Source organism: Mesorhizobium sp. B2-2-4, from assembly GCF_006442375.1.
In the GTDB taxonomy this organism is placed as follows: domain Bacteria; phylum Pseudomonadota; class Alphaproteobacteria; order Rhizobiales; family Rhizobiaceae; genus Mesorhizobium.
The window spans coordinates 1-115,343 of record NZ_VFWB01000013.1; the positions used below are offsets into that span (position 1 = coordinate 1).

Sequence of the window (115,343 nt, forward strand, 5' to 3'; positions counted from 1 at the left end):
AAGCCGAGCGTCAATCCGAAACCCGGAATGACGCTCGGCTGTCGAAACCGCCAACCCGCCCGAGCGGGTGCTGTGATGGCCACTGCTGTCATGGAGTTCCGGATCGCCCCACTCTTCAAGCCAGATTGCCCTTCGCTATGACTTCAAGAGCCTTGGGCGTGCAAGTTCGTTGAAAGATACGGCGCCTACTTCCATTCGCCCAAAGGCGTGTGGATTTTCTTCCTTCGCCGTCATTCGGGCTTTCTCCAGCTCTTCTGACTACTCCTTACTGCGCAGGTCTCCAGGTCTGGTTGGATGAGCACCATCACCGAAATGATAGGGTACGCGCATTCTTCAATCGTCGAAAAATTAAGCCAGAAGTTTGCATGTCGCGACCAGCGTTGGGTCCCGAGCATCCACCGCGCGCATACCGCCCGGCAGACGGCGTTCGGCGGATCGGACGGCAGAATTTGCAGACGTCGTCGTGTGGACCAGGCGACGCCGACAATGACGAAAGCGAAGCTATGGCAGCAAGTAGTAGCGAACACAATCCCGCGCGGATCAGCCGACAGTCGGAAGTGGGACCCTTGCTCAAAAGAATAGGTTGGCCACGCCACTAAGATATCTCACGCGTTCCCGTGATGGCCTTCTACGCAATACAAAACCAACGCATCATGGAGCGCATAAATCAGATTAGAAATCCGCCTGGGGAGGAGGATATGAAAAACATCTCAAATGACCTGATGGAAATTGCCGGCCGAATTCGCCCTGCGCGGGAAGCCTTCGCGGAGGCGGACAGGAGGAGGGTCGAATCCGCTTTGGAGGCAGGACGACTTCTTTGCCAGGCCAAGGACGACTGCCTGCACCAGCAATGGATGGCTTTCCTGAGATGGGCCGATATGGATGAACAAGAGGCTCGAAAGCTGATGCAGCTTGCCCGCGCGGGACTGACATCGTGCGTCGTTTCGGAAATCGGCGGCATCGATGCGGCACTGGCCTATCTTGTGGAGGCAAGATTGCCCGAGCCGGAAGAGTGCCTAACCGTGGGCCGCGTAGGCTGGCCGGAAAAGAACACGCCCTTCGCGATTATCAAACCCAATGCCGCGCATCCCGGCTATTACGATATCGCCATTGCCGACATGTGGGCCAATCCAGCAACGGTTTTCTCATCGAGAAAGCCGCTTCGGGGGGAAAGCATGAGGCAAGCCGACGGATCGTTCTTCAACAGCCTCTGGCATATTGTCGATCGTGAATTGGATGTCCCGCATTCGCAGCGCGAGTTCCAGATGATGCCGGCGGATCTGTTCTCGCGAGATGGTGCCTTCCTCTTCGCCAAGCCTGTCTCCGCGGCTGACAGTGCGACGGAAAGCGAGGCGCACAGCTACATTCTTTGAATGTTCGCCGGCAAATGCGACCGCGCGCAACCCGCAACAATTCCATTGCATGGACCGGAAAAACGCCCTGCCGGCCTCGGCGTGCTCTGCCTAGCGTTGTTCGTCACGGCAGAACACTCCAGCGCGCAGTCTCACCCGGACGAAGATCTATCATGCTCAGGCGAGGCTGTTCGAGGGCAATTTCCTGACTCGGCTCCCGGACGGCAAGTTGAAGCGAGAACCGAACTACCTCTAAGAGCATGGCAAAAAGACCAAACGGCCGCCGACCGGAATTTTGACGGAAAATGAACTCAAGCAATCGACGCGCCAATGAAGCGCCGTCAGCCGGCTTGCAGCCGAGCGTGGCTGCGCGCCAGATCATCTCGTCTCGTCCATTTGCAATGGCCATCAGCACTTAGCGTTGTCAAACCGCGCCAGACGACCGTCCGGGCCCATACCAGGTCTCGGAAGTGGTAATGTCTTATCCGATTGCGCACTCCATTTTCTTGGCTGCTGCTGGCTTAATCGCGTCAGTTGTCATCATCAGAGTGGCGGTTACATGCGCATCGCGATTGTTGGTTCGGGTTACGTGGGTCTTGTATCGGGCGCTTGCCTGGCTGATTTCGGCCATCAAGTCGTCTGCGTCGATAAGGCGGAAGCCAAGATTGCCGATCTCCAGGCCGGAAGAATGCCGATCTATGAGCCAGGTCTCGACGACCTCGTCGACAAGAATTCCGCGAGCGGCCAGCTCACCTTCACCAGCACGCTTACAGCGGCAGTCGCCGATGCGGACGTGGTGTTCATTGCCGTCGGGACGCCTTCGAGGCGAGGCGACGGCCATGCCGATCTGTCCTATGTCTACGAAGCGGCCCGGGAAATCGCGGCCGCTGTTCACGGGTTCACCGTGGTGGCAATCAAATCCACGGTGCCGGTGGGCACGGGGGATGAGGTCGAACGGATCATTCGCCAATGCAATCCCCTGGCCGATGTGGCCGTCGTCTCCAACCCGGAATTCCTGCGCGAAGGAGCCGCGATCGACGACTTCAAACGACCAGACCGGATCGTTATCGGCCTCCCGTCGGACGAGCGTGGCCGGGAGGTGATGGCGGAGGTGTATCGGCCGCTCTATCTCAACCAGGCACCCATCCTGTTTACCGGCCGCCGCACGTCCGAGCTGATCAAATATGCGGCCAACGCCTTCCTGGCGCTCAAGATCACGTTCATCAACGAGATCGCGGATCTCTGCGAGAGCGTGGGCGCGAATGTGCGCGAGGTAGCGCGGGGCATCGGGCTCGACAATCGCATCGGCTCAAAGTTCCTGCACGCCGGCCCGGGCTATGGAGGATCCTGTTTTCCAAAAGACACGCTGGCTTTGGTCAAGACGGCGCAGGACAGCGGCGCGCCATTGCGCCTGATCGAAACGACAGTTGCCGTGAACGACCAGCGAAAACGCACCATGGCGCGCAAGATCGTATTTGCCTGCGGCGGAGATGTCCGCGCAAAGACAGTGGCCTTGCTGGGTCTTACCTTCAAACCCAACACCGATGACATCCGTGAAGCGCCTTCCCTCTCGATCATCCAGGCCTTGATCGATTTTGGAGCACATGTCCGAGTGTATGACCCCGAAGGCATGGAACAGGCGAAAATCGTGCTCGGCACAAGCGTAAGCTATGCCGAAGGCGCCTATGAATGCGCCGAGGGCGCCGACGCGCTGGTCATCGTGACCGAGTGGAATCAGTTCCGCGCCCTGGATTTTGAACGACTGTCCCGCACGATGTCGAAACGGGTGGTGGTCGACCTGCGCAACATTTACCGGCGGGAAGACATCTCCAAGCACGGCTTCGAGTACGTGAATATCGGTGAGGGAGCGGTCGGAGACAAGGCAGTTTTCGCCGCAGCCGCGGAATGAGGTATCTGGTCACCGGCACCGCAGGATTCATCGGTTTTCACCTGGCGCGCCGGCTGCTCGACGACGGTCATCGCGTCACCGGCTTCGACGGCATGACGCCATACTATGACATCGTCCTGAAGCAGTCCCGACACGCCCTGCTTGAAAGATACGACGCCTTTCGCGCCCATATCGGCCAACTGGAAGACCTGGATGCCCTTCGCCGCGCCGCGGACTCCGCCCGGCCCGATGTGATCGTGCATCTGGCCGCGCAGGCCGGTGTCCGCTACTCAATCGACAATCCGCGAAGTTACACGGACAGCAATCTCGTCGGCTCGTTCAACGTCCTTGAGCTTGCGCGTGATCTCAAGCCCCGGCATTTGCTCCTTGCGTCCACGAGCTCGGCCTATGGAGCGAACGACAAGATGCCATTCGTCGAAACCGACAAGGCTGATTGGCCGTTAACCTTCTATGCGGCCACGAAGAAGGCGATGGAGGCGATGGCGCACTCCTATTCACATATCTTCGGAACGCCGACCACATGCTTCCGCTTCTTCACCGTATACGGCCCCTGGGGCCGGCCCGACATGGCGCTCTTCAAATTTGTCGACGCGATCGAGAACGGCCGTCCGATCGAAGTGTATGGCGAAGGCCTGATGAAGCGCGATTTCACCTATATCGATGATCTCGTCGAAGCCATCGTCCGACTCGTCGAATGCACGCCGGCGACAGGTCGCGCGGCGTCCGCTCCCGGCGTCGTCGACACGCTGTCACCCGTCGCGCCGTGGCGTGTCGTCAACATAGGCGGCGGCGAGCCTGTCGGGCTGCTGCCTTTCATCAAGACGATCGAGAACTGCCTGGGCAAACGCGCCATCCGCAAGATGTTGCCGATGCAGGCTGGCGACATGCGGGCAACCTATGCCGACCCCCGCCTGCTGGAGGCCCTTACGGGCTTTCGCCCTTGCACCAGCGTCGAGGACGGGGTGACCGCCTTCGTACGCTGGTATCTGGAAGAACGGCCGTCGCGGCCGACAATCGCCGCCTGAAGCGCGCAGACCTGTGCTCCGTGCACGCGCCTAGGTCCTTGGCGCGACACAGGTTGGTCCTGCCGAGGCCAGCTTGGCATGTATCCTGGGCCTTTCGCCATGCCAGGATGTCACCTCAATGGCGGCTCCGTCTCCACAAAGCACTGTAAAGCCGCTGTCGGTATGAGTTTGGACCTGGCCGGTCAGCCCGATATGGCGCCCAGGCGGGGCAAACATGCGCGCCTTGTCGATCACGATCTTGGCACCGGCAGTGAAAGTGAAGGCGCCCGGATAGGGATCGCCGACGGCGCGGACGAAGCGAAGGACATTCTCGGCAGCATCGCTCCAGTCGATCATTCCGTCGTCGGCCGTGCGCTTTGCGCAATAGCTGGCAAGGGATTCGTCCTGCGCGACGCCCACGGCCTTGTCACGACTTATCGCCGAAACGACAAGCGGCGTCATCTCGAGCAGGGCCTGCTTGTGCTTGTCGTAGAGCGAGCGCGCGGTCTCGTCCGGTGCCACGGCAAAAAGCTTCTGGAGGACGATAGGGCCACTGTCGACACCCTCGTCGAGCCGGAAGAAAGTCGAACCCGTCTCCTTTTCATTCGCAATGATCGTCCAGGGGATCACCGCCCTGCCCCGAAAACGCGGTAACGGCGCCGGGTGAAAGCCGATCGAGCCATATCGGGCGACCGAGCGAAATTCGCCGCGGCAGATTTGCGACCAGCCGACCACCATCGTCAAATCGGGCCGCTCGGCTTCGAGCCTGTCGATCGTGTCGGGCGCATTGATGTCCTTGGTCAGGTGGACCGCGGCCCCGGCCAGACGTGCCGGCCCCGCCAGATCGACGAAATCGGAATGGCGTTTGGAAGCTTCGCCCGCAAGGGTGACAAGCAGCGAAGGCGTCATGCCAGCTTCGACAAGGGCATCGAATGCGACCCGAGATCCCTCCACCGCACCGACAAAGGCTATGCGCATGAATTCAAGGCTCCAACTCACCGGCGTGAGCGATAGATGGACACAGATCTCTTCTATTGTCTGCTTCGTTTCTGCGCCCAAGTCCTCCTTTAGAGGTAAACGGCAGCCGGCGATGCATCCCTATGTGCAACTCGTCCCTTCAAAGAAAGCTGGGTATTTAGGGGTTGCGACAGCGGGATTGGAATACGCGATGGACAGCTTCGCCGGCTTGGCATTTCTGGATCGCAGCGCCACTACAGTCGGGAAGGGCGGATCTGATCTGCTACGCATGGCGATCCTGCTTTCTGGACGCCGACGCATTTGTGCTTTCGTCCCGCTACGAAGGTTGCGCGGTACCACTCAAGGCCATGGCCGGCAGCCCGCCCATCGCGTCCTTCGACTGCGACGTCATACATGCTGCGCTACGATCCCCAAGGACTGAAGACCTGTCACCATGCTGACGACCACCCGTCTGACATTGCATAAGATCGACGCCCGGATCAGGATGACCTGGGCTGCGTCGGGCGCAGACGCGTTTCTTGTCTCCTATCCCGAATCTGGAGCAACCCAGCTTAGACATATCCTTTCGGAATACTTTCGTCGCCACGCCAACGGCGAAAATGTCCATCTTTCGCCAATGTTCGAGGTTCTTCCGGATTTCGATCTCGATCCGACGAGGGGCATCCCGGCTTTTCGTTACACAGATGAGCGCCATCGTGTGCCGCTCGTCCTGGTTTCGCACCTCACCTATAGACGCTCGCTTTTTCTCAACCGACCCATCATCTTCATGACTCGAGATCCGCGCGACGTAATCGTGTCAGCTTATTTCGATGCCACACGTCACAAACGCTGTTTCGAAGGCACCATGGACGCGTTCATTGCCGATCGCGAACAAGGCCTGCCGGCTCTGATAGTATATCTGAATGATTGGGGTAGAGGTCTAAAGCATCACGTAAGTGCAGTATTGGGCTATGGGGAACTGACGGAAGACCCTATGGGTGCCTGCACGCGTATCCTGAGATTTCTCGGCCACACACCGTCCGTGCGCGCGCTTCAGGATTCTATCGACGCCTCGCGTTTCGATGTAATGCGTGAGCATGAGATGGCGGGCGGCCTAGCGGCCCACGATGGCGAAAGCCAGCATGCGCGTCCCGGCAAGGTCGGCGGCTTTTCCGATCATCTTAGTGATGCGCAAGCCGAACTCATTGAGCAGACCTGCATCGACTGGCTAACTCCAGCCGCGATCGAACTGCTTGCCCGTGGCGGAACGCGGCTCGCATGCGGCTGGTATGAACTTCGCCGCCAATTCATGGATGAACACGGCCAAGGCGAGACGATCAAGAGAGATCTTCCTGTCGTCGAATCCCTTTCCACCAATCCATGCAGCAACTTGGCGGAGATCGCCGAGAAGTATGGAAATAATCCATCGACGTCCTGACGTTAAGAGGGGAGTAAATGCGACTTGCGATTGTGCAGGCGGGCCTGGGTGCAGGAGGGACGGAGCGCGTCGTCAGTCTGCTTGCCGCAGATCGATGCAGGCGCGGAGATGAAGTCCATCTATTTGCTTTCGTGGGAGAGCAAGACAAGAGCTATTTTGCCCTGCACCCGAAGGTCACCGTCCACAGACTTGTAGAGGATGGAGCTTCGCGGCTTTCGAAACTCGGATTTGTCCGCAGCTTGCGGCGCGTGGTCGTGTTGCGCGCGGAATTCAAGCAGCTTCAGCCCACTCTGATCGTTTCATTTCTAACAAAGATTAATATTCTTTGCCTGCTGGCGGCGAAAAATCTTGGCATCCGGGTTATTATCTCGGAAAGAAACAATCCCAAAGCGCAGAAAAAACACGCCGCTTGGCGGCTCGTTTCTGGCATCATACTTCGGCAGGCGGATCGGCTCGTCATGCAGACTGATGCGATTGTCAAGACGCTTCCGGATACGCTCAGAAAAAAAGCCCACGTTATCGGAAATCCTTGCGAGGTCATCGGAAATCCGTGCGAGGCGACCGATGCCTACAAAGACCATGGCAATGAGATGTTTCGCCTGGTCGCAGTCGGACGCCTGGTGGAACAGAAAGGCTTCGACACGCTGATAAAGGCGTTTGCTAAAGTCGCCAGCGAATTTCCGGCATGGGCGTTGACAATCTTCGGCGAGGGACCTGATCGGGTTCTTCTTCAACGTCAGATCGATGCGTTGGATTTGGAGGACAGGGTAAAGCTTGCCGGCATTACCGAGCGTCCGGGCGAATGGGCGCGCGACGCCTCCCTCTTTGTCCTGCCGTCACGCTACGAAGGCTTTCCCAACGTGCTGATCGAGGCGATGGCGGCAGGCCTGCCCGTCGTCGCAACGGACTGCGATTTCGGTCCATCCGAAATCATCGAACCAGGCGTTTCGGGTCTGCTGGTACCAGTCGACGATGTTGCCGAGTTGGCATCCGCGATGGCATGCCTGATGCGAAATAATGCTCTTCGCCACAAAATGGGTAGATCGGCCCGGAAAACGATCGATCGGTTCTCAATGCAGCAGATTGCGGAAAAATGGGACTCCGCTTTGACGAAATTCTGAAAATGAAGGCAATCGATCACGAACTCAGTTATTCAGGTTCGCGATCTACGAATGAAAAATATCCAATGCCGGACAAGAACACCTCGAGCGTTTTCAAATCTGGCGCACATATCCTGATGTTCATCCGGAGAATGATCTTTGATAGGCGCACTTTACAGCCAATGTAGCTAAAAGCGGCGACCTGTCGCGCTAAGGCAATGCCCGCACATCGTCCCTGATTGGGATCGGTCTCAAGACACAAGGCTACATGTAGACTTTCGAGATTGTGTCCCGTGGCGTGGCTTGGCTTTTGACCACTACGAAGCCTTGCGGTTGGCCAGAGGACGTATCAGCGAGCCGCGGCAGGCATGCTGATGAAAGGAGCATCGCTCATGAAACGCACGTTCGACCTGCTCGGTGCCGCCTGCCTTCTGCTGCTGATGTCGCCCTTCATCGCGGTGCTTTCAATAGCAGTCGCGCTGCTTCTTGGGCGGCCTGTTTTTTTCCGCCAGGAACGTCCCGGCCTGCACGGGAAACCATTCAAGATAATCAAGTTCAGAACGATGACCGATCGTCGGGATCGTCATGGCCGGCTGCTTCCCGATGCTGACAGGCTGACTGGCTTTGGCAGCTTTCTGCGCGCAAGCAGCCTTGATGAGCTGCCCGAATTGATCAATGTATTGCGGGGTGAGATGAGCCTCGTCGGGCCTCGTCCCCTCTTGATGGAGTATCTCCCCCGCTATAGCCATGAGCAGGCGCGTCGTCACCAAGTCATTCCCGGCATCACAGGTTTGGCGCAGGTGAACGGCCGCAACGCACTTGATTGGGAGAACCGCTTCGTCCTGGACGTCTGGTATGTCGATCACCGGACCTTCGCACTTGACCTGAAAATTCTCTGCCTGACCTTTTACAAGATCTTCACCCGAGAGGGGATCAGCGCCGCGGGACACGCCACCATGCCCGAGTTCATGGGCTCGCAGGTTTTGCAGTCGGGCGGGCCGTTGAGGACGTCTGGATCGCGCCTGCCACGGTTGGCCGCAAGGGTTGCAGCCATCGGTATTCTGCTAGAACTTGGGACTGCCGCTTTCGTTTTTGTTGTCGATCCATATGGGATCAACCATCATCTGGAGATTCCTGATTTCAATGCCGAAAAGACACATCGCCTTTCGATCGGTACGACAGCCGAGCGCTCACTACGTCTATGGCTCACCGACTACGACACTTTGATCCTCGGCGGCTCGCGGGCGCGCGTCGGGCTTGATCCCGCCGGACCGAGCCTAGCTAGGCTGAAGGCCTACAATGCCGCGGTTCCGCATGCGAGCATGGTCGAACTCTATGACATTGGCATGTTCGCCCTGGCTCACGGCGCACCCCGCCGGATGATCGTCAATCTCGATTTCTCCATGTTTGAGGCGGACCGAACGGAAACCCAAGATTTTCCGGAGTCCGGCTTTGCCGGAGTTCCAATGCCTATCGTTTATGCGCGGTCCCTGTTCTCCCCCGAAAGCTTTATCGACGCTTTGCGGACGGTGCACGCCAACAGCATTGGATTTCGGGAGACCGACAAGGAAGACGGTTTTCACCAGATCATGTTGGCACATAATTACAGCTACAGACAGGTGTCCGACCAGAGGCTGAATCGGTTGATGGCGGAGTTTTCGTCTCCCGGCAGCTTCGATTATGACATCACCAGAATCGGCCTGTTGCATGACCTGCTGGATCGTCTCACCGCCGCTGGAGTAGACGTCACGCTCTTCATTTCGCCGATACATGCTCGTCAGATGGAAGCACTCAGGGCCATGGGGCTACTCCCGGTTTACGACCGCTGGCGTGTGGATCTGACGTATACCGTAAGTCAGGTCAACGCATCCAAGACAGCCACGTCTGAAGTGAAACTGTGGGATTTTAGCGGCTATAACTCCGTTACAATGGAAGACATTCCGGATCCGGGCGATCGTCATCAGACGATGCGGTGGTACTGGAGCTCTGCGCGTTACACTCCGGCCTTGGGAGAGTTGATGCTGGATCGCATGCTCGGCCAAGCCTATTCGGGCCCGTCGGATTTCGGCATATCTCTTACCGGATCCAACCTTAGATCAATCCTCGACCAACAGCGAAAGAGGCGCACTATATATGTCGTGCTTCATCCCGAGGAGATTAATAGGATATGGAGCCGTTTGCTTTTATTTAAATTTACAAAGCCAAATATCTAGGCAATTTTCTCTTTATTAGTTCGGTATGTCTTATAGTTCTACTTTTTTGTTCCGCATATATTTAGCGATAAAACGGCCATGAAGCTGCTACCGCTAATGGGGTAGGCCATCGGTCGTAGCGGCGATCAGGTCCTAGCTTATTGGGGTTGCGACAGGACCAAACTTGGTCGTGGCGGCTTTCTGGTTTCTGCCGATGATGGATGCATCGGCAGAAACAATCCCGGAGAACGACCAAGGGACGCGTACTGCCGATCAAGAATGAGCGGGGCGACTTTGGCTACGGTTGCGATGATCGGAAGACTGGCTCGACGGGTGCTGCAAGCTGCCAGGCGCAAGAGTGCGGGCCGCACGCGCCTGGCCAATATCGCACACCTTCTGACCGGCAATTTTCTTGGCTCATTGCTGGCGCTTGTAGCCTTTACGCTTTCAGCACGAGCGCTTGGCGTGACGAACTATGGTGAGCTTGCATTGATTATCGCGTTCACAAGGGTCGTCGAGCGCGTTGTCAGCTTCCAGTCGTGGCAGCCAATTATCAAATACGCAGCCGGCATGAACGCATCCGAGGGCCACGAGAATTTGCGCGTCCTCATGAAGTTCGGCCTGCTTATCGATGTCGGCGCCGCTGTCAGCGCCTGGGTCGTCGCCATTGGCGCGGCCCTTCTCATTGCGCCGGTTTTCGGTTGGTCGACGCAAATTGTGCATCTTCTTGTTCTCTACTCCAGCGTTCTGCTATTTCAGATTTCCGGCGTCCCCGTGGCTGTCCAACGCATGGCCGGCAACTTTCGCCTCCTCGCCTATGGGCAGCTGCTCAACGCTGTTCTGCGCGTATTGCTGTGTCTGCTCGGCGTGCTGCTCAACGGCGATCTCGCTTACTTCACGGCGGTTTGGGCCGGAACGCAGATCCTCGGCTCCCTGGCGCTCCTGACGCTGACCATGCGCGCGCTACACAGGCAGGGTGTCCACAATGTCCTGGGCGCGCCTTTGGCCGGCATCACACGCCGCTTCCCTGGCATCTGGAATTTCGCGTGGTCGTCGAACATCTCACTCACTTTGCGCGCGAGCGCGCAAGAACTCGATACGCTGCTGGTGGGATGGCTAGCCGACCCGGCCTCGGCTGGCTTGTACCAGATCGCCAAGCGTATAGGCCGCGTCGGCCAGCAAGTAGGCCCGCAGGTGCAAAACGTTCTCTATCCCGATGTCGCCCGCCTTTGGGCAAAAGGCAGCATCGAGGAATTCAAGCGGGTGATCTTTCAGACCGAAGCCATGCTGCTCTGCTTTGGCGTCATTTGCGTCCTGGTCGTGGCGGTGCTCATCCGGCCGCTGCTCGCCTGGACCGCGGGACCGGAGTTCATAGGCGCAGCCAGCCTCGTCATCGTGCAGATGGTGGCGGTCACGTTCGTGCTTTCGGGCTCAGCCGCCCGCTCGGCGCTGCTTGCCATGGGCCGGCAACGTGAGGTGTTGCGCATTGTTGTCGTTGCCACAGCCGCCTTCCACGTGACGGCCCTCCTGCTCATCCCGCGGATCGGCGCGATGGGGGGCAATATTGCCCATATCGTCCTGGGCATTCTGTGGGCCTTCGGCCTGGCGCTTTCGTTGCGACAGGCGCTCAAGACCGCCCATCATCCCGACCGGCAAACCCCGCCGGCGGACGCTCTCAACCAAGCAAGTCTTGCCCCTTCAAAGGCGATCTAGATGTCTCTTGCACCTCAAGCTCTTGCGCCTCAAGCCCAGGCACCTCAAGCCCTGGTCACTTTGCCTGCAGCGCAGCGGCGCTCGCCTTCCTCTCCTTCGTGGCTCACACATCTGCAACGACTCGAGGCTGAATCAATCCATATCATTCGCGAGGTCGTCGCCGAACTGCGCAACCCGGTGATGTTGTATTCGGTGGGCAAGGACTCGGCCGTAATGCTCCATCTCGCGATGAAGGCCTTCTATCCGTCGCAACTGCCGTTCCCCCTTCTCCACATCGACACGACGTGGAAATTCAAAGAAATGATCCGTTTCCGCGACGAGACTGTCGCGCGGCTTGGCCTGAAGCTGCTGGTGCGTCGCAACGAGGCCGGCCTGGCCGAAGGGATCACGCCATTTACACATGGCTCGTCGACCTACACGCAGATCATGAAGACGGAGGCGCTGAAATCGGCACTGACCTCGCTCGGCTTCGACGCCGCTTTCGGCGGCGCGCGGCGCGACGAGGAAAAGAGCCGCGCGAAAGAACGGGTGTTTTCGCTGCGCAGCGATAGCCATGGCTGGGATCCAAAGAACCAGCGCCCGGAACTATGGAACCTCTACAACGGCCGGCTGAAACCAGGGGAGTCCGTCCGGGTCTTTCCTCTCTCGAACTGGACCGAAACCGACATATGGCAGTACATCATGAGGGAGAACATCCCCATCGTCTCGCTGTATTTCGCGGCCAAACGCCCCGTGGTGGAGCGCGACGGACAGTTGATCATGGTGGACGACGATCGTCTGCCGCTCCGCCCAGGCGAATCCCCCGAAATGCGCTCGGTACGCTTCCGCACGCTTGGCTGCTATCCCCTCACCGCGGCCACTGAAAGCACTGCCGCGTCTGTTCCCGAAGTGCTCCAGGAAATGCTTGTCGTGAGGACCTCCGAGCGATCAGGTCGGCTGATCGACCATGACGAGGCAACCTCGATGGAAAAGAAAAAGCGCGAGGGGTACTTCTGATGCTGGGTTTTGCTCAAACCGCGGAACTCGAATCTTCTTCGATAGACGAGATCAATTCGCAATATCTTGCTGTCCACGAGAAGAAGAGCCTGCTGCGATTTTTGACATGCGGCAGCGTGGACGACGGCAAGTCGACGCTGATCGGCAGGCTGCTCTACGACACGAAGCTGCTGATGGAAGACCAGCTTGCCACACTTACCCGCGATTCCCAACGCCACGGCACAACCGGCGGCGATCTCGACTTCGCCCTTCTGGTCGACGGTCTGGCCAGCGAGCGCGAACAGGGCATTACGATCGACGTGGCCTATCGTTTCTTCGCCACGGAACGGCGCAAATTCATAGTCGCCGACACGCCCGGCCATGAGCAATACACCCGCAACATGGCTACTGGCGCATCCAATGCCGACCTGGCGATCATTCTTGTCGATGCGCGGCAGGGCATTCTGACCCAGACACGCCGACATTCCTTCATCGTTTCGCTGCTCGGAATCCGGCATGTCGTCCTTGCGGTCAACAAGATCGACCTGGTCGATTATTCGCAAACGGTATTCGACGAGATCGAGGCGACCTATCGAAGCTTCTCGGAACCGCTTGGCTTCGCGTCTCTGGATGCCATCCCGCTGTCGGCGCGTTATGGCGACAATGTTCTTTCGAAAGGCGAGAACCTGCCCTGGTATCGGGGCCCGACGCTCATCGAGCATCTGGAAACCGTCGAGGTGGAACGAGACCGCCGTAGCGCGCCTTTCCGGATGCCGGTGCAATGGGTCAATCGCCCGAACCTCGACTTTCGCGGGTTTGCCGGCACCATCGCCGCCGGCGTGATCCGGCCGGGAGACCGTGTGGTCGTGGCACGATCCGGCGTGACGAGCCTGGTCAAGCGCATCGTCACCCAGGACGGAGACCTGTCGGAGGCAGCGGCCGGCGAGGCTGTCACGCTGACGCTCGAAGACGAGATCGACGTTTCTCGCGGCGACGTCCTGGCGGGGGCGGCGGAGCGCCCGGAAGTGTCAGACCAGTTTGCGGCCCATCTGCTCTGGATGCACGAGGATCCATTGATCCCCGGCCGCCCGTATCTGATCAAGCTCGCCACCAGCGTGGTGGGTGCGAGCGTTACGCAGATAAAACACCGGGTTGACATCAATAATTTTGCAAAACTGGCAGCAAAAACCCTCGAGAAGAACGACGTCGGCTTCGTCAACTTGACGACACAGGCACCGCTCGCCTTCGACCCGTTCTCTAACGTGCACGAAACCGGCGCGTTCATCGTCATCGACCGGATCAACAACCACACGGTCGGTGCCGGAATGATCGACTTCAGTCTGCGCAGGGCGAACAACGTCCATTGGCAAGCACTGGATGTCGACATGAATGCGCGGGCGATCGCCAAAGGTCAAAAGCCCGTGGTGCTGTGGTTCACAGGCCTGTCGGGCTCCGGAAAGTCGACGATCGCGAATCTCGTGGAGAAGCGCCTCCATGCGATCGGCAGGCACACCTACCTTCTGGACGGCGACAATGTTCGCCATGGCTTGAATCGAGATCTCGGCTTTACCGACGCGGATCGCGTGGAGAACATTCGTCGCGTCGCCGAGGCCGCCAAGCTGATGGTCGACGCGGGGCTGATAGCGCTCACTTCATTCATTTCGCCATTCCAGGCGGAGCGGCGGATGGCGCGCGACCTCTTCGGCCCAGGGCAGTTTATCGAGATCTTCATCGACACACCACTGGAGGTCGCTGAAAGCCGCGACCCGAAGGGCCTTTATCGACGCGCCCGAAATGGGTTGATCCAGAATTTCACGGGCATCGGCAGTCCCTATGAGCGCCCGGAAGCGCCACAGATCACCGTTACGCCGGATCTGAGCGCCGAGGAGGCCGCGGAAGTGATCGTCAGCTACCTTGAACGAGGCAGCTACCTCGGAACCGCGACCGGGTAACAGGCGATGGTTGGAGGAGCTAGCCAAGGGCCGATACGGGTTTGCTTTCCATTTATCGGTGATGATGTCGGTGGAAGCCACATCTCGGCGCTCAAGCTCATCCAGAACCTCGATACATCGAAGGTCGTTCCGATTCTGGTGCTTCAGGAAACGGCCGGGCCTCTGGCGGCCTTTCTGCAAATGGAGGGCCAGCCCTTCACGGGTTTTCCGCTGCCGACGACTTCGCCTGGAAAGGGAACAATCCCCGGCGATGTCATGACCTATCTGACCAGTACGCTTCCGCGCATGCGGCGTTTCATCAAGGAGCAGAAGTTCGATATCGTTCACACCAATGACGGCAGGACGCATGTGAATTGGGGCATTGCGGCGAGACTGGCAGGTGCTCGGCTGGTTTGGCATCATCGCGGCGACCCCGACGCCAAGGGCGCTAACGTGCTTGCGCCGCTCATCGCGCATCGCATGGTGACGGTGTCTCGATTTTCGCGACCGCGGCATCCGATCAGATCCCTCAAGGGACGGCTCAGCGTCATCCATAGTCCCTTCGACCATCCGTCGACTGTGCCTGACAGGATCGCGGCCAAGGCCGCACTTCTGGACGAGCTAGGCCTTGCACCAGGAACACGCGTCCTGAGCTTCATCGGCGGGCTGATCGAACGAAAGCGGCCGCTCCTCTTCATCGATATCCTTGATCGTTTCGTGCGGGAGCATCCGCAAATCCCGGTCGTCGGCTGCGTGTTCGGGAATTCACCCGCGGGCTCGCAAGATCTTGAAGCGGCCGCCCGCGTGCGCTGCGCCGAGCGCGGGCTCGGCCAAACGGTGCGCTTCATGGGTTTTCGCAACCCGATCGAACCTTTCCTCGCGGCAACGGATGTTCTGGTGGTTCCCGCCATGGGAGAGCCCTTCGGCCGAACCCTTATCGAGGCGATGTTTCTTGGGACGCCGGTGGTTGCAACCGATCATGGCGGCAATCCGGAAGCTATCGAGAACGGGCGGACCGGATTTCTGGTCACACCGGAAGACGCCGGGGCCTTCATGGAGCCGCTATCGCGGTTGCTTTCCAATCCGCCGCTCTGGGCCCGGATCAGCGATGCAGCCCGCGACCACGCCTTCTTCTCCTACAGCACGCACCGCCATGTCGAAAATGTCATGAAGATCTATGACAGGGCGCTTTGCTCCCGCAAAGCCGGCTTGGCGACCGACCTAACCAGCGAAATCGGCGGTTAAAGGATTTTCGCAATGCGGGTAGAGCACATCGATTTCCTTGTCATCGGAGCCGCAAAAAGCACAACGACCTGGCTGCAGCAGCAGCTTCAGGCCGATCCGAGCGTCAGCACGCCGGCATCCTGATAGACGCATCCAAGGGAAGGGCCTCCTTTGACATGAGTGAGTTTCACGAAAAGTCAGCTGCGCCATTGACATATGGTTCCCCCGGCATTGATCGAGGTCTGCCGTACGAAGCCCATCATCCTGCTCGCAATGCGAACCAAGACACGGGAGCTGCCCAGAGTGGGATCGTGGCCACGACCCCGGCCGGTCAAGTTGGATATCGCCGCGAAATTGACGGCCTGAGGGCGATCGCAGTCGTTCTGGTGATCCTCTACCATTCAGGGCTTCGCGTCGCGGGCCTTGACCCCTTTGCGGGCGGTTTTATTGGCGTTGATGTCTTTTTTGTTATTAGCGGCTATCTGATTGGCTCGATTGTACAGCGGGAAGTCATGGATGGGACTTTCTCGTTCGCCAATTTTTACGAGCGTCGCGCGAGACGGATCCTACCTGCGCTGTATACCGTCTTAGCAGTAACGATCCCCTTCGCTTGGCTATATATGCTGCCGAGTGCCTTTAGAGACTATTCGGCGAGCCTTTTGGCAACCGTGTTTTCAGCCTCCAATCTATATTTCTGGCATGTTGCGAGCTATGACGCAGCCGACAATCTTTTTCGTCCACTAATTCACACCTGGAGCTTGGGGGTCGAAGAACAGTTCTACGTGATCTTCCCTTGCTTTCTTCTACTGGTGTGGAAATTTTCTCGGAAATTTTTAACAGCCATCCTGTGCATTGGGCTCGTCGTTTCGTTCATTCTTGCGGAGTGGATGACGCGGCATTTCCCGGACGCATCTTTTTTTCTACTGCCACCCCGAATCTGGGAACTAGGGTTGGGGGTGTTTCTGGCAAGACGTGAATTGACTGGCGGCCGGCTTGTGTCGATGCGCTCTTCGCGAGTCGCGCCTGCGGTCGGTTTGGCGCTCCTGATCTGCGCGGTGCCGCTGATGCGGCCGCAGTGGCACCACCCGGGACTTGTGACGTTGATCCCGGTTGCAGGAACGGCATTGCTTATCTGGTATACAGGACACGGCGATCCCATTACACGAGCGCTTTCCTCCCAACCGTTTGTATTTGTCGGTCTGATATCATATTCCCTCTATCTTTGGCATCAGCCGATATTTGCTTTCGGCAGAATGAGCGCAACCGATTCTGTCGGTGGTATGATGGTATTTTTTTGGATTTTGATGTCAATTATACTTGCCATTGCGACTTACCGCTTCGTCGAGATTCCGACCCGTAGCAGAAAGCGAACCAGCAAGCACGTTATATGGCTGATTGCCTCACTAGGGGCCGTGTTACTCAGCGGCGGCGGATACTACTGGTATGTCCAAAATGGCATGCCAAGCCGTTTTGCGGACGGCCTGGCCCCGATTGCCGCTGCATCCGATATTCGCGAGGCTCAGATCTTTCAGAACGGGAAGAGCTGTCTCAACTTTGCGCCTGAACAGGGCCCTTGTACCTTTCATGGCTCGAATCCCGAGGGCTATGCTCTTGTTAGTTTAGGTGACTCTCACGCTCGCACTCTGCTTGGTCCGATGCGAGACAGCCTCGATGACTACCGAGATATCGCCTCGTTCACACCGCTCAATCGAGGCGGCTGCGTATTTCTCCTCGGTCTGCAAAGGGTTGACGTGGACCAACCGGGTTGTCCAGGCGACTACAATGACAAGAGGCTCGACTACGTAGGCAGGCTGAAGCGACCGATAGCCGTGCTCTTGTGGCGTCTCCCCATTCTCGTGGAGCAGAGCCGTTACAACAATGGCGAGGGGGGAATCGAGCCGGGCGACGATCACCCGCATTTGGCCAAGCTGGGTGAAACCGGGCCCGCCGATCCGGCTGCAGTCGCCACGGCCATTTCCCGCACCATAAACACACTTCTGGAGCGCGGGGTGAAAGTTGTCTTAGTCTATCCTGTCCCGGAGATGGGTTGGAACGTCCCGCAGGTGCTTCTCATGCGGGCCAGACGCCAGAACGATCCTGCAGCTTATATGCAGGCGGACCCGATTTCGGTTTCCTACGGGGATTTCCGCCGGCGAACGCAACGGACATACGCATTATACGATAATGTCGGATCCGATCCAAATCTCGTGCGTGTGTATCCGGAGAAGGCCTTCTGCGATCAACAGCGCTGTTTCGCCAATCGAGGCTCTCAGATTTTTTATCGGGACGATAACCATCTCAGCGAGACCGGGGCGTCCAAGCTCAACGTTTTGATCATGGACGCCATCAAAGCACGGTGGGGAAATGACCGATGACAGGCGAAGGAAGAGCCGTGGACTTTTTCGACCGGGAAGTCTTATGCGACGTCCCAGCACGGAAGCGACAAGGCTTCCCCTTGCAGTAGAGCTCGACGCTATGCCTTGCGGTGGTATATTTCGAAATACGGGTCCAAAGAGCTGGAAATTCTCTCATCCATGTAAGCGATCTCGTCTCTGTTGAAATAGTCGACATAACCGCCAATTTTGCCCCGGCGCACCTTAAAACTGTCGGGATTCGACTGGTCCGTCGGGCGCATTCTTTCGTGGCCGAAAGCGTCTGCCATTTCGATCTTTCGCAAATTCTCGAAAGAGCCAAAGGTTGTCGCCTCATCGAGGATCATCTCCGGCACGCCCTGAATGCCCAGAAAATCTAGCGCCGTGCGAAGCGCCGATTTTGGAGCTTGGCGCATATGTTCGTAGGACAGCATTTGAAATGCCTTCACCTTATCGCGGTTGTGCGCCCAAGCGTTGTAGAACGCTATGATGGAATCAATGCTGCCGACATCCTGGGCAAGAAACTCACTGATCGTTCCGTCAAACACCTTCATTCGGTGCGTTGCGTCGAAATAATATGAAACAAGCACGTCTCTCGGATCCCGAACCAGAAATAGGATCTTTTTTCCTGAATATTTTGACTTATCGGCCTGGATTTCGCTGGGACGCTTAAGGTTTGGGCTGTCGTCGTGAGAAAAGCCAATGCAGGGGATGTTCGACGAGATCTTCCAGAAATGCTGGATTTCCATCGGATTCTGCAGGTTAAGGCCGTAGTGTTTGTCGATGACGCGGCCAACCATGGTGCGCAGCCACGTTCTACCGCATTTCGGGTATGAAAGCACAAAGGAGTCTCGCGACCAAAAGATCATCTGGCGACGCAACGCTCCCAGGGGACCCGAGTAGCGTATTTTCTTTGGAACGACGGCTTCGCCAAGGAAAAAGGTAGCGTCGCGAAGATTGTTCTTCAACTGTCCGAGCATAGAAAGCTTCCTCTGCTAGCGTGAGTTTGGCGCATTGGCGGCGTCAACAATGAAGTGCCCGAAGACGGGACCGCCGGACCGAAACTCAAGCGACCATTTTAATCTCCGCCATTGTAAGCCATTGCGTCGGTGCAGCGAGACCTAGCTAGCTGGCTGGCCCGGACTGATGGGAGTACCTCTTTGGATTAACGCGGCAAAGTCCGCTTGCAGTTCCGATAGCCCCCCATGCACAAAAGCATGTGTTGCTTAGAAAGCGGGTAAAGCGCCCCATAGCAGCGATAAGATCGTAGCCTCGAATCCGAACGATTGCAGGCCAACCTGTTCTTGATTGAGCAAGGGACTGGCAGGCACGGATTTGTGCCTGCGAGTTCAAACAGCCGCATCTCTTGACGCGCTCTCTTGGGGCGCGGCGGCTAAGCTTTGTCGAGGTCTAGAATGAGCCAGTCAGATCAGCCGTTTGAGGCAATCAGTCCACTGGGAGGCCAATCCCTTTTGCTGGCCACTGCGATCGCTCTCGGCCGTCTCGTCAGCAAACCGCGGACGATTGTTCATGTGCTGTCTTACTTGCGCCGGCGGGTGACCGGGCGCGCCAAGGCCGTTGGCAAGAACCTTCATCTCTACATCATCGATCTGGCCCTGGCGCTGGCGGCACTGTCGTTTGCTTCATTCATGCGATTGGGCCTTGATGGAGAATTCACCGGTCCGGAAAGCCACGCTTCGTTGCTCTTCGCACTCCCTTGCTTCCTGCTTACATGCGCCGTGGTCTTCCCGGTGACTTGCCTCTACACCCGCAACTGGCGATATGCTTCTGTCGGCGACATGCTCGGTATCGTTCGCGCGGCATTCGTCACATCGCTGGCCTTCGTGTTCCTGATGTTTGTGGCTACACGGCTCGATTCGATCCCGCGCTCGGTGATAGTGATCCAGTTTCTGTTGCTCGTGCCGCTGCTTATTTCAGTTCGCATCCGCTCCAAGCTCGTTGAGCTAAGCCGCTTTGGTCCGACTGCGAACAGAGCGAAAAACGGACGCGACGTGGTCCCTGTGCTGCTGATCGGTGCAGGCGATGCGGCCGATCTTTATATTCGCGCGCTGCAGCGGGATCCGAATGCACGCCATTGGCCGGTCGGCGTGCTCGATAATGGCGCAACGACAGAGGGCTATTTCCTGCGCGGCGTGCCGGTTCTGGGCAGCATCGAAGACTTCGACATGGTCATCGGCGATCTGGAAGGTCGCGGCATCAAGCCCCGCCACGTGATTTTCACCGAAAGGGTGCCTGGCCTCGTCGACCCGATGCTTGAAGCGCTGATCGACCGGGCCGACCGTCTGGGCATCGCTGTCTCTCGCCCCGCCCCGGTCCTGGAACTGCGCAATCCTAAATATCAGAGTCGCTTCGACTTGCGCCCCATCGAACTTACCGACCTTCTGGAGAGGCCGCAGGCGGTTCTTGATAAAGATGCGTTGTCCCGAATGATCGAAAACAGGCGCATCGTCGTCACCGGCGCCGGAGGCTCGATCGGCGGAGAGCTCACGCAGCAGATTGCCGCGCTCGGCCCCACCGAAGTGGTCCTGATCGATAACAGCGAGTACAATCTGTACGCCATCGATCTGGAATTGGCGGAGAAATTCCCTAATGTGCGCCGGAAGCCATATATCTGCGACGTACGCGACCCTGTTCGCCTGGGCGAGATTTTCCGACGCCATCGCGTTGACCTGGTCTTCCACGCGGCGGCGCTCAAACATGTGCCGATGGTCGAGTTGAATCCCTGTGAGGGCATTCTTACCAACGTCATCGGTACTATGAACGTGGCAGAAGCGACCCGCCTTTGCGGCGCCAAGGCAATGGTCCAGATATCCACCGACAAGGTTGTGAACACGACCAGTGTCATGGGCGCTACCAAGCGCCTTGCGGAACTCTACTGCCAGTCCCTGGACCTCGCCTTCACCGCCGGCGATACCCCCGTCCGCTTCATGACCGTTCGTTTCGGCAATGTTCTGGGTTCAAGCGGGTCGCTGATCCCGCTGTTCAAGCGCCAACTCGCCCACGGCGGTCCGCTGACCGTTACCGACATGGAGATGAAGCGCTTCTTCATGACAATACGCGAGGCGGTTGAACTGACCTTGCAGGCATCGGCCCATGGTCTGGAGAAAAAACTCGGACAGGGCGAAATCTTCGTTCTCGACATGGGTGCGCCAATCAAGATCATCGACATGGCGCGCCGCATGATCAAGCTCGCGGGATTTCGGCCGGATGAGGACATCAAGATCAAGATTGTCGGCTGCCGGCCGGGAGAAAAGCTGTTCGAGGAACTCTTCGACGAAAGCGAAAGACGTGTCGACGTTCCGATTTCCGGAGTCTTGGGCGCCGTGCCCAACGCGATGCCGCTTGACACGCTTCGCAAGGGATTTTCGCAATTGCGTCGCTTGGCGAGGGCCGGCGACACTGAGGGAGTGTTAAATCTTGTTGCGGATATGCTTCCCAGTTACCGCAGAGAGGAAGCCAAGCCTGCGGCGGCGGTGACGGCGCCATTCGTGCCTCATGTGATCCTCGGTTCAGCCAAGGCAACCACGCGTCCACACGAGGCGGCCGCTTGAGGCCCAGCGGGAGCGCTGCCGTGCTAAGGCATATTGCCTCGGCTCTGTTTGTTGCGCTGTCGTGCGGCACTGCACTGGCCGGGGCGCCTCAGCCGACAGTGGCCGAGGCACGGAAGGCGGTCGAGGCTGCCGGGGCCTATTTCCGCGATCATCTCGGTGTAGCGGGAACTTATGTATGGAAATATTCCCTCGACGGCCAAAAGAGGGTGGGCGAGGGCGGTACCGTGCCCGCGAGCGTTGGCTGGGTGCAGCCGCCTGGTACGCCGGCTGTCGGCGCTGCGTTCCTGCGCATTTTCGAGGTTACCGGCGACAAGCAATGGCTTCAGTCTGCCCAGGTCGTGGCAACCGCTCTGGTCAAGACTCAGCTGGAGTCCGGCGGATGGTTTTACAAGATCGAGACCGACCCGCAAAAGGCGGCGACATGGTGCTACCGCGCACTGAAGTTGGGCGGGAATACCTGTCGCGATATCAAGGACAATCCGCAACGCAACGAGACTGTCCTCGATGACAACAACACACAGAGCGTGCTGAATTTTCTGATGTGGTTCGACCTGGCGAGCGGCGGTTCGGATCCGGACGTCCGTTCCTGCATCGACAGGGCGCTTCATCGATTGATGCGGGTGCAATACCCGAATGGGGCCTTCCCGGTCTTCTTCAAGGGAGCCGCGCCTGGGGCGGATGTAAAGGCTGCGGCCAAGGCGAGTATTCCGGCCAGTTGGTCTCACGAGTGGCAGAAGCCTGATCGTCCGCCCTATTTCATCATCAATGACAATCTTCCCCGCGATATGGGTCGTCTCTTTCTCAACGCCTACCGCACATATCACGATCCCGCATATCTCAAGACGGCGGAGAAGGTCGGTGATTTTCTCCTTGCAGCCCAGTTGCCCGCGCCACAACAGGGCTGGGCTCAGGGTTACGATCGTTCCATGCAGCCGGTTTGGGGACGCAGGTTTGAGCCGCCAGCGGTCGTCTCGCGCGAAACCGCCGGCAACATCGATTACCTGATCGAGTTGAACGAGCAAAACAGGGATGCGCGGTTGCTGCACGCGGCGACGACTGCAGCCACCTGGCTACAGGCGGCGCGCCTGTCCGACGGCAGTTGGGCACGTTTCTACGAACTCAACACCAACCGGCCGCTTTACATCGATGAGGGCGGCCAAGTGACGTTCGACGACATGGACCTCCTGAAACACTACGGCATGAAAACCGGTGCAGAGATCGAGCCGGTGTTCGCTCGGCTCGAGAGTGCAACGCGGGGGCAGAGAGTTTCACGTCAACGACTGTGGATCAGTGCCGCGGATGAGTTGAGTGCTGGCGAACTGAATTCAAAGGTGCGTCAGCTCGTCGACAGTCAGGATACCCAGGGACGCTGGGTTGAGGGCCGGTTTATCGAGGGAGAAGACTTCGTCGAGGGCGTGTTCGCCCTCGCTCGTTTCATCTCCGCGCAAGCATCAGAGCCGGCGAAATAGCTTCTATATATCGCTCGCTCTTGCCATGGGGAGACCCTGACCAGATCTTCCGGGTGCGCCGATTTTAGCCTTTGTAGGAGCTGGAAAGCTCGGCTGGTGGGCCCCTTAGATCGGCCTGCGTAGGAAAGGCCGCGAACGACCGTACTTGGAGCGAGTACCGCGAAGAAAGCGCGTGACCGTTCTTGAAGCTGGGCCGTCGCGCAAAATCGCAACACTGGGCGCCATTCCAAGCAGCAGAGGCACGAGAAAGAAACGACTGTAAAGATGTGGTAGCGCATTGGCCAGCGCCGCGAAGAGGAGAACTGTCGTCGCCGTGCAAATGGCGGATACCTTGCCTTCACGACTCCGAGCGGCAAGGATGGCGATGGTGATGCCTGCCACGAGCAGGAGCAGAAAACCGATGAATCCGGGCAGCCCTGCCTCGACCCATATGAGGAGGTAGGTGTTGTGGACCGGGGCGTGCAATTCGCTGACCTGCCGATACTGGTCGGCACCGATACCAAGCAGTGAATTATTGTCCGCTTTGCCAATGGCCTCATGGATGAGCCGCATACGGTCTGCAAACGTGCCAGCCTCATCGAGGTCACCATTCTGCAGCGCATTCAGCACGCGGTGTTGGAAGACCTCGGGCAAGAAGTCGCGGCCCCAGGTAACGGCAATGAAGAATGCGGCGAGCGAGGTCACCGCTAAAGAAATGATGCGGCGCCACGAGCCCGTCGCGACTACGAAGATGGTGACCGCAAAGACAAGGCCGATCAGGCCGGTATTGGATCCTGTCAAAATAATGCCATAACCAAAAAGCGGCAGTCCGACCCAAAGCCAGCGAGGCCTTATGCAACCTGACGCCACCAGCCACAACATTAGCGGGACAGAGAGCGCTATCAGCGTTGCGCATTCATTCTCGCGTTCCACCCAACCCTGAAAACGACCATTGCCGCTGACAAAGACGGTGCCGCGTTGCTTGAGGATGTCGATTATCACTATCCCCTGCAGACACATCACGGCGATCGAGCAAAGAAATGATTTCATCAAGAGAACGATTTCAGCCCAGGGCCTCGACACGATCATGAAGGCCAGGAGAAAGTAGGCGTACAGATATTGCGCCGAGATGATGAAGCCTCGCTGCGGATCTCCGTGGATCAGACTGCTTAGCAGCAGCATCCCGCATAGTAGGGCGATGCCGATGTTCCATAGAAACGTCCCCGCGCCCAAGGGAGAGATCGAAAAGGATTTCCCGAGTATGGCTGCGAATACGGCCGCGAGAGCGAAGCCGTCGCTGATGGTAAAATAGAATGCATCAAACCGAAGAATATTGAAGGGCGTGAGAAAGACGGACGCCACGGCGAACCAGAGCCCGAGTCTCCCGGCTACCTCTGGCAACGATGTGACGGCCGGTTTGGGGCCGGGCCTTGTCCAATAATGGCGAGGAGCCCTGGCGTAGTTCATCCTCACTCCTGAATCTGCTTGAGAGTCCTTTTCGCCAGCCCTCATTGGGCCTGCAGTTCAGCCTATCTGCCAAGATAGGGCCCGGGCCGGTTACGCTATCCTTTTGGATGATGTCGCCTTTGCGGCTAAGCCTCTTGAGCGCGATTGCGGCCGCGCAACCATGTTAAAACTGTCGTCGCGGTAAGTCGCGAATTCGATGTTGGGTAGCCTCCAGGTCCGATGTGGCAGGGCCGGCTTGGACCAGTCGAAGACAAACAAAAAGGGGCGGGATCTGTGAGCTTGATAGACGACAACAGCGTGTGGAGCCGTCTGGAACCATTCCTTCAAGAGCCGATCGAGCCGTCGAAGGAACGCACTTTCGGCCCGCGCGAGCTCTACACGCTTTTCCGAAGGCGCCTCCCCTTGATCCTTGCGGTCGTGACTACCGGCACCGCTCTCGCGCTCATCACGGCTGTGGAACTTCCCAAGACGTACACCGCTCGCTCGATGATCGTTGTCGAATCCGACGATCCCAATCCTCTCGACACCGCACAAGCGCAGCCTAATCAACAGCCCGACAAGTCGCGAATGGACACCGAGGCGGATCTGATCACCTCTCGTGTCTTTGCCAGCCTGGTCGTCGACAGACTGGACCTCATCAAGGACCCGGACTTCAACACCTATCTGAAACCAGCCGCGAGCCGAGCTTCCCCTTCGGATTCGGGCCCTGGACTGCTGTCACAGGCCGTCGGCTTGATCGTCTCGATACCGCGAGCGCTATGGAGCCTTGTCGCCGGCGCCGACCCGCAGGATCCCGCGTCGCTGCCATCGAAGGGGGTTCAGCAAGATCGGGCGATTTCATCGTATCTGTCGAGCGTTTCGGTTGACCGGTCCGGAGAGAGCTCGGCGATGACGATCTCCTTTTTCAATGACGACGCGTCGAGGGCGGCCCTGATAGCCAATGCGACGGCCAAACTGTTCGTGGAATGGTCCCGGGACAACAAGCGGCAGGACATCAAGGACGCCGTTAGCTTTCTGAGGCAGCAATCGACGGAGCTTGCGTCACGGATAGCCGCCATAGAAGGCCAGATCGCCCAGTATGCGCGAGAACACGGCGTATCCAGCGATCCGCGCGATGATCTGCTGCGCGCCTCGATCCAGCAAAGCAACGAGCAGCTCAGCACCGCCAGAGGTGAATACACGCAAGCGCAGGCGCGCCTCGCCCAGGTCAGGCTGGCGGCCAAGACCGGCGACGCGGGCGCCAACGTCGATCCCCTGCTCTCATCGGACTTCCTGACGTCCCTGCGCAACGACGAAGCGACGGCGATGAGGGATCGCGCGCAACTGGCCAGCAACTACGGGCGCAATCATCCCTTGGTCCAGGAGGCGGATGCAAAAGTAGCGGCCGTCCGCGCGATGATCTCTCAGGAGATGCTGCGTACGATCGCAATCTTGGAAAACGACGTCCGCGTCAACGAAGGCAGGGTCAACCAACTCGCGAAGACTTTGGAGGAGTCCAACGAGCAACTACGGCAAAGGAGCCTGGCGGAAGCGAAGCTTCGGGAACTGAACAACCAATTGTCGACCGAGCAGAAGCTCTACGACCTCGTATCAGGCAGGCTTGGCAGCCTCGATCCGTTTTCCGAGGCGGTCGAGCCCGGCGTGCGGACGGTTTCCGCCGCCGAGATTCCGACGAGCCCTTCCTTTCCCAAACTTCGTTTGATGACGGCAGGCGGTTTCGCCGCGTCGCTGATCCTAGCCCTGATCCTTGTGCTGACGCTTGAAAGCATGGATGTGAGAATACGCGAGTCACAACGGGTATCGAAGCTTATCCGTGCGCCACTGCTGGCGTCGATTCCGCAACTGCCCAAGAAATTCCTGCAACGCGCCACGCCCCCTCTTGAAACCTTGTTGTCGCAACCACGGTCGGCCTTCTCCGATGCCTTCCGGTCGCTGTACATGGCCTGCACCCGGATGAACGGTGGCCGGAGCAAACAGGTGATCCTGGTCAGCTCAGGACTACCACAGGAAGGCAAGACAACGACGGCCATGGGCCTCGCCGTGGCAGCTGGAATGGACGGCGCCCTGACAGCGCTGATTGATCTGGATTTGCGAACCCGCAGCATCCATAGCGCCATGCAGTTTGGGCCCGCCGACAAGACACTCAACGACTACCTACATGGTGGTTGCACCCTGGCAGAGATCGTTCAGACGCTTCCTGAAGTTCCGCGACTGGATGTGCTGGCGCCATCTGCCGACGACCAGACCTTGCCTGAATTCCTCAATTCCAGCCAATTCGCGAAATTGCTGGAGGCGTTCCGGCTCGAATACGACGTGGTGATCATCGACGCGCCGCCTGTGCTCGTCGTCGAAGACGCAATCAGGATTGCCGCCTCGGTGGATACCGTCGTGGTCGTGGCCGCGTGGGACAACACCACGCAAGAGGCTCTCTCCCAGGTTGTCGAGCGCCTGCGGTTCGCCGGCGGTCCATCGATCGGCTGGGTGTTCAACCGCGTCGACCCCTTCCGACAGGCCCGTGGTGCCCTGCGGAAAGCCTATTTGAAACGGCAGCAGATTCGTCGTTATTTTCCCGCTTGACCGCCATCGGCCGCGCGGCCGATCAGGCGCGGCCGACTATATCCCCATCGCCTCGAGCAGGGTTTGGTTCACCTTGTGAACATCGAACCGGTCTTCCGCGAGCTTTCTTGAGTTGGCGCCCATTTTTGCGGCGAGTTCCTCATCCTCGAGAAAAGCCCGCTGCGCCGAGGCGAGAGCTTCCACGTCTCGCGGCTCGACCCGGAAACCGTTCTCGCCCTCGATCACCGTTTCTTGACAGCCAGGGGCGTTGGTCGTGATTATCGGCCGACCGGTCGACAAGGCTTCCAGCGCGCTGCGGGGAATGCCCTCCCTGTAATAGGACGGCAACACGAACACGGTGGACGCGGTCAAATAGGGACCGACGTCGTGTGTTTCGCCGAGATATTCAACGGCGCCTTCCTTGGTCCACTGGTCCATTTCGGCTTTCGAGATGGAGAGGGGACTGGGATCGAAGGGCCCGAGAATCTGAAAGCGTGCAGCGCGGTACTTGGTCTTCAGGATACGCGCGGCGGCAGCAAACTCGGCAATTCCCTTTTCGCGAAGCAAGCGAGCGATCAGAAGGAAGACGGGAGGCCCTGAAGGTGGGGGGCTTGCGGCAAACAGTGTCAGGTCCACTCCTGAACCCGGGATCATGATCACCGGCGTCGTCGCAGAAACCATCCCATGGCGCCGGATGTCGGAAGCGTCGGCGTCATTGTAAGCGAAAACTGCTTCGCAGCCGACCAGAGCCGAGCGGTAGAGACCAATACTCAACCGGCGCAAAATGGTTGCGCGCAGTCCCGTCATGCTGCCGCTGAATATGAAGCCGAAGCCTGTAAAGAGCGCAAACCGGCGCGGTACACGGGCAAGGCGGGCAGCCAATCCACCATAGATGATCGGCTTCATCGTATACGCCAGGACGATTTCGGGCGCCAAGCCGCGAATGAGCTTGTAAAGCGCCTTGAGCGTTCGCAAATCGGCCAGCGGACTGGTACCCGTCCTGGCCATCGGAATCCGTCGGAAGGTCACGCCAATTGCCTTGAGACCGGCGATCGCCCGCTCATCTTCATCGGGGGCGAGCGCAATGACATCATGCCCCGCAGCGACCATGGCCTTCAACAATTCGAGACGAAAGTTGACAAGCGAACGCGTCAGGCTCGCAATGACGACGATGCGCTTGCGGCGCATCGCATAGTCCACAGGGGCGCGAGGAGAATCTCGACCATTCATGTGCACAGCAACCACCAGCCGCTCCTATCGGATATGGCGACGACGCCCTAGAGCTGCTTCGTAGAGTTCCAGGTGCCTGCCGACGTAAAGGGAAAGCGAGAAGTTCTCCATGACGCGACGACGCGCTTGTTGACCCAAGGCGCGGCGCTCGGCCGGTTCAAGGCTGACAAGCCTGATCAATCCGGCGGCCAGAGCTTCACTATCTCCCGGTGGAACGACCACGCCGCTGTCGCCGACCAGCCAGCCGGAGTCGCCGACCGCGGTAACCACCGCCGGCACGCCGCTGGCCATCGCCTCGCCTACGGCAAGGGAAAATGCCTCGCCCCAAGCCGAGCAAAGCGCGTAGACGTCGAAGCCCGGCATGAGGTCGGCGATGTCAGCGCGGATGCCCGGCGTGGTAATGCGGTCGTCTATGCCGAGCTCACGGGCGGTGCGCCGCACCGGGCCGTCGGCATGTCCCTCCCCGATAAATATGCCCTGAACGTCGTATCCCTGTTCCAGGAGCCGGCTGATGGCGCGGACCAGGCTAACCTGGTCCTTCATGGGATGGAAGCGTGCCACATGGCCGATCATCAGCCGTCCGGGCGGCAAGCCGAACAGGCGGCGCAGCTTCGCACCGGCGTCGGCCGAGGGGGAAAATTGATCGCAATCCGTCCCGTTCGGGATAACCACCCTCCGGCGCGGATCAAAGCCCAGGCGCTCGTGATCATCGGCGGCGACGCGCGAGCAATATGAGATCGCGCTGGTGCGCCTCGACAGGCGGGCCGAGAGCCGTATCAATTGGCGCGTCAATGGTTTCTCGTCGGCGAGATCTCGAACCGTGTGATGGATGCTCCAGATGACCGGCGAGAAATTGAGCCCTAGCATCGAGCCGAGCGTTGCCGCGACGTTGCCGTGATACATCCATCCGTGAAGAAGATCGGGGGCCGCCCGTCTTATCGACCGCGTCAGCCGAACGACATCGCGCGGTCGCGGCCGTTCCGTCATGCCGAGCGAAACGAGCCCCGATCTTGTATATTCTACGTTTGCAGCCACCGGACCGGGTGAAAGCAGGGACAGAACTGAAGTCGAGAAGCGATTTTGGTCGACCTGGCCAAGAAAACGGGCAAGCATGACCTGAGCGCCGCCGACGTCGAGACTGGTAATGGTGTGAAGAACACTTGTGTGCACGCAAGCTTCCCAGCTGTCTGCGACGCTCCGCCCTGAGGAAGCATTCAATCGTCCGACAGTATCCAGCCGCACCATACGTTGGTTGCAGTCGACATCCAGTTAGCCAAATTAGGTGGGAACCAGACCGAAGGTTGTCACCGCTCCACCAAAGGTATGACTCATTGTCCTCGCGCAGGTGTCGCTAGGGTCTTTGCAGGAAAATTCTATGGTGGGCTTCCATGGCATCTTATTGCAATGCGGCGCGGAGCAGGCGATCGACAGGCGCGTGGACCAGTACATTCCTTGCGAAAGCACTGGGATCTGCCAGTATTGCGATCCTTGCGGTTGCAGCGATTCTGATTTCCCAGCTTGATGCCTGGGCCGCGGCGGACGATGACTACAAGGTTTCGGTCGGCGATGTGGTGTCGTTTGACTTCATCGACGACGCGCTTCCCGCCGAACAACTCACGGTCGCCAGCGATGGCGCGATCAACATTCCGCTGATCGGCAGCTTTGAAGTCGGCGGCCTGACGGTGCCCGACGCCTTGAGTCGTATCCGTAAGGCATTCATCGAGCGTGAACTCTTCAATGACCCGCATATAGCTCTTGCGGTGGTGAGCTTCCGCCCGATCTTCGTCCTTGGGGATGTAAAGGCGCCGGGCTCGTTTCCTTACCAGCCGGCACTGAATGTGGAGCAGGCGGTGGCGCTTGCGGGCGGCCAGTCGACCGGGGGAGCCACGGCGGAGGATCGCGTCGTAACACGCGCCCGATTGCGCGGAGCTCTTGATGAAAGCGTGGTGGAGATCGCCAAGGAGGCGGTCGCCGCTGCGCGCATCAAGGCCCAATTGGCAAACAGCGACAAGATCTCGGAACTGGATCTGCCTGCCAAGATCAAAGGCCTCATGAACGCCAACTTGCTCGCGACGCTGCTTCCTACCGAGCAGCGCATCCTTGAAGCAGATCAACATGCGCTGACGACACGTCGCAAGCAGCTCTCGGCGGGGATCGAAGAAGTGAATGTTGCCCTCGCCAATGTTCAACAGCTTTCGGACATACAAAAGACAGTGATCGCTTCGGCACAGGCGGATCTCGATCGCATCAGGGGCCTCAACAAGAAAGGTCTCGTCACAATCACAGACCTCTCGAACGCCGAGCGCGAAGCGACCACGCAGCAATCCCATCTGCTTGAAATCTACAATCAGGCATCGACGGTGCGCCGCGAATTGAGCCAGTTGCAGCGCGACCTGGATGACGCCACCCAGACCTGGACACACACGGCGCTGACGGATCTCCAGGCCCACAACTCTGAAATCGAACGCCTGATCGCGGTTCGAGAATCGACCGAGGAACAGATCCTGCTGTTGAGCTCGCTGGCCGCGGAGCAGACACGCAGCAACAACTCCATCACGTTCACCTACCAGATCCGCCGCAAGGTAAATGGCCAGACCGCCACAAAGGTGGCGACCCTCGACGATCCGGTTGCGGCCGGAGATACGATCCTTGTGTCAATAAACCGCCTGGATAGCGCCCAGGACACGACAAGCCGTTCAGCCACTACCTTGGCGACGACCTCTTCCGTCCAGGTCGGACCGTCGCAATGATCGGCCTCAGCACCCCAACAGCACGTTCCGGCGGCTGGACTGCGCGCGTTCCGCTTGGCCGGGCCATACCAAGCCGTATCGCCGCGGTGATCCTTTTGGTTCTCAGCCTGCCGCTATGGCTCGTGGCTGCTGCCATTGTCTGGGCCAGTGTCGGCCGTCCATTGTTTTTCCGCCAGTCTCGCAGCGGGCTGGAAGGTCGCCCGTTCGTGATCTGCAAGTTTCGTACGATGCACGAAGGGCGAGACGGGAATGGCATGCTGCTCCCCGACGCTTTGCGTGAGACGCCGGCCACGCGATTGATGCGCTCCGTCCGCGTCGATGAGCTGCCGCAGCTTCTCTCGATCGCCAGGGGGGACATGGCCTTCATGGGGCCCCGTCCGTTGCTCCCGGCCACCATCGCCGAATTCGGCGAGCTGGGGCGTATTCGCGGCACGGTCCGCCCCGGCCTGTCCGGATGGGCACAGGTGAACGGCAATACCCGCCTCACCAACAGCGAAAAGCTAGCGCTCGACCTCTGGTATGTGCGCAACCGCAGCCTGTGGCTCGATCTGCACATACTGGTTCTGACTGTCCAAGTGGCACTGTTGGGCGAACGTGTCGACCGCCGCCATGTCGACCATGCTTTGAAGGCTATGCCCGCCGGGACGGTCCGGCCATGAACCCAGCACTCGGTCGACTTCTGGTGATCGCACCGCATCCTGATGATGAGGTCCTGGGGTGTGGCGGCACGATAGCCCGGATGGCTGCCCAAGGCGCAGAAGTTCATGTCGCAGTGGTTACGCGAGGCAGCCCGCCCGCCTTCACAGAGGAGATGACGGAACGGGTTCGCAGCGAGGCCAAGGCGGCGCATGCCTGTTTGGGCGTGCAACAGACGCATTGGCTTGATCTGCCGGCAGCGCAGATCGCCGAGACGCCGCACGCGACGCTCAACAGGGCGCTGCTGACCCTGTTGCGGGATGTCGTGCCGGATACGTTGCTCATCCCTTTCGTCGGTGACGTGCACATGGACCACCAGCTGATCTTCCTGTCATCGCTGGTAGCGGCTCGCCCGACCCAATCTCAATATCCGCGGACGATCATGGCTTACGAGACCGTCTCCGAAACGAACTGGAATGCCCCCTATGTGACGCCGAGCTTCGTGCCGAACGTCTTCATAGACATCGCATCGACGCTGGACCGCAAACTCGAAGCTGCGTCGATGTTCGCCTCACAGATCAGAGATTTCCCGCATGAGCGTTCGATCGAAACCTTGCGGGCGCTTGCGATCGTCAGGGGCACCGCCGCCCATCTGAGGGCGGCCGAGGCCTTTGTCCTTCTGCGAAACGTCATTTGAATTCTAGCTGGAGTATTCTGCGATGAAACGCTGGCCAATCTACGACGAAGAACAAATAACCGATGTGGTAGAGGTTTTGCGATCCGGCCAGGTGAACGCCTGGACCGGCGACCATGTGAAGACCTTCGAACGCGCCTATGCGCGCAGCCTCGGCCGACGTCACGCGGTGGCGCTGGCCAACGGCTCGCTCGCGCTGGATCTTGCGATGAAGATTCTCCACATCGGCGCCGGCGACGAGGTGATCGTCACGCCCCGCAGTTTCGTCGCCTCCGCCGCCTGCGTCATGTTTGCCGGCGCCACGCCCGTTTTCGCGGATGTCGACCCGAGTTCGGGCAACCTTTCCGCCGAGACGATTGCGCCGAAGATAACGGCTCGAACAAAGGCAGTGATCGTCGTGCATATTGCCGGCTGGCCGTGCGACATGGCGCCGATCATGGAACTCGCAAAGCGCAGCGGCATAAAAGTCATCGAAGATTGCGCCCAGGCGCATGGAGCCGAATACAACGGACGACCGATTGGCTCCTTCGGCGACATAGCGGCGTTCTCGTTCTGCCAGGACAAGATCATCACGACGGGCGGCGAAGGTGGGCTTGTCGCAATGGACGACAAGAAATTGTGGCTCGCTGCCTGGAGCCTCAAGGACCACGGCAAGAACTACGATCTGGTCTTTGCCCCCCATAGGGCGACAGGGTTTCGCTGGCTGCATGACAGCATCGGCACCAACTGGCGCATGACATCAATCCAGGCAGTGCTTGGCTTGCGGCAGCTCGAACGCCTACCCGACTGGACTCGCCAACGCGAGCGAAATGCCAGCATCTGGATGAGGACGCTTGCTGAATTGCCGATGCTGCACGCACCCCAGCTCGGTTCGGAGCATAAGCATGCCTGGTACCGATGCTATTTCTATATCAAGCCCGAGATGCTGTCCCCCGGATGGTCGCGCGACGAGTTGATTGCGGCTATCAATGCGGCCGGCGTCCCATGCTTCTCGGGAAGCTGCTCTGAGATCTATCTTGAACATGCCTTCGCGGACGCCGGGGTAGCGCCGCCCGAACGTCTGCCGATCGCACGGCAGCTCGGTGAAACGAGTATGGCCTTTCTGGTCGACCCGTCCTGGACGACCGAGGAGACCATGGCTGCCGCGTCGACAGCGCGGTCAATCCTTGTTACGGCTTCGCGCCAGCTCGAGGCAGCATGACAAAGGAACGCGCGATCAGGAAGGATGAAACCGTTCTAGCGTCTTCTCTGGCAGAGCTGCAGATAGTGACGTCGTCAGCAGCGCGGAACCTCACCCTTGCCCCTACAGAGCGTGGTTTGCTCGGATTCGAACTGCCAGCCGCGGTTCGATTTTATCGGCAGATGATGCTCATCCGGCTCGTGGAGGAGCGCTTGCTCGATCTTTTTTCCCAAGGTCTCCTGTTCGGCACGACGCACACGTCCATTGGACAGGAAGCCAATGCGGTTGGCGTGATAAACGCTCTTGACCGGGACCGCGACATTGTCTGGAGCAACCACCGCTGCCATGGTCATTTCATTGCCTATTCGGGCGAAGTCGAAGGCCTGATAGCCGAGATCATGGGGCGTGTAACCGGCATTTGCGGCGGACGCGGCGGCAGCCAGCACCTGTGCTTCCGCAACTTCCACTCCAATGGCATCCAAGGAGGCATCGCACCCGTCGCAGTTGGTAGTGCGCTGGCGCGAAAGGACGAGGGCGCCGTCGCAGTGGTGTTCCTCGGCGACGGCACGATGGGCGAGGGAGCCGTATACGAGAGCCTGAACCTTGCGTCTGTTTTCGCCGCCCCGGTGGTCTTTGTGATCGAGGACAACGAGATCGCGCAGACGACGCCCAAGCATCTGACCGTCTCCGGTTCGATCGTCGCCAGGGCCGAGCCGTTCGGCGTCCGCACATTCGCCTATGACGGCAACGATCCGATCGCGATATATGAGCTCGCCCAAGAAGCCGTAGGCTATGTACGCGCCGAATCCCGCCCCTGCTGGCTCTACTTGCGAACCGAGCGGATCGGCCCACACAGCAAGGGAGATGATACGAGGCCGGCGGAGCGTCTTGAGCAAGCTCGAGCCAGAGATCCCATACCCCCGATGCGCCGGCGCGTTGCGAACGCCGACGAGATTGACGCCTACTGCCTGAATGTCGTGGACCGCGCGGTCGAATCCGCCGCCGCGGCCGCCTTGGCGCGAGGGTGATCCATGCGTGTCGTCGAATCGATCAATCGCGCGCTACACGATCTCATGGGAGCCGATCTCCGTCTGGTGATTTTGGGTGAGGATGTTCTTGACCCCTACGGTGGCGCCTTCAAGGTCACCAAGGGTCTTTCGTCAGCCTATAAGGACCGTGTCTGGACCACGCCGATCAGCGAAGGCGGCATTGTTGGCATGGCGGCAGGCATGGCCATCAAAGGCCGGCCAGTGATCGTCGAACTCATGTTCGGAGACTTCATAGCCCTTGCTGCCGACCAGATCATCAATCACGTCGCCAAGTTCCGTTGGATGTACAACGACCAGGTTGAGGTCCCCGTCATCATCCGCGCTCCCATGGGCGGACGGCGCGGCTATGGGCCGACGCACTCGCAAAGCCTGGAAAAGCATTTTTGCGGCGTGCCCGGGCTGACGGTGCTTGCCACTCACGAGTATGCCGATCCTGGTACGCTTCTGCATCGGGCCTTCGCGTCGCGATCCCCTCACCTGATCATCGAAAACAAGGTGATGTATTCCAGGCCCGTGCTCGGACCCGACGCGCTTCCACGCCCGGCGGATGCAGATGTCGTGATCCTGACATATGGAGGTTGCGTCGAGCACGCTGTCGCGGCCGCAAAGAAACTCGCGCAAGAGGAGGAAATCGCGACCACCGTGGTGGCCGTCGAACAGCTGTCGCCCTTCCCTGGCGATGAGGTCCGAAGCCAGGTCGGCAACTGCACGCGTGTGGTCGCGGTGGAGGAAGGCTCTCCCGGCTGGGGCTTCGCGTCGGAGTGTGCGCGCGCGCTGATCGGCCGGGTCAGGCACTTCAGCGCATTGACCGGGCCCGATCACCCCATTCCCTCAAGCCGCGACTGGGAGGACGATCTGCTGCCGGGTGTGAACGCCATCCAGGCGGCCTGCATCGAGCTGTTCCAGAAAGGCTAAGCGTACATGACCGTGCTTGTCGAAGCCCCGCGGGTTAACGCCAACGAGGACAATCTCCAGCTCATCGAGATTCGGGTCGCACAAGGTGAAAGGGTCGAACAAGGCACCATTCTTTTCGTGCTTGAGACCACCAAGGCCGCAGTCGAGGTAGATGCTCCGGAGGCAGGAACTGTCGGCCTGCTGGACATCAAGGTCGGTGACTTCGTTCCTGTCGGCGCAACGCTTTGCAAAATCATCGACGAAAATTCGAATGTCGTTGTCGGGGAGACCAGCGCGGCCGATGTCGGGGCCAGCGAAGTCGCGATAACGGCTAAAGCCCGCAAGGCCGCATCCGAGCTCGGGGTCAACCTTGCGGACGTCATTCCGTCCAATGGCCGCATTGGCGAAGCCGAGGTGCGCGCTGCTGCCGGTCGCCGATCCGCCGCCAAGAGAGCCGAACCGGGCGAGCCGAGTTCCGTCGCTTTCTCCAGGCGGGCCGTCATCATCGGCGGCGGCGGCCACGCCGCCTGTTTGATCGATGCTCTCGATGGTGCCGGATACGATATCCTGGGCTGCACCGATCAAGCGTTGCCCGCCGGCCACCACGTCTGCGGCGGTATTTCGGTGATCGGCACGGAAGACTGCCTGGAGCGTTTGCTTGCGGAGGGCACGCGCCATGCCTTCATCGGCATCGGAGGCGCCCAGTCAAGCCAGGTGAGGCGGGCAATGTATGAACGCGCCACCGCAATGGGCTTCGTTCTGCCGCCTGTGATCCATCCTTCCGCGATCGTCTCCAATGCGACCAGGATTGGACATGGCTGCCATATTCTGGCCGGCGCGAGCATCGGTCCGCGCTGTACGATCGGTAACAACGTCATCGTCAATCAGGGGACTATAGTCTGCCACGACAGCGTCGTTCAGGACAATGCGCACCTGACACCAGGCGCTATCATAGCCGGCGGAGTGGGCATCGGAGCCTTGACCGTCGTGGGAATGGGCGCAACGGTGCTCCTGGGCGTCCAGATCGGCGCCGACTGCCTGATCCACAACGGCGCGCACATCAGCGCCAATGTCGCAGACAACACCATCGTCGACGCGCAGGGCCGCCGCCATCTCCGCTAATGCATGTCGCCCAAGGCGATCTCCGGCTCGAGAAAGCGACATAGCGGGGCGGTTCGACGGGGCGGCTCTCGTGGCTGCGGCCGAGGGTTCGCCAATTCCGATCGGTGTCAGTCAAGCCGTACTTCGGTTGCGGTCCAGCGATCGCCCGCAATCAGCATCGGGCCTGGGTTAAATCAGTCCCGCAATGCGGCTGTTAGTCATCCGGTGGAGTTTTTCTGCGGCAGCCCACTACTTTTGGGCGGGGGTGTCCTTCGAATTCCCGAGCATTGCGAGACCTGGGATGGTGTACGGTGAAATGGTCTGCGGGATCCAACTTGAAGGCTCAGATGACCGTTGCACATCTCCATCCTCAGAACTCATCGGGTCCGCAGCATTTTCCCGTCGAAGCGTCAGCGAAGCCGGCTGGCGACAATTCGTTCAATGTAGCCGCGCATGGGTTGCGCGGCATTGCTTCTCTTATGGTCTTCTTCGCTCACCTCCTGGGCGGCACGGCGGAGCACGTCTACGCCTCCAATTCGGCCTATGTCGACCGCATTACGCCCTTCTGGAATTTCGGCACCTTCGGAGTCTGCCTTTTCTTCGTAATCAGTGGCTTCGTCATCCTGCCCAGTGCGATACGCTATAGTCCCGCTCAGTTTGCTGCCCGACGGTTCCTGCGCCTCTACCCTCTGTTTTTCGCGCTAAGCCTGCTTTTCATCTTGCTGAACGCAACCACCAACTTTTATCCCGAAACCAACAATCTCACAGCGGTTCTGGCAGGACTGACATTCCTGAACCTTGCAACCCATACCGAGCAATTGACGCCGAACGCGTGGAGCCTGACCTTCGAGGTCTGGTTCTATGTGTTTACGGCAGCGTTCGTTTTCCTGACGGTTCGTCGCCCAACCAGACTCGGCACAATTGCGCTCGGTCTTCTCGCGGCGCTCTTTATCGCCCGGTACCCGATCGCCTTGTATTTTCTTGCCGGCGGGCTGATCCGCCTTGCCTACGATCGATTTGAATGGGTAAACCGGGGCCGCCATCGGCTTGCCGAGAGCGGGGCGCTGGCAGCTTGCGTCTTTCTCGCCAGCCGCGGCCATTACGACTATCACTGGTCCGATTTCCAAAATGCCGAGCTTCCCTTGCTCATGGTCGCGACGGGGCTCTACTTCTGCCTTGCAGTGTCGCGGAACAGCTTGACGGCACTACTCCTTGGCAATCGGCTGCTTCGATACTTCGGAACGGTGAGCTACAGCCTGTATCTGGTGCATCCCTACACGTATCTTCTGACACGCTCGCTGTTTTCCCGCGCCCATCTTTTTTCCGGCAATGTTGTCCTATCGATGAGCGCCTTCATTTTGGCGGCGGCGGCGATCACCTGGGTGCTGACGCATTTCGCGAACCGAACGCTTGAGCTGTGGCCCTATGAGTTTGTCTATCATCAGAAGATCTATCGCTCGGCCTCGCAGCCAAGCGCGATGCGGCTTTGGCTGGCGTCAAATGCCAAACGTGCGGCATGGCTAAGGGGGTAGGATCGCCGTTGCGCGGCGGCCTGCGGCTTTTGAGGCGGATAGATAGCAGACTGGTCGTAACCACTGTTGTTAGGCTGCAAGCAGGGATGAGGACGAAATGCATCCATTTGTCATCGACGCCAAGCCTCAACCTATTTCAATTGATCCCGCTGACGCTGCCGTACTCGTCGTGGACATGCAGAATGACTTCGGCTCCAACGGTGGAATGTTCGACAGAGCCGGAATCGATATCTCCGGGATTCAACGGGCTGTAGGCCCTACTGCCAGCGTAATAGCTGCCGCTCGCGAATTGAGCATGCCCATCGTCTACCTGAAGATGGGATATCATCGCGACCTCTCGGACCTTGGAACGTCGGACGCCCCCAACCGTATTCGACATCTCCAGATCTTCGGGGTGGGCGCGAACATGACAGCCCCGGATGGCAGCGAGAGCCGGATTCTGATCCGCGACACCTGGGGAACAGAGGTCGTCAACGGCCTCAAGCCACAGGCAGGGGATGTCGTCCTCTATAAAACGCGATTCAGCGGTTTCTACGAAACCGAACTCGATTCTGTTCTGAAATCCGCAGGCGTCAAACACCTCATCGTGACAGGATGCACGACCAGCGTGTGTGTGGAATCGACAATTCGGGATGCCTTCTTCAGGGACTATCGCTGCATACTGCTGACGGATTGCACCAGCGAGCCCATCGCTTGGGACGCCCCAAGGAGCAATCATGATGCCTCGATCACGCTCGTTCAGATACTCTTTGGATGGACATCGACGTCCGACCAATTCCTGAAGTCGGTCGCAGAGCGAGTTCACGGTCGTCTTGAACTAGCCGAATGAGCAGGCGAAGCTGCCTATCAGTCGCCTTGGAGCACCGCGGCTGCCGCTCAGGGCCAGCGTAGATCAAGCCCAAACACAACCGACGTCCCGACCACTCTCGAAAGGTGCCCCGACGCATCGCCTACGATTTAGTCGTCCGACTTTGCCACAAGATCGGCGATACGGGATACATCAGGCACGTAAAGCTCTTTGGCGTGGCGCAGCACGAGTCCGATGTTTTGCAGGTAGCTCAACTCGCGTGCCACCGCCTCGCGGTGGGTGCCAATGCGGTGGGCCAGATCCGTATGGGTCGGGATAGGAGAAATCCTCGCCGAACCGTCGGCTCCGATGTCTTCAGCGCATAAGCGCAGCAACTCCTTATGCACCCGGGACCGAACGTTGAGCGTCGAAAGCTCAACGATGTGCTCGACAAGCACCTGCTGACGTTCCACCAACAATTGTACAACCGCATGCAGGGCTTCAGGATCCTGCTTGACTATGTCCAGAAAGGCACGACTGCCGATCGAAGCGATAGTGCATGGTCCCGCCGCTTCGACCGAATATGGCATCTGGATGTCGCCGCTCAAGGCAATTCCGTTAACAAGCGAGCCACGATGCGCAGGGGGGAGCGACACAATCTTGCCATTGCGGGTATAAACGAGCGCTCGAAGCTCGCCCTCGAGCAGAAAAAAAAGCCGGTCGACACTTTCGCCGGCCGGGACCAGGACGTCCCCTTCATTGAGATGCAACCAACGACAGCGGCGGTCTATCTCGATCAGCGTGGACGACTTAACATTGCTGAAATGCTCGATATTTTTCAAATCCGGCCCGTGCATATGGTTGGCATCAGCTACGGAGGTGATCTCCCCGTCAGTCTGCGGGCCTGGATATCGAACGGGCGGTTGTTTCATCCTGGGTAGCGCCCCCTTGCAAAGGTTCGCAGCCGCTTCCGTTGCGGCTGCTCCCCAAACTCAAGCAAATCACATCTACTAAAACGGTCCGTCAAGAACCATTACTCGTTGAGTGAGGCGGCACCCATATTTCAATTCCGTATGGCAATCCCTTCATACGGCGTTGTGTTGAGTATGTAGGCGACTTCGGTACGGTTTCTCGCACGAAGTTTTTTCATGACATTCCGAATGTGTACCTTGACCGTACTTTCACACATGTTGAGCTCGTACGCGATGACCTTGTTCGCCTTTCCTCGACGCAATGCCTCGATGACAGACATCTGACGCGAGGTAAAAGTGTTGTCTCCGTGCGGCTGCTGCTTGGTCGCGGACTGACCGTCGGTGACGGCGCGTCCTGAATGAAAGAGAACACTGGGCGGGACGAAAGTTCCGCCCGCCGCGACAAGCTGGATGGCCTTGGCGGCCACCTGCAACCTGACGCTGGTAGGAATATAGCCACGCGCGCCGTTTTCGACCACTTTGAGAATGTCCTCAAAGTTCTCGATATCCGATAGGATGACCACCCCTACCTCGGGCCTGGTCGCTTTCAGATGGCCTATCTGGGAAAGATGATAGTCCGCCTGGGAGTTCGACCACATCACACACATCAGGACCGTCGAAACTCTCTGCGTTTCTTCGGGATCCGCCATGTCGAACGCTTCGACCGACGCGTAATGCTGGATATGAAATGATGGCTCGATGATTTCGAGGCTTCTGCTGAAGCAGTCACACATCAAAGGCCGGCCATCGATGATTGCAATCTCGATTCCCTCTCCCGAGGACGGTGAGAGACGATTGACGTCGAGAATAGATGGATATTGATCAAGATCAGTTTTGTCCGTCCGATCATTCGCAGGCAAAAAACTTGTCATGACTCACCCCCGCGCAAATCTCGCCCCAACGGAGATTTCGCTTTTAAACCCATACCTTAACACTTTAGTAATAGCTTGTGGACCGGAGGTGGTGGTGTGACAAAACGCACAGCGCGGCCAAAATTTCGGTTTCCTCAAGCAATCAAAGTGAAAAAGTCGTGATTGCAGTATTATAGTTGGCTTCGAAGTCCATGCGCTTACCAATAGGGGGTAGCTACGGAAGTAACGGTCATCCAGAATCGTTACGACAAAGAGCTGAACAGGGGTGGCTATGTGAGCCGTTGGTCAGACCTTCGCTCAAAACGCGCACACTTTCTCGGCAAAGCGTAAAATTACATTCAGGAGCCGGCATATTCCATATGGCGGACCTGCGGCATGAGACGTCGCAGCCTGCTCCCTTTCCTCGTCGATTGACCGCTTTGGCGAAGGTGGAGGCGAGCTTATTCGAGGCTTTGCCGCAAGTGCTGGCCCAGTCTGATAGCGAGCGCGACAATGGTGAGGGTGGGCATGTCGTTGCCTCCGGTCGGGAAGACCGAGCTGCCGGCGACGAACAGATTTGCGAGGCCGTGCACCTGGCACGAACTATCGACCACGCCGGTTCGCGGGTCGTCGCTCATCCTCGTCGTGCCCATGTGGTGTCGAACCCAGTGATATGGAATGTCTCGCTCCCCCGCCGGGTCTTTGTCCTGGCCTGGATGAATGGCGCTTCTATGCCCCAGCCGCTTCATCTCTTCAGTGATGATCGCCTGGACACGCTCAAGCGTCCGTCGGACGAGAGGCCCCACGTTCCATTGCAGCTTCACACGGGGCAGACTGAACTCGTCGAGCCTTGTATCGAGCGTGACGCGGCTTGCCGGATCCGGTTCTTGTTCCAGTATCGTGTCAAAATGAAAATGCCTTGCACGCCGACGTGAGTGCCAGATCCGTTCGAAACCTGCCGATATTGCTCCCGCCGGATGCATCAGGATAGTTCGGCCGCATTTGATAAGGTCGCGATGCAGCCGGCCTCTCCGCAGCCAGAAGGTAAGATACTGCAAAGCTTCGGAACCATCCATATGATTGACGCAAGGCCCAGGCTTGATCCATGTGCGGGAATCGAGGAGGCGCTCGCTTGCACGTATTTCGGGCCGCAGCGCCAGTCCGAATGCATCATTGGTGCCGCGGTTTTCAGGCGACAATCCGGTCGTGCGGGTCCAAGGCACGTGGAGGTCTATCATGTTGTCGGGCTGGCTGACTTGCAAGCTTCCCCATTTTACCCGGGGATGCTCCATGAAATAGCGGCCAACCAGGTCATACTGGTTTCCTATGCCATTCGGCGCCTGTTGGTTTGAAACAAGGAGCAGGCGCGCGTTTTCGATACCGCCGCAGGCCAGCACGAAAAATCGCGCAGCAATCTGGAATCGTTTGTTCGGCGTTCTCGCTACCTCGATGGAGCGAACCCGTCTTCCGCAGTCGTCGGTGTCGAGCCGCAGCGCCGTGGCGTGCAGCACGACCTGGACGTTTTTTGCGTCCTGAAGCTTCTTGCGAAGCGTTGCTCCGAGATCCGGAGTGGGACTGAGAAAGCAGCGTTCCGAAAAGAGCGGCCCGTTTTCAGGCATGACCGCGGAAGTCGGCCAATCGGTCAGCAGGTCGTCGATTCCGAGCAGGCGGGCTGCGGTCTCATAATGGGGTAGTAATGATTTATGGGCGACGGGCCAACCACTCAGGGGTATCCAGGGCCGATGCTCGAAATCGCCATGATCCAACATCTTGCACCATCCGCCCCAACCAGCCTTGCCTGTGCTCCCGCCGAACTGACGAAGGCGGCAAAGATCAAGAGCTTCGTAAGGTTGACCCACGGACAGCCCGCGCGACAGCCGTTGGCGCCAGTGCTCGTACGTCATGCCACCGCTTTCGATGACGCATATGCGATGCCGCGTGCCTTCTAGTTGTGATGCTATCGCCAGGCCGGCGGCACCCGCTCCCACGATGCACACATCCGCCTCCAGGCGCATGCCTTGCGGAAACGCGTTGCAATCTTCAATCATGGCGTCGATCGGGCATGGTGTCGATCGGGACCAGCAATTGCACGCCTGTGAGAGCGTGGCCATTTGCGCCTTGCCCCCAGCCCCATTTGACTGTTGGTCCCGCTGGCATCGGGCGGGCACGTCAAATTTGTGATCCGAAGAAAACAAATGTCACGATACGAGCAACGGCGCGAGGACTGCCGGAGCCTCGCCCTGTGCTCCATTCGGTTAGCCTCTGGAAGTTCGGCCACTGGCATTCCGTTGTCCAAGCCTGATCCTCTTGGCTGCCTCCGAGCGCAACGCAGTTAAATTTGGCGCCACAATCGGATAATCCGGCGGCAAGCCCCATTTCTGGCGATATTGCGCTGGCGTCATGCCGATGGATGTCAGATACCGCTTCAAGGATTTCATGCGGCGCCCGTCCTCCAGGTTGACGATGAAGTCAGGGGTCACCGACTTGCGGATCGGCACGGCTGGAACAGGTTTCGGTTCGGGCTGGTGATCGCCCACGGCAAGCTTTTGCAAGGCACGGCCGACATTCTGGATCAGGTCAACCAGATCGGAAGGCGACGTCCGGTTTTTCCTGACATAGGCCGAAACAATATCAGCGGTTAGCTCAATGTGGTCGGCGGGGTCAGAGTCCATGAGTCCGCTCATTGCCTGAAGAAGGCTATCTTCCGTGGCCGAGGCGCGGAGCACGTTCTGCATCGCTCATTGAAGGATTGCCCACCGTCACAGGAGAATGCTCCTGATGCCCCGCTCCTTGCATGGCCCAATGCCATCCCCAGGTGCCGTTTGTGTCAATTGTCCCTTGGCGGCAGCCGATCCATCCAAAAGTGGTACCGCTTGGCAATCCCGATCCCGTGATGGCAGCGGCGAAACCGGCAACACCGGCGGCACAGCTAAGCCGGCAAGACCGCACTGATCCGATGCCGGCGCGCACATGTCGCGTACCGGTATCGACCGTCAAATCGATATCCAGCGCCGCCTCGCTGCGACGGCTCGACTTGTTCGCGACGGCTCGACTTGTTCAAGGCTGTCGTGTCTGGAGCTTCATGGCGCGCTTAAAGTCACGATTGTCCACGCGGACAGCGCAAGACATCTCCAAGCCCGTAAGCCTTGAACAATGCTTGCGCCTTGCACTGCGCATGTGCGCTTGGACCTGAGCGGCGCGGCTTGACGAACCGCTCTTTCTACCACTCCGAGCCGGTATAGCCCGCAGCTTCCTTCCACAATGCGAGTGCGATGCTTGGCGAGCGGCCTTTCACTTCAATGTCTTTGCCGCGGTACTTTCCAGCCGCAATCCACACTGTCTTTGAACGCTGATAGATGTTGATGTCGAGGGCGCTGGCTAGAGCTTCCCAGTCCCTGCGTCTCGAAAAATCCATCCGACCCCCATCTCTCCATAATGTGGAGCAGTAACGAACATGGCGGATGAGAGTTCCCAGATCGTGAGGACTTCACCATTGGTTTGCGCAAATGGGTCGCACAGCGGTGAAAACTGCCTCCGCTGGCTACGCTAGCGGAGTATTGAATTGGGCGATATCCCCAGGCTGGAGCTATTTGGCCGCCTTTGCCGTCCTCTCCGCACCCACCAGACTTGCCAGCGGTTTTTCACCAGATCCGCAGGTGCCATCCGATCGGGCCGGCCTCGGACGACCCGGTCTTTGTCCGGAATCGGCAAAACGACGAGATGAAGAAGCCACTGAAGCACTCAGTGAGACTGTCAAAAGAATGTGTTCGATCATGATAAGCCTCCAAAAGAGGGCATTGCTTGTCCCGTGGAGATGGATAGTTTTTTCGAGAAAAATCGCGGATATCTCGATTAATTCTTTGAACCCTTTAAATGAGATAGGACTCTGTGTGCACGTACCTACTATACAAAGAGAACCCTTACACACTGATCTTCGCCTTGGCCCCGAACTGCAGACTGGCGAGCAATGGATCGGCATGCGGGCAAGGGAAACGTGACGGCTGAAGCATGCAAAGCTTACTTGATACAAATTGTTGTGAACGCCCGTCCTCGTAAAAAGGGTCTACATTCTTGGATGCGCGCGCATAAGTGAGGTCTTTGGCATGGGGCCGTTATCGCGAAGGACGTTTGCACAGGGAACGGTTCTGGGCCTGTTACACTGGCTTGGCTTTACCAACCCTGGCAATGCGGCCACTCAATCTTCAGCTGGCGTAACGCTTATCGCCGGCGGCAGACCTGCGGCAACGCTCGTTATTTCGGATCAGCCGAGTGGCTCTGTTCACTACGCCGCCACGGAACTCGGCTGGCACATAGAAAAAGCGACCGGCATCCAACCTACCATCACAACTGAAAACCATGTCTCGCCGGCTGGCTTGCGTAACGCCGCCCATATTTTTCTGGGCGACACCCGGTTCGCCCGGGCAGCCGGAATCACATTCGGCGCATTGGCGCGTGAAACCTGTATCATCCGAACCGTCGGCAACCATCTGTGCATCGCCGGCCTCGATCATCCCGGCAGTGCACTCGACCAAAACACGTCCGCGGGCACCCTCTTCGGCGTGTACGAGCTCCTTGATCGCTATTTCGGTGTCCGATGGCTATGGCCAGGTGAACTGGGAACGTTTGTCCCAAAGGCACAGTCCTTGGTGATCCCCGCGCTTGATTACGTCGTTACGCCCCGGTTCATGCAGCGTCGCGTGCGCGCTGGGGCTGGCTTCACGAGCGAAGAACATCCCGAAATGGGTTTCACCGCAGCAGCGGCGAAAGAATATATGAAAGCCCAGGCCACGTTCCTGCGTCGCCACCGAATGGGCCGCAGAGTACCCACGAACTACGGTCACGCTTTCGTCGACTGGTGGCAGCGGTATGGCACCGAGCATCCCGAATGGTTTCAATTGGTCAGAGGCAAACGGGGCCCGGTGAGGCTGGGCGCTCGCTTCTCGATGTGCATTTCCAATCCGGGCTTGCGAGAAGAGATCGTCTCGCAATGGCGTGAGCATCGGAGCGCCTCTGCGGGACAGCCAACTTTCGTCAATGCGGTCGAGAACGACATCCCGGGGCAGTGCGAGTGCGAAATATGCAAAGCGCTGGATGGCCCAGAGCCGCCTGACTATCGAAAGTTCATTCCGTCGAAGTCGAAGATCGCCAGCAAGCCTTTCGTATCGGACCGCTATGCGCGTTCATGGCAAGCCATTCAGCGGATAGCCGCGAAAGACGACCCTAACGCGGTCGTGGTGGGATACGCCTATATGAATTACTTCGCGGCACCGACATCGGGAATCAAGTTGAACCCGAATATCCTGATCGGGTTTTGCCCATCGGCCTGGTACTATCCACGCAGCGGCGAAGAGCAGGACTGGATAAAAGACCAGTGGCGCGGATGGGCGGCAACGACTGCCCAGGTGTTCATGCGCACCAACTATTTCCTGGATGGCTACTGCATGCCGCACATATTCGCCGGCCAGTTCGCCGACGAGTTTCAGAACGCGGCGCGAAACGGGATGGTCGGAACCGATTTTGACTCGCTGACAGGCCATTGGGCGACGCAAGGTCCAAATCTCTATTTGTTGATGCGCCTGCAGACACATCCTGAGACTGCCGTGGAGTCATTGTTGTCGGAATATTATTCAGCCTTCGGACCTGCGGCCGACGACGTCAAAAGCTATTTTGATTATTGGCAGGCGTATACTTCGAACGCTCGCGCCCAGCTGCGGGAGGGGTTCGAGGCTCTTGGAGCATCTCGTTGGCGAAGCTGGGCGAAGGCGGCGCACGCTGTCTATCCAGAGGAGAGTTTCGCGCCGGCGGAAGCCTTGCTTGACAGGGCGGCAGCCTCCGCAATCCAAGATCCGGAAGCCTCGATGCGGGTGAAGTTTCTTGAGCTGGGATTGCAGCATGCGAAGCTGTGCTCGCGAGCGGCCAGCAAGCTCACGCTCGGCGATCCGCAATCCGCCTATGAGCGCGGAAAGCCGGAACTGGAAGCGTTGCTGCAATTTCGGCGATCATATGAGCATATGTGGATATCCAACATGAATCACTGCGCGTGGGTGGAGAGCCAGAGTTGGATCCTGCCGGGCTTTGCGATTCAATCTCCGGACCTTGATCCGGAATGATCCATCTATTTTGAAAGAAGATTTGCGGGAAGCTAGCTGGCCAAGCCGCGCGATATCGCGCCCTGGCCAGCTAGGGAGAGGTGGTCGGCGTTGTGCCAGGCACTGCCGACTGTGCTCGATGCAGTTGCGGGAGCGCTTCTGTCCATGAACGGGGGGACTGCGTCAAGACAGGCGACAGACACGACAATCACCTCGCAATTTTTCCTCAATCGCCGGAGAGGACACGTCGTGCTGCGCGGAAGTCGGTGCCTGGCTCTGGTTTCCCGATGTGAGGCCGAGACTTGCCGGACTGCATTTTTCCTGTCGGCTTTGAGCTGTGTTACGTTGCCCTTGAACCGGTGGATCGGACCGAGGGGACTAGGGTCCGAAACCCGATTTTCATCCTGTTTGGCTGACACCTCCCATTGTTTTGGGAGCTGTGAACCACCTGGGCATTTCGCGATTCGAAGGCGAACCTTCAACCGCGCCCTAGAGTATTGTTAGGCCCAGGTACTTCCCACCTCCCTTTATAGAACACGGGAAGTCTGTAACCTATGACTGCAAATTGTAAGCTGACAGTTTGGGGCTACTCCGTTCGGATACCGTGTGTTGCCGACGGCAAGGGCCGCGGCACCGATGGCAGCGGCAATGGCCATGCTCAACCGGCGCGTTCATCGGATCCCCGGTACCCAAGGTCAACGTCACAAGAGTCCGCAAAGTGTAGCCAGGAACATGGAACAACCGCTCTCAGCAGCAGTTGTCCGGTTCAGGAGGCAATATGAGCGCGACGATCGAGTTCTTTCGAACCTGGCTGCAGGAGAATGTCGGAAACCTGGCGACCGACACGCAAGTCAGCGTCGCGGTGTTGGCCCAGCAATTCGAGCAGGATGCGGACGCCGCAGGATACGGGCGCGAGGTTCGCGAAGAAGATATCGGCAACATAGAGGACGCCATCCAGCAGGCCCTCGACAAGGCGAACGCAGCCAACGGCCGGCAACCAGTTCCGGAGGAAGATGGCTCGCTTACGCCGATTATCGAAGGTCTTGAGGCTGCGGAGCCTGAACACTCAGCGTCTGCCGCCGGTGACGGCCGTAAGGAAGGAAGCTGACGAGCGCGTACAGCCGAATACCGGATCGTTAGTCCGGCGTATCGGGCTGGGTCGATCAGCGAGGGAAGTCGCGCGCAGGATGATCTTCTTCACGAGCGATACTCATTTCAACGATCCACGCATCCTGCGAATTGATCGGCGGCCGTTCGGCTCGCTGGCAACGCATGACGCGGCGCTGATGAGCCTCTGGAACGAGACCGTCGGCTCGGACGACGAGATCTGGCATCTGGGTGATTTTGCCCGCCCGAAGGCCGGCATCGAAAACATCCTGTCGCAGCTCAATGGGCGCAAGCACCTGATCATCGGCAACAATGACGGAAGCGATGCAACGCTCGCATCTGGCTGGGCCAGCATCCAGCACTATGCGGAACTGGTGGTGGACGGTACCCTCCTCGTCCTGTGCCATTATCCGTTTCGGACCTGGAATCAGATGGGCAAGGGATCGGTGAATTTGCACGGCCATTCGCATGGCAAGCTGAAGCCGCTTACTCGCCAGCGTGATGTCGGCGTTGACGTGTGGAATTTCCGGCCGGTTTCCCTGCCGATCCTGCTCAGCAAGCACAACCGTCGATCAGGCTGAGCGTGGCCCGTCGCCACTGACCGCAGTCGTCCTTTATACAGTTCTGGATGTGCTTCGCTCAGCATCAAAGCCGGACAAGAATGAAGATCGATCACGATTTTCCGTTACAGGAACAACAAGGACGGCGCTCCGTTGGGAAAGTGATCGCAACAAGCGATTTAACCAATGGAGGCACTTATGATGAAAACGATCTTGGTCGCATCCGCCCTGTCCTTAGCGCTCGCCACATCCGCCCTGGCCCAAACGAGCGGCTCGGGCAATGCCGGCGGTACCGCAGGCGGCGGCATGAACAACAGCGGCACGAGCGTCAACGGCTCCGGCAGCACCACGGGGACCGTCACAACTGATCCGAATGCGACGAACTCGACCACGACAACACCAAACGGCATGAATGACCGTTGCAAGGACACTGCGGGCAATGACGTCGACACCAATACCGCCAGCGGCACTGCCACCTCGCCGTCCCAAAATTGCAACAAATAGTTCCGCCAGCAGAATTCAGCTCAGGCCCGGCGATGACCGGGCCTGAGACATCGTGTCGAATCGCAAGGCTGGGGCTATCGAAAGACGGAGTGCATGACCGCTATAGCGTCTTGGAGCACAAAGTCTTGAGCCTCTCAGTCGCACCCGATCGGCAGCGGTTTCGTTTTGCCGGTCAATCTGGCTCCCAGCGTCAGGCTGTTCGGGAAGCCGCTCACGAACGTGTTCATCGCGGCAGCGGACATGGGATGGGAGGCAAGGCGTGCCAACAAGGCAGCCACGCGAATGCGGGTGGCAAATTGGCTGTTCCAGACCTTCGAATAGCGGCGGCCAACAGCAATCCTCGCCGCCCGGTCCCAACGGCCGAACCTGGCCAGTTCGTTGGCTAGCAACCAGCCTGACTGCAGGGCCATCGATATGCCTTCAGCGATGATGGGATGGGACTCACCGGCGAGGTTGCCCACCCGAAATATGTCGTCGGCAAAACGTGGACGAATGCCAGGCCGTATGGGACCTGTGGCGAGCCATTCGCCATCGAGCGTGGCATTCGCGATCGTGGAGGCGACACGGGGACACGAAGCAAGGATATGGGCATGAACAGCTTGGGCTGCCGACGAGACGTTGCCTTTTTCGCGTAGCCTGATCAAGACGTCGCGGCGCATGCAGCACGACAGCGACATCCTGTTCCGGTCGGCCCAGACCATGCCGCCATAGCCGCCCGGAAATGCCAGCAGGGGCATGAGGTCGCGGTCGAGCTCAGCGCCGGTGAAATGAGCCTTGAATCCGAAAAGATCGTGCGGCGCGTTGGTTTTCGGCAGGTTCGTCGGAAGCCTTCCTTGTTCCCACGAGCCATGCGCGGCAATAACGACCGGCGCAACGAGAACTCCCTGATCGTGCTTGCTTTCGATCCGAACCATAGCGTTGTCACCATCGGTGGTGATCTCCGCCGCCCGCCAAGGCTGGAACACGTCGGCTCCGGCATCGCGAGCCGCATCCAAAAGCATGCCATCCAGAACGTCGCGCCCGAGCGCGCGTCCAAATGCATCTCCCGCGGCCCGCGGCATGCCCGCATCCGTGCCGGGACCCGATGCAAAAAGTGCAACCCGCTTGACCTCCGGACCGGCTTTGGCGCGAACCGCGGCGCCTCCTCCCAATCTATCCAATAGATCCAGATTGACCGCAGACATGAATTCCCCGCAAACTTTGCGGCGCGGGAATTCACTTCGCTCGACGATGGCAACGGCGCGCCCCTGGCCGCTCAAAGCCAAGGCCACCGAAGAACCACTTGGCCCGGCGCCTATGACGATGGCGTCGTACATCATGGCAAACCTTCCGAAGCGCGGTCGACGGCAAGGAAGGCATGGGTAAACGGTCCAATTCTGCGTTCTGCACACTGGCGCCTGAAATCCGGGGGCCATAGGCTGGAAAGCTCATCACCCGCAAAACCGGCGCGGACGCTTGCCGGCGCATCGTGCAAAGTCACCTCGTTCGCGCCAATGACATGCAGAAGCGAGCAGGCTCTTAAGGCAATGGCGTTTCGGCTCGGCTCGGTGGCGAGAAACACTGGCGCCAGAGGGCGAATCGCCAAAAACAGGCGTTTCAGGGCTGCGTCCGGAAAATGGTGCAGAAACAAGTTGGCCGATACCACATCGAAGGCGCCGGCTCGGGGGTTTTGGATCCATTCGAAGACATCATCGATGATGGTTTCGACCCGCCAACCAAGTGCGTAGAAATCAGCGAACCGCCTGTCTGAAATGAGGTTGAACTGGTCAAGCATGACCAGGTCGACATCTGTCCAGCGCCGGGCGAGGCGCTTTGCGACGGAAAGCATGAATGCTCCATCGCCGGAACCAATTTCCAAAAATCTGGTCGGGCTTTTGCGCACGCTTGCCTTCAACAGGCTGGCCATGATCGCGCTCTGAAACATCAGTGCGTTTATCCAGGCGAGATCACGCCGCGAACCGACGGCCCTTGGATCGTCGGGAGGCAAATTGTCGAGCAGTTCCCGCTCGATCCGACGATGGTCGAGATCATTGGCCATTCAGGTATCGCCGGCTGTGTGGAACATCATCGTCTCGGTCGTCAGGCCAGGTCCGAATGCCATGGCACAACCCACACGGTCTTCCTTTGTGGCCTCGCGCAGCATTCGCTCGAGTACGAACATGACGGTAGCAGAGGACATGTTTCCGTTTTCACGAAGGACCTCGCGGGAGGTCGACAACGCATCGGAACGGAGATTCAGCGCGCGCTCCACTGCGTCGAGAACGGAGCGGCCGCCCGGGTGGACGGCCCAAAGGTCGACGTCTGAAACGCTCCTGTTTCCCAGAATGCTGCCTATGTCTGTGCCGAGTGCATGGTGGATTGCGGCGGGAACCTCTCCCGACAACACCATGTCGAAACCGTCGTCGTGTATGTTCCAGGTCATGAGGTCGCGGCTGCCGCCATCGACGAGCGCGTGAAAACTATCCAGTCCTATGCCAAAAGGACTGGCGCTTACCGACGCAGCCGAGCAGCCATCGCCCCACAGGCAGAACGAGAGCAGCTTTTCAAGGTCGGAGGTCTCCTTGAGGTGAAGCGTACAGAGTTCGATGCTGACCACCAGAACCCGGGCCTCGGGTTCCGACCGGATGATGTGTCGTGCCTGCTTGAGTGCGTTGATCGCTGCATAGCAACCCATGAAGCCGAGGATTGTGCGCTCGATGGAGGTCGGCAGGTTGCACCGGGCAATTATTTCCAGATCCAGGCCGGGGGCGGAAAACCCCGTGCAGGTGGTGACGATCAAATGTGTGATACGGGTCCTGTCCTGACCATGAAGGAGCTTCTCCACGGCCTGTTCAGCCAGAGCGGGCGCTGTGGCCGCGAACATCTCCATGCGCTTTGCCGTGCCTGGAAACGCGCCGCGTTTGAAAACACCCTCCAAATCGACACTTGGGCCTTCAGGATCATCGGCGGGCGCAAAGCACGAATAACGATGCTCTATTCCGCATCTGTCCGCCATGCGATCAAAGATCGCCCGGCGACGGGGATCTGCCGTCAGCTGGGAACCGGCAAATTGAAGAAAGAAGCGGTGAACGCCATTCTCCGGAACGGCTGCCGCAATCCGGTTGATGAAAGCTTGAGCGGGCATCTTTTCCTCGGCCTACAGCTTTAGGCTGGTGTACCGCGGGCGGTGACTACGAACCCGACCGGGTCGGGACCAGCCCCTGAGAGGTGGTAAACACTCTCATAAACGTTCGGGACAGATGAAAGCTTCCCTCGTCCTCGACGATTTCCAAGGTGCCGGCCAATGGCGGCACCAAGCGCAATTGGAGGCATCCTCGCTGTCGGCGGCGCAGGCGGGCGAGCGTCGAATGTGGCACCGTACCGCAACGGATGCCGCATTCGCATCAGGATGGATGGCATCGCGGCCGCCATATAGCCAGACGAGTCATCCATTCCTTGACCGGCCAAGGCCTGGCCAGTCGACCGCGATCTCGGGTGGACCGGCGGCTTCCCCGGACCACCAGGGGTATTGTTTAAGGCGGCCTAGCCATCATGGCGGCGGGGACAAACCGCTGTCGAATGGCGGTGCGCGGAGATACCCTATTTGCCGTTTTTGGCCCCGCCGATCTCCTTGTCCCACTTCTCGAACATGGCAACCAGCGGTTTGGCGTCGAGCGGCGGTTCGATCGGGTTGTCGGCGATCATCGCGGCATATTCGGGCCGGCCGAAACGCTTGATCGTGTCCTGGCTGTCCTGCGGCGCCATCTCTATCGGCACGTCCCTGATCGACGGGCCGGGGTACATGTAGCCGTGATCGTACATGAATGCCTGCTGCTCGGGCTCAAGGATGAAGGCGATCAGTCGCAGGAGAACGCCGAGCTTTTCGTCGGAAACGCCCTTTGGGATAGCCACATAGTTGGCGTCGCTGACCCAGTGGAAGCCCTTCAGGGTCGCAATCTTGTAGTCTTCGGGAACGATGCCGAGATAGCGCGGATTGATGTCCCATCCGGTGGTCGTGGCGATGATGTCGCGCGTGCCGTCACCCAGTTCCTTCATGGTGACGGTCGTGCCGGAGGGATAATAGTCGATGCAGTCGTTCAGTTCCTTGAGATAGGCCCAGGTCTTCTCCCAGCCGTCGATAGGATCCAGCGGATCCTTGTCGCCGAGCAGGTAGGGAAGGCCCATGACGAAGGTTCGGCCGGGGCCGGAATTCGCCGGGCGCGCATACATGAACTTTCCCGGATGCGCCTTGCACCAGGCAAGCAACTCTTCAGCGGTCCCAGGAAGGTCCTTGACCCGATCCGGCGCATATTCCAGGAGCGGGCCTGACGGATACCAGCTATCGACGAAGGCTTGGCCCTTCGCCATCTGCTGCATGGCATAGGCGCCCGGTAGGTAGCGCTCGTCGAGCTTGGGAAACATATCGGCATAGTCAGGCAGGATCTGGGTCCACAATCCCTGGTCGATGCCCGCGGCAAGGGCGTCGTTACCGGTGAGCACGAAATCGATGTCCAACCGGCCTGCCGCCTGCTGGGCCTTGAGCTTGGCGGCAAGTTCGGGCGCGGGCGCCTGCGTGTAAACGAACTTCGAGATCAGTTCCGGATGGGTCTCGGCGAACTTTTCAAGCGCCCGCTGGCTGAGTTGCAGGTCGCCGGCAACGTCGACCACATTGATGACCAGCGGTTCCTTCGGCTTCGGGAACTCCTTGGCAAGCACGAAAACCGGCCTTGCCGCCGCGGCAACGCCAGCACCCAGGATCGTTAGAAGGGCATTGCGTCGGGTTGTCATTGGTGTCTCCTCCCTTTCTAGGTTGCGTGGACGGTTATTCGCCCACGGTGTCCGGCACTTCGCGAAGCAGAGCAGCCGATTGCGGATCGAGAAACAGGTGGCAGTCGGCATGCCTGCGCAAGATACCGGCCGGCACCATCGGCGAGATCGGCGCTTCGACCGTATCGCGCACCGCCTCGGCCTTGCGGCGGTCCGGCACCGCCAGCACGATCAGACCGCTTTTCATGATCTGGTTGACGGTCATGGAGATCGCCCTGTGCGGAACGTCTTCCAGCGTCGGAAACCAGCCTTCGCCGAACTGCTGGCGGCGGCAGCGGTCGTCCAGCGTTACCAGGTGGAACGGTGCGGTCGTCTCGAAGTCCGCGGGCGGATCGTTGAAGGCGAGGTGGCCGTTCTCGCCAATGCCCGCGAAGGTCACATCGATAGGGTGCCGGGCAATCAACGCGCTGATGCGCGCCACCTCGGCACCTGGATCCGGCACGTCCCCGTCGATGAAATGAAAGGCCCCGAGCGACGGCAGCAGCGCGGTGAAGCGCTCCTTGAGATAGCGCCGAAAACTGGCCGGATGCGTATCCGGCATGGCGACATATTCATCGAGGTGAAAGCCGGTGACGCGCGACCAGTCGATGTCATCCCGCTTCACCAGCGCGGCAAGCACCTCGAACTGGCTGGCGCCGGTGGCGACGACGATATTGGCCGCCCCGCGCGCCTCGATCGCGGCGCGGATCGACTGCGCCCCCAGTTCAGCGGCAGCGGCGCCCAGCAGCTTTTTGTCCGGTTTCACGTAAATTCGCATGATCACTCCGTGGTTGTAAGTCGATCGAGCCCCGCCGTTTCTCGCTGCGAGCACGGGGCCTGGGTTGTCGCCCTGATGACGAATTCGGTGACGAGATTGATGCGCTTGTGCGCGAGCGGCTTGCCTTGCAGCATAGCGACGAGAAGCTCGACCGCCTGCCTGCCGGCCTCCGCGCAATGGGTTGCGATGGACGTCAGGGGCGGGAAAAGGGTCGGCGCCAGTATGCCGTCGCAGCCGATCACGCTGTAGTCGCCCGGCACCGACAGGCCGCGCGCGGCAAGCCCGGCCATGATGCCTTGCGCCATGACATCGTCGAATGCGAGTACGGCGGTCGCGCCCGTCAGGACGAGTTCATCGACGCAGGCCTGGCCGGCCTCGAAGCTTGGCCGCGAGGTCGGAACCCGTACGATCTCAACCCCAAGCTCGGCGGCCCTCCTGGTCACGGTGCCGTAGCGCTGGCTGTTCGACCAGGAGAATGCCGGCCCGGCAACATAGGCGATCGATCTATGGCCCAGCGAAACCAGATGCTCCAGCGCCTGCCCATAGCTTGGCCCGCTATCGACCAGAAGCCGTGCCATGCCGGGAATGTCGCGGTTGACGAGGACGCAAGGCCGCCTCCGCGCATGTTCAAGGATCTGTTTCGTGTGCAGGCGCGAAGAGGCGATGATGAAACCTTCTACCTGCGCTGACAGCTTGGTCAGGAGAATGTCTTCCACTTCCGGCGTCTCGTCAGAATCGCCGATAAACGTCGCATAGCCACATTCGCGGGCCGTCGCCTGCCCCCCACGCATCATCGCCGCGAAGAACGGGTTGGTGATATCGGGCACGATTAGCGCGATGTTGCCCATCCGGCCGGTGCTTAGTGCGCGCGCGGCATGATTGGGGACATAGCCGAGCCGCGCGGCGACCGAGTGAACCCGCGCGACCGTCTCGCGACTGAGAAGTTCCGGCCGGCTGAAAGCACGCGAAACGGTAGCCGAAGAGACGTTGGCAGCGTCCGCCACCTCGCTCAGCGTCGGTGTTGAAGATGAATTGTTCCGCCTTCGGTCAGGCATGCGCGTCCCCATGCAAGCGCTTGCATGAAAGCGCTTGCACGAAGTCGTGTCAAGGATTGATTGGCCTAGAACAGGTCGGATAGTCGGGCTGTCCCCCGAGGCACTCCTCTACAGGCGGAAACCGACCTAATGCCGATCGACGTCAGACATAGGTCAGGATCGGCGCAGGCGGACCGAAGCCGCGCCGATCACGGTAGGCATTGCCGCGCCGTCAACCCTTCGACTGGAGCGCGTGGATCACGCCGCGCAGTTCCGCCAGACCGCGCAGGCGACCTATCGCCGGATAGCCGGGATTCACCGTTTTTGTGAGATCATCCAGCATGCGGTGGCCGTGGTCGGAGCGGAAGACGATAGTGTCGTGCGGTTCCCGTTTGCCGTCTTCGGCCAACAATTCGCGCAGTACCGCAACCATGTCCACGTCGCCGTCCAGATGCGCCGCTTCATGGAAGGTGCGGCCATCGCCTTCGCGCTTGGTCGCCCTCAAATGTGCGAAGGGGATGCGCGACGCGAAGTGCTTCGCCATCGCCGGAAGATCGTTGTCAGCGCGCACGCCAAGGCTTCCGGTGCAAAAGCACATGCCGACGGCCGGCGACGGAACTGCCTCGAAGAGCGCGTTGTAGTCGGCGGCGGTCGAGGCCACCCGCGGCAGACCAAAGAGCGAGCGGGGCGGATCGTCCGGATGCAGCGCAAGCCGGACGCCGCTGCTCTCTGCGGCGGGCGCGATCGCCGCCAGGAATTCGGTGAGATGGTGGCGCAGCCGGGCGGCATCGATGCCCGCATAACGCTCCAGCCGGTCGCGAAACTGCGGGACCGTCAACGGCTCCGTGGTCGAGCCCGGCAGCGCACTGGCGATGTTGGCGACGAGGGTCGCGGCCTCCTCTTCGCTCATCGCCTCGAAGGCAGCTTTCGCCCGCTCGCGGTCCTCGTTCGAATAATCGGCTTCGGCTCCCCTGCGCTGCAGGATGTGGAGGTCGAAGGCTGCAAACCGGTCCTGGTCGAAACGCATCGCGGTCGCGCCGCTTGGCAGTTCGTAATCGAGATCGGTGCGGGTCCAGTCCACCAGGGGCATGAAATTGAAACAGATGATATGGATGCCGTTGGCCGCAACCGCTTCCATGCTGGCGATCCAGGCCTCGATCTCGGCTTTCGCCTCGCCGCCGTGGCGCTTGACAGCGTCAGGGACCGGTATGCTTTCAACGACCGACCAGACAAGCGGCGAGCGGTCGGACGGCGTACCCTCGATCATCGCCTTGCGCGTCGCCACCTCCGCCTTCGTCCAGGCACGCCCGATCGGGACTTCGTGCAACGCCGATACGATATCGGTGGCGCCGGCCTGACGCACGGCATCGAGCGGAACCCCCGCATCCGGCCCAAACCATCTCCATGCCTCGCGCATTCGTCATTTCTCCAACTATTTCAGGGCTGGTCGGCTCAAATAAACCAGTCGGGGTAGGCGTCGCGCAGTTGCTCGACATCGGGAATAACAGCGCCCAGATGGATTCGCATGGCCTCGCAGGCAGCCTTAACGTCATGCGCCGCTATAGCGTTGCGGATGACCGTATGCTCGCCAATCACATGGTCCATGCGGCCGAGCGCGGGCAGCGTCATGCGTCGCGCCCGGTCGATCTGCACCTTGACCGGCTTCAGATAGTTCCAGATGCCGGAATAGCTGGCTATTCGGGCAATCGCCTCGTGAAAGGCCTCGTCGGCCTCGTGAAAGCCGTTCATGTCCTGTCGTTCGGCAAGGAACCGCTGCCGCGCCAATATGTCGTCGAGCTTTCCCACATCGTTGCCGTTTGCGCATTGCGCGGCCTTTTCGACCGTGGCGCCTTCCAGCGCCTTACGGATGACGACGGCTTCGGGAATGAGCGAGATCGGTATCGGCGCGACGAAGGTTCCCGACTGAGGATAGATATTGACCAGCCCGTCTTCGACCAGGCGAATCAACGCCTCGCGCACCGGCGTGCGGCTGACACCGAAACGCTCGGTCAGCACCTTTTCATTCAAGGCGTTGCCGGGCTTAAGCTGCATGGATACGATCGCCTCGTGCAGTTCGCGGTAGACTGCGGACGCAGCCGTCGTACGCACGATGCCCGGCCGACGCATCTTCGTTCGAACGGGGGCGGCGTCGCGGTCAGAGCCCGCAATGCCCGCATGCGCCTTTGCTGATGTCATTTCTCAATCCCCGATCTTCAATCAGTTGACATATTAATATATTATTCCTTACTGTTCGCCAATATCGGAACGCCGCTTCATCCCAAATTATGATCGCGCGCATTCAATCGCCCCTCCCTTCCGAACGCCGCTTTCGCGGCTCGACCGCAAGGATTTTGCAATGCCGCTCCATCCCGACAGGCTTTTTTCGCCTGACCCTACCGTCCGTTCCATCGCCAGGCGCCTCTATGAAGGCGTGCGTGCCTTGCCGATCATCTCCCCGCACGGCCATACCGAGCCGGATTGGTATGCGTATGACCTGCCGTTCCCGGATCCGGCCACGCTGTTCGTCAAGCCCGACCACTACATTTTGCGCATGTTCTATTCCCAGGGAATGCGCATGGAAGATTTCGGCGTCCCGCGGCTGGATGGGGGGCCGATCGAAACCGATCCCCGCAAGATCTGGCGCCGCTTCGCCGAGAACTACGCCCTTTTCCGCGGCACGCCGACGCGGCTGTGGTTCGAGCATTCGCTGGCAACGGTCTTCGGAATCGAAGAGCGGCTCGGCGCGAAGAATGCCGACCTTCTTTATGACCGCATCGCCGAACAGCTCGAGCGGCCAGAGATGCGCCCGCGCGCGCTCTACAAGCGTTTCAACATCGAAGCCATCTCAACGACGGACGCCGCCACCGATGCGCTTGCCGCGCATGATGCGATCAAGGCTTCCGGATGGGACGGCCGGGTTGTGCCAGCCTACCGGCCAGACGCCGTCGTCGACCCTTCGCGCAAGGGTTTCCATGCCGAGGTGGAGCGGTTCCTGGCGTTGGCCGGAACGCCGGCCAGCTATCCCGGCTATCTTGAGGCGCACCGAATCCGCCGTGCATATTTCAAGCAGCGCGGCGCGACGTCCACCGACCACGGCCATCCGAATGCCCGCACCACCGACCTGTCGAAGGCGGAAGCAACAGCCCTGTTCAACCGGGTGCTGAAGGCCGATGTTTCGCCCGAGGATGCCGACCTGTTCCGCGCGCAAATGCTGACCGAAATGGCGCGCATGAGCGCCGAGGACGGCCTGGTCATGCAAATCCATCCCGGCTCTTTCCGCAACCACAACCCGCAGATTTTCGCCGAGTTCGGCTTCGACAAGGGCGCAGACATTCCCACCGGCACCGATTATGTCCACGACCTCAAGCCGCTCCTCGACGCGTTCGGCAACGACACGCGCTTGACATTGATCCTGTTCACACTGGACGAGACGGCCTATGGACGCGAGCTTGCGCCGCTTGCCGGACATTATCCGGCATTGCGCCTCGGCCCGCCCTGGTGGTTTTTCGACAGCCCCGAAGGCATGTACCGGTTTCGCAAGCTTACCACGGAGACAGCCGGCTTCTATAACACGGTGGGCTTCAACGACGACACCCGTGCCTTCTGTTCGATCCCCGCGCGGCACGACATGGCGCGCCGCGTCGACTGCAATTTTCTCGCGGAATTGGTGGCTGACCACCGGCTCGACGAAGACGAGGCGCAGGAAGTGGCGCACGATCTCGCCTACCGCCTGGCCAAGAAAGCCTATAGGCTCTGACCATGGCGCAGCGGCTTTCCAATCGGACCTGGGTGACCTGCCGGCCGGGATCGGGCGCGCGGACCGCAAAGATCGGCTTGGCTGCCAACTGGCCGCCGTCTTCCTGCGGCTGAAGCAGGTCCTCGGCACCGATCTCCCGGCCGAGCCCATTTCGCAAGCCTGGGAACCGTATTGACCGATCTTTTGAACGACGGCGCCGCAGCCACCGTGGCATGATTGGCGCAGCGGTTCATGCACGGAGCAGAAAGCGGTTGTTTTTGATGACTGGTAGATTAATATATCAAAATTGAAATCCTGCCGGACAAGACAGGACCAGCGGAGGAGATGAAGATGATCAAGATCACTCGGCGACAGGCAGTCGGCGGATTAGCCGGCATGGCGGCGCTTCCGGTTGCGCGCGCGTTTGCCCAGACCGCCAAGCTGCCGACCGCGCCCGTCACCATCAATATCGTCGATGTCGCCGGCAATCTGGCGCTAACCCAGAAGGCGATCGAGAATTACAAGACGGCCAAGCCGGAACTGATCTCGAACATCGTCTTCACCAAGGCGCCCGCCCCCGAGCTTCCCGGCAAGATCAAGGCGCAGCAGGCGGCGAACCGCGTCGATATCGACCTCGTGCTTACCGGAACGGATGCGCTGTCGGCAGGCCTCGAGATGGACCTGTGGGTCAAGCTGCTTCCTGACGATTCGGGCGCCTTGCCGAAGCTGGCCGATATCTATCAGGAGCCGGCAGCGCGCATGCAGACGCTGGCCAAGGACCACGGCGTCGTCGTCACCTACTACCCGTCCGGGCCGCTGCTCGAATACATGCCCGACAAGGTCAAGACGGCGCCGACCACGGCGGAGGAGCTTCTGGCCTGGGCCAAGGAAAATCCGAACCGGTTCCTCTATGCGCGCCCGGCCAATTCCGGCCCCGGCCGCACCTTCCTGATGGGTCTTCCCTATCTGCTCGGCGACAGCGATCCGAAGGATCCGGTCAAGGGCTGGGACAAGACCTGGGCCTATCTTAAGGAACTGCACAAATACATCGAATATTATCCGACCGGCACCGGTGCGCTGATGAAGGAACTCGGCGAAGGCACGCGCGACATGACGGTGTCGACGACTGGCTGGGACATCAACCCGCGCGTTCTCGGCGTCGTGCCGAAGGAAGCCAAGGTTGGGGCGCTGAAAGGCTTCCATTGGGTCGCCGACGCCCATTACATGTGCGTGCCGAAAGGGGTCAGCGACGAAAAACTGGCCGTGCTCAAGGACCTGATGGCATTCCTGCTGACGCCTAAGCAGCAGGCCTATACCTATGACGAGGGCTATTTCTATCCGGGCCCGGCGGTTAAGGATGTCACCCTCGACATGGCGCCGCAGGAAAGCCAGGATGCGATCGCCGAATTCGGCCGCACCGAATATGCCGACCTGATCGCCAACAACCCGATCGAACTGCCGCTGGAGCCAGCTTCGATGGTCACGGCATTCCGAATCTGGGACGAACAGGTCGCCGCCACCGCGAAATGACAAACCTTTGATTGTCAGCGCATAATAGGAACCGGGCATGCCGCCCGGTTCGCCTACAACAATGGGGCTACGAACGGATGCTGCTCGCCTCGTCGAAATTCGACGAACTCCGCCTCGATCATATGAGTCGAAAATTCGGCAGTATGAGCGCGCTGAGTGACGTTTCGCTGACCGTGCGCAAGGGGGAATTCATCGCCCTGCTCGGACCTTCGGGCTGCGGCAAGTCGACCGCACTGAACTGCATCGCCGGACTGCTTTCCACCACGGGCGGCAGCATCTATCTCGACGACAAGCGCATCGACCAGCTTAAGCCGGAAGACCGCGGCTTCGGCATGGTCTTCCAGAACTATGCGCTGTTCCCGCATATGACCGTCAAAGCCAACATCGGCTTCGGCCTGAAGATGCGCGGCACGCCCAAGGCCGAGATCACGCAACGCGTCGACGAGGCGCTGGGGCTGGTGCGGCTGGAAACGCAGGGCCACAAGCTGCCGGGTCAACTGTCAGGCGGTCAGCAGCAGCGGGTGGCCATCGCCCGCGCCATCGTCATCGAGCCGCCGCTGGTGCTGATGGACGAGCCGCTCTCCAACCTCGACGCGAAATTGCGCATCGAGATGCGTGCGGAAATCCGGCGCATCCACAACCAGCTCGGGGCCACCACCCTTTATGTGACGCATGACCAGGACGAGGCCTTGTCGCTTGCCGACCGCATAGTCGTGCTGCGCGATGGCCGAATCCGGCAGGTCGGCGCTCCGCGGGACCTCTATGAGAGCCCGGACCATCTCGACGTCGCCGAATTCATGGGTTACCGCAACCGGCTAACCGGCAAGGTCACCCGGCGCGACGGCGACATTGCCATGGTCGAAGTCGGCGGCGTCAGCCTTTCGGGCAGGCTGCGCGACGATCTCGCGGTTGGCGCGCAAGCCGTGATCGCCGCCAGGCCGGACGATGTCACCGTGAGCGACAAGGGCATCGGGACGCTTGATGCGAAGGTCGAAACCATCGAGTATCGCGGCCGGGAATTCGTCGGCACGGCACGCACCGAGGGCGGCCTCGAGCTGATCTTCCATGCCAGCCAGGCCGCGTCGGTCGGGAACACGGTTTCGCTCTCGATCGATTCTGCCCACGCCCTGATCTACGCGGCCTGAGGACGGCGATGTCGACGCTCGATCATACGCCCTCTCCTTCCCTGCGCCAGCGGCTGGCCTTGCACGGGATCGACGGCGTCACCCTTCTGGTGCTTCCGGCCGCCTTGTTTACGCTGGCGATCTTCGTCTATCCCTTTGTCTACGGCCTGCTCCTGTCCTTCCAGCCGAAGGAAGGGGGGCTCCTCGCCAACTACCAGCGTTTCTTCTCCGACCCGTTCCTTTACAACACCATTGCCACAACGCTGTGGCTGGCGGTGCCGGTCACCGTTATCAGCCTGGCGCTGGCGCTGCCCATCGCCTTTCGCGTTCGCCTGATGACGCACCAGCGTATGCTGACCACCATCCTCGTGCTGCCGGTAACGCTCGGCACGGTGCTGGTGGCGGAAGGCCTGCTCAACTATCTGGGACCGCAGGGCTGGTTCAGCCGCACGCTGATGTTGTTCGGCATCATCAGCAGTCCCGTGAAACTCACCAACAATTACTGGGGTGTTTTCGCGTCGCTGATCATCACCGGTTTCCCGTTCACGTTCCTTTTGACGCTCTCCTATGTGACAGGCATCGATCCGGCACTGGAACAGGCAGCGGCGACCCACGGCGCGCGCTCCTGGCAGCGGTTCCGCTATGTGTTCCTGCCGCTGCTGATCCCCGGCCTGGCCATCGCCTTCCTGCTTTCATTCGTCCAGGCCTTTGCCGTCTTTCCGTCGGCGGTTCTGCTCGGTGCGCCGGCCGGGCCGACCCGGGTCATCTCGATTGCGGCCTACCAGGCCGCCTTCGAGCAATATGACTACTCGATGGCCTCGGCAATCGCGATGATCATGGCCGGTGTGCAGTTGGTCATCGTCGTCGCCATCCTGATGCTGCGCAACCTGTTCTATCGGGGCAGCACCGCAGGCGGAAAGGGCTGACATGATCCGCGACACAACCATCGCCGCCAAGCTCTGGATCACCGCCATCTGGGTGGTGGTGGGTTTCTTCGTACTCAACCTCGCGGCGATGATTGCCACGGTCATCCTGTCGTCCTTCGGCACACGCTGGCTGGGCACATGGATTCCTGCCGGCTTCACCACCCGCTGGTATTTCGCCGCCTGGGCGGAGTTCCAGCTCCACGATATCCTGATCGTAACCTTCCAGATCGCCTTCACCGTGGTCGCGCTTTCAGGCCTGCTCGGCGTGACGGCGGCCTATGCGCTGGCGCGGCGCGATTTTCCCGGCAAGAAGCTGATCATGCTTCTGTTCCTGCTGCCGCTTCTGGTCCCGCCGATCACCTTCGGCATTCCGCTGGCTACCGTGCTCTACCAATCGGGGGTCGGTGGCACCTTCTGGGGCGTGGTGCTGGCCAATCTCGTGCCGACGGTTCCTTTCGTCATCCTGGTGATGATCCCCTTCATCGAGCAGATCGATCCCAAGATCGAGGCGGCCGCGCGTGTCTTCGGCGCCAACACGTTCCAGCTCTTTCTCCATGTTCTGCTGCCGATGCTGATGCCGGGCATCTTGGCGGCGCTGCTGCTGGTGCTGGTGCGTACCATCGGCATGTTCGAACTGACCTTCCTGACAGCCGGGCCGACCAGCCAGACGCTCGTCGTGGCGCTGTACTATTCGGTCTTCGCCTCGGGCGTTCGCGCGGTGCAGTCGATCGACGCGATGGCGGTGGTGTATATGATAACGACGCTGGTCTGGCTGCTGATCGCATTGCGCTTCGTCAATCCGACGCAGATTGTAGCGCGGGCAAAGCAGCAGCCCGCCTCCGCCTGAAACAGGCTTTTCTTTCCGCCGCATGATGGCGGCGGAAAGCCACTCTCTCCAGGAATCCTGGAGCGTTCGAGGTTCGAAGGAAGCGCTCTTATACGAGTTGGTTGCTGGCCGGATCCGCACGGATGAGAGCTGCGATCAAGCGCTGTGTCTGGAGCGCCTCCTCACCCGTCACGACCGGATCGCGGTCTTGCGAAATCGCATCGGCGAAATCGTCAATCAGCGCACGATGCGCGTCATGGGGGAAGTCCATGATGGCTGCGCCGCTGCCTGTCTTCCCCTCCGCCTCGACGCGCTCTTCGCGCCCGTCGAGCCAGCCGACGCTCAGCGCACCGCCGGTCAGCGTGGCCGTGCCGAGCGAGCCGACAAGCTCCATGGTTTCAGGCGAGCCCGGATAGGCCGCCGTCGTGGCGAGCAGCGAGGCCGGCGAGCCGTTGCCGAGCCGCATCAGGGCGGTGACGTAATCCTCAGCCTCCATCCGGTGCAGGCCGGTCGTCCGCACCTGCGAAGCCACCACCTCGATCTCTCCCAGCAGAGAGCGGAAAAGGTCGATGGCGTGGATGGCCTGCGACAACAGCACGCCGCCCCCGTCCCGCGCGAAGCTGCCGCGGCCGCCGGTATCGTAGTAGGCCTGCGGCCGCCACCACGGAACCCGAAGGCTGGCCGCCTCCACCGTGCCGATGGCGCCGGAAGCCAGCACCTGGCGCAGCCGCAGGCTGGCCGGCCGGAAACGGTGCTGCAGGACGACGCCGAGGCGCAGGCCGGCCCCGCGGGCCAGCGTGACCAGCTTCTCGGCGCGGGCCAGCGTCGTTTCGAGTGGCTTTTCGACGAGCACGTGCTTGCCGGCGGCAAGGGCCAGCTCGGCCACCGCCAGATGCGCGTTGGCCGGCGTCAGCACCATTACCGCCTGAACCTCGGGATCGGCAATCGCGGCCGCAATATCGGTCGTCACGGGAAAGGAAAACTGGTCGGCAAAGGCTTCTGCCGTCGCCTGGCTGCGGCTGGCCGCCCATTTCACCTCGATCCTGCCGGCAAGATCGACGAGGCTCTTCGCATGCGGCAACGCCGCCGGACCCAAGCCGATCATGGCGACACGTAGCCTGCTCATCGCGCGTTCCTTTCCTGCCCCGTCACGACGACCGCCGCCGCCTGCGCCTCGAGCGCCAGCCGGCAGACCGTGAAGACATGCTCCTGCGTCATCGCCGTTTCGGTACGCTCGCGCATGTCGGCAAGCAGGCGCTCGAAATAGGATATCTTTTCGCCCGACGCATCGAAATGGCGCGTGCCCTGGCCATCGACGAGGAATACGTGGTCCGTGCCAGGTTTGCCGGCTATGTCGACATATTTCCTAAGTTCGATCGTGCCCTTGGTGCCGAGCAGGATGAGCCGTCCATCCCCCCAGGTCGGCAGCCCATCGGCGGTGAACCAGTCGACGCGGATATAGCCGCTCGCTTTGTCTCCCCGCAGGAGGATGTCGCCGAAATCCTGGAATGCCGGAATGTCAGGAGCGCCAAAATGGCCGACCGCACTTGAAACGACATTCGCGTCGGCGCAGCCAGTATAGAACAGGAACTGATCAATTTGGTGCGAGGCGATATCGACCAGGATGCCGCCGTAATTCACGGGATCGAAAAACCACGCCGGGCGTAGCGCACGGTTGAGCCGGTGCGGCCCCAGGCCCGTCACATGGATGACCTCGCCGATGGCGCCGTCCATCGCCAGTTGCGTCGCCAGCGTCGAGGCTCGGGTCAGGAGGCGCTCCGAAAAGCAGATCGAAAAGATGCGTCCCGTCTCACGCACGGTCTGCCGCACGGCGGCAAGCTGCTCGAACGTGGTCAGGCCGGGCTTGTCCGCAAGCACGTCCTTGCCATGCCACATGGCCTCGACGGCAATGGCGGCCCGGTCGGAGGGGACAGCCGCGGTAACGACGAGGTCGATGGCGGGATCCTCGATCAGGCGCCGTCGTTCGACCGGCGCGATCCGTGGAAAACGCTCGGCGATGCCGGCGGCAACCTTGGGATCGGTCGTCGCGGGATCGTAGCCGGCGCACTCGGCGCCGGCATCCAGAAGCCCACCGATCAGGTCATAGACGTGACGATGATCGATGCCGATCACGGCAAATCGCATTGGTCCGCTATTTCATCTTGTTGGCACCGACCTCGCGGTCCCATTTCTCGAAGGCGGCGACCAGTGCTTCCGGCTTTAACGGCGCTTCGACCGGGAACTTCCTGATCAGCTCTTCATATTGTGGGCGGCCGAACTCTGTGATGGCGTCCTGGCTTTCCTGCGGCGCGGCGCTGAGTGGTACCCCCTTGACCGCCGGACCGGGATAGAAATAGCCCTTGTCGTAGGTATAGGCCTGCTGCGCGGGTTCGAGCATGAAGGCCATGAGCTTGACCAGAACCGCGACCTTTTCCTCCGCGACGCCCTTGGGAATGCACATGAACTGCGTATCGGGCACCCAATGCGTGCCTTCGAGCGCAAACGTCTCGATCTCCTTCGGCACGATGCCCAACACACGCGGGTTGATGTCCCAGCCGAAGGTGGAAACGATCATGTCGCGGGTGCCCTCGGCCAGCTCCTTCATCGTCACCGTGGTGCCGGAGGGATAGTAATCGATGCCTTCATCCAGCGCCTTCAGATAGGCCCAGGTCTTCTCCCAGCCATTGATGGGATCGGAAGGATTCTTGTCGCCGAGGATGTAGGGCATGGCCATCAGGAAGGTCCAGCCCGGTCCCGAATTGACCGGCCGCGCATAACAGAATTTGCCGGGATTGGCCTTCACCCACGCCAGCAGTTCGTCGGTGTTCCTGGGGATGGTCTTGACCCTGTCCGGCGCATATTCGAAGAGTGGGCCCGACGGCGAATAGACGACGGCGACGCCTTCGTTCTGGCCGAAGTTCTTCTGCATCATCAAGGCGCTGTCGAGATAGACGTCCTCAGCCTTGGGCAGCACAGTGGGGTATTTCGTCCACACGTCGATCCACAGGCCCTGGGTGATGCCGTCCGACATGGCACCCGGACCCGTCAGCACCAGGTCGATGTCGACCCGGTTGGCCGCCTGCTGCGCGGCGAGCTTGGCCGGCAGTTCGGGGGACGGCGCGCGCGAGAACGTGATCTTGGAGACGAGCCCCGGATTTTCCTTACCGAATTTCTCGATTGCCGCCTGGGTAAGCTGCAGATTGCCCGCGACGTCAATGATGTTGAGCGCCACCGGCGAAGTGGGCAGGGCAAGCTCGTCGGCGAATGACCTGCCAAAGGGCAGCGCTGCAAACCCCGCCAATGCGCCGAGCGCCTGGCGGCGTGAAATCGTGAACATTGTCGTCCTCCTCATTTATTTTCTTGAAAGAGCGGTATCTCCGCGCTTTCATCCCGGCTCTCCCAGACGAATGATATATTAGTCTATCAGTATCGAATGCAACACAAATGACGCCCCGCTGCGCTGAAGGTCCCGTCGCGGACAGGCCGCGTCAGGCCGGTGCCTGGCATGCTGCACTATCCTAGTGCCAGCCCCTCGACGCGGCCGGCCTTTGGCGAAGCATCAGGATTTCTTTGCGCCGACCAATTCGTCCCACTTTCGGAAGGCGGCGATCATCTTTTCCGGCGGCAGCGGCAGTTCGATCGGGTTATCGGCGATGAGGCTGGCATACTCGTCCCTGCCGAAACGTTTGACGATGTCCTGGCTGTGCTGCGGCGCCATGGAGACAGGCACGTTCTTCACCGCCGGGCCGGGGTAGAGATAGCCCTCATCGTAGGAATAAGCCTGCGCTTCGGGCGTAAGCAAAAATGCCATCAGATCAAGCACCACGGCGAGCTTGTCGTCGGAAATGCCTTTCGGAACGCACATGAAAAAGGCGTCCGAAACCCAATGGAAGCCCTTGAGCGTGCCGATCCTTGCCGATTCCGGCACGATGCCGAGGGCGCGCGGATTGATGTCCCATCCCGTGGTCGAAATGATGATGTCGCGGCTGCCTTCCCCGAACTCCTTCATGGTGACGCCGGTGCCTGCGGGATAATAGTCGATATACTGGCCGATCTCTGCCAGATAGGCCCAGGTCTTCTCCCAGCCGTCGACGGGATCCTGCGGATCCTTGTCGCCGAGCAGGTAGGGGAGACCCATCATGAATGTACGGCCAGGGCCGGAATTGGTGGGCCGCGCATACATGAAGCGGCCCGGATTGGCCTTGGCCCAGGCTAGCAGCTCCTCGACCGAGCCGGGAACCTCCTTCACCCGCTCAGGCGCGTATTCGATCAGCGGGCCGGAAGGATAGTAGTTGACGACAACGCCATATCCCGCGCCCTGCTTCTTGTGCAGGGCCAGTGCGGCGGGTTCGTAATTGTCCTCGATTTTGGGGAACTTGTCGTTGAAATCCGGCAGAATCTTGATCCACGTGCCGTTGGCTAGGCCTGCCGCCAGACCGTCGGACCCGGTCAGCACCATGTCGATATCGACGCGGTTGGCTTCTTGCTGCGCGCGCAGCTTTCCGGCAAGCTCGGTCACCGGCGCCTTGGTGAAGACGATCCGTTCGGTGCGCTCGGGATATTTCTTGGCGTAGTTTTCGAAGGCCGGCTGCGAAAGCGCCAGCGCGCCGCCCACGTCCATCACCGAAATGACGACCGGCGATGCCGGCAATTTGGGTGATTGCGCCCAGGCCCGCGTCGTGCCGGCGAGGAATGTACCGCCAATGCCGCCAAGGATGGTGCGGCGATTCACCTTGAGTTCACGAGCAGTCACGGTTGTCTTCCTTCCCATTTTGTCGTTTGCCGGTCGTATTCGCGTTCTTCTTCTCCGACGCGCGCATGGGTGATGGTCATGTCGGGCGCCCACTCGATCTCGCTGGCGGGCACGCGAAGGCCATGCGCGTCCAGCACCGGCTGCAGCAGCGCCATCACATTTGCCGAGGCCATATCGACAGCCTGTGCGAAACCGGCGATGCCCCAGCGCACCAGGTTGCGCACGGCGTCGTCCAGTCGCAGCGCCGACCCGGCGAGCCCGATGCCGCCAAGAACGCGGACCGAGCCATCGGCGCGGCTCTCGACCCGCATTCCGGCAAATTCGTAAGACCCGTGCGGCGCACCGGCCGCCGAAACGGCATCGGTAACCAGGACCGACCGGTCCAGCCCTTTTGCCCGGACCAGCGATTTCAACGCGCCTGGCGGAACGTGAATCCCGTCGGCGATGAATGTCGCGGCGAGACGGTCTTCGGCCAGTTGGGCAAACAGGGTATTGTCCAGTTTCGGCAAGGTTTGCGGCAGCCCGTTGCCGAGATGGGTGGAAAGGACAGCGCCAGCCGCCGCGGCCTGCGCCACGAGCTCAAAACCGCAAGCCGAGTGGCCGATCGAAACAAGAATGTTGTGCCGGTTCATGGCCCGTATGAAAGCAATGCCACCTTCCACTTCGGGAGCCAGCGTCGTCAAAAGGATCGGGCGCTTGAGCAGCGACTGCAGACGCTCAATGAGCGCAGGATCCGCAGCGGTCATCGCCGAGGCGGGATGGCATCCGGAATAACCCGGGGCGGGATTGAGGAACGGACCTTCCAGATGATAGCCGGGGCACATGAGGGGACCGAGGCGGCTTTCGGAGACAGCCTTGTCGAGAGCGCTGAACCGCGCCGACAATTCGTCCGGCCTTGCCGTGATGATCGTCGGCAGGCACGCTGTCACGCCGCACGCCAGGAGGGCCTCCAGCGCTTCGTCGAGTTCTGCCGCCGTCAGGGTCCCCGAGTTGAAATCGACGCCGGCGAAGCCATTGACCTGCATGTCGACCAGACCGGGAGTAATCATGTTGCGGCCGATCGCCAAGATTCCTTACGCGGAGAGTACACGGCTTGATACCGCTTGCAAGCCATTTTTGAATAATGTTATCCAGAAATGCGAAAGGAAAAGAATCCGGGCATGTTGACGCTCTACACCGCGGATTTCGAGGACGCCCGCCAACGCGACTGCGCACGCGTCATCGCCAGCCTGCACGAAGGCGGCGGCAAATCCCGCGCCGCACTTGCCGCCGAGTTGGACATGACCTCGATGGCGATCTCGCGCGCCATCGCCGACCTCGTCGGCAGGGGCATCATCGAGCAAAGCGTCGGCCAGGTGAGCGGCCGTGGCCGCCCACCGGCGCAAATCGTTTTGAACCCCGGTTGCGCGGGCGCGACCGTCCTTCTTGTTTCCAGCCAGGAACTGGTTGGCGTCCTTGTCGATTTCCGCGGAAGTGTCCTCGCCCGGCAAACCGCCCATGTTCCGTCCGACGCCGATTCGGCCCGCATGACCGCGACGATGCGTGACCTTGTCGCCGGTCTGCTCGGCAGCTGCCCGTCTGGCATGCGTCATGTCGGAACGTCCGTTGCCGTTTCCGGCATCGTGGACGTGAAGACCCGGACGTGGATATTGACCTCGCGATGGCCGAACGTTCGCGATTTCGACGTCGGCAAGGCGCTCGATGGCATCACGCCGCGCGTGTTCCTGTTTCGCCAACTGGATGTCGAATTGAGCGCCCGATACGCCGTGCCGGGCATGGAAAGGCTGGAAGGCGCCTTCATTCTTCATTGGGGTTGGGGCATCGGCCTGGCCTATCGCGGCAGCGACGATGCGCCGATGCGCCAGGGCGGCCCCTTCGGCGAAATCGGCCATTGGCGTTTCAACGTGCTCAAGGATCGCCCCTGCGGATGCGGCAACCGGGGCTGTCTCGAAACAGCAGCTTCGCTGTCAGCCCTGTTGCCGGTCATACGGGAGATATATCCGTGGGCTTCAGGGGAGGAGGAACTCCTCTCCAGCCAAATCGAGACGATGGAGCTGACGGATATTCCCGAAATCCGGGTCGCCGTCGATCTTATGGCGCGCGCGCTGGGGAACGCCTGCAGGCTGCTTTTCCCCGAGAAGGTGTTCATCACCGGCCCGTTTACCTGCAATGCCGGACTCTACGAACTTCTACGCTCCCGCTTCGAGGCGGAAGGATTGATCGGCACCTTGCGCCTGCCGACCCTGATCTCCGATCGCTCCAGCCTGGACTACGTCGTCCAAGGCGCCGCGCAACCGCTTCATGAAATCGCCGTTTGCGTGCTGCTCGGCACGCCGCAGGGGAAACCGAATGGCGCAGGGCGGAGCCGGCGGAATGGAAAGCGGCAAAGGCCGATGCCCTGACGCGAAGCATCTGAATGATTGACGCTGCGGGTTCAGAGATCCGGGAGCAATCTCGATGCCCCACACCTCTCACGTCCTGTGGAGAATGCTGCGACGCCGCTCGGGCGAAGCTCACTGCCTCGCGGAGGTTTTCGAGCCGGTTCTCACTAGCGAGCCGCACAGCGAACAGCCGCATTTAGCATGTCGCCAGCGTTTTCTTCTTTAGGCCAGGAGCGCATTCCCGCGCCGTTCCATCTCTGCCGGATCGAGGTCCTCCCTCCACGACAGGAGCACCCAGACGTGGCCGAAGGGATCGCGCACGGTGGCGGAACTGGCGCCATAGAACATATTCGTGGGTGGCTGAATCTCTTCCGCGCCAGCCTTGACCGCGCGCCGCAGCAAGGTCGCGTTATCATCAGTGAAGATGTGAAGGCCAGCTGTGCAGCGACCAAGTGTCCGCGGCTCGCCGTATAGTCTCTCGTCCGGATCCCCGATCATGATCACGGCTCCGCAGATCAAAATCTCGGCGTGCATGATTTTGCCGCCTGGGTGGGCAATTCGGAACAATTCCATCGCTCCGAATGCCCGCTCGTAGAACGCGATCCCATCCGACGCCCCGTCGACGTAGATATGAGGGACAATCGCATTTCGATATCTCTCCGGTCGTTCAGTCATCTCGGTGTCCTCGCGCCAAATATCAGAGCGCTCGTTTGCGGTGCACAAGCCGGCGAAACACTCTTTACAAGACCCGGCGGAAGGCTCGCCTCAGTTCGCCCACCGCACCGCCGGAGACCATCAACCGTGCGTCGACACGATCCGTTCCGGGTTCCACGCGATCATCTGCTCGATTGCCGCCGAAGCCGGCGCCGGCTCGACTTGAAATTCCTCGAAAATCGAACGGTGCCTCTCTTTTCCAACACGGCAGGTCGGCAAAAATCCAGGCCGACTCCAACCTGGAGACTGTCCTGATATTTCCGGCGATCAGCGGCTGGCGCCAGAAGGCGATACGGTCCTGCAAGCGATGGCCTGGATAGTCGCCGGCATGAAGCACGGATGGCCGAAGGCGGTCGGAAGTCGAACGCCGTCCGCGGCTGCTCGCCCCTAGACGCCGAGATGATGCTGCAGCAGCCCCGGCTGTGTCTTGAGCTCGGCGGCCGGGCCCTCGTGGGCGATATGGCCGTTATTGATGATATAAACGCGGCTCGCGAGCGCCAGCGTCGCGGCGATGTTCTGTTCCACCAGCACGATTGTCTGCCCTGCCTGGGCCAGTTCGCGGCAGGCGCGCACCAGATCGTGCACAATGACTGGAGCAAGTCCTTCGAAGGGCTCATCAAGCAGAAGGATCTTCGGGTTGCGCACCAATGCACGGGCTATGGCCAGCATCTGCTGTTCGCCACCCGAGAGATCCGTGCCACGGCTGGTGCGCCGTTCCTTCAGCCGTGGGAACATCGTGTAGATGCGTTCCAGCGGCCAGCGGCCGTCGGCGGTCAATCCGGCCAGAATGATGTTTTCCTCGACGCTCAGGCTGCCGAAGATGCGCCGATTTTCGTGCACGAGCTGCATGCCTTCCCGAGCGATGCTGTGCGCCTTCCTGCCAACCAGCTCAACCCCGTCGAGCTCAACCGAGCCGGCTCGTGGCGTCACCACGCCCATCAGGCTCTTCAGCGTCGTCGACTTGCCCGCGCCGTTGCGCCCGAGCAGCGCCACGACCTCGTTTTTCTCGACCCTCAATGAGACGTCGAACAGAATGTGACTGTCGCCATAATAGCTGTTCAACGCCCTGACTTCGAGCAGGCTCATGCCACCTCTCCATGTACTCCGCCGAGGTAGGCTTCCTGCACCTTTGCGTTGGTCTTGATCTCAGCGGGCATGCCTTCGACCAGTACCCTGCCCTCCTGCAGGACGGTCACTTTCTCGACCAGCTCGAAGAGCGAATCCATGTCGTGGTCGATGATGATCATCGTGCGTCCACGCGCGATTGACTTGAGCAGCGCCACGGTCTCGACGCGCTCGCGCGGGCTCATGCCGGCAAGCGGCTCGTCAAGCAGGAGCAGGCTCGGCGACGTCGCCAGCGCAAGGCCGATTTCCAGCCGCCGCTTCTCGCCATAGGCCAGTTCCGAAACGGGCCGATCGAGCCGCGCCGTAAGGTTCACCAGCGCCGCCGTTCGCTCGACCTGCTCATTGAGACCGGGAACGCTGTGGATACTCTTGAACAGGTCAAGCCGGAACTTTCCACGCGCCTCGCCCAGCGCGGCAATCATCAGGTTCCGCCGCACCGTCAGGCGGTCGAACAGCTGGTTGATCTGGTAGCTCTTGGTGAGCCCGAGCTGGCACACCTCGGACACACCCATGCCCGTAATGTCGCGGCCGGCCAGTATGATGCGGCCGGAGGTCGGCGCGATCTCGCAGGTGAGCATCTTGAAGAACGTCGTCTTGCCCGCGCCGTTGGGTCCAATGATGCCCCTTATCTCCCCATGGTCGACGCTGAAGTCGATGTCGCTGTTGGCTGTGATACCGCCATAGCGTTTGGTTAGGCCCTGCACCTGCAGGATCGGTCCGGATGCTGGCGCAGTGCCATGCCGGCGCGCCGGCATCGGTTCGACGACGGTCACGACGTGCGGCGCACTCTCGACCGCGGGATTGGCCCGTTCGATGCGCTTGCGGCCGCCGGTCAACCCATAGAGATCGACGATCGCACCGACGATGCCGCGCCGCAGGAAGCAGACCAGCAGCACGAAAACGATGCCGAGCACCAACTTCCATGTGGCGCCGAGATGCAATGTGTTCTGGAAAAAGTCGCTCAGATAGAGCCACACCGTCGCGCCCACCAGCGGCCCGAACAGTGTGCCGGCACCGCCGATCGCCGTCTGCATCACGACCTGGCCAGACGTGTCGAACATGAAAGCGTCCGGCGGCATGAAGCCCTGCATGACGCCCAACAGGCCGCCGGCAAAGCCGGCATAGATCGCCGCAACCACGAAGGCCGTGAGCTTGTAGCCGTGTATGTCGTGGCCGAGCGCCGCGGCGCGGAGCGGATTGTCACGGATCGCCGAAAGGATCGCGCCAACCGGCGAGCGTACGATGCGAAGTGCGACGACAATGCCCACGAAATACCAGAACGCCAGGAAGGTATACATCGTCCAGTCGGTGTTGAATTCGAGTACCGTGAAGCCGAGGTTGACGACCGGGGTTGGCACGCCAGGCAAGCCGTTCTCGCCGCCTGTGAATGCCGAGAGCGGATTGAACTCGACAAAGAAGAAGACTTCGGCGATGGCCACCGTGATCATGGCGAAATAGATGCCGGTGCGTCTCAGGGCGATCAGGCCGATCACATAGCCGACGACACCCGACACGACGGCGCCCATGACGATGGCAGCCATGACATAGGAGAAGCCGGTTTCAGTCAGGAGATAGGCGGCGAACATCCCGCCAGTACCGTAGAAGGCCGACTGGCCGAACGACAGCAATCCCGTGTAGCCGAACAGGATGTCGAAGCCGATCCCGAACAGGCCCCATATAAGGATACGATTGATCGTGCTGGGCGAAAAGCCGAGATGGGGCAGCACGAACGGCGCCAGGACGAGCGCCAGCGCCGTCAGAAGCTCGACAAGGAAGGGATGTTTGATGTTCATGGCGACCGCGTCTACTCGCGCCCTGCCGTGCCGAGCAGCCCGTGCGGGCGAAGCACCAGCACCAGAGTCATCGCCACGAACAGCATGACATAGGAATAACCGGGATTGAACATCGAGGTGATGCTGATGATTTCGCCGGCGATGAGGCCGCCGAGGATCGCGCCCGGAAAGGAACCGACGCCGCCGATCACCACGACCACGAAGGTCTGGACCAGTATGGCTTCCCCGACATCGGGCGCGATCGACACCACGGGTGCGTTGACGATGCCGGCGAAGCCGGCCGCCATGGCTCCGATGCCGAAGACGAGCATGAAGATCTTGTAGACGTCGATTCCAAGCGAATCGACCATTACCGAATCCTCGATGCCTGCTCGCACGATCATCCCGATGCGGGTGCGATAGAGCACGACATAGAGCATCAGCAACGCCAGGGCGACGATGCCGAGGAGCGCCAATCGGTAGGTGGGATAGACCATGAAGCCCAGATGGGTGATGCCGACCAGCGAGGCGGGCGGCGGCACCGTGCGCGAGAGGCTGCCGAAGAAGAAGCGGATCGTCTCGACGAAAACGATGCCGAGCCCGAACGTAACGAGAAGCTGGTCCTCGAGCGGCCGCATGTAGAAATGGCGAATGATCAGCCGCTCGATCAACACGCCGACGATCATCACGAACAGCGATCCGGCCGCCACTGCGGCCAGGAATGAACCTGTGTAGGTGTAGGCGAGCCAGCCGGCATAGCCTCCGAGCATGAACATCGCGCCGTGGGCAAGGTTCAGGACGCCGAGCGTCCCGTAGATGATGGTCAGCCCGGAGGAGATCAGCGCCAGAAGCGCGCCGAGCACGAGCCCATTGAAGCACTGCGAGATGAAATTTGCCCAGTTGATCACTCTGTGCCCACCTTAATCATGAAAAATATGCCCTGCCCTCGCGCCAGCAAGGGTTTGGTTGACAAGTCGCGAACAATCGACATTCCACCGACCGCCGGGAGACGAACCGTCTGAGTCCAGCCAGAGCCAGTCCCGGTGCGAGCGCCTTCTCCACCCGTGGCGGGCGGAGAAGGCGCTGCGGGATATCAGGTGTAGCTGCCCAGGTTGCAGCCGAACTCGTCAGGCTTCTGCATCAGCGGCGCGCCATCGACCACCTCGACCACGTTCCAGTAGTCGTCGTCGCTCTTCATGTCCTTGGGGTCCTTACCCTGGACGAGTACGACCGGTCGCACGCACTGATGGTCTTCCGGCCGATAGTGAACGTCGCCGACGAGTGAAGGGATGGTCTCACCCTTCTCGTATTGCTTGATGACGTCCGGCGGATAGAAGCTACCGGCCTGCGACACCATGCGCGCCCAATGAGCGAAGCTGACATAGGCATTTTCGGCGCCCCATTCCGGCCGATAACCGAACTTTTTCTGGAACGCGTCCACGAACTGCTTGGCGAGCGGATACTTGTCCTGCAGGGTCCACCAGAAATCGGTAGCGGCAAAAACGCCGGCTGTCAGTTCGGGGCCTACTTCCTTGGCAAGGAAGGGGATCTGGTAGGGGATGACCATCTTCATGCTCGGAGTCAGGCCGAACTGCTTGGCCTGCTGGATCGACAGCACCGCGTCGCGGCCCCAGTTGACGTTGACAATGAATTCGGCGCCCGAATTGGCGATGTTGGTCAGATACTGGCTGAAATCCTGGGTGCCTAGCGGCGAGACCTGGTCCGTCACCATCTCCCATCCACCCTGAGAGGTCAGGTAGTCGTTCACCGACTTGGTGACGGTGTGACCGTAAGTGTAGTCCGGCGTCATGAATGCCGCCTTCTTTCCCTTTCCGTAGGTCTTCAGAAGGATCGGGCCGATCGCGTTGGCTGCGGTCTGGCCGTAGAAGTTCTGGCGGAAGCCGTAGCGGACACAGTCCTTGCCTGTTGTGTCGTTTGAGCCGGAGATGCCCGCGACGTAGAGGATCTTCTCGCGCTGCGCGAATTTGTTGAGCGCAACCGCGACCGCCGATGAAGTCGAGCCAGTCATCAGGATGATGTTGTTTTGGTGGATGAAATTCTGCTCGAGCTCGACGGCCTGGTTCGGCTTGGCGGCGCTGTCGGCGGACAACAGCTCGACCTTCTTGCCGAGCAACCCCTTGTCGACTTTCGGCGCCAACGCCTTCATCAACTCATGGCCGTTGTTGATGTGGTCGACCGCCAGCTGCCAGCCCTTAAGTTCATCAGCACCCTGCACGGCATAGGCACCGGTAAGGGGCACCGCGGCTCCGATGTAGACGGTGTCGCCCGCCGACCCGGCCGGCCAGGTGCCTATCGCGGGCTTGTCGTCGGCTGCAAAAGCCGCAAAGCTGGATAAGGGCAGAACGGCACTACTGAGAAGACCTGCGCCCGCGTGCAGCATGGTGCGGCGGGATATATTGGAAGTATTTTGATCGTCGAGCGGCATCAGCTGTTCCTCCTTAGCGTGGAGCCGTCGGACGGCTCTCATTTGTTGTTCCCGCAAACCGGTTTTTTCCAGCGAAACGCTGAAAATGGCCTATTTGCATGGGCATTCGCAGTGGCGTAGGCCTGCCAGTCAATACAACTTTCGTTTGATAATTCTGTTCATTGATCTGGATTAATAAGCATAGGAAAGTTTCGTTGAAGGTCATGAACATTTGGAGCATGGCATGCCGCTGACCGGCCACCCGATCGTGACCCGACTGACACGTGCAATGAAGCTGGATTCGCTAGACATCAAACGTCTTGAGGCAATCTTCGAGCGCGATCTTACCATTCGGAAACGGGAGGAACTCGTCGTTCACGGCTCCGAGTTCCGAAACCTGTGCTTTGTTAAAGACGGCTACGCGATCCGCTACAGGTTGCTGCGCAGCGGCAGGCGGCAAATCCTGAAGCTCATCCTGCCCGGTGATGTCATTGGATTCCCGGTCAGCTTTTTCGATCGATCCACTTGTTCGGTCGTTGCCGTGAGCGAACTGACCTACGCCGTCTGCTCGTTCGACGCGTACATTCGTCTCTGCTACGAGCAGCCCCAATTCGGTCTGGTGTTAAGTTGGCTCGCCGCCCAAGAGGCAGCGACTTATGCGGAACACATCGTCAATCTAGGTCGGCGCACTCCGATTGAAAGGTTGGCGCACCTTTTGCTGGAGATTCACGCGCGTCTCCTGGAAGTCGAACGCGCCGACGAAGCAAGTTTCGATCTGCCGTTTTCACAGGAAATCATGGCGGACGCGCTCGGGTTGAGCGTGCCCCATCTCAATCGCATCATTCAGCAATTGCGCGCCGAACAGCTTATCACCAGCAACGCGCGCTTCATCGACTTGACTGATCTTGCGGGCCTTCGAAGACTGGCTCAGTACCAGCCGATGTCCCTCGTTCCGATCCCGGTGCTGAAGCAGCGGGAATGAAAAGCGTCCCGTCGATCATATTAGCACCCTGCGTGAATTCCTTCACATACAAATCTCACCCGCGGCGTACAAGAGATGACAGAGCAGGCAATTTAGTCTCTCTTTCGGACAGATCATAAAGAAAATAGCAAAGATCAAGCCCGAAGAGGAAGTTGGTTTTTAAACTAAGCCAATTTCGTTCTCATCACGAATTTTGTGATGCCATCAACCAAAGGAAGAGAAACATGTATAAGATCATTACAGCTGCGTCTGCATTCTTCATCCTCACGGTGCCTTCGTTCGCGATCGACTCGACCTTCGTCCACAGTCTGCGAGCCGACAATGGTGACTTCGAAGCCCCGGGTGACTTGAAGGGTCAACATTCATTGGCTTCAGAAGAAGCGGTGTATGGCTTCCCGACCGGGTCGATCGGATTGCCTAGTGGCGCTTCGAACTCCAAGTGCATGGGGGTCAGCCCACACCAGTACGATCCTGTCAGCCCGGACTGCCGGAATTGATCCAGATAAGAGCGGTGGCTAGCGCCACCGCTCTGCCTCCTTGAGCGGGTACCGACTGACCGACGGACTATTGAGAAAAGGCCCGACCATAGATCGCGCGACAGCCCGTGTTAGGTCCAATCGCCTGGGACGGCGTCAGGATGCTGAACGGAGGTTCCCAGTTCGTCGCCACGACAGGTGGAGGACTATCCCTTCATGCCGATCCGGTCTTCGTTGCGCAATCTAATTTCGCGGCTCTGATGCGCGCCGATTGCGAACGGCGACATCAGTCATCGTCCTGTGACTCGGCGATGTGACGAAGCGCACCGGCGTTCTTTATGCGCAGGCCACCACGCTTGATTGCGATAATCGAACGGTTGCGCCAATCGTTAAGCGTCTTGTTGACGGACTCGCGCGTGGCGCCCAGGAACTCCCCCAGTTCGGACTGGGAGATCGGTATCCAACCTGAGCCATCCGCCATAACGCCGGCCAAAAAGGCCAGTCGCTTTGCCAGCCTGGCCTCAATGCCGAAGAAAGCCTGATCGCCAAGTTCGCCGCTGACCCAACGCAGCCGTGCGCACAAAAGCTCAATCATGGCGCGTGCCAGAGGTGGGTTTTTTTCGATGCGATCGAAGAGCTGCTTCCGACCGAGCGAGGCCAGATCGCAAACGGTCAGGCAAGTGGCGGTTGCGGTGCGCGGGCGCCCGTCGAGCGCGCCGATCTCTCCGACCAAGCTGTGCGAAAGCTCGATATTGGCCACCAGCTTCCGGCCTCCCGGCGAATACATCGAGATCTCCACCGTCCCGCTCGTCACCCCGTAAATACGATCGGATGGATCTTCCTGGACGAAGAGGATCTGGCCCGCCGCGTGGCGTTCAACCTTGCAGCCGCTGAAAAGAAGATCGAACAGGCGCGGATCGATCCGTGCAAGGCGCGGGAGATCATTTCTTTCGTTCGCGCCGCCAAAAGCCATGTCGCCCCCAAGTTGCCGATCGGATACTCCAACGCAGGAGAGTATCTTAGATCTTGTCTTGCCGGCGCCTCAGCTCGGCCGCAATGATCGACTGATCCCTGCGTAACGAGAGGCGCCGTGCAGCCGCGAGTGCTTGCCGCCAAGTAGAGACGGCGCGGTCACCGCGCCCGTCCAGCCAATGGGCCACGCCGACCCACAGCCCATACTGAGCAGTGCCGACAGGAAACGCGCGGCGGTAACGCTTGAGCTCATGCAGCGCTTGGCGCTCCCAGTGGCGCCACTGGTCGTACTCGCGCGAGAGGCCTACCTCCCTGCCGCGCAGAAGCACTTCGCACACGCCGGCAATGCCGGGCAGTGTGCTGTGCACAGTCGGGCGACGCATCTCGCGCAGCAGGCGTAGCGTCTCGACCACAGCCCGAAGGCTCTCAGCATGGAGCCCGACCCGTGCAAGCGCGAGCGCAAGCGACCCTTTGGCGGAGACCAAGTCGGCGAGATCGGCGGATCCGACCATAGCGGACGTGGTCAGCCGAAGGATGTCGACCGCTTCACGGGGGCTATCCGTGTGGAGCACACACAACGACTTGCATCGGAGCGCCCAAATCTCTTGCTGGAGGTTTCCGCTGTTCTGCGCGCGGGAGAGCAGCGCCTGGGCGGTGTACTCCAGCGCACCCGATTCACCGCGGTAGTACATTGACCAGAAGCGCATGGCCTGGGCGTTGCACCAACTTAGTTGATCGCCCGCCTTTAGACACAGCTCTTGAGACTGATCCAGACGACGATCTACCATCAGCCAGTCGCAGCGGCCGATGCGCCAGAGCGCATCGAGATTACACAGGTGGGCATGGACCGCTGGATCGGCGAGCGCAGTCACCACCCGTTCTGCCCTTGCCATGAAGTAGTTGCAAGCGCGCCGGCGCCCCAGAATTCCCAGCCCGCATGCCAGTTGGGCGGACGCGATCACCATCTCCATGGTGAGCCCCGTGCGCTCCGCATGGGCGACAGCCGCGACGGTGTGGGAAAACGCTCGCGAAAAGCGAAGCTCGAAATAGTCCACGACCGCCGCCTGGTTAAGGCAGCGAGCTAGTTCTCGCTCCCAGGAGTCCAGCACACCACCCTGAGTTGACCATAGCGAAGGAGGGAACACTTGTTGGAACGCGAGCCGCATTCCACCCCCAAGCAGCCGCATCAAAAGGGCTGCCGAGGAACGTGGAACCGGCGTGCCCGCCAAGGTGAGGGCGCGCCTCACCGAAATGCCCTGAGCATGGAGGTCGCCACGACTGTAATGGGCCTCGCCGAGCTGCCTGCGCCAACGCACCGACTGAAGTCTTTGCTCAGCACTCCAAGGCTGCTTCGACTCGTATCTCAAGCAGATTTCCAGAAACGCCTCGACCTCTCGAAACGCACCGACCTGCAGCGCCTTGATTGCTGCCAAATTGGCATATCCAACTGCCTTGAAATTGTTTCCGGCGGCCTCAAAATGCTGAACGAGGGCCGCGACATCCGCGCCCATGGCGGCCGACTGGCTCGACTCGATCCAAGCGGCCAGAGCTGCATGAAGTCGCTGTCGCACTTCACTGGGAATTGAGCCATAAACGACGTCTCGGATTTGATCATGACGGAACTCGTAGTTCCCTGATCCAGTGCCCTGACGCACGAGATGCGCCGCCACGAGCGACTCGACAGCTGCACCCACACCGTCGTGATCCAACTCGCCCTCGAGCAACGTCGCCAGGGCCTCGCCGGTAAATGAACGCCCGATCACGGCCGCAGCCCTGAGAACGTGCTGGACTGAGGTCTCCAATCGATCAACGCGCTCCCGAATGACCCGATCGACACCTTCGAAATATCGAAGGCTCTCGAGCGGGCGGATCGGACACCACAAACCATCGCGTATGGCGATGAGCCCCTGGCTCTTTAATGTCAGCGCTATCTCCTCGGCGAAAAACGGATTGCCACCGGCTAAGGCCGAGACCCGGCGCGCCAGTTCGCCATGTGGGGGCACATCCCCGAGCGTGCGGGCGACCAGTTCGCAAATCGACGCCTCGCTGAGTTCCTCAAGATCCAGGATACGACACAGGCGCGCGGGATCGTCAGGTTCCGTTCCGGATGTATTCCTTCTTGTGGCCTCGGCTCGCCTTCGTAGGTTTTTTAACTCCTCCGGAACTTCGTCCGAGCGTACGCACAGGACCAGAAGCAACGAGGACAGAGATGAGAGAACCCACTCGACGAGGCGCCACGATGCCGAATCCAGCCACTGACTGTCCTCCAGGACCAATGCCAACGGGCGCGGTGCCAAGTTATCCATGAGATCACCCAAAAGACGCATGGTGGCATCAGCGCGATGAGGTCCCTCCAGATGTCGCGTCCCGTCGTTTTGGGGAATTTCGATGCTCAGAACATCACCTAGCAAGGGCAGTCGCCCAACGAGCGACGAGTTGCCTTGAACCCGTTGTGTGACGACATCAAGCACCGCAAATCCATCGCTGTCGGACGGTAGGCCGAGAAGGGACACAAGCACCCGCCGCCATGGCAGGAGCGATGTCCGGCGATCGTCACGTTCGGCGCGCGCGGTCAAAACCTCGATTGCGGTTGAGCGCAGTTCGTCCGTGAAAGCTCTGATCAAAGCGGTTTTTCCAATGCCCGACTCACCCAAGACAACGAGCAAACGCCTGCCTCCACGGCGGGTCTCCTCGAACGTACGTTTCAGGAACTCCAGCTCGCTCTGCCGACCAATCAGCGGACTAAGAGGTTGGACCGGGGCGCGCGGATCCATGGGACAAAATACCGTTGCCATGTCCCCAAGTCCGTCCAGTTGCAACGTGCCGTGTTCTTCGAACCAAAACGCCGTCCGGCTGGCTCGCTCTGTTGGTGCATCGCAGAGAACGTTTGCCGATGCCGCCGTCATAAGCCGCGCCGCCCGATTCACGGGCGCGCCGATCACCATCAGCTGGCGCCGGCGTGCGCTTCCGACAACACTAAAAAGCGCATCGCCGGTAGCCACGCCCATCGACGCGGAGAGGCCCAAGCGTTGGGCCGTCAGACGGATCGCGCGAGCAGCATCGACGGCACGGCAAGGATCGTCGCGGTGGAAACTGCCTCGCGCTCCGAACGTCGCAAAGAAAATCAGACCTTTGTCGTCGAAGAGCAACTCGCCGGCCGGCCCACCGCGCGAACGCAGATCCTCCTGGAGGGTCGCGCATAGCAATTGATAGCGCGCAAGCGCCTGAGGTTGACGATGGTCAAGTCCGGCAATTCGCGCGAAAAGGGCGGTGATCGGCCTAATCTCCGCCAGGGCGTCTAAGCGGGCGGTCGTTGGACGATCTTCTTCGGAACGGATGGCAACGGCGCTGTCCGCGGCAACTGAGCGCAAGTCGGCTTCGGACAGCAGGTCCCTGAGCTGCAAAGGCAAAAACCTTGCCAGCCAGCCCGGAGGCGGAGAAGCCAGCGTAGGCCGACTGCGCCGCGATTGAGACGGCTGCGCAAGGGCCAAGTTGGCTTTGTCGGAAAGTACATATTCCCATCGGCGCGCAGCCGCTTGGGACTGAGCGGCCTGCATGATGGCATCTCCGCCTGCAAAGAGAGTCCAGACCGGCTGACCGCCTAAAGCCGCCGCCCAGAGGGCCCCCGCCCCTACTCCAACATGCAGCGCGGGTGCGATTTCAGCTGTTCCGTCCTCCAAACGCTCGTTCTGGCCGCCGCAGATTGCCTTGGCACAGGCTGTCGCCGCTCGCACCGCGCTTTCAAGTCCGCGGACATCCGCCGACCAGTAGGCTAGCAGTTCGTCGCCAGCGAGGTACAAAATCTCGCCTCCACGATTGTATACTTGCTCTACGCATCGCGCGTAGGAGTGACTAAGCAGGCTCGGGATTCTTTCAAGTCCTTCTTGCCCCCGTCGTGCTAGTTGCTCGACCAAGGCCGTGTATCTGGACACATCGACAAACACCACTGCAGCCGGGAATTCGACGGCTACTGGGCCATCCGCTCGAAGTGCGTGAATTCTACCGAGTAATTCCAGCGGCAGAAAACTCTCAAGTAGCTCGCAAGTACCCTCCATGGGTTCCTTCCCGCAGCCGTGCCCATGGTTTCAGGGCAGAGAAAGGCACCGCCGACCGCGCACTTACTAAAGGGAATGAATATCGCCCCGATAGATTGCGTGACTTCCTGACGTTACACCAAATTTCGTATATGATTGATATCTAAATTAGGGAGGACGCATTGCCTGTACACATCAAGGCAGCGCCGGAGCCGCCACGTGCGACGGCTTGGCTCTCGCACCGACTCGAGACATTGGTCCACGATTTTCCGCAGATCGCCGATAGGGAAAGGACAACCGTCAAGGGCGGATATGACTTTGATGTTGCCATCGTTGGCAGCGGCTATGGCGGCTCGGTGGCTGCCGCCGAATTGAGCGCCTGCAAGGATGTGCAAGGCCAATCTTTAAAAATCTGCGTACTGGAACGCGGCAAGGAGTACCTGGCCGGAATGTTCCCTTCGCGATTGGCCGATCTGGGCGGCCACGTCCGCTTTGCCACCCCCTTTGCGAAACGCCAACGCGGCGTGTTCGATGGTCTTTACGACTTGCGCTGCAGCGACGACGCGGTAGCTCTCGTCGCGTGTGGCTTGGGTGGAGGCTCATTAATTAACGCCGGCGTGATGGAGATGCCGCTGCCGGAGATTTTCCGGGAAGCACGCTGGCCCACCAAAATCCGCAGAGATACGACGCTCACAGAGACGGCTAAACGGCTGGGCGATTGGCTGGGAGCCAAGCCGATACGTGTCACCAAGCCTTTCCTGGCCAAGTCCGAAGCAATTAGAAATTTGGCTGGTGGCAAAGCACGACCCGCTCACATAACCGTCGCTTCCGATTGCCACACCAACCACGCCGGGGTCGCGATGAGCGAATGTCGCCGTTGCGGCGACTGCGCCACTGGTTGCAACTACAATGCCAAAGAATCCCTCGACCTGAATTTGTTGCGGCTGGCTCGACAAAGCGGAGTACGAATCGTCACTGGCGCCACCGTCTTGCGCGTTTTGCGCGCGGGCGAAGGATGGCAGTTGGACGTCAATCACACCGATGGCCATCTACGCGACAACCAGCGGAACCCGTTCGCGCTGCTGGCGAGGCGCGTGATCCTTGCAGCAGGCACATTCGGCTCGACGGAAATTTTGATGCGCTCGCAAATCCGCGGGATAAAGTTCTCCGATCAGCTGGGAGGCAAGTTCTCCGCCAATGGTGACATGCTCGTCGTTGCCCATGATTTGGCGGCAAGGGTGAATGGCGTCGCTGATGAAACCGAGGATCCGGCCCCAAACACCAAAAGCGAGGATTGCGGTCGCGCGGTCGGCCCGACAATAACCGCAATGATCGATCTGCGCGACGGCAACGCGGCTACTGACTTGGTAATCCAGGATCTTGCCGTACCGGGACCGCTGCGCCGCCTGTTTGAGGAAAGCGCCACCACATTCGATGTGCTCAATCGCGTCGCCGATGGCGACTGGGCGAAGCATGAGCCGGATCCTTCACGAGTAGACGACGCAGCCGTCAATCCTGCCGCCATCACCAACTCCCTGGTGCTGGCCATGATCGGCCGCGACGACGCGGAGGGAGCACTTGCGCTAGGGCCCTCGATGCAAAACAGCGCCGATGAGATGCAAGGCGATCCTGAAAAAATGCGCGCCGACGGGATGCAAAAGGATGCTGAAAAATTGCGCGCCGACGGGATGCTCACGGTGCGCTGGCCGGAGTTGCGACTGGACCCCCGGCTGGAGAACCATCATGCGCGCCTTGGCAAGTTGCTTCGAGAGTCTGGATTGGGCGGACGGCTGGTGAACAACCTGTTGTGGCGACCTTTGTCCGACAGGCTCGAAGCCGTGTTCGGTCGCCAACGCGGGCCACTGCTGACGGTGCATCCCCTTGGGGGCTGCGCCATGGGTGACGACGTTCGCCAAGGCGTGACCGATCATTGCGGCCGCGTGTTCGATGCCGCCGCGGTCGGCCTCAGACGCACTCACGAAGGGTTGATCGTGCTCGATGGCTCGGTCGTGCCCACGTCGCTGGGCATCAATCCCGCCTTGACCATAGCCGTTCTGGCATTGCGAGCGATCACCGAGCTCAAGGGGGAATGGCAACTCAGTGGCGGCCGTTTGATCAACGCCCCCTTGCCTGGGAACTCTCGTGGCGAAACGCGGCCGATATATTCCACGCCGCGGACGAACCCTGCGCCTACGCCTACCAGCATCGAACTGACCGAACAGGTGCGCGGCAAGGTCCCTCTGGCTATGCGCGGCAACGGTGTGAAACCACACATGGTCGAACTGACGCTAACCACCAAGCCGGTGGTGCTCACCGATCTCTACGCGCTGCAAACGCCCCGTGGACGGTGTTTGCCGATTGCCCATGGTCGGCTGCGCATTCTGCGTGCAGGAAAGGAGTTCGACCCCATTGCAGATCAGGCCTATGAAAGCCATGTTGCGCTCGAGGCGGAGATCTCGGGATCGCTCCACCTGTTCGATCTGGAAAAATCGCGCCCCGTGCCCCGAATGCTGCGCGCTATCCTTGCGTGGGCGCTCAACCGCGGGATGCGCGACTTTGCTTACCGCTTGGTCCGCCAGGGCCAGGAATGGTTGCGTTTCACGCCGCCTAGCGGAGGGGCATCCCATCTCAGACTGCTCGACATTCTGCACCTGTGCTCGCGTGCGGGCGGGGTCCGCCTGATCGAATACGATTTGCACATCGACAAGGTTGTCGAGCCGGAAGATCTCGGCACGGGCGCGAGGTTCGACAGCTCTCTGTTCACGCAGAAGAAAATCAGAGCGGTGAAGCGGCTCACCTATGCGCGCGGCGCCAGCCCTTGGCAGCAATTGATGGAGATGTCGGTCGAAGTTTTCCCGCAGATGAGCAAGACCGTCATTGGCAAGAAGCTACCGTCGCTAGAGCTAAACAAACGATACCTGGCGCGGCAATCGGTGCCTCTGCTGCGGATAGTGGGGCAGCAAGACCGTGTCGCGGCACTGGCAGATCTGGCCTCTTTCATACTCTACGGTTTTCGCGTCGTGCTTCAGATACATGCACTGAGTTTTCGCCGCCCCGACCCGCCATCTGCGCGTGAACCACAACGGTTGCCCGGGGCGGTGCCGGGCTTACCTGCGCCCCAAATCGACTGGTTGACCTTGAAAGGTCAGCTCAGCCCGCCGATCCGCATTCGCCTGGCCCGCTATGACGGCAGTTCCGCAAAGGTGATCGAGAAGGGCGTCCCGAAACGCCCCGTCTTGCTCATCCATGGTTACAGTGCGAGCGGCACCACATTTGCTCATGCTGCCGTACCCGGCAACCTCGCTCAATCGCTGTGTGATGCTGGGCGCGATGTCTGGGTGCTCGATATGCGATCGAGTTCAGGCCTGACTACCGCCACAGGCGGTTGGTCTTTTGAGGAGATGGCGGAGAATGACATTCCGATCGCCGTCCAACACGTGCTGGCTGCGACAGGGCAGGAAAGGCTCGATGTCGTCTGCCATTGCATGGGCGCGGCAATGTTCAGCATGGCAGTGCTTGGCGAGCATGATCGAAGGAATTTGCACAATAAGATCGGGCGCGTGGTGTTTTCGCAAGTCGGCCCGGCAATGCTGTTGAGTTCGGCAAATGTGCTCGCCGCATATGTGATGCGATATGTACGTTATTTTCTTCAACTTGAAGACTATGTGTTTAGTCCGCATGGCGATATCTCGCTCGCCGGTCAATTGCTCGACAGAGCGCTCTCGGCAATGTGGCTGCCGTCCGACGAGTATCGGCGCGAGAATCCCCTCTGGCCCCCAGGCAAAGCGACGCCTTGGGTCGGCACAAGACATCGGATGGACGCGCTCTATGCACGCACCTTCTCGCTCAACAATCTCTCTGACCTCGTACTCGACCACATCGACGATTTTTTCGGCCCGCTCAGCGTCGAGACAGTCTCGCAGGTCATACATTTTGCTGGCTTCAACACCGTGACCGATCGCGCCGGCATAAATCGCTATGTGCTGCCGGACCGGGTGAGGGATCGACTGAGATTCCCGATGATGTCGATCCATGGAGCGGAAAACGGTTTGGTCGCCCCCTCAACGCTAAGACTGATGCGAAATATGCTCAAAGGGGCCGGCGTGCCGCATTTGAACTCATCTCTGCATGCGGTCGAGGCGGTGCAATCGGAGGAAGAAATCAGGGATCTTATTGACAAAAGCGGCCAGTTCCTGGCGCTCGGCCAACCGTCCTACCTGACCTGGTGCATTGCCGGCCACGGTCATCAGGATTGCCTGATCGGCAAAGACGCCTCGTCGATCTGCGGCGTTATAGCGAAATACCTAGGAATGCCGGATATCTCCGATATGCCGGGGCCCTTGGAGGAAAAGCCATGACGCATTCTCTCCCCTCTGAAGCCAGGGCGCCCGCCTTCGGGGTGCGCGTAGAGGTCGAGGCGGGCAAGATCCTGGTGCAAGCGGCCGATAGCGGAGGGCGGGGCTTGCCTCATGCAGCTTTCATTGTTCCCGTCTACGCAAAGGGCGACCGCCTGCACATGATCGGTCCGCCGGTTACGAGCCGCGGCGACGAGAAAGGACAGAGCGACGATAGCCTCTATAATAGTCTTCCGCATTACTATATTAAGCAACCCGCATCTCCTTACGTATTTGAAGTTCCGCTCCATGAGTGGCCTGAAGCGCAGCAGGTACTGGTCTTGCTGCTGTACGTTCAGGCGCAGGGTATTGGCGGCTTGGCTCGGTTACCGAAACTGCCCGACGCGGCGGGATCACCACCTGAAATCCTCGACACAGGTTCGCATGCCAAGAACGCGGTGAAGAGGGCCGCCGAGGCTATTCGGTATGCGCTCGAGACTGACACATTGGATGATTTGCGAGGTGGCCTGATCGTCGGCAGGCCTGGAAGGTCGCACAGAAGCCATCGGCACAAGAGCGATGCCCGCGCGGTATCGAACCTTTCATTCGCTCTCGCAAGTTGCCAATACCCCAGTGATTTCCTCGACCACATGCCCGACGGTCAGCATGCGACACGAGGGCCCGCGGATGCGTCTCTGCTCGCGCTCGGCGATCTACTGGGCAAACCCGGCGCCCCAACGTTGCTGCTGCTGGCCGGCGATCAGGTATATATCGACGCTACGGCAGGGCTTTTCGACCCTAAGGTAGTCAACGACCGATTCCGAATACCCTACGAACGCCGGGGCCAGAGCCGCGGTGTGAAGGCGGTGATGCAGCGCTTGGACATGGCGGTTGAAATGATGCTGGACGATCATGAGATTCGCGACAATTGGGCAAAAGACCCTGACCCGGCGATGCGCAAGAATGATATCGTCATAAAGCCTGGGAAGCTGGCTTACTTCAGGTACGAACGTGGCAAGACCGAGGTGCTGGAAAAGCGCCTGCCGGCACACATCTGGCGAGACGATTTAACCCACAACGGTATGCCATTCTTCCTTTGCGACACGCGCACCGAACGTCAAGGACGGACGGTTTCGAACTGGTGCGAAGCGCGGATCATGGGTTCAACGCAATTCGCCAAACTTTGTGAATGGCTTACCAAGCCTGAACACACCGAAATGCCCAAATTTGTTCTCACATCCTCGGCAGTGCTGCCGCGGCGGCGGGAGGTGGCCGAGGCCCCCACTTGTGCCTTGCGTTCGGACGCGTGGGATGGATACCCGTTTTCCTTACATAAACTGCTCAGGTTCGTGTGCAACAAGGAAATAAAGGGACTGGTATTCCTGTCGGGTGACGAGCACGTGAGCAGCCTGGTCACCGCTCGTGTAACAAACAGCAAAACCGGCAAGCAGAGCATCCTGCATTGTATCCACAGTTCGGCGCTGTACGCGCCATATCCGTTTGCGAACGGAACTGCCGACAATTTCCAGGCCAATGAGACTTTTTGCTTTCCCGATCCCGATCCTGAGCAGGGGCCGTATTGTTGCGAGGTGCAGACAAGTTTCGCCCCTGGCGACGGTTTCGCGCTTGTAACGACATGCCGCCGCCGTTCGCATTGGCGTCTGGATGTCAAGTTCCACGACAGCGGGGGGCTCAAGGAGAACGGAACCTTCACGCGCGACCTAGAGTAATAGCTGCGCGTGAAATAAGGCTTCACTCAGTTTTTCTCACTATACCAAGCGGCCCGCGCTCGATCAGGCGCGGCGGCAGCTATTTATCCCGAGATAATCGTCTCTGAGGCCGCATGTCCAAACGATCGCCTGCCCTTTGCATGAGCCTGTGTAGCCGCTCCCCATAAGGAAACGTCGCCATGAAGCGAAAACGCTTGGCCGGCAATCGGTCTCCTCAATCGACAATGGTGGCGGACAGGGTCCGCCACCATTGTGATAACAGGCCACGATAGAGGCCTGCCCGGATTATTTCCCGGCGGCAGCCGCATTCTTTACCCAGCCATCGAACTCCGACTGATTTGCGGCAATCCAGTCGTTGGCGATCTTCTTGATCTCGGCGTCGGTCTTGTTGCCGGCCCCCAGATCGCCTTCCCACTGGCTCCAGATGTCCAGCGACCATTTCGCTTGTTCGATGAATTTCTTGGCCGCCGGATTGTCAGCCAGGAACTTCTTGTTGGCGAGCGTGCGCCAGTTCCATGGGCCAACCGCCATGCGGCATGGGTTCTGCCCCCCCGCACAGCCAACCACGTCCTTGACCTCGTGCGTCTTCGGTTTCGATACGCCCTCGGGAAGAGCGTCATACGGGATCGGCAGCCACACCACGTCCTTGCCGGGCTTCAGCCGATAGACGATCCAGGATGGGCTCCAGGTGTAAAGAAGGATCGGCTCTCCTCGGTCGGCCCGTGCAAAGACCTCGCCGATCAGCGGCTCGTATTTGGCGCGGATGGAGCGCACCGTATCGCTCAAGCCGAACTCCTTGACCTGGAAATCGACGACGTCACCGCACTTCCAAGCGGGATCGCAATTCACCAGATTGGCTTTTCCGTCACCGTCGGTGTCGAACAAGGCGGCGATCTTCGGGTCCTTCAGTTGCGAGACATTGGTGATGTTGTTGGCTTCGGCTGTCTTCTTGTCGATCATGTAGCCGTTGATGCCGCCGCCCGCGATCGTGCCTTCATTGATCAGTTCGACCGTATCCGAGATCTGTGCGATGGCGGGCTCGGCCTGCGGCCAGTTGATGTCGCCGGTCATGTCGAGGTCGTCCTGCGAAATGGCCTGCAGGATCGCCGACATGTTCATGGTCGACAACTTTACGTCGTAACCGAGTTTCTCGAGGCCCGCTATCAGGACCTGGTCCTGAATATAGTTGGCGCCCAGGCTGTCGGAGGACGTGAAACGAATGGTCTTGCCTTCGCCAGGCTTATCCTGCGCAAAACTCTGCCCACCCATCATGGTTGCTGCAACAGCCATGGCGCAGGCCAGTCTCAGCCCTTTGCGGTATCGATAATTCGCCGACATGTATTCTCCCCTTGTTGTGATATTTGTTGCGTCGTTCCGCCTGATCGAGACGGTGTTCAAACCTGCTGGTGGTTCGTTTCGAAACTCCCCGCTTCCTCATTTCTGGGACGCAGCAACTGAGCCAGGGCGGCCCGGATGCCCCGGGTTGGTCCGGCCTTGTCCTGGTTGGCCAGGCCCTGCGTGATGCGATCGAGGATCATGGCTAGCAGGACGATGGCGATGCCGCCGACGGCAGCCATGCCGACATCGAGACGTCCCAGCCCCTGCAGGACCACAAGTCCGAGCCCTTCGGCCCCGATCATGGATACGATCACCGACATGACCATAGCCATCAGTACTGTCTGGTTGAGGCCGCCCAGAATGGTTGGCAAGGCCAATGGAAGTTGGACTTCCCAGAGAAGTTGGCGATCGGTGGCACCGAAGGCCCGCCCCGCCTCGACCATCTCCTTGTCGACAAGACGAATCCCGAGATTGGTGAAGCGGATCAGCGGCGATATCGCCGCCACGATGACCGCGACTGCCCCAGGCACCGTTCCGACGCCGAACAGCATGACCACCGGGACCAGGTAGACGAAGCTGGGCGTCGTCTGCATGACATCGAGCACCGGCCGCACGATGGTCCAGGCGCGATCGTGGCGCGCGCACAGGATTCCGATTGGAATGCCAAGAATGACGCACACCACGATTGCCGTGGCGATGAGCGACAGGGTGGTAATCGCTTCCGCCCACAGGCCCATGAAGGCAATCAGGGTCAGCGAAAGCAGCGTGAATATAGCCACGCCACGCGATGCGGAGCGCCATGCGATGAGGGCAAAGATCCCGATCAGGATTGGAAACGGAATGGCATGGAGTCCATGGTCGATCGCGGTCAGAAGGGTCTCGACGGGCCACTTGATGGTCTGGAAAAGCGGCCGGAAATGCATTGCCAGCCAGCGGACGCCGACCTGGATCCACTGGTCCAGCGGGATGACATAGAGATTATCGACATCCAGCATGATCAGGCCTCCGCTCCCCGGGATTGCGAGGAAGCCGCCGCCGGAGCGCCAATGCGGGACAGGATCTGGAGTGGATCGACACGCCCCAAATATCGGCCGCCCTCGTCAACAACGGCTATCGGCCGGTCTCGATGGCACAGGCTGGCCACCACCGACAGCTTTTCCGTGCCGCATACCGTCTCATAGTCCTTGCTCATCAATGATTGGATCGCCGAACCATCGGCGAGGCGTGGCAACTGGCGTGGTCCGACGACACCCACGACCTGCATCGAATCGTCGACGATGAACACCGGTTCGCCATCGGCATCGCGGCCGCCGGACGCACGTCCGTCTAGCCGGAGCGGGCTGCTTTCCACCATCACGGAACTCGCATCGAACAGATGGGCCCGGTTGACGTCGCGGGTGAAGGCTGCGACGTAGTCATTGCCGGGCTTGGTCACGATGTCCTGCGGAACGCCTTCGCGCATCACCATTCCATCCGCCATGATGGCGACCCTGCTTCCGAGCTTCAGCGCCTCCTGGAAATCATGCGTGATGAACAGGATGGTCTTGTGGAAAGTCCTGTGCAGGCGCAGCAGTTCGTCCTGCATTTCGCTGCGGATGAGTGGGTCCAGCGCGCTGAAAGCCTCGTCCATGATCAGGACATCGGCATCCGTGGCGAGTGCGCGGGCCAATCCGACGCGCTGACGCATGCCGCCGCTCAGCGTACCGGGAAGATGATTTGCCCACGAAGCCAGCCCGACGACCTCCAGCACCTCCATCACCTTCTTCCTGCGCGCGGCGGCTGGCACACCGCGCAGTTTCAGGCCGAACTCGGCATTCTCCAACACAGTTCTGTTCGGCAACAGGCCGAAGTGCTGGAACACCATGGAGATACGCGTCCGGCGGATTTCGCGCAGCCGCGCTTCGCTGGCGCCGGTGATCTCCTCGCCATCGATAAGGATGCGCCCTGCATTCGGCTCGATGAGGCGATTGATGCATCGCGCAAGCGTCGACTTACCGGAGCCGGACAAGCCCATGATCATGTAAATCGAACCGACGGGAACGGACAGCGACACGTCGCTCAAGCCGACGACCTGCCCGGTCTTCTGGAGCACAGCTTCCTTTGTCTCGCCAGACTTCAGCATGGCCAAAGCCGATTCCGGCGATCTGCCGAAAATCTTGTACACGCCCTCGACCGTTATGCGATCCGTCACACCTGTCCTCCACTCCTGGCCTGGCGGACGATAGTCAGCACATTCCAGAGCCACGATCCCGATTAATGAAGATAGAACTGCACCCGCCGTCTTCCCCCGTTCGGCAGGATACCCGCGTAGCCCAGTGCTACGAAGGAAAGCATACGGCTCGCGGGTTCGATGGTATAGGCTCTCCGCTACCCGGATAGGTATAATCCGGGGCGCCCGTATGGAGAAACGGCGTGCTGGCTTCGCTTAAAAACCCTGCCCTCATGGTCGTGGACATGCAGAACGATTTCGTGCGCAGGCATGCGCCGATGGAGGTTGCATCCGCGCGCGAAACCATACCTTCGATCGGCAGACTCATTGCGGCGTTTCGCGGCAACGGCAAGCCGGTGGTATTCACGCGATACGTTGCCGACTCCCTGTATCAGGCCCTCGCCGGCAAGCTGACCTGGATCAAGCTGACCGATGCGCCGACCCATGCGTGCGTACCAGGCTTCATGCGCTCCTACGGCGATGTCGAGGGCATGCGGGATGCCGCGGAGGTGATTGACGAGCTTGCGCCACAGGATGGCGATATCGTGCTGGACAAGGTCTATTTCAGCGCCTTTCATGCCACGGATCTTGCCAAGACGCTCAAGCTGCTTGCGGTGGACGGTCTGGTATTCGTCGGCACGGTAGCGGAGATGTGCGTCGAAGATAGCTGCCGTCACGCCGTGCATTTCGGTTATCCCACGATTGTGGTGGAGGATGCTGTTTCTTCCAACCATCCGCCCAGCCGGCAGGCCATGCTCGATGCTTTCGCACGCAACTACGGCTGGGTCATGACCACGGACCGGCTCCTGAATTCTTTCGCGGTCGGGCAAGCGGGAAGCGAGGTCTTGAACCTACCGCAGCGGTGAAAAATCGGTCGGGATCAGGATTCGGTTTTCCATCGTTTCGATATTCTCGGTGAGCTTGACGGTAAACGCCCGCCACGCGGGATCTTCGGCCAGCCGCTGACGCCGCTCGGCGCGGTCGTTCAGGTCGCTATAGCCCCATAGATGCACGACATGGTTGAGAGGTCCGATCTCGGTGCGGAAATAGCCGATCAGGTTCCCCAAGATCGGCTGCTGGATGGCAAGGCCTTCCTCGCTGATAAGCTGCATGTACCTGGCGACACGGCCGGCCCTTATCTTGTAGATGCGTTCCTCGACAATCATGGCGTGACAGCTCCCATCAGGCGATCACCCGCGACTTTTCCCTGCCCGCTTCCTTCTCGCGCATCGCAAATACGGGCATCACTTCCTTGATGAACAGCGCCAGCGATTTCTTCTGCACCTCAAACGGCAGGTCGAAGGCGAGGCCGAGGCAGAACTGGTCTACGCCCGCCGCTTCATAGACCATCAGCTTTTCGACCACCTCGTCCGGGGTGCCGAAAAGGAGATTGTCGCGGATCGACCGCGGATCGTAGTCGCCGCTGTTGCCAACGGTGTCGTAAGAAACCGCTTCAGGAAAGCCGTTCTTCACCGTGCCGATGTTCTGGAACAGGTTCTCGAAGCTGCGCCCATATTGATAGCTGTAGCGAACCGGCAGTTCCCAGTCCTCGGGACGTTCATACACGCAAGTGCGGCGCAGCATCATGAACCGCGGTCTCGGCACTTCGGGATGATCCTGGACCGCCTTCTTGAACTTGTCGCCGAGAATGCCGATTTCCGCGACCGGCCGCGACAACGGCGTGGAGAGGATGTTGTGGCCATTGCGCACCGCCCAATCGAATGTGCCGGGGTCACGCGCCGCCACCCAGATGGGCGGGTTGGGTTGCTGCAAGGGCTTCGGCACCGAGGTTGCCAGCGGGAAGTGGTAATACTTACCCTCGTGGGCGTAGTCGCCTGCCCATAATTTCTGGACTGCCGGCAGCAGTTCCTGCATGTAGGCGCCGCCTTCCTGTTGCGGGATGCCTCCCGCCATACGGTCAAATTCATACTGATAGGCGCCGCGGGCGATGCCGAATTCCAGCCGCCCTCCCGTCAGGTGATCGCAAAGTGCGGCCTCTCCCGCGAGACGGATCGGGGTCCAGTACGGCGCGACGATGGTGGCGGTGCCAAGCCGGATCTGTTCGGTATGAGCTCCCCACCAGACCAGCAACTGGAACGGGCCGGGCGCGATCGTGAATTCAATCGTGTGATGCTCGGGCGACCAGGCGGTCTCGAAGCCGCCGGCATCGGCCATACGGACCAGTTCCAGCGTCTCAGCCGCCACCTGGCGCATATCCTTGTCGGGACTGAACCTCTCCATGTTCAGGGAAACGGAAAATTTCATGGCAATGACCTTTTCGAATATTAGGGAACCGTCGGATGAGCGTCAGCGCAAACGGATTACGAACGGGTCCTGCGTGGCGCCGGAGTAGTCGATGACGACATTCTTCAGGCGGGAGAACTCGCGCATAACCTCGAAGCCCCCGCGCTTGCCGTAACCGCTCTCCTTGAACCCGCCGGAGGGCGACATGTAAGCAGCAGAGCGATACGTATTGACCCAGACCGTGCCGGCATCAACGTTGCGCGCAAAGCGCAGCGCCCGGTCGATGTCGCGGGTCCAGACACCCGCCGCCAGCCCATACTGGGTGTCGTTGGCAAGCCCAATCAGCTCGCTTTCATTGTCGAACGACACGACGCCCACGACGGGCCCGAAAATTTCGTCGCGCATGAAGCGCATGTCGTTGCGCGCATCCGCCAGAACCGTGGGCTCGTAATACCAGCCGCCGGGGAGGTCGTCCCGCCGCGGCCGGTGGCCTCCGGCAACCAGCCGCGCGCCATCGGCGACGCCGTAGTCCACATACTGCTCGACCTTGTCGAGTTGGGCAGCGAGCGCCAGCGGACCGATTTCCGTGGCCTCATCGGTCGGATGGCCGATACGCACGCGCCTGGTACGATCCGCCAGCTTTTCTACGAATGCGGCATAGATGGATTTTTCGACGAAACAGCGCGAGCCTGCGATACAGGTCTGCCCGGCAGCGGCGAACACGCCGGCAACCACGCCGTTCACCGCGCGCTCGATGTCGGTATCGGCGAATACGACATGAGGCGACTTGCCGCCCAGTTCCATCTGACACGAAACAAGTCGGCTGGCAGCGTTGGCGGCGATGCGGCGGCCGGTTGCCGTACTGCCCGTGAAGGCGATCTTGGCGACATCGGGATGCAAGGTCAGCGCTTCGCCCGCCGTGGCGCCCTTGCCGGTAACGACATTGAAAACGCCAGCCGGGAAGCCCGCTTTTGCAATCAGTTCGGCGAGGGCAAGGGTGGACGCGGAAGTATGCTCTGATGGCTTGACCACGACCGTATTGCCAATTGCCAGGCAGGGTGCGAGCGTGCCGGTCAGCAGCATCAGCGGTGAATTCCACGGCGAGATCATGCCCACCACGCCGATGGGCTCGCGCAGCGTGAAGTTCAGCATATCGAGCTTATTGACCGGTATGGTCTCGCCATGCAGCTTGTCGGCCATTCCGGCGAAATAGAGATAGCTGTCCGGCGCCGCGCGCAGTTGCACACGCATCTCTTTCAGAAGCTTGCCGTTGTCACGCGTCTCGATGGCCGCGAGTTCATCGGCGTGTTCCGCGATGAGATCGGCCAACCGGCGCAGCAGCTTGCCGCGATCCGTCTGCGTCAGCCTGCGCCAGGCCGGATCGTGAAACGCTCTTTTGGCTGCCTGCACGGCGGCGTCGACATCATCCGCCCCGGCGTCGGCAACCTCATACCAAGGCGCCGCGTTCGTCGGATCGTAGCTCGGCATGTAGCGGCCGGACCGCGGCGCGACGCGCTCCCCGGCAATCAAAAGATCCTGGCGCGATCCTTCGATCATTTTCAGCGTCAGGTCCATCATCTCATCCCTTCGCGGTTTCTCGGTCGCCGGCCAAGCCGTTAAGCGACCGCCACGGACGCGGGGCGCCGTCTATCATCGCCACCCGGCCGCCATCGCTGGAATCGACGTAGATCCCGAAGCGAGAGTCCGCGCGCTCATGCAGGTAACGGCGCAGCGTTGCGCGTATCTGCCTGATCGGAATGCTGTCCCAAGGCAGCTCTTCATGGGCAAAGAACCTCAGCGACGGCGACAAATCCGGAATTTCGCCGGGCGGGCCCGCGAGCGCGCCACGGTAAACGACATAACCGGGCTGCTGGTCGGCCACATCGAAGACCGAATAGAGAAACGCATCGCTGGTGAGCGGCGCAACCACGCCGCCGCCTTCGAAGCTGAGCATGTCGCCCGGCTTACGGTGCGTTGCCGTCGGCAGTTCCCAGCCTCCGGCGCCATCGTCGCGCAGCAGGATGCGGCCGTCATGCTCGACCAGGTAGCCGATGATCATGCGATGGGAAGGCGTCCAGCCAGGCGGCATCGGGTCTTCCACGCAGACATAGCGCCCCCGGCAAAACCCTAGCGGAGCGGCAGGGCTGGTGCCGAAAGCACGCACCCGGCCGATCAGGATCACATGGTCTCCCGCCTCGATACGGTCATGCACCGTGCAGTCGAACCAGGTAAGGCTGTCGGTGAGCACCGGCGAGCCCGTATGCACGGTAGTATGGGCTATCGTCTCGAACTTGGAGAGTGACTTCGAGGCGAAGAGGCTCGCCACCTCCTTCTGGCGCTCGTGCAGTACGTTGACGGCGAAGCCTTCGGCCGTGTTGAATGCCGGAAAGCTGCTGGCGCTCTTTCCTATGCAGACGAGCAGCAGCGGCGGCTCAAGGGAGACTGAGGTGAAGGAATTCGCAGTCATGCCGCGCGGCGAACCATCTTCGTCCCGCGTCGTCACCACCGTGATGCCCGTGACGAAGGTGCCGAACGTTCGCCGCAGTTCCACTGGATCGATCGTGCTCAGCTCTTTTTCCCTCTTGTCCGTCATGCGTCCTGCCTCTCCAGGAGGGTGGAAGGATAAAGGGACGTGAGAGAGGGTCTTCCTGCTCTACGCAGGAGAGGCGGCAGTCAGACTCCTAGGACACGAAGCAGAGACCGCATCAGACAGGTTGCTCCCGGGCAATGGTCTCGTTGAGGCGTATTGCCAGTTCAAGCGCGAACCGACGTTCGGGTGAATCGATCTCGATGCCAAACAGTTCCTGGATACGGTTCAGGCGATAACGAAGCGTAGTAACATGCAATTCCATCGCGTCCGCGCAGGCCTGGCTGCGGCAACCGTGCTCCAGAAAGACGGTCAGGGTCCTGATATAGTCCGTTGCATGCGCCTCGTCGTGACGCACGACCGCGCCAATGGCGATATCCACGAACGACCTCACTTCCTTGCTGTCGGCCGCCGAAAGCAGCAGCGGAAAAGGACCGAAGTCCTGGGGCGCAAGCAACCCGGTACGGTTGAAGCGGACGGCAAGACGGATCATGCGCTCGCATTCAAGCCATGCCTGGGGATAGTCGTGAATGCTCGAACAGGTCTTACCCGCCACGATGATCGGCTTGGTGCCGATCAGCCACTGCGTTTCCTCGATCAGCTTGCGCACAAACGTCTTGACCACCGTGTCCGCGTCGCGGGGCGCGTCGGGAATGCGGCACAGAATGATCTCGCCCAATGCGGCGGCGGTCGCCTGCGGCGCCAATTGGCCGGCGAGCCGCATGATGGAGCGGTGCAGTTCGGGTATGGTCTTGCCCTTTTCCGGCACAGTTTCCGGGAGGCCGATCGCGACCAGCCTGGCGGTGGCGTTTACGTCAATGCCGAGCCGGCGCGCCCGCGCCGTCAAATCGTCCACGTTGCGCCAGTTGCCGGAAACGATTTCCATGAACAATTCGCTGGAAGTCTGCGATTCCGTCTGGAACCGTAAATGGCTGCGCATCAACTGGACGCTGAGCGCGAACCGAGCGCTCTGAAGAAGAAGATGATCGAGGTCGCCGAAATTGGCGTCGAGCGAAAACACGATCAGCGCCCCTACCGTCTTGCCATCCACGACCAACGGCTCCACCGCCGCCGGCAGGTTGAGGTGATGGCCGCCGCAGTTCAGGTACAGCTTGCGCATTTCAAGCCCGGCCTGGTCCGAGATATCGCGAGCAAGACGGAGAAACTGGCGGCTCATGCAATCGTCCATCTCCTCGCGCCAGCGGTCGGTGTCGATGAGGCCCGGCTTGGGCGAACGTCCGGCAACGACCAGGTTGGCAGTCAGATCCACCACGACGATTGCGTTCGGCAGGAAGGTTTCGACCATGGAAGCCGCGGATGCGACGGAACCGTCCGACAGGACCTGGTGCATCAGGGAGGAATGCGCGGCAAGTGCGTTTTGGAGTTGCGCGGCGGCAGCATGTTCCGCCCTTAGCCTGTGGGCCTTGTCCACGGCTATGGCGCCCAGATGGACGATCGTCTGCAGGAATGCGAGATCGGCCGCTGACAGATCGACAACGTCGCGCGACTGCACCGACAAGACCATCGCGCGGTCTTCCATGTCCCGGCAGCCCAGAGGCAAAACCACGACAGTGCGATAACCGCGCTGGATTGCCTCTTCCCGATAGCCCGGAAATTCGATGCTCTCCTGGGCATCGCGAATGATCACCGGATCATTGCGGGTCAACGCGATGAGGGATGGACTTGTCGCCAGCGTCCAGCGGTTGCGATAGGACTTCGTCAACTGGCTAGGATCATGCCGGGTCACGACCACAGCATTGCCATCCGCCTGATCGATGCTCATCACCGCCGCCATCGACCAGGCATCGTGCTGGCATGCCGCATCGACAAGGTGCTGCAGCGTTGTCTCGAGGTCGACGCTGGAATTGATGAGGCTGGTCACGTCGCGCAGGACGCGTGACAGCGGGCGATCCAAAGCGCTCAACAGAACCTCGCTGCTTGCCGGTACTCGATCGTTACATAGCCTTCCTGGTCGATGGCGCGCCACAGTCATATTCGTTACCGGGGGTCATGCCGCCGCCATATGGCCGGCATGGATAGGATCGACCTTGCCGGCTGTTCGCGAAAGGTTTGGCAGGCCTTCAAAGCGACATGATGACCGACTTGGTCTCCGTATAAAGGTTCAGCCCTTCCTGTCCCCGTTCCCTGCCCCAGCCGGATTGCTTGAAGCCGCCGGTGGGTATCGCCGCGTCCACCGAGCCGTGTACGTTGACCCCGATCCGGCCCGCGCGAATTCGCCGTACCATCTTGTGGGCGACGCTTAGGTCCCGCGTCCAGACGCTGCCAGCTAGTCCGAAGATGCTGTCATTCGCCTGCCGCGCGATCTGTTCCAGGTCGTCGTCATCGAAGCTCATGGCGCACAGGACAGGACCGAAAATCTCTTCCTGCACCACCGCCATGTCGGGTCGGGTATCGGTCAGCACCGTCGGCGCAATGAAGTTGCCTTCATTGCCTATCCGCGTGCCGCCAAACGCCACCGTTGCACCGGCGCTCCTGCCCTGCTCGATATAGCTCATGACGCGGTCGCACTGGACCGGGGAAATGACCGGCCCCATCTGGACGCCTTCGCTGAGGCCATGACCAACGCGGATGTTCCCCGCCCGCTGGCCGATCCCATCCACGATCTGGTCGAACACCTTCTTGTGGGCGAACAGCCGCGATCCTGCGGTGCAGACCTGGCCGCTATTGGCAAAAATGCCCTGCGTGACACCGGGAATGGCAACCGACATGTCAGCATCGGGAAAGACGATGACGGGCGACTTCCCTCCCAATTCGAGCGACACTTTCTTCAAATTGCCCGCGGCAGCCTTGACGATGACGCGGCCGATCTCGCTGGAACCCGTAAAGGCAACCTTGTCGATCTGGGGGTGCGAGGCTATCGCTGCGCCCGCCGTAGGTCCAAAACCGGTCACGATATTGATCACGCCGGCGGGAATGCCGGCCTCCTGGACCAGTTCACCGAAGCGCAGCGCCGTCAGCGGCGTCTGCTCCGCCGGCTTGAGCACGATCGTGCAGCCGGTGGCCAGCGCCGGAGCTACCTTCCAGGCCAGCATGAGCAGTGGCGCATTCCACGGAATGATCTGCCCGACGACGCCGACCGGCTCGCGCACCGTGAAGGCATGGTACTTGTCCGGCGCAGAGATCGAAATGGTTTCGCCTGTGATCTTGGTCGCCCAGCCCGCCATGTAGCGGAACATATCCACGCTGAGCGTGACGTCGGAATTCCGGGCATTGGCAAGCGGCTTGCCATTGTTGAGAACCTCCAGTTCGGCCAGTTCATCGGCGTTCTGTTCCAGCAGATCCGCCAGTTTCCAGATGAGACGTCCACGTTCGCTGGGCGTGATGCGGCTCCATGGGCCTTCTTCAAAGGCCTGCCGCGCAGCTTTGACGGCATTGTCGATATCGGCGGCGTCGCCCTCCGGAACCTGTGCAATTATGCGTCCCGTGCCCGGATCATACGTGTCGAAAATCTTCCCGGACTGAGCCGGCACCCATTTTCCATCGATAAGGAGTTTTTTCTCCTGGCGTAAAAAGGACGCCGCCTTCTCTCCAATTCGGAACTGATCAGCATGTGTGTTCATCGAATTCTCCATAGGTATCGGGAAGCGCCTTGTCCGGATTCGTTCAAGGGCGTCCATCTGAAGCGCCCTCGTTAAAGCTTTTCACTCGATCACGAAGTGGTCGGGTCCGACCGCGCGAGGCTGCCGCTTCGGCGGAATGAAATCGAGCGGCCGCACGGGAGACGGCAATTCCGTCACCGGCTTGCCGATCAAGCGGTGCCTGTCCGCGGCCGGCTCCGGGTTCGGCACCGCTGCCATCAGCTTCTGGGTATAGGGATGTTTCGGATTCCCTATCACCTCGCGGCTGGGCCCGATCTCCACAATCTCGCCAAGATACATGACCGCCACGCGGTGGCTGACACGTTCGACAATGGCCATGTCGTGACTGATGAAGAGGTAGGACAACCGCAGGTCCTCCTGCAACTCAAGCAGCAGGTCGATCACCTGCGCCTTTACCGAAACGTCGAGCGCCGAGACGGCCTCGTCGGCTATAATGACCTTCGGGTCGAGCATCAGGGTCCGCGCAATGCAGATTCGCTGACGCTGTCCGCCGGAAAACTCGTGCGGAAGACGGGTGATCATCGACGGTTCGAGGCCGACACGCTCCAGAAGATGTTTCGCCTTGTCCAGGGCCTTGGCCCTGGTCGCCAACCCATGGCATAGCAGGGGCTCCGCCAGGATCGCACCGACGTTTTGCTTCGGGTCCAGGGAACTGAAAGGATCCTGGAAGATCATCTGCACATTGCGCCGGAGATCCGAAAGATCGGACCTGTTGTCGCGCCGCACCGTGCGTCCGTCGAAGACCACCTCGCCGGAATCCGGAGGATTGAGAAACAGGATGCTGCGTCCGGTCGTCGACTTGCCGCAGCCGGATTCGCCAACCAGCGACAGCGTTTCTCCAGGCATGATGTCGAAGCTCAGACCCTCGACGGCATGGAGACGCCCCACCTTGCGACGCATCGCCCCGCCACGCACGTCGAACCGGGTCACCAGCTTGCGCACGCTCAAAACCGGCTTCGGCACAGCATCCTTGGCGGGCGCGCGGTAGGAGCGGGCGACGCCTTGCCCCAGGCGGGGGACCGCGTCGATCAGCATCCTCGTATAGTCCTCGCGCGGACGCTCGAAAACGTCCTTTACTGCTCCCGTCTCCACCACGCGTCCCTTGTGCATGACCATGACGCGGTCGGCGATGTTGGCCACTACGCCCATGTCATGCGTGATGAACAGGATCGCGGTGCCGGTATCGCGCTGGACCTCGTTCAGGAGATCGAGGATTTGCGCCTGTATCGTCACGTCGAGCGCTGTTGTCGGCTCGTCGGCGATAAGCAGCTTCGGCGAGCACGCCAATGCGATGGCGATCATGATCCGCTGCCGCATCCCCCCGGAGAACATGTGAGGATAGTCATTGAACCGCCGCCGCGCGTCAGGAATGCGAACGCGGTCGAAAAGCCGGATGCCCTCCTCCCGCGCCTCGGCATCGCTTAAGGGTCGATGCTGGCGCAGCATTTCCTTGATTTGGGTGCTGACCTGCAGAACCGGGTTCAGGCTCATCATCGGTTCTTGGAAGATCATGCTGGCAATGCCGCCACGCACCCGCCGCAATGTCGATGTCGACGCCCCCACCACTTGCTGGCCATCCACGATGACCGAACCGGTCACTTGGGTATTGCCGGAAAGCAGTCCCATGATCGTCATGGAGGTGACGCTCTTGCCGGACCCCGACTCGCCGACAAGCGCCAGCGTCTCGCCAGCATGGATGGCCAGATCGACATCATGCACCACCTGATGCTTGCCGAAAGCGACGTTGAGGCCTTTTACCTCGACCACTGGATCGGATTTCCGTTCACTCATGAGTTTGGCGCCGGTGCAACAGTGAAGCCCGCCTGCGAGCGAGAGCGCTCCGAAGTTGGAGCCCAGGTGAGCATTTCGAGCGCGTACAGCGCATCCAGCGTCTCGCGCGACAGGGGAATGCCCTTCTGGTGCGCCATGGCGATCTTTTCCCGAGGCCGAACGGCAATGTGCCCGGACGCCTTCAGTTCAGGCCTGCGGGCGCTGACCATGAGAAGCGCGCAGCCCGGCGTCAGCCCGGCGGCGTCGATCGATTCCAGAACCGCCGTGTCCTCACCGAGGAGCGCCGCCAGGGCATCCCGGCCCCGGCCCGAATAAAGCGCACCCCGTGCGTCGGGGTCAGCCAACAGCCAGTCGAAGGTTCCATCCCTGGCGATGATGCCGATAGAGGAGAGATTGTAGTCCATCGCACCGACCAGCGTGGCCGGAACAAGCGACAGCTCGGTCGCCGCCAATATCCGGCACATTTCCCATTTGGCGCCGCCTGCATGCGCGGCGAGAGCATCGATCGCGGCAGGTCCCGTTTCCAGAAATGAAACGCCGGCGGCGTCCAGCATCGTGAGCCCGTTCGATTTCCGGTAGCGGAAGCCATGGGAGGGCCGCGGTCCCGCCTGGCGAATTTCATCCAGAATAGCCGGATCGAGCGCCGCACCTGTTGCAACGAGATGAGCGCCCCGGTCAGCGGTTCCGAACGCGTAGCCCAGCGCCCTGAGCGACCACGGCAGGACGCGAGTCAGTTCGGAATAGGCAACAAACATGCTCGTGCTCACAGGGCGACCTCATTCTCATGCTTGCGAACCCGGGAACCCGGCCTGTCAGGCTCGAGGAATTCCGAAGGCAGCGGCTGGTCTTGGAAGAAAGTCCCCCGCACATAGCGGATGCTGAGCGGCGTCGAGCCGCGAATGCCCAGCGACGCAAGGAAAAACCGTATGAGATCGGCGGGGACGAAATCGCGATGCGCGAGCGGATCGCGTATTTCCGCATAGAGCAGGCCATCCAGATATTGCACCCGCGAAATGGCGTAATGCAAGTCCGGATGGTCGAGGACGACGTCGCCGGCGCGCTCCTTGTCACCACGGCTGACCAGCACCGCCGCCAGCCTCTGGATCAATCCGATATGATCGATGAAGGATTCGAAACGCTCGTGCGGGTCGATGACCCGCTCGCCGCGCCTTTGTTCGCCATTGTCGATCGAATGGTACCAGAAGTGCTGATGGGTTTCGGCAAGCGTGCGGTCGGCGGTGAGAGCCCAGACGTAGTTCCTGCGCAGGATCTCGCGCAATTCAGCGACCGTCATTGCTGGCTGCAATTGCCGCTTGCGGGCTGCGCCGATCTGGAAATAGGGCGCGATGGCGTCACAAAAGTCCGGTACCACGTCGAGAAGTACGCTGTGGAACTGCTCACTGGTCTCGCCATCCATGACTTCTGCGACGTGCGCAGCAACGTCGCCCCAGCACCGAAACTGTCCTTCGCGCAGGCTTGCCGATATGCGTGTCAGGTTCTCGATGATGGTTTCGTTGGCCACCACGTAGTCCTGCGTCTGTGGGTCGGTCTGCGCATAGATGCGGATGGTGCTCTCTATCGAGCCGCGGACAACTGAAATGCTTCCCGCATCGACCGGCAGGCTTTTTGCGTAGCCAAGAGCCGCCTCGCGTACGGTCACCCATGTGGCGACCCAATGCGGCCAGCGCTGGAGGGCAACGCACATGCCCTGGCCTGAGGAGTTGCCTATTCCAAGCCCGCGCGCGATCGAAATGTCGAGCTGCGCTGCGTCCGGAGTGCGCCGCCGCGCCACGGCATTGACGAGATCGATGGAGACGAGCCGCACCAGGTAGATGGCGAAGATATCCGCAAAGAACGGGTGCGCCAGCGGATGCCCCTCGGGAATGCCCGGATAGGAAACCGTGCCATTCCGGCCGCTGCTTTGAAAGCCACCGTTCCGCATGAGATAGGCGATGCCGAGCTCGGGGGCGGGCTGTTCGCCGCGGGACAGTGCTTCGACTACGGCGTCGAAATGCCGGCTGCTGCGATTGGCCGGGGTCCAGCCGACCACATCCGAATCCGTACGCATCTGGCCTTCAGCCTTGATGTCGAACGTTTCAAATTCCCGCTCGATACGCTGTTGGCTGGCAAGATTGACGAAGAGCGCGCCGAACATGTCACGGTCCGCGCCATCGGAGCGGCGTCCGACTTTTTCGATTCCGTCCCATGGATATGCTCGGGCAATATAGGAGAAGGAATGGCCTTCCGCGTCGATCCGGTAGACGAATCTCGCCGCGCCGTCATCGCCGCATTCCGCCGAGATCATCCTTATCTGCCAGCGTTCGCGAACGATCCTGCGCAACAACATGTCGGCAAAACTGACGCGCGAAGCCTTGAAGCAGCGAAGGTTCTCCACACGCATCAGAACATCCGCCGGCCGCATCCATCGCCGCGCTTTCAGGGCACCTTCCCGGCCGGCAAACTCCTGCAGGCGTTGTTCTATGAATGCCGGCAGCGGCGGCTCGATCTGGTTAGACGTCATTTCCCTGTTCCAATCAGCGATCATTGCGGGACGCGGCCTCGTTCATGCTCGACCCGACAAGATAAAATGTGAAAACTGTAAGGGCGACGGCAGCGCCCGGCCCCAGGCTGAGCAGCGGCAGGATCGGCAGGAACATCGAACCGTCGCGTACCATGCCGCCCCAGTCCGGAGCCGGCGGAGGAACGCCCAGCCCCAGGAAGCTGAGGCTTGCGGAGGTGAAGATCGCGAAGGCCACATTGATTGCGAACTGCGCCCACACCACGCGCATCGTGTTTGGCATGATATGATGGCGGATGATCCAGAAAGAGCTTGCGCCCGTGGCGCGCGCAGCTTCCACGAAGACCATTTCCCGGACGACGAAGACCTGACCACGAACCAGCCGGGCGACCGTCGGCGCGGTGACGACACCCAGCGTGACCGCCAGGTTGACCACCGATGGCCCGAGCATCGCGGTGATGATCAATGCGAGAACGAGCCCCGGCAAGGCGATGAAAATGTCGATGATCTGGACGAGGACAAAATCGATCCAGCCACGGAAAAATCCGGCGATCAGGCCCATGGGGGCGCCGATCAGCACAGCCACTATGGCCGCCGAAGCGCCCACCTGCAGTGAAACCCTTGTTCCGTAGATGACGCGCGACAGCACGTCCCGGCCAAGTTGATCCGTGCCAAGGATGTTTTCAGCCGAAGGCGGGCCGAGGACGTTTACCGTCGTGGCGGTCGGGTGCAGGGGCGCGATCAAGGGCGCGAACACCGCGATCAAAGTGATGATCACCAGAAGCGTCAGGCCAAGGACCAATCGGAATGGAAGTTTTCTCATTGGATGCTAAGCCGATGTTCGCACGAGCGGATTGACGAGGCTGTAGGTCACGTCCGCCACAAGGTTGAGGATCATCACGCCGACGATGATCACCATTCCAACCGACAGCATGACAGGAAAATCCCGGGACGAGATCGCTTCCACCAGAAGCCGGCCCATGCCCGGCATCGAAAAGACGGTTTCGGTGACGACCGCGCCGCCAACCAGTTGTCCAAGCGAAAGACCGGCATAGGTGATCAAGGGCAATATGCTGTTGGGCAGAATGTGCCGGTAGGAAATGCGCGCCTCGGACAGCCCCTTCGAACGCGCGGCCTGGATGTAGAGGCTGCCTTTCACCGACTGGTATTCGGCTTTATAGACGAGCGTGAAGGAGCTGAAATAAAAGGTCGTAAGCGTGATGACGGGCAGGATCATGTGGATGAGATGCTGCCCGGCGCCCCGTGACCACGGCGACCATCCGGTCGTCGGCAGCCAGCGGAGCTGAACCGAAAAAAGGTAGATCAGCAGCAGTCCGAGAAAGAAATTGGGCACGGTGATGCCGACGATGCTGACGGCGGCGGTGAGCCGCTCCACCAGCTTTTTCATGAACGTCGCCGAATTGATCAGCGTGGCCCCCAGGAATGCGATGAGGATCGCCCAGGATGCCAGCTCAAGCGTTAGAGGAAGGGCATCCGCGATCATTTGCGCGACAGGCTGTTGGGTGGAATAAGACCGGCCCAGGTCGCCCGACAATGCGGCGCTGATCCAGTTCCAGTAACGCGACAGGATGGGCTGGTCGAAGCCTAGCTTCGCGTTGAGTTCGGCGATCGATTGAGGGGATGCGTTCTCCCCCAGCATGATCGCCGCCGGCGTCCCCAGAAAGGACGTCACCGACGTGAACAGCAGAAACGTCAGAACGATAACGTTCGGAACCATGATCGCTATGCGGGAAAGTACAAGCGCAAGCATGCCGGCCTCAGTTCATCGCGAAGGATTGAAGAAACGTCTCCGGGGAGCCCGTCTCGCAAAGCGGGCGGTTGGGGCACATCCGATGGGCGGCGGTCATAATGGCGATCAAGTTCCTCTACCGGTTGCAGGCGGGACCGGGTCTACCCGCGCCAGACGCCGCGGCGCGGCGCGCCGCGGCAAAGCATGAAGATCAGGCCTGCGTTTTCCAGACGTAACGGAACCGCGGGATCTCGTCCGGCATCGGAGCGAACCCTTTGACGGTGTTGCGCATGGCGTTGAATTCGATGCTGAACCCGACGGGCATGTAAGGCAGATCGGCAGAAATCTGACGCTGGATCTTTTCGTACAATTCCTTGCGGCGCGCCTGATCGGAAATTACCCGCGCTTCATCGATCCATTTGTCCACTTGGTCATTCTTGTAGCCCGTGGAGTTCGCGGTGCCTTTGCTGGAGAAGAGATAGTGGATCAGGCCGTCGGGATCCGCCCGTTGCGTCCAGCGCATCGGCGTGAAGCGTATCTCGCCTGAGACCGCCTTTGCGTAGTAGTCGCTTTGGGGGACCGGCTCGAGCTCAATGTTGAGGCCGATCGCGTCGAGGTCTTCCTTGGCAAGTTCGGCAAAGCGTCGCAGCGTATCGCCGCTTGGCGCCGCAAGCTTGATGGTGGTGCCCTTCAGGCCGGAATCAGCCACGATCTTGCGCGCCTTTTCCGGATCGTATTCGTAGTGCACCAGATCGGTTGGGGTCCACCACAGGCCGTCTGGCGTGAAGCTGTCGGAAATCTTGCCTTGCCCCGCCCATATGATCTGGTTGATGCGGTCGCGGTTGAGGCCATGCGCGATGGCCTGGCGTAGTTCCGGCTTGTTATATGGCTCGGCGTCCCACCGCCACTGGTAGGAATACCAGACGCCACCCTTCGACGGCACAAGCTCGATGTCCGGGCTGGCCTTGGAAAGGCGCGTATCCAACGGATCAAGCTGGCTTATGAAATCCAGTTCACCGATGGCCATGCGCTGAATGCCGACGACGTTCGTCGGAATGTCATGGAAGGTAATGCCGTCGAGATATGGCATTCCCTTCTGCCAATAGCTGTCGTTCTTGGTGAGCGCGATGCGCGACCCGCGGACCCATTCGCCGAAAACGAACGGACCGGTCCCGACAGGATTGGAACCGACGTCGCTGCCGTATTTCTTGGCCGCAGTTGGCGAAGCCATCAGCCCTGCGCGGTCGGCAAACAGCGCCAGCAGCGGCGGATAAGGTTCCTTCATGTCGATGGCGACGGTGAATTCATCCAGCACTTCGACATTCTTGACGCCTTCCAGCAACTTGAGCTGCGATGAGTTGCCTTTCGGATCGAGACGTGCATCAAGGTTCCATTTCACGGCCTCGGCGTTGAACGGTGTGCCGTCATGGAACTTCACGCCTTCCTGCAGCTTCAGGACCACGCGCTTGCCGTCGTCCGAAAACTCCCAGCTTTTCGCCAGGGCAGGCTTCAGGGAGAAGTCCGCCTCGGTCTCGAGAAGCGTATCGAATATCAGGAAAAGGATCTGCCGCTCGGTCCATTGCGACGACTGAAGCGGGTCGAGCGTGCGGACGTCGCTGATGAAGCCGACGTTGAGCATGCCGCCGGTGACCGGCTGGGTATCTTGAGCCAGCGCTACCGCCGGCAAAGAGGCCACGATTGCGAAGCCGCTGACGGCGGCCATAAATTGCCTTCTATCCATGACAAATCCTCCGTTGGTTCAGTTCCCGATATTATCGGCATTGCCGTTATTGGCCTCCGGGCAAGGACCCGGAGGCTTGCGCGTTATTTGCTCTCGGCTGGCAGCGGCCGGCCGGCCTGATCGACTCCCATGATCCGCATGTCGTTGAACCGATCGCCGATGCGATGGTGCGGACGCCCGCCGCTCGCGGCGCCCAAGGCGATGACGATCTCGTCATGCGCAGGCGCGTCGGGAATGGTGAATTCCACGGTCAGAAAATGAGCGCGGCTTCCCTTCTTCTCAGCGTCCTTGTGGGTCAAGGGAACGGTGAGCGCGGTGCCGGCGCCGGCACGCTTGTTCGTGAACGGGAGAAAGGAATCGCCACCAGCGGCGATGCGGAAGACATTGCCGAAATGCAGCGTGTGGATCAGGCCGGCCGCGTGTTCGACTTCGCCGTCCGTCCCGGTCACCGCGCACTTTCCAAACGCTTCTATCCTGTCCGGACCGCCCATGATCGCCACCAGGCGAGGCACGAGGGCATCCGTGAGAGCCTTGGCGTGCTCCATGATGTGCGGCTGCAGGTCCTCGACGAATGCCGATCCTGCCCAGGGATTGCGGATTACCGCCGCGCAGGCGGCCATGCGAAGCGGAACCGGCGCGACGCGCCCCCCTTCGATAAGCGTGTCCTCGACGAAATCGACGATCTTGCGGATCAGGACCCCAGTCATTTTTCCACTCCGCCGGCTGCGAGTTCGGCAAGCACGCGGTTGGCAATGCGATGGCATTCGACGCCGACAGGAACGCCGCAATAAATCGTGAGATGGGTTATCAACGCGTCCAGCTCGTCACGGGTGACCCCGTTGCGAAGGGCGCCGCGAAAATGCAGTTCCCACTCATGCATGCGGTTGAGCGCGGCAATCATGACGATGTTCAGCATGCTGCGGGTCCTGGCATCCAGCCTGTCGTCACCCCAGGCCGTTCCCCAGCAATATTCTGTGATAAATGACTGAAAACCCTTGGAAAACTCGGTTGCCTTGCTCAGCGAATTTTCAACATATTCGCTGCCGAGCGTCGCCTTGCGCCGCTCCAGCCCACGCTCAAATAGCGTCTCGTTCATTCGTCTTCCCTTCATTTTCAGCGTGGACGCAAAAGGAACTCGCGGACATGGTCGGACACCAGCTTGGATGCCTCGACCAGGACGCTGTGCTTCAGGCCGGCCAGAATGCGTAATTCCGAATCGGGGATCAGCCGGTGCATCGTCTCGGCCATCCGGACATTCGACCCCTGATCGAATTCGCCCGTCATCACCAGCGTTGGCTGTCTGATCTCGGGAAGCCGATCCACCAATTCGGTAAGGCCGAACACCCGATACGCCTCCAGGTAAGACGGCACGTGGACAGCCTTGAGCTCGGCAATTCGCCGCTCGATTACATCGGGATGGCGCTCGGCGAATTCCTTGGTGAACCAGCGGTCGTGCGCAGCACCAACGACTGCGTCCATACCGCCGTCGCGGATCATCTGCAGGCGCGCCACAACCTTCTCACGTTCGGCGGGGGTGCGCCCCGCAACTGCGGAAAGAAGCACGACGCGCTCAAACCGGTCCGGATAGGAACAGGCCAGTTCTTGCGCGATCAAGCCCCCCAATGAAAAGCCGACCAGATGGGCTTTGCGCACGCCGGCGTCGTCCATCACCCGAACGATATCGGCGGCAAACTTCTCGACGGAATATTCCGAATCGATGTGCGCGGACTGACCATGACCGCGCAGGTCGGAGCGAATAATGTCGAAGCTGCCCTCCAATTGGAGGCTGACGTCCTCCCAGCTTTGCAGGTTGGCGCCGACACCGTGCACCAGCACGAGAGGATGGCCCTTACCGCTTCTCTCATAGGCGATGAGATCGTCTTTGGTGCGCATCGGCGCCATCCCAGGTCCCTCGTTCGAACTCGATTTTTTTGGTATACCGACAGACAGGCATATGGTCAACCGTATTTGAATCGGCTACTTGTGATGAAAGAGTCGAACGCGTAGCTGTCATGGAAGGAACGACGGGAGAGGACGCCGCGATGCATGAATGGACGGACTGGTCGATTGCGGATTCGCCGACATTGCGCGAGCAGACCGTTGTCACGCTGCGCGAGGCGTTGTTCAACGAAGTGTTCAAGCCGGGTGACAAGCTGGTGGAACGGAAGCTTGCCGAGCAGACCGGCGTAAGCCGCACAAGCATTCGGGAAGCGCTGAGCCAGCTTGAGTCCGAAGGGCTTGTGACTCGGGTAGCCGGCAAGGGCATGTTCGTGACCCGCTTGTCGGAACGGGAAGTCCGGCAGATCTACGAGGCCCGCGCAATCCTGGAATCGGCCATGGCGCGCCTGTTTGTCGAACGGGCCAGCCAGGAACAAATGGACGAATTGGCGCGGCGTATTTCGGAAGCAGGCGAAACCGACACCTCCGAGCTTGCCAGGCAGCATGCCGAGAAGCTCGACGCGGTGTGGGACATCATCATGCAAGGCGCAGGCAACGACATCACCAGGCAAATGACCTTTCTCCTGCATGGCCGCGTCACCTATCTGCGCACCGTCACCACCCGCGTCGCCTCGGCTGAACGGCGCAGGAATACGATGGCCTTGCTCCACGGCATTTTCGACGCGCTGCGCGCGCGCGATGCCGACCTCGCCGAAAAGCTCACGCGCGGGTATGTCGAAAGATCCGCGGCTTTCGCGCTGTCGCTGCTGCGGGACTCTGGGCAGAACGCCAAATCCTCATCACGCAAGCAACGGATCGACACATGAACTATGTCAGGCTCGGCAAGAGCAATCTGAAGGTATCCCGGCTATGCCTCGGCGCGATGGGATTCGGATCCGCGGGATGGCGGGCCTGGGTGCTCGATGAGAAGGCGTCGGCGCCGATCGTTGCGCGCGCCCTCGACCACGGCATCAACTTCTTCGACACCTGCGACTTCTATTCGGCTGGCGAGAGTGAACGCATTCTCGGCCAGATACTCGTTCTCAAGCAGCCGCGCGACAGCTTCGTCATCGCCACCAAGGCGGGAAACCCGATGGCCGCGCATTGCAACGGCCGCGGCTACTCCAGAAAGCACCTGTTCAAGGCAATCGACGATTCGTTGGTCCGCCTTGGAACCGATCACGTGGACCTCTTCCAGACGCATATCTGGGACAAGGACACCGACCTCGACGAACTGGTCGATGCCATGGCGGATATCGTGCGCGCCGGAAAGGCGCTCTATGTAGGCGTCACGACGATGCCCGGCTGGACACTCGCAAAATGCCGTGCGGCTGCCAGCGCACGCGACCTTCCGGCATTCATCTCGATGCAATGCGAATACAATCCCGCTCACCGGGAGTGCGAGCGGGAACTGCTTGCCTACTGCCGCCACGATGATGTTGCCCTGATACCGTTCAGCCCGATCGCGCGCGGCTTCCTTGCCGCGGACCGCCGCAATCCCGGCCAGCAGACGGCGCGCACGAAAAGCGACGACTATACGCAGAGATATTACCACCGCGACGGCGACCACGCCGTGCGCGAAGCCGTCGCTGCCGTTGCCGCCGACATCGGAAAGACACCGGCGCAGGTGGCTCTCGCCTGGACATTGGCGCGCCCCGGCATTACCGCGCCCATCTTCGGAGCGACCTCGACAGACCATGTCGACGAGGCAGTCGCGGCATTGGACATAGTGCTTACGCCCGAACATATCGACCGCATCGACGGGGCTTACGAGCCACGGCCGCTGAACGCCTCAGGCCACTGAATGAAGCACAATGCTTGCGGTAAGCTGATATGCTTGTGAAATTGCACTCGTTCGCGCACGTTTCAAGGGAGCAAATCCGCCGTGTATGATCTGCGAGTCCATGCTCCGCCGCGCCTGTACACGCAGGTGGCCGATACCATCCGCAACGCCATCGTCGTCGGAGAACTGGCGCCGGGAGAGCGGCTGGTGGAGCGCACGCTTTGCGAGCGCATGGGCGTTTCGCGGACGTCGCTCAGGGAAGCGATGCGCGAGCTCGAGAACGAGGGCCTGGTCACGAACCTGCCCAACCGGGGGCTTATCGTCTCTGTCGTCGATCCCAAGATCGCGAAGGACATTTTTGACCTTCGCGAGGCGCTGGAGGCGCTTGTATGCAGGTTGTTTTGCGAGAATGCGACTGACGATCATATCACGCGTTGTCGGGACGTGTATGACGAGTTGATGGAAACCTATCGCGTCGGTGTGGCGCGCGAAATGATAGCTGCAAAGACTAGATTCTACGACGTCTTGATAGCGGGCGCGAACAATTCCGAGGCGGAACGGATGCTTCGCAGCATCCATATGCGGGCCTCACAGTTGCGCATGATTTCTCTTTCCGATGCAGAGCGGCGAAAGGCATCTCAGGAAGAGCTGGCAGCCCTGCTCGACGCCCTTGTGAATCGCAGGGCATCGGATGCCGAGCGGCTTGCAAAAAAGCATGTACGCAAAGCCGCCCAGTTCGCGCTCGGGATGATCGAACAGCTTGAAAACCAATCCGTCAGCTGATCGGCGGCGCTTGAAAGCGCGAGACGCCGCCCGTCCGCCGCTACCCGCGGCGACGGTGAAGGAGAATTATGTCGTGGCGGGCGGCATCCGTACGCGCTATTTCGAAGCTGGCAGCGGACCGGCCGTGATCCTGCTGCACGGCTCGTCACTGGCGATCGATGCCTGGTCCACCTGGCACAACACCATCCCGGCACTCGCGCATGACTTCCGGGTGCTGGCGCCCGATCTGGTCGGCTTCGGTCTCTCGGATGCGCCGGTGGACGGGAAACACGTTCCCCGCCTCGAAAGGCGGCATCACGTTTCAGCCTTCATCGAATCGCTCGGCGTCACCCGATGCGCGCTCGTCGGCCATTCCGAAGGCGGTTTCATCGCGGCAATGCTCGCCGTTGAAAAGCCGGGTCTGGTCGATAAGGTGGTCGTCGTGAGCAGCGGTGCGACCTCCCCGCGCCTCGGCGGAAATGAGGACCACGCTTGGCAGGCAGCAGCGGCAGCAGCGTATAATGTGCTCGAGGGATGCGACACCGAGGAAGACTTTCTGCGAACCAATGCGAGGCTAAGCACGAAGAATCCGCCGGAGTTCGTGGAGCTGCTAAAAAAGAACTATCGCCTGGCCTGCGAGTCCGGTCAGTTGGAGCGCTTCAAGCAGGCTGCCCGGAAAAAGGACGACACCGAATATACCCAGATCCAGGAGGACCATCTCCTTCCGCATTTGCCCACCATGCACGCCAAGCTGTTCATAGCCTGGTCAGGTTGCGACGAAACCGTGCCGGTGGCGCGCGGCATCAAGCTGCTGGAACGCGCGCCGCAAGCCGACATGCACATTTTCGCCAATGCCGCTCACATGGTCATGATCGATCGCCCACGCGAATTCAATGGAGTTGTCCGGGACTGGCTTGGCAGCTAGCGCCGGTCAAAAAACCGTCCAGCTTATGACCCACAGCAAGTCGTCCCAAGAGGGCCGCCATGCCGCGGGAGGATGTCCTCGGGCGTGCGCCCTCACTCCCTCGCCACCAGGTAACGCGCTTCCGAGTCGTAGAGCAGCCCGCCATAATGCTGCCCGAGGTCGGACATGCCAGCCGTGGCGCCCACCACCTCCTGGCCGCGTGCCGTAGAGCCACCCGTAATGATGAACGAGCGCGCGCGGCATCCACGGCCATGTTTCGCACAATCCGTTGACGAAAGGCTCAAAGCCCGCGGTCGGCATGTTGCCGCCCGGCAGCGGCACACTCGCGGTCCAGTCGCCCCCATCTGCGGAAAGATACGTTCGAGGCGATGGAGGCCGCGCTCGGCCAGTTTCCGGAAGGTCGTGATCTTGCCGTCGAAGACATTGAACAGTGGCGCGCCCCCAGTCTCGTCAAGGTCGAAGACGTAGTCGCGCGTAACCGCCGAAAGGGTTCCCATTGCCGTCGTCGAACAACAGCCGCACGCCCGAGAACGCATACAGCAAGTCCTGGCGGCG

General features: G+C 60.2%; 92 protein-coding genes and 3 pseudogenes (1 of these 95 running past the window's edge). 43 read left to right on the top strand and 52 right to left on the bottom strand.

The features are described from left to right. Positions 1-92: pseudogene (locus FJ959_RS32645) on the bottom strand (molybdate ABC transporter permease subunit); the annotation flags it as partial. 606 nt (positions 93-698) lie between these two features. Between FJ959_RS32645 and FJ959_RS26705 the strand changes: the two are divergent. Then, entirely contained in the window at positions 699-1,373 is a 675-nt protein-coding gene (locus FJ959_RS26705; RefSeq protein WP_140498426.1) for a hypothetical protein, read from the top strand. Positions 1,374-1,476: 103 nt separating this feature from the next. Here FJ959_RS26705 and FJ959_RS26710 read toward each other — a convergent pair whose 3' ends face one another. Further along, positions 1,477-1,734, bottom strand: a complete 258-nt coding sequence (locus FJ959_RS26710; protein WP_140567308.1) for a hypothetical protein — start codon at positions 1,732-1,734, stop codon at positions 1,477-1,479. 177 nt (positions 1,735-1,911) lie between these two features. On the opposite strand from FJ959_RS26710, the gene FJ959_RS26715 reads away from it, so the two are divergent. Beyond that, complete coding sequence (locus FJ959_RS26715; RefSeq protein ID WP_140525324.1) at positions 1,912-3,261, top strand: UDP-glucose/GDP-mannose dehydrogenase family protein; 1,350 nt, start codon at positions 1,912-1,914, stop codon at positions 3,259-3,261. Beyond that, positions 3,258-4,286 (top strand): NAD-dependent epimerase/dehydratase family protein, encoded by a 1,029-nt coding sequence (locus tag FJ959_RS26720; RefSeq protein WP_140567306.1) that lies wholly within the window; start codon positions 3,258-3,260, stop codon positions 4,284-4,286. The genes FJ959_RS26715 and FJ959_RS26720 overlap by 4 nt, the downstream gene beginning before the upstream one ends. Before the next feature lie 30 nt (positions 4,287-4,316). On the opposite strand, the gene FJ959_RS26725 is transcribed toward FJ959_RS26720, so the two are convergent. Beyond that, the gene (locus FJ959_RS26725) at positions 4,317-5,243 is read right to left on the bottom strand and encodes a formyltransferase family protein (protein ID WP_140632994.1); all 927 of its coding nucleotides are present in this window, start codon (positions 5,241-5,243) and stop codon (positions 4,317-4,319) included. Between the two features lie 433 nt (positions 5,244-5,676). On the opposite strand from FJ959_RS26725, the gene FJ959_RS26730 reads away from it, so the two are divergent. The 9 genes and pseudogenes from FJ959_RS26730 to FJ959_RS26770 all read left to right on the top strand — a co-directional run bounded on the left by FJ959_RS26730 (position 5,677) and on the right by FJ959_RS26770 (position 18,170). Next, positions 5,677-6,660, top strand: a complete 984-nt coding sequence (locus FJ959_RS26730; protein ID WP_140513529.1) for a sulfotransferase domain-containing protein — start codon at positions 5,677-5,679, stop codon at positions 6,658-6,660. Between the two features lie 17 nt (positions 6,661-6,677). Beyond that, positions 6,678-7,781, top strand: coding sequence for a glycosyltransferase family 4 protein (locus FJ959_RS26735; RefSeq protein WP_140525323.1), 1,104 nt, complete (start codon positions 6,678-6,680; stop codon positions 7,779-7,781). 371 nt (positions 7,782-8,152) lie between these two features. Beyond that, positions 8,153-9,973: a sugar transferase gene (locus FJ959_RS32650; protein ID WP_140632997.1), complete on the top strand. Its 1,821-nt coding sequence runs from the start codon at positions 8,153-8,155 to the stop codon at positions 9,971-9,973. Between the two features lie 288 nt (positions 9,974-10,261). Next, the gene (locus tag FJ959_RS26745) at positions 10,262-11,665 is read left to right on the top strand and encodes a lipopolysaccharide biosynthesis protein (RefSeq protein ID WP_224519136.1); all 1,404 of its coding nucleotides are present in this window, start codon (positions 10,262-10,264) and stop codon (positions 11,663-11,665) included. After that, on the top strand, positions 11,666-12,661 hold the full coding sequence (cysD, locus tag FJ959_RS26750; protein WP_224619688.1) for a sulfate adenylyltransferase subunit CysD: 996 nt from the start codon (positions 11,666-11,668) through the stop codon (positions 12,659-12,661). After that, the gene (cysN, locus tag FJ959_RS26755; RefSeq protein WP_140633000.1) at positions 12,661-14,592 is read left to right on the top strand and encodes a sulfate adenylyltransferase subunit CysN; all 1,932 of its coding nucleotides are present in this window, start codon (positions 12,661-12,663) and stop codon (positions 14,590-14,592) included. Before cysD ends, cysN begins: the two co-directional genes overlap by 1 nt. 6 nt (positions 14,593-14,598) lie before the next feature. Further along, a complete protein-coding gene (locus FJ959_RS26760; RefSeq protein WP_140633003.1) occupies positions 14,599-15,816 on the top strand; it encodes a glycosyltransferase family 4 protein in 1,218 nt (405 codons plus the stop codon). 12 nt (positions 15,817-15,828) lie between these two features. Further along, positions 15,829-15,921 (top strand): annotated as a pseudogene (locus FJ959_RS32415) (sulfotransferase); the annotation flags it as partial. 50 nt (positions 15,922-15,971) lie between these two features. Beyond that, positions 15,972-18,170, top strand: coding sequence for an acyltransferase family protein (locus FJ959_RS26770; RefSeq protein WP_140633006.1), 2,199 nt, complete (start codon positions 15,972-15,974; stop codon positions 18,168-18,170). Positions 18,171-18,268: 98 nt separating this feature from the next. Here FJ959_RS26770 and FJ959_RS26775 read toward each other — a convergent pair whose 3' ends face one another. Beyond that, positions 18,269-19,147, bottom strand: a complete 879-nt coding sequence (locus FJ959_RS26775; protein WP_140633010.1) for a sulfotransferase domain-containing protein — start codon at positions 19,145-19,147, stop codon at positions 18,269-18,271. A gap of 435 nt (positions 19,148-19,582) precedes the next feature. On the opposite strand from FJ959_RS26775, the gene FJ959_RS26780 reads away from it, so the two are divergent. After that, positions 19,583-21,739: a nucleoside-diphosphate sugar epimerase/dehydratase gene (locus FJ959_RS26780; RefSeq protein ID WP_140633013.1), complete on the top strand. Its 2,157-nt coding sequence runs from the start codon at positions 19,583-19,585 to the stop codon at positions 21,737-21,739. 20 nt (positions 21,740-21,759) lie between these two features. Then, positions 21,760-23,208: a hypothetical protein gene (locus tag FJ959_RS26785; protein WP_140633016.1), complete on the top strand. Its 1,449-nt coding sequence runs from the start codon at positions 21,760-21,762 to the stop codon at positions 23,206-23,208. A gap of 105 nt (positions 23,209-23,313) precedes the next feature. Here the strand turns inward: FJ959_RS26785 and FJ959_RS26790 are convergent, their stop codons facing one another. After that, complete coding sequence (locus tag FJ959_RS26790) at positions 23,314-24,654, bottom strand: O-antigen ligase family protein (protein WP_181165376.1); 1,341 nt, start codon at positions 24,652-24,654, stop codon at positions 23,314-23,316. A gap of 279 nt (positions 24,655-24,933) precedes the next feature. Between FJ959_RS26790 and FJ959_RS26795 the strand changes: the two genes are divergently transcribed. Continuing rightward, positions 24,934-27,231 (top strand): polysaccharide biosynthesis tyrosine autokinase, encoded by a 2,298-nt coding sequence (locus FJ959_RS26795; RefSeq protein WP_181169651.1) that lies wholly within the window; start codon positions 24,934-24,936, stop codon positions 27,229-27,231. Between the two features lie 36 nt (positions 27,232-27,267). Here the strand turns inward: FJ959_RS26795 and FJ959_RS26800 are convergent, their stop codons facing one another. Together FJ959_RS26800 and FJ959_RS26805 are read right to left on the bottom strand one after the other, a co-directional pair. Next, the gene (locus FJ959_RS26800) at positions 27,268-28,398 is read right to left on the bottom strand and encodes a glycosyltransferase family 4 protein (RefSeq protein WP_140633019.1); all 1,131 of its coding nucleotides are present in this window, start codon (positions 28,396-28,398) and stop codon (positions 27,268-27,270) included. Between the two features lie 66 nt (positions 28,399-28,464). Continuing rightward, positions 28,465-29,685: a glycosyltransferase gene (locus FJ959_RS26805; RefSeq protein WP_140633022.1), complete on the bottom strand. Its 1,221-nt coding sequence runs from the start codon at positions 29,683-29,685 to the stop codon at positions 28,465-28,467. 143 nt (positions 29,686-29,828) lie between these two features. Here FJ959_RS26805 and FJ959_RS26810 point away from each other — a divergent pair, with 143 nt between their 5' ends. The 9 genes from FJ959_RS26810 (at position 29,829) to FJ959_RS26850 (ending at position 39,105) form a co-directional block, all read left to right on the top strand. Beyond that, the gene (locus tag FJ959_RS26810) at positions 29,829-31,190 is read left to right on the top strand and encodes a polysaccharide biosynthesis/export family protein (RefSeq protein ID WP_140498443.1); all 1,362 of its coding nucleotides are present in this window, start codon (positions 29,829-29,831) and stop codon (positions 31,188-31,190) included. Then, complete coding sequence (locus FJ959_RS26815; protein WP_140633025.1) at positions 31,187-31,849, top strand: sugar transferase; 663 nt, start codon at positions 31,187-31,189, stop codon at positions 31,847-31,849. The genes FJ959_RS26810 and FJ959_RS26815 overlap by 4 nt, the downstream gene beginning before the upstream one ends. Next, positions 31,846-32,523, top strand: coding sequence for a PIG-L deacetylase family protein (locus FJ959_RS26820; RefSeq protein WP_140498445.1), 678 nt, complete (start codon positions 31,846-31,848; stop codon positions 32,521-32,523). The genes FJ959_RS26815 and FJ959_RS26820 overlap by 4 nt, the downstream gene beginning before the upstream one ends. Positions 32,524-32,545: 22 nt before the next feature. Then, positions 32,546-33,721: a DegT/DnrJ/EryC1/StrS aminotransferase family protein gene (locus tag FJ959_RS26825; protein WP_140513507.1), complete on the top strand. Its 1,176-nt coding sequence runs from the start codon at positions 32,546-32,548 to the stop codon at positions 33,719-33,721. Then, a complete protein-coding gene (locus tag FJ959_RS26830; protein ID WP_140633028.1) occupies positions 33,718-34,728 on the top strand; it encodes a thiamine pyrophosphate-dependent dehydrogenase E1 component subunit alpha in 1,011 nt (336 codons plus the stop codon). The genes FJ959_RS26825 and FJ959_RS26830 overlap by 4 nt, the downstream gene beginning before the upstream one ends. A gap of 3 nt (positions 34,729-34,731) precedes the next feature. Continuing rightward, positions 34,732-35,664: a transketolase C-terminal domain-containing protein gene (locus FJ959_RS26835; RefSeq protein ID WP_140498448.1), complete on the top strand. Its 933-nt coding sequence runs from the start codon at positions 34,732-34,734 to the stop codon at positions 35,662-35,664. 6 nt (positions 35,665-35,670) lie between these two features. After that, complete coding sequence (locus FJ959_RS26840) at positions 35,671-36,765, top strand: NeuD/PglB/VioB family sugar acetyltransferase (RefSeq protein WP_140633031.1); 1,095 nt, start codon at positions 35,671-35,673, stop codon at positions 36,763-36,765. A 326-nt stretch (positions 36,766-37,091) separates the two neighbouring features. After that, positions 37,092-38,276 (top strand): acyltransferase, encoded by a 1,185-nt coding sequence (locus FJ959_RS26845; RefSeq protein ID WP_140498450.1) that lies wholly within the window; start codon positions 37,092-37,094, stop codon positions 38,274-38,276. Between the two features lie 97 nt (positions 38,277-38,373). Then, on the top strand, positions 38,374-39,105 hold the full coding sequence (locus FJ959_RS26850) for a cysteine hydrolase (protein WP_140498451.1): 732 nt from the start codon (positions 38,374-38,376) through the stop codon (positions 39,103-39,105). Positions 39,106-39,233: 128 nt separating this feature from the next. On the opposite strand, the gene FJ959_RS26855 is transcribed toward FJ959_RS26850, so the two are convergent. The 5 genes from FJ959_RS26855 to FJ959_RS26875 all read right to left on the bottom strand — a co-directional run bounded on the left by FJ959_RS26855 (position 39,234) and on the right by FJ959_RS26875 (position 44,300). Then, positions 39,234-39,995 carry a Crp/Fnr family transcriptional regulator gene (locus FJ959_RS26855; RefSeq protein WP_140498452.1) on the bottom strand — a complete coding sequence of 254 codons (762 nt, stop codon included), beginning with the start codon at positions 39,993-39,995 and terminating at the stop codon, positions 39,234-39,236. 131 nt (positions 39,996-40,126) lie between these two features. Then, the gene (locus FJ959_RS26860) at positions 40,127-40,906 is read right to left on the bottom strand and encodes a response regulator transcription factor (protein WP_140498453.1); all 780 of its coding nucleotides are present in this window, start codon (positions 40,904-40,906) and stop codon (positions 40,127-40,129) included. Between the two features lie 440 nt (positions 40,907-41,346). Beyond that, positions 41,347-42,933, bottom strand: coding sequence for a GMC family oxidoreductase (locus FJ959_RS26865; RefSeq protein WP_181171992.1), 1,587 nt, complete (start codon positions 42,931-42,933; stop codon positions 41,347-41,349). A gap of 207 nt (positions 42,934-43,140) precedes the next feature. Next, on the bottom strand, positions 43,141-43,620 hold the full coding sequence (locus FJ959_RS26870) for a MucR family transcriptional regulator (protein ID WP_318012505.1): 480 nt from the start codon (positions 43,618-43,620) through the stop codon (positions 43,141-43,143). 485 nt (positions 43,621-44,105) lie between these two features. Then, positions 44,106-44,300: a hypothetical protein gene (locus FJ959_RS26875; protein ID WP_140498455.1), complete on the bottom strand. Its 195-nt coding sequence runs from the start codon at positions 44,298-44,300 to the stop codon at positions 44,106-44,108. 688 nt (positions 44,301-44,988) lie between these two features. On the opposite strand from FJ959_RS26875, the gene FJ959_RS26880 reads away from it, so the two are divergent. The 4 genes from FJ959_RS26880 to FJ959_RS26895 all read left to right on the top strand — a co-directional run bounded on the left by FJ959_RS26880 (position 44,989) and on the right by FJ959_RS26895 (position 49,145). Continuing rightward, a complete protein-coding gene (locus FJ959_RS26880; RefSeq protein ID WP_140498456.1) occupies positions 44,989-46,995 on the top strand; it encodes a DUF4838 domain-containing protein in 2,007 nt (668 codons plus the stop codon). A gap of 757 nt (positions 46,996-47,752) precedes the next feature. After that, entirely contained in the window at positions 47,753-48,082 is a 330-nt protein-coding gene (locus FJ959_RS26885) for a DUF768 domain-containing protein (protein ID WP_140498457.1), read from the top strand. A gap of 79 nt (positions 48,083-48,161) precedes the next feature. After that, positions 48,162-48,662, top strand: a complete 501-nt coding sequence (locus FJ959_RS26890) for a metallophosphoesterase family protein (RefSeq protein ID WP_140498549.1) — start codon at positions 48,162-48,164, stop codon at positions 48,660-48,662. Between the two features lie 177 nt (positions 48,663-48,839). Then, positions 48,840-49,145 (top strand): hypothetical protein, encoded by a 306-nt coding sequence (locus tag FJ959_RS26895; RefSeq protein WP_140498458.1) that lies wholly within the window; start codon positions 48,840-48,842, stop codon positions 49,143-49,145. Between the two features lie 134 nt (positions 49,146-49,279). Here FJ959_RS26895 and FJ959_RS26900 read toward each other — a convergent pair whose 3' ends face one another. The 8 genes from FJ959_RS26900 to FJ959_RS26935 all read right to left on the bottom strand — a co-directional run bounded on the left by FJ959_RS26900 (position 49,280) and on the right by FJ959_RS26935 (position 57,869). Continuing rightward, positions 49,280-50,464 carry an FAD-dependent monooxygenase gene (locus FJ959_RS26900; RefSeq protein ID WP_140498459.1) on the bottom strand — a complete coding sequence of 395 codons (1,185 nt, stop codon included), beginning with the start codon at positions 50,462-50,464 and terminating at the stop codon, positions 49,280-49,282. Continuing rightward, positions 50,461-51,183, bottom strand: coding sequence for a methyltransferase domain-containing protein (locus tag FJ959_RS26905; protein WP_140558010.1), 723 nt, complete (start codon positions 51,181-51,183; stop codon positions 50,461-50,463). Before FJ959_RS26905 ends, FJ959_RS26900 begins: the two co-directional genes overlap by 4 nt. Further along, positions 51,184-52,269: a type III polyketide synthase gene (locus tag FJ959_RS26910; RefSeq protein ID WP_140558011.1), complete on the bottom strand. Its 1,086-nt coding sequence runs from the start codon at positions 52,267-52,269 to the stop codon at positions 51,184-51,186. A gap of 455 nt (positions 52,270-52,724) precedes the next feature. Beyond that, entirely contained in the window at positions 52,725-53,912 is a 1,188-nt protein-coding gene (locus FJ959_RS26915; protein ID WP_140633037.1) for an extracellular solute-binding protein, read from the bottom strand. Positions 53,913-53,946: 34 nt separating this feature from the next. After that, positions 53,947-54,708 carry a glucosamine-6-phosphate deaminase gene (locus FJ959_RS26920; RefSeq protein ID WP_140633040.1) on the bottom strand — a complete coding sequence of 254 codons (762 nt, stop codon included), beginning with the start codon at positions 54,706-54,708 and terminating at the stop codon, positions 53,947-53,949. Between the two features lie 2 nt (positions 54,709-54,710). Further along, the gene (locus FJ959_RS26925) at positions 54,711-55,763 is read right to left on the bottom strand and encodes a LacI family DNA-binding transcriptional regulator (protein WP_246679014.1); all 1,053 of its coding nucleotides are present in this window, start codon (positions 55,761-55,763) and stop codon (positions 54,711-54,713) included. A gap of 211 nt (positions 55,764-55,974) precedes the next feature. Beyond that, positions 55,975-57,159, bottom strand: coding sequence for a mannonate dehydratase (gene uxuA, locus FJ959_RS26930; protein WP_140633046.1), 1,185 nt, complete (start codon positions 57,157-57,159; stop codon positions 55,975-55,977). A 35-nt stretch (positions 57,160-57,194) separates the two neighbouring features. Next, complete coding sequence (locus FJ959_RS26935) at positions 57,195-57,869, bottom strand: GntR family transcriptional regulator (protein WP_140561383.1); 675 nt, start codon at positions 57,867-57,869, stop codon at positions 57,195-57,197. A 229-nt stretch (positions 57,870-58,098) separates the two neighbouring features. Here FJ959_RS26935 and uxaC point away from each other — a divergent pair, with 229 nt between their 5' ends. The 5 genes from uxaC to FJ959_RS26960 all read left to right on the top strand — a co-directional run bounded on the left by uxaC (position 58,099) and on the right by FJ959_RS26960 (position 63,905). Beyond that, positions 58,099-59,499 carry a glucuronate isomerase gene (gene uxaC, locus FJ959_RS26940; protein WP_140633049.1) on the top strand — a complete coding sequence of 467 codons (1,401 nt, stop codon included), beginning with the start codon at positions 58,099-58,101 and terminating at the stop codon, positions 59,497-59,499. Positions 59,500-59,832: 333 nt separating this feature from the next. Then, positions 59,833-61,008, top strand: coding sequence for an extracellular solute-binding protein (locus FJ959_RS26945; RefSeq protein ID WP_140498552.1), 1,176 nt, complete (start codon positions 59,833-59,835; stop codon positions 61,006-61,008). 77 nt (positions 61,009-61,085) lie between these two features. Beyond that, positions 61,086-62,153, top strand: coding sequence for an ABC transporter ATP-binding protein (locus FJ959_RS26950; protein ID WP_140498466.1), 1,068 nt, complete (start codon positions 61,086-61,088; stop codon positions 62,151-62,153). An 8-nt stretch (positions 62,154-62,161) separates the two neighbouring features. After that, entirely contained in the window at positions 62,162-63,058 is an 897-nt protein-coding gene (locus tag FJ959_RS26955) for a sugar ABC transporter permease (RefSeq protein ID WP_140498467.1), read from the top strand. 1 nt (position 63,059) lies between these two features. Further along, positions 63,060-63,905, top strand: coding sequence for an ABC transporter permease subunit (locus FJ959_RS26960; RefSeq protein ID WP_140513473.1), 846 nt, complete (start codon positions 63,060-63,062; stop codon positions 63,903-63,905). A gap of 88 nt (positions 63,906-63,993) precedes the next feature. Here the strand turns inward: FJ959_RS26960 and FJ959_RS26965 are convergent, their stop codons facing one another. The 5 genes from FJ959_RS26965 to FJ959_RS26985 all read right to left on the bottom strand — a co-directional run bounded on the left by FJ959_RS26965 (position 63,994) and on the right by FJ959_RS26985 (position 69,704). Next, complete coding sequence (locus tag FJ959_RS26965) at positions 63,994-65,010, bottom strand: Gfo/Idh/MocA family oxidoreductase (protein WP_140633051.1); 1,017 nt, start codon at positions 65,008-65,010, stop codon at positions 63,994-63,996. Then, a complete protein-coding gene (locus tag FJ959_RS26970; RefSeq protein ID WP_140633054.1) occupies positions 65,007-66,029 on the bottom strand; it encodes a Gfo/Idh/MocA family oxidoreductase in 1,023 nt (340 codons plus the stop codon). The genes FJ959_RS26965 and FJ959_RS26970 overlap by 4 nt, the downstream gene beginning before the upstream one ends. Before the next feature lie 7 nt (positions 66,030-66,036). Then, positions 66,037-67,221: an extracellular solute-binding protein gene (locus FJ959_RS26975; RefSeq protein WP_140633057.1), complete on the bottom strand. Its 1,185-nt coding sequence runs from the start codon at positions 67,219-67,221 to the stop codon at positions 66,037-66,039. 222 nt (positions 67,222-67,443) lie between these two features. Further along, positions 67,444-68,616: an extracellular solute-binding protein gene (locus FJ959_RS26980; protein WP_246676608.1), complete on the bottom strand. Its 1,173-nt coding sequence runs from the start codon at positions 68,614-68,616 to the stop codon at positions 67,444-67,446. A 17-nt stretch (positions 68,617-68,633) separates the two neighbouring features. After that, entirely contained in the window at positions 68,634-69,704 is a 1,071-nt protein-coding gene (locus FJ959_RS26985) for an N-acetylglucosamine-6-phosphate deacetylase (protein WP_246679013.1), read from the bottom strand. Positions 69,705-69,797: 93 nt separating this feature from the next. On the opposite strand from FJ959_RS26985, the gene FJ959_RS26990 reads away from it, so the two are divergent. Beyond that, positions 69,798-71,039, top strand: a complete 1,242-nt coding sequence (locus FJ959_RS26990; protein ID WP_181165372.1) for an ROK family transcriptional regulator — start codon at positions 69,798-69,800, stop codon at positions 71,037-71,039. A gap of 201 nt (positions 71,040-71,240) precedes the next feature. On the opposite strand, the gene FJ959_RS26995 is transcribed toward FJ959_RS26990, so the two are convergent. From FJ959_RS26995 to FJ959_RS27020, 6 genes are all read right to left on the bottom strand, one after another. Continuing rightward, positions 71,241-71,693 (bottom strand): VOC family protein, encoded by a 453-nt coding sequence (locus FJ959_RS26995; RefSeq protein ID WP_140498475.1) that lies wholly within the window; start codon positions 71,691-71,693, stop codon positions 71,241-71,243. Positions 71,694-71,757: 64 nt separating this feature from the next. Beyond that, positions 71,758-72,036 carry a hypothetical protein gene (locus tag FJ959_RS27000; RefSeq protein ID WP_140525297.1) on the bottom strand — a complete coding sequence of 93 codons (279 nt, stop codon included), beginning with the start codon at positions 72,034-72,036 and terminating at the stop codon, positions 71,758-71,760. Positions 72,037-72,119: 83 nt separating this feature from the next. Then, entirely contained in the window at positions 72,120-72,818 is a 699-nt protein-coding gene (locus tag FJ959_RS27005) for an ABC transporter ATP-binding protein (RefSeq protein WP_140561318.1), read from the bottom strand. Beyond that, entirely contained in the window at positions 72,815-74,650 is a 1,836-nt protein-coding gene (locus FJ959_RS27010; RefSeq protein WP_140561320.1) for a branched-chain amino acid ABC transporter ATP-binding protein/permease, read from the bottom strand. The genes FJ959_RS27005 and FJ959_RS27010 overlap by 4 nt, the downstream gene beginning before the upstream one ends. A gap of 11 nt (positions 74,651-74,661) precedes the next feature. After that, entirely contained in the window at positions 74,662-75,537 is an 876-nt protein-coding gene (locus FJ959_RS27015; RefSeq protein WP_140561321.1) for a branched-chain amino acid ABC transporter permease, read from the bottom strand. Between the two features lie 185 nt (positions 75,538-75,722). Beyond that, entirely contained in the window at positions 75,723-77,075 is a 1,353-nt protein-coding gene (locus FJ959_RS27020) for a substrate-binding protein (protein ID WP_140513453.1), read from the bottom strand. A gap of 223 nt (positions 77,076-77,298) precedes the next feature. Here FJ959_RS27020 and FJ959_RS27025 point away from each other — a divergent pair, with 223 nt between their 5' ends. Together FJ959_RS27025 and FJ959_RS27030 are read left to right on the top strand one after the other, a co-directional pair. Then, positions 77,299-78,036: a Crp/Fnr family transcriptional regulator gene (locus tag FJ959_RS27025; protein ID WP_140498481.1), complete on the top strand. Its 738-nt coding sequence runs from the start codon at positions 77,299-77,301 to the stop codon at positions 78,034-78,036. A gap of 224 nt (positions 78,037-78,260) precedes the next feature. Further along, complete coding sequence (locus FJ959_RS27030) at positions 78,261-78,533, top strand: hypothetical protein (protein WP_140513451.1); 273 nt, start codon at positions 78,261-78,263, stop codon at positions 78,531-78,533. A gap of 265 nt (positions 78,534-78,798) precedes the next feature. Here FJ959_RS27030 and FJ959_RS27035 read toward each other — a convergent pair whose 3' ends face one another. Beyond that, a complete protein-coding gene (locus FJ959_RS27035) occupies positions 78,799-79,485 on the bottom strand; it encodes a Crp/Fnr family transcriptional regulator (protein WP_140513449.1) in 687 nt (228 codons plus the stop codon). A 46-nt stretch (positions 79,486-79,531) separates the two neighbouring features. Further along, on the bottom strand, positions 79,532-83,284 hold the full coding sequence (locus FJ959_RS27040) for an adenylate/guanylate cyclase domain-containing protein (protein WP_181169654.1): 3,753 nt from the start codon (positions 83,282-83,284) through the stop codon (positions 79,532-79,534). Between the two features lie 416 nt (positions 83,285-83,700). On the opposite strand from FJ959_RS27040, the gene FJ959_RS27045 reads away from it, so the two are divergent. Next, positions 83,701-87,876, top strand: a complete 4,176-nt coding sequence (locus FJ959_RS27045; protein ID WP_140633066.1) for a GMC oxidoreductase — start codon at positions 83,701-83,703, stop codon at positions 87,874-87,876. Further along, positions 87,873-89,582, top strand: a complete 1,710-nt coding sequence (locus FJ959_RS27050; RefSeq protein WP_140525292.1) for an alkaline phosphatase D family protein — start codon at positions 87,873-87,875, stop codon at positions 89,580-89,582. The genes FJ959_RS27045 and FJ959_RS27050 overlap by 4 nt, the downstream gene beginning before the upstream one ends. 285 nt (positions 89,583-89,867) lie before the next feature. Here FJ959_RS27050 and proX read toward each other — a convergent pair whose 3' ends face one another. Genes proX through FJ959_RS27065 form a run of 3 tightly spaced genes read right to left on the bottom strand, consistent with a single transcriptional unit; the run spans position 89,868 to position 93,111 of the window. Continuing rightward, positions 89,868-90,920, bottom strand: coding sequence for a glycine betaine/L-proline ABC transporter substrate-binding protein ProX (proX, locus tag FJ959_RS27055; protein ID WP_224519139.1), 1,053 nt, complete (start codon positions 90,918-90,920; stop codon positions 89,868-89,870). A 56-nt stretch (positions 90,921-90,976) separates the two neighbouring features. Next, the gene (locus FJ959_RS27060; RefSeq protein ID WP_140498487.1) at positions 90,977-91,915 is read right to left on the bottom strand and encodes a proline/glycine betaine ABC transporter permease; all 939 of its coding nucleotides are present in this window, start codon (positions 91,913-91,915) and stop codon (positions 90,977-90,979) included. Positions 91,916-91,917: 2 nt separating this feature from the next. Next, positions 91,918-93,111 carry a glycine betaine/L-proline ABC transporter ATP-binding protein gene (locus FJ959_RS27065; RefSeq protein ID WP_140525291.1) on the bottom strand — a complete coding sequence of 398 codons (1,194 nt, stop codon included), beginning with the start codon at positions 93,109-93,111 and terminating at the stop codon, positions 91,918-91,920. A gap of 221 nt (positions 93,112-93,332) precedes the next feature. Here FJ959_RS27065 and FJ959_RS27070 point away from each other — a divergent pair, with 221 nt between their 5' ends. Further along, complete coding sequence (locus FJ959_RS27070) at positions 93,333-93,995, top strand: cysteine hydrolase (RefSeq protein WP_140581325.1); 663 nt, start codon at positions 93,333-93,335, stop codon at positions 93,993-93,995. On the opposite strand, the gene FJ959_RS27075 is transcribed toward FJ959_RS27070, so the two are convergent. The 15 genes from FJ959_RS27075 to FJ959_RS27145 all read right to left on the bottom strand — a co-directional run bounded on the left by FJ959_RS27075 (position 93,981) and on the right by FJ959_RS27145 (position 111,273). Beyond that, complete coding sequence (locus tag FJ959_RS27075) at positions 93,981-94,295, bottom strand: NIPSNAP family protein (protein ID WP_140633069.1); 315 nt, start codon at positions 94,293-94,295, stop codon at positions 93,981-93,983. The two genes, FJ959_RS27070 and FJ959_RS27075, sit on opposite strands and share 15 nt — an antisense overlap. Before the next feature lie 16 nt (positions 94,296-94,311). Further along, positions 94,312-95,394, bottom strand: a complete 1,083-nt coding sequence (locus FJ959_RS27080; RefSeq protein WP_140498491.1) for an LLM class flavin-dependent oxidoreductase — start codon at positions 95,392-95,394, stop codon at positions 94,312-94,314. 42 nt (positions 95,395-95,436) lie between these two features. After that, positions 95,437-96,948: an aldehyde dehydrogenase gene (locus FJ959_RS27085; protein ID WP_140581327.1), complete on the bottom strand. Its 1,512-nt coding sequence runs from the start codon at positions 96,946-96,948 to the stop codon at positions 95,437-95,439. Positions 96,949-96,952: 4 nt separating this feature from the next. Further along, on the bottom strand, positions 96,953-97,966 hold the full coding sequence (locus FJ959_RS27090; RefSeq protein WP_140498492.1) for a flavin reductase: 1,014 nt from the start codon (positions 97,964-97,966) through the stop codon (positions 96,953-96,955). Positions 97,967-98,078: 112 nt separating this feature from the next. Next, positions 98,079-99,953 (bottom strand): helix-turn-helix domain-containing protein, encoded by a 1,875-nt coding sequence (locus FJ959_RS27095; RefSeq protein ID WP_140633072.1) that lies wholly within the window; start codon positions 99,951-99,953, stop codon positions 98,079-98,081. Between the two features lie 88 nt (positions 99,954-100,041). Next, positions 100,042-101,598, bottom strand: coding sequence for an aldehyde dehydrogenase family protein (locus FJ959_RS27100; protein ID WP_281405977.1), 1,557 nt, complete (start codon positions 101,596-101,598; stop codon positions 100,042-100,044). 24 nt (positions 101,599-101,622) lie between these two features. Beyond that, positions 101,623-103,371, bottom strand: a complete 1,749-nt coding sequence (locus FJ959_RS27105) for an ABC transporter ATP-binding protein (protein ID WP_140498494.1) — start codon at positions 103,369-103,371, stop codon at positions 101,623-101,625. Further along, complete coding sequence (locus tag FJ959_RS27110; RefSeq protein WP_140558049.1) at positions 103,368-104,126, bottom strand: hypothetical protein; 759 nt, start codon at positions 104,124-104,126, stop codon at positions 103,368-103,370. The genes FJ959_RS27105 and FJ959_RS27110 overlap by 4 nt, the downstream gene beginning before the upstream one ends. Positions 104,127-104,134: 8 nt before the next feature. Beyond that, the gene (locus tag FJ959_RS27115; protein WP_140633078.1) at positions 104,135-105,892 is read right to left on the bottom strand and encodes a hypothetical protein; all 1,758 of its coding nucleotides are present in this window, start codon (positions 105,890-105,892) and stop codon (positions 104,135-104,137) included. A gap of 13 nt (positions 105,893-105,905) precedes the next feature. After that, positions 105,906-106,646 (bottom strand): ABC transporter permease, encoded by a 741-nt coding sequence (locus tag FJ959_RS27120; protein WP_246679016.1) that lies wholly within the window; start codon positions 106,644-106,646, stop codon positions 105,906-105,908. Between the two features lie 72 nt (positions 106,647-106,718). Next, complete coding sequence (locus tag FJ959_RS27125) at positions 106,719-107,660, bottom strand: ABC transporter permease (protein ID WP_140498498.1); 942 nt, start codon at positions 107,658-107,660, stop codon at positions 106,719-106,721. A gap of 190 nt (positions 107,661-107,850) precedes the next feature. Further along, entirely contained in the window at positions 107,851-109,362 is a 1,512-nt protein-coding gene (locus FJ959_RS27130; RefSeq protein WP_181165368.1) for an ABC transporter substrate-binding protein, read from the bottom strand. 101 nt (positions 109,363-109,463) lie between these two features. After that, positions 109,464-110,087, bottom strand: a complete 624-nt coding sequence (locus FJ959_RS27135; protein ID WP_140498500.1) for an amino acid synthesis family protein — start codon at positions 110,085-110,087, stop codon at positions 109,464-109,466. Further along, positions 110,084-110,476: a carboxymuconolactone decarboxylase family protein gene (locus tag FJ959_RS27140; RefSeq protein WP_140498501.1), complete on the bottom strand. Its 393-nt coding sequence runs from the start codon at positions 110,474-110,476 to the stop codon at positions 110,084-110,086. Before FJ959_RS27140 ends, FJ959_RS27135 begins: the two co-directional genes overlap by 4 nt. 17 nt (positions 110,477-110,493) lie before the next feature. After that, the gene (locus tag FJ959_RS27145) at positions 110,494-111,273 is read right to left on the bottom strand and encodes an alpha/beta hydrolase (protein ID WP_181171990.1); all 780 of its coding nucleotides are present in this window, start codon (positions 111,271-111,273) and stop codon (positions 110,494-110,496) included. Positions 111,274-111,422: 149 nt separating this feature from the next. On the opposite strand from FJ959_RS27145, the gene FJ959_RS27150 reads away from it, so the two are divergent. The 4 genes from FJ959_RS27150 (at position 111,423) to FJ959_RS27165 (ending at position 114,788) form a co-directional block, all read left to right on the top strand. Then, positions 111,423-112,145, top strand: coding sequence for a GntR family transcriptional regulator (locus FJ959_RS27150; protein WP_181165366.1), 723 nt, complete (start codon positions 111,423-111,425; stop codon positions 112,143-112,145). After that, on the top strand, positions 112,142-113,122 hold the full coding sequence (locus tag FJ959_RS27155; RefSeq protein ID WP_140498503.1) for an aldo/keto reductase: 981 nt from the start codon (positions 112,142-112,144) through the stop codon (positions 113,120-113,122). Before FJ959_RS27150 ends, FJ959_RS27155 begins: the two co-directional genes overlap by 4 nt. A gap of 81 nt (positions 113,123-113,203) precedes the next feature. Then, on the top strand, positions 113,204-113,884 hold the full coding sequence (locus FJ959_RS27160) for a GntR family transcriptional regulator (RefSeq protein ID WP_140633087.1): 681 nt from the start codon (positions 113,204-113,206) through the stop codon (positions 113,882-113,884). Further along, the gene (locus FJ959_RS27165) at positions 113,862-114,788 is read left to right on the top strand and encodes an alpha/beta hydrolase (protein ID WP_140633090.1); all 927 of its coding nucleotides are present in this window, start codon (positions 113,862-113,864) and stop codon (positions 114,786-114,788) included. The genes FJ959_RS27160 and FJ959_RS27165 overlap by 23 nt, the downstream gene beginning before the upstream one ends. A 95-nt stretch (positions 114,789-114,883) precedes the next feature. Here FJ959_RS27165 and FJ959_RS32420 read toward each other — a convergent pair. Next, positions 114,884-115,343, bottom strand: a pseudogene (locus FJ959_RS32420) (glycerol-3-phosphate dehydrogenase) (its annotated part continues 93 nt past the right edge of the window); the annotation flags it as partial.

What these genes read in the sequence shown, in the direction of transcription:
- FJ959_RS26705 (WP_140498426.1), top strand. Translation starts at nt 699, where the DNA reads ATGAAAAACATCTCAAATGACCTGATGGAAATTGCCGGCCGAATTCGC.
- FJ959_RS26710 (WP_140567308.1), bottom strand. Translation starts at nt 1,734, where the DNA reads ATGATCTGGCGCGCAGCCACGCTCGGCTGCAAGCCGGCTGACGGCGCT.
- FJ959_RS26715 (WP_140525324.1), top strand. Translation starts at nt 1,912, where the DNA reads ATGCGCATCGCGATTGTTGGTTCGGGTTACGTGGGTCTTGTATCGGGC.
- FJ959_RS26720 (WP_140567306.1), top strand. Translation starts at nt 3,258, where the DNA reads ATGAGGTATCTGGTCACCGGCACCGCAGGATTCATCGGTTTTCACCTG.
- FJ959_RS26725 (WP_140632994.1), bottom strand. Translation starts at nt 5,243, where the DNA reads ATGCGCATAGCCTTTGTCGGTGCGGTGGAGGGATCTCGGGTCGCATTC.
- FJ959_RS26730 (WP_140513529.1), top strand. Translation starts at nt 5,677, where the DNA reads ATGCTGACGACCACCCGTCTGACATTGCATAAGATCGACGCCCGGATC.
- FJ959_RS26735 (WP_140525323.1), top strand. Translation starts at nt 6,678, where the DNA reads ATGCGACTTGCGATTGTGCAGGCGGGCCTGGGTGCAGGAGGGACGGAG.
- FJ959_RS32650 (WP_140632997.1), top strand. Translation starts at nt 8,153, where the DNA reads ATGAAACGCACGTTCGACCTGCTCGGTGCCGCCTGCCTTCTGCTGCTG.
- FJ959_RS26745 (WP_224519136.1), top strand. Translation starts at nt 10,262, where the DNA reads ATGATCGGAAGACTGGCTCGACGGGTGCTGCAAGCTGCCAGGCGCAAG.
- cysD (WP_224619688.1), top strand. Translation starts at nt 11,666, where the DNA reads ATGTCTCTTGCACCTCAAGCTCTTGCGCCTCAAGCCCAGGCACCTCAA.
- cysN (WP_140633000.1), top strand. Translation starts at nt 12,661, where the DNA reads ATGCTGGGTTTTGCTCAAACCGCGGAACTCGAATCTTCTTCGATAGAC.
- FJ959_RS26760 (WP_140633003.1), top strand. Translation starts at nt 14,599, where the DNA reads ATGGTTGGAGGAGCTAGCCAAGGGCCGATACGGGTTTGCTTTCCATTT.
- FJ959_RS26770 (WP_140633006.1), top strand. Translation starts at nt 15,972, where the DNA reads ATGAGTGAGTTTCACGAAAAGTCAGCTGCGCCATTGACATATGGTTCC.
- FJ959_RS26775 (WP_140633010.1), bottom strand. Translation starts at nt 19,147, where the DNA reads ATGCTCGGACAGTTGAAGAACAATCTTCGCGACGCTACCTTTTTCCTT.
- FJ959_RS26780 (WP_140633013.1), top strand. Translation starts at nt 19,583, where the DNA reads ATGAGCCAGTCAGATCAGCCGTTTGAGGCAATCAGTCCACTGGGAGGC.
- FJ959_RS26790 (WP_181165376.1), bottom strand. Translation starts at nt 24,654, where the DNA reads ATGAACTACGCCAGGGCTCCTCGCCATTATTGGACAAGGCCCGGCCCC.
- FJ959_RS26800 (WP_140633019.1), bottom strand. Translation starts at nt 28,398, where the DNA reads ATGCGCCGCAAGCGCATCGTCGTCATTGCGAGCCTGACGCGTTCGCTT.
- FJ959_RS26805 (WP_140633022.1), bottom strand. Translation starts at nt 29,685, where the DNA reads ATGGTGCGGCTGGATACTGTCGGACGATTGAATGCTTCCTCAGGGCGG.
- FJ959_RS26810 (WP_140498443.1), top strand. Translation starts at nt 29,829, where the DNA reads ATGGCATCTTATTGCAATGCGGCGCGGAGCAGGCGATCGACAGGCGCG.
- FJ959_RS26815 (WP_140633025.1), top strand. Translation starts at nt 31,187, where the DNA reads ATGATCGGCCTCAGCACCCCAACAGCACGTTCCGGCGGCTGGACTGCG.
- FJ959_RS26820 (WP_140498445.1), top strand. Translation starts at nt 31,846, where the DNA reads ATGAACCCAGCACTCGGTCGACTTCTGGTGATCGCACCGCATCCTGAT.
- FJ959_RS26825 (WP_140513507.1), top strand. Translation starts at nt 32,546, where the DNA reads ATGAAACGCTGGCCAATCTACGACGAAGAACAAATAACCGATGTGGTA.
- FJ959_RS26830 (WP_140633028.1), top strand. Translation starts at nt 33,718, where the DNA reads ATGACAAAGGAACGCGCGATCAGGAAGGATGAAACCGTTCTAGCGTCT.
- FJ959_RS26835 (WP_140498448.1), top strand. Translation starts at nt 34,732, where the DNA reads ATGCGTGTCGTCGAATCGATCAATCGCGCGCTACACGATCTCATGGGA.
- FJ959_RS26840 (WP_140633031.1), top strand. Translation starts at nt 35,671, where the DNA reads ATGACCGTGCTTGTCGAAGCCCCGCGGGTTAACGCCAACGAGGACAAT.
- FJ959_RS26845 (WP_140498450.1), top strand. Translation starts at nt 37,092, where the DNA reads ATGACCGTTGCACATCTCCATCCTCAGAACTCATCGGGTCCGCAGCAT.
- FJ959_RS26850 (WP_140498451.1), top strand. Translation starts at nt 38,374, where the DNA reads ATGCATCCATTTGTCATCGACGCCAAGCCTCAACCTATTTCAATTGAT.
- FJ959_RS26855 (WP_140498452.1), bottom strand. Translation starts at nt 39,995, where the DNA reads ATGAAACAACCGCCCGTTCGATATCCAGGCCCGCAGACTGACGGGGAG.
- FJ959_RS26860 (WP_140498453.1), bottom strand. Translation starts at nt 40,906, where the DNA reads ATGACAAGTTTTTTGCCTGCGAATGATCGGACGGACAAAACTGATCTT.
- FJ959_RS26865 (WP_181171992.1), bottom strand. Translation starts at nt 42,933, where the DNA reads ATGATTGAAGATTGCAACGCGTTTCCGCAAGGCATGCGCCTGGAGGCG.
- FJ959_RS26870 (WP_318012505.1), bottom strand. Translation starts at nt 43,620, where the DNA reads ATGCAGAACGTGCTCCGCGCCTCGGCCACGGAAGATAGCCTTCTTCAG.
- FJ959_RS26875 (WP_140498455.1), bottom strand. Translation starts at nt 44,300, where the DNA reads ATGGATTTTTCGAGACGCAGGGACTGGGAAGCTCTAGCCAGCGCCCTC.
- FJ959_RS26880 (WP_140498456.1), top strand. Translation starts at nt 44,989, where the DNA reads ATGGGGCCGTTATCGCGAAGGACGTTTGCACAGGGAACGGTTCTGGGC.
- FJ959_RS26885 (WP_140498457.1), top strand. Translation starts at nt 47,753, where the DNA reads ATGAGCGCGACGATCGAGTTCTTTCGAACCTGGCTGCAGGAGAATGTC.
- FJ959_RS26890 (WP_140498549.1), top strand. Translation starts at nt 48,162, where the DNA reads ATGATCTTCTTCACGAGCGATACTCATTTCAACGATCCACGCATCCTG.
- FJ959_RS26895 (WP_140498458.1), top strand. Translation starts at nt 48,840, where the DNA reads ATGATGAAAACGATCTTGGTCGCATCCGCCCTGTCCTTAGCGCTCGCC.
- FJ959_RS26900 (WP_140498459.1), bottom strand. Translation starts at nt 50,464, where the DNA reads ATGATGTACGACGCCATCGTCATAGGCGCCGGGCCAAGTGGTTCTTCG.
- FJ959_RS26905 (WP_140558010.1), bottom strand. Translation starts at nt 51,183, where the DNA reads ATGGCCAATGATCTCGACCATCGTCGGATCGAGCGGGAACTGCTCGAC.
- FJ959_RS26910 (WP_140558011.1), bottom strand. Translation starts at nt 52,269, where the DNA reads ATGCCCGCTCAAGCTTTCATCAACCGGATTGCGGCAGCCGTTCCGGAG.
- FJ959_RS26915 (WP_140633037.1), bottom strand. Translation starts at nt 53,912, where the DNA reads ATGACAACCCGACGCAATGCCCTTCTAACGATCCTGGGTGCTGGCGTT.
- FJ959_RS26920 (WP_140633040.1), bottom strand. Translation starts at nt 54,708, where the DNA reads ATGCGAATTTACGTGAAACCGGACAAAAAGCTGCTGGGCGCCGCTGCC.
- FJ959_RS26925 (WP_246679014.1), bottom strand. Translation starts at nt 55,763, where the DNA reads ATGCCTGACCGAAGGCGGAACAATTCATCTTCAACACCGACGCTGAGC.
- uxuA (WP_140633046.1), bottom strand. Translation starts at nt 57,159, where the DNA reads ATGCGCGAGGCATGGAGATGGTTTGGGCCGGATGCGGGGGTTCCGCTC.
- FJ959_RS26935 (WP_140561383.1), bottom strand. Translation starts at nt 57,869, where the DNA reads ATGCGTCGGCCGGGCATCGTGCGTACGACGGCTGCGTCCGCAGTCTAC.
- uxaC (WP_140633049.1), top strand. Translation starts at nt 58,099, where the DNA reads ATGCCGCTCCATCCCGACAGGCTTTTTTCGCCTGACCCTACCGTCCGT.
- FJ959_RS26950 (WP_140498466.1), top strand. Translation starts at nt 61,086, where the DNA reads ATGCTGCTCGCCTCGTCGAAATTCGACGAACTCCGCCTCGATCATATG.
- FJ959_RS26955 (WP_140498467.1), top strand. Translation starts at nt 62,162, where the DNA reads ATGTCGACGCTCGATCATACGCCCTCTCCTTCCCTGCGCCAGCGGCTG.
- FJ959_RS26960 (WP_140513473.1), top strand. Translation starts at nt 63,060, where the DNA reads ATGATCCGCGACACAACCATCGCCGCCAAGCTCTGGATCACCGCCATC.
- FJ959_RS26965 (WP_140633051.1), bottom strand. Translation starts at nt 65,010, where the DNA reads ATGAGCAGGCTACGTGTCGCCATGATCGGCTTGGGTCCGGCGGCGTTG.
- FJ959_RS26970 (WP_140633054.1), bottom strand. Translation starts at nt 66,029, where the DNA reads ATGCGATTTGCCGTGATCGGCATCGATCATCGTCACGTCTATGACCTG.
- FJ959_RS26975 (WP_140633057.1), bottom strand. Translation starts at nt 67,221, where the DNA reads ATGTTCACGATTTCACGCCGCCAGGCGCTCGGCGCATTGGCGGGGTTT.
- FJ959_RS26990 (WP_181165372.1), top strand. Translation starts at nt 69,798, where the DNA reads ATGTTGACGCTCTACACCGCGGATTTCGAGGACGCCCGCCAACGCGAC.
- FJ959_RS26995 (WP_140498475.1), bottom strand. Translation starts at nt 71,693, where the DNA reads ATGACTGAACGACCGGAGAGATATCGAAATGCGATTGTCCCTCATATC.
- FJ959_RS27005 (WP_140561318.1), bottom strand. Translation starts at nt 72,818, where the DNA reads ATGAGCCTGCTCGAAGTCAGGGCGTTGAACAGCTATTATGGCGACAGT.
- FJ959_RS27010 (WP_140561320.1), bottom strand. Translation starts at nt 74,650, where the DNA reads ATGAACATCAAACATCCCTTCCTTGTCGAGCTTCTGACGGCGCTGGCG.
- FJ959_RS27020 (WP_140513453.1), bottom strand. Translation starts at nt 77,075, where the DNA reads ATGCCGCTCGACGATCAAAATACTTCCAATATATCCCGCCGCACCATG.
- FJ959_RS27025 (WP_140498481.1), top strand. Translation starts at nt 77,299, where the DNA reads ATGCCGCTGACCGGCCACCCGATCGTGACCCGACTGACACGTGCAATG.
- FJ959_RS27030 (WP_140513451.1), top strand. Translation starts at nt 78,261, where the DNA reads ATGTATAAGATCATTACAGCTGCGTCTGCATTCTTCATCCTCACGGTG.
- FJ959_RS27035 (WP_140513449.1), bottom strand. Translation starts at nt 79,485, where the DNA reads ATGGCTTTTGGCGGCGCGAACGAAAGAAATGATCTCCCGCGCCTTGCA.
- FJ959_RS27050 (WP_140525292.1), top strand. Translation starts at nt 87,873, where the DNA reads ATGACGCATTCTCTCCCCTCTGAAGCCAGGGCGCCCGCCTTCGGGGTG.
- proX (WP_224519139.1), bottom strand. Translation starts at nt 90,920, where the DNA reads ATGTCGGCGAATTATCGATACCGCAAAGGGCTGAGACTGGCCTGCGCC.
- FJ959_RS27060 (WP_140498487.1), bottom strand. Translation starts at nt 91,915, where the DNA reads ATGCTGGATGTCGATAATCTCTATGTCATCCCGCTGGACCAGTGGATC.
- FJ959_RS27075 (WP_140633069.1), bottom strand. Translation starts at nt 94,295, where the DNA reads ATGATTGTCGAGGAACGCATCTACAAGATAAGGGCCGGCCGTGTCGCC.
- FJ959_RS27080 (WP_140498491.1), bottom strand. Translation starts at nt 95,394, where the DNA reads ATGAAATTTTCCGTTTCCCTGAACATGGAGAGGTTCAGTCCCGACAAG.
- FJ959_RS27085 (WP_140581327.1), bottom strand. Translation starts at nt 96,948, where the DNA reads ATGGACCTGACGCTGAAAATGATCGAAGGATCGCGCCAGGATCTTTTG.
- FJ959_RS27090 (WP_140498492.1), bottom strand. Translation starts at nt 97,966, where the DNA reads ATGACGGACAAGAGGGAAAAAGAGCTGAGCACGATCGATCCAGTGGAA.
- FJ959_RS27095 (WP_140633072.1), bottom strand. Translation starts at nt 99,953, where the DNA reads ATGACTGTGGCGCGCCATCGACCAGGAAGGCTATGTAACGATCGAGTA.
- FJ959_RS27100 (WP_281405977.1), bottom strand. Translation starts at nt 101,598, where the DNA reads ATGGACGCCCTTGAACGAATCCGGACAAGGCGCTTCCCGATACCTATG.
- FJ959_RS27105 (WP_140498494.1), bottom strand. Translation starts at nt 103,371, where the DNA reads ATGAGTGAACGGAAATCCGATCCAGTGGTCGAGGTAAAAGGCCTCAAC.
- FJ959_RS27110 (WP_140558049.1), bottom strand. Translation starts at nt 104,126, where the DNA reads ATGTTTGTTGCCTATTCCGAACTGACTCGCGTCCTGCCGTGGTCGCTC.
- FJ959_RS27115 (WP_140633078.1), bottom strand. Translation starts at nt 105,892, where the DNA reads ATGACGTCTAACCAGATCGAGCCGCCGCTGCCGGCATTCATAGAACAA.
- FJ959_RS27125 (WP_140498498.1), bottom strand. Translation starts at nt 107,660, where the DNA reads ATGCTTGCGCTTGTACTTTCCCGCATAGCGATCATGGTTCCGAACGTT.
- FJ959_RS27130 (WP_181165368.1), bottom strand. Translation starts at nt 109,362, where the DNA reads ATGGCCGCCGTCAGCGGCTTCGCAATCGTGGCCTCTTTGCCGGCGGTA.
- FJ959_RS27135 (WP_140498500.1), bottom strand. Translation starts at nt 110,087, where the DNA reads ATGACTGGGGTCCTGATCCGCAAGATCGTCGATTTCGTCGAGGACACG.
- FJ959_RS27140 (WP_140498501.1), bottom strand. Translation starts at nt 110,476, where the DNA reads ATGAACGAGACGCTATTTGAGCGTGGGCTGGAGCGGCGCAAGGCGACG.
- FJ959_RS27145 (WP_181171990.1), bottom strand. Translation starts at nt 111,273, where the DNA reads ATGCGCACCAAAGACGATCTCATCGCCTATGAGAGAAGCGGTAAGGGC.
- FJ959_RS27150 (WP_181165366.1), top strand. Translation starts at nt 111,423, where the DNA reads ATGCATGAATGGACGGACTGGTCGATTGCGGATTCGCCGACATTGCGC.
- FJ959_RS27155 (WP_140498503.1), top strand. Translation starts at nt 112,142, where the DNA reads ATGAACTATGTCAGGCTCGGCAAGAGCAATCTGAAGGTATCCCGGCTA.